Raw genomic sequence first — 113818 nt, 5'->3', positions numbered from 1 at the left:
TATGAGGCGAAGCGATCCGTGACGACGTTTTCCGCTTTACCGTGCCGCTTTATCAATTTTTTGAGGAATTTCAGTGCTGCCTGCTTGTTTCGGCGTTTGGTGACAACGGCTTCCAGCACCTCACCTTCGTGATCAACGGCCCGCCAAAGATAAAGCCGCTTGCCATTTACCTTCACAAAAACCTCATCCACGTGCCATTTCCATTTGGAGAACGCGCGCAGCTGCTGAACACGCTTCTGTCTAATCTCAGCAGCAAAAACCGGCCCGAACCTGTTCCACCAATATCGGACGGTTTCGTGGCTAACGTCGATGCCTCGTTCATGCAGTAGATCTTCGACATTCCGAAGCGAGAGAGGTAAACGGATGTACAGCATCACTGCAAGGCGGATGATCTCGGGACTGGTTTTGAAGTATTTGAAAGAGGCAGGTTTGGTCATGGGCAAAAGCTACGCAACACCCCTAACCCGCTCAAGCAAAGTTCTTCTGACAAGACCCTCAACCTGATGAACAGCCAAGTCTCGGATCTGACCCCCATCGCCGGGCTCTTAGGGTTGCAGACGCTCGACCTGGAGAACACCCAAGCCTCTGATCTGAACCCTATCACCGGATTATCAGAGTTGCAGACGCTTGATCTTAAAGACACTCAAGTCTCGGATCTGAGCCCTATTCGCTATTTAAGTAACGCCGATTTAACGGTGCGGCGTTAAAAAACTTAAATCAATGGATCCGCTATGTCCTGGATTTAAGCCGCCGACCACCCTTCGAAAATAGGTGACTCGCAACAAAGATCAAAACTCGGGTTCATATTATTGAAAATGTCGACGGTAGAAGTTTGAGAATTTGTGAACGCGTCCTACACTCCTCGCCTCCTGGGGCGCACATGCAGGGGGGAGAATGGGGGCTAAATCTAAAGGAATCTTAGTTTACCGTTTGTTATCTAATTATTAAAGTAAAGTAGTGGCGGAGAGACAGGGATTCGAACCCTGGAGACGGTTTCCCGCCTACACACTTTCCAGGCGTGCGCCTTCGACCACTCGGCCACCTCTCCGTGGACGCGATATGTGAACCATCGCCGAAGGATTTGCAAGGGGCGATTAAAGCGAAAATTCAACCTTCCGCAGTTCCGTCACACAGGCACTCAGACCTCGTCGCCGTCCCCGCCATCCAGATCGGCCTCGGTCATTTCAACAGGCGCAGCGGACTGTGATTTTGAGGCCAGTTTTTTGGTTTCGGGCACTGGTGTCTGTTGCGATGCGGCAGGCTGTCCCTGCAACGCCTCGGGGTTGCGCAGCCATACATCGCGCTGTGCAAACGGGATCTCGATCCCCTCTTCGACAAAGCGGCGGTTGATCTCGTGGTTCATGTCGGATTTCACCGACAGGACCCAGTTCACGTCACGCAGAATGGCGCGGATCTCGAAGTCCAGAGAATCCGCACCGAAACCCTGAAACACTACGCTGGGGGCAGGATGCGCCAAGACCATAGGGTGCGCATTCGCGACCTCGCCCAGAATTTTCTCAACCACGCGGGTGTCGGTGCCATAGGCCACACCGACCGGCACGATGACCCGCCCGATGGTGTTGCCACGGGTGTAGTTCGTGACCACGCCGCTGATCAGGTCCGAGTTCGGGACAATCACATCCGTCCGGTCAAACGTTTCAATCCGCGTCGACCGCACTGAGATGTCGCGCACGTAACCCATCATTCCGTTCACATCGATCCAGTCGCCCTTTGAGATCGGACGCTCGACCAGCAGGATGATGCCCGAGACGAAGTTCGACACGATGGTCTGCAAACCAAAACCGATACCAACCGATAGCGCACCGGCGACGATGGCCAGTGACGATAGATCGAACCCGGCCACCATGATGGCGATCAAGGCCGCAAGGAAAACCCCGACATATCCGGTGCCCGCCGCAATTGCGTTCTGCCCGCCCGGATCGATGCTGGTCTTGGGCAGCAGCGAGTTGCGAAGTCCGCTCTGCAGCAACCGTGTCAGACCATAACCGATGGCGAACACGACCAGGAAAGTAAAGAAGTTGCTGGGCGAGATCGTAACACCACCGATATCGAACCCAAGCAGCAGCCGTGACCAGACTTCGAGCAGGTCGGTTTTCCGCGCGCCCCAATACAGCGCCAGAACTGGCAAGGTCAGGATAGCGAGGGTAAAGCCAGCAAGCACCGAGAACAGAGAGTCCCGCGCGGAATCACCTTGCCCGCTGAGCCAGCCATAGACCGAGGTCAGGAACCGGTGGAAGATCGCCAGCGCCGCAAACAGCACCAGCGTTTTCACTGCCGGGAAGACAATCGCCTCGGCCGCGTTGGTAAAGCCGACGGCCGCCAGGATTGGGCTGGCGATCCCCAGCAGGAACAGGGCCTTGCGAAGAAACTCCAAGATCTGTGCTAAACCAGCACTGCGCGCCGTTTCGCTGGCTTCGGCGTCATCCGTTGCGGGCCTGCTGGTCCGGATTCGGCGAATGCGCAATAGGATCAGAGCGGTTCCGACAACCACCGGAAAGCTGATAACCGCTCGGGTCGCATCCGTGATGTTCTCGATCTGATCGAACAACAGCCCGAACTCATACGTGATCAGGAAGACCGCCAGTATGTCGAGATACACCCGCAGCTCGGTGACATTCTTGCGGGATAGGCGATTAAAGCTCTGCGCCGCCTGCGTGAGGTACAGCTGACGCCCAATCCAGTCATAGTAAAAGATCAGGGCAGCCCAAGACGGGACGTTCTGGATCAGCAGTGTCCCGCGCAGCCCAAGAAGGCCGGTCATTATAACCGCTTGCACCAGCAGCCAGACGCCCAACCAGGGCAGCAGAATGCGTAACAGCGAAACCAGAAATGACCAGACGCCGATGCCGCGTCCGCCAAGACCCCGAAGATAATTACCGGCGGCTTCGGACCAGTAGCGCCCGTAGTACAGCAATACACCCGCGGCGAGTGTCAGGAACAGAATGCCCAGGCCGCGATCTCTCAGACGGTCCTGAACAATATTGGACTTCAGGTTGTAAGCAGATTCGCTGACCAAACTGCGCACGGATTCGACGATGTCGGTCCAGGCGGGGCCCCAATACACCGGGTTGATCGGCGATGGACCGCGTTCAAGAAGCTCTTTCTTTTGCCTTTCGCGCAGCAGCCGATCGATCTCGCTGATCAGGCCGTTGGCTCGGCTGAAGGCCTCTTCCGAGATGATCCGTGGAACCTGTAGGCTGCTTAATTGATCTTCCAGATGAGCCCGCAATCTGGCGATTTCTTCGGGCTCGGTCGCATCGCCTTCGGGCGCAGGCCCAAGTGCCTTGATCTGAGCATCAAGGGTCTGAATACGATCGGTATTGGCGCTCCGCGCTTGGTTGAAATCTTCACGATAGTCGTGGATTTCGGACCGCAGGTTCTCAAGCGCTGCGTTCGAAGTTCTGTCGGCTTCGATTTCGGTCTCGGCACGGTCCGCCGTTGCAAGCCATTTCTGGTAGTACTCGCTTTGCTGATCGGTCAGCTCGGCGGCAACGGGGCCGCCCAACATGGCAAAGCAAACCAGAAAGAGCGCTAAAAACAGGCGGACCTGCCGCAGCATCATACGTCCTCGAACACGCCGGGAATGCTGCGTGGAGCTTCGGTCATCCAATCCGGCACCGGCAGTTCCTTTTCACGCAGGAATTCGGGGTTGAACAGCTTGGACTGATAGCGCGTGCCATAGTCGCACAGGATCGTCACGATGGTATGACCCGGCCCCAGATCCTTTGCCAGACGCACCGCGCCCGCCATGTTGATCGCGGTCGAGCCGCCCATGACCAGCCCCTCTTCGCGCAGCAGGTCAAAGATGTAGGGTAGCGCCTCGTTATCGGTCATCTGATAAGCGTAGTCGGGTTTGAACCCTTCGAGGTTTTTCGTGATGCGTACCTGACCGATACCTTCCGCGATCGAGCTGCCCTCCATCGCGATCTCACCGGTGGTGTAGTAGGAATAGAGCCCCGCCCCCATCGGATCGACCAGTGCGATTTTGACACCCTTGGGCTGCAGCGCGTCGGCCACACCAGCCAGCGTTCCGCCCGAGCCAACGGCGCTGACAAAGCCATCCACCTTACCGCCGGTCTGTTCCCAGATTTCCGGGCCGGTGGTTTCGACATGGGCCTGACGGTTCGCAACGTTGTCAAACTGGTTTGCCCAGATCGCGCCATTGGGTTCCGTCTGTGCCAGTTCCTCGGCCAGACGGCGCGAGTAATGCACGAAGTTGTTCGGGTTGCGGTACGGCGCGGCAGGAACCTGCACCAGTTGAGCACCCGCCAGTCGCAGCATGTCTTTCTTTTCTTCCGACTGGGTTTCCGGGATCACGATCACTGTCTTGAAGCCCATCGACGCACCGACCAGTGCCAAACCGATGCCAGTATTGCCTGCCGTACCTTCGACAATGGTTCCACCTGGCTTCAGGTCTCCGCGCGCGATGGCGTCGCGAATGATGTAAAGCGCCGCGCGATCCTTGACCGATTGGCCCGGATTCATGAACTCGGCCTTGCCCAGAATTTCGCACCCGGTTTCTTCACTGATGCGCTTCAGCCGGATCAGCGGTGTTTTCCCGACTGCGTCGGCAAGGTCTCGTGCAATGCGCATGGCGCCCTCATTTCATTACGTATCAACGAAGATTTACAGATGCCGTGCGGCAACCACAAGCAGCGATAGTTAGTTGCGCAAACGGTCGCGATGCCGGGCTAGCCAATGGGCTAGCGACAACAGGGGCAAATCCTTGAATTCATTGTTGCCCACCTTCTGCATGAAGGTGTCGTATGGCAGGATCTGCGTGCGAATGTCCTCGCCTTCGGAAGCCACTCCACCATTATCGATCGTGCGGGTCAGATCACCCAGCCCGACAAATAGGTACAAATACTCGGTCGATGACCCGCTTGAGGAATAGGCCCCGCCCGCATATTCCAACGCATTCAGCGTGACCTGCGCCTCTTCCATGGCTTCGCGATGGGCGGCCTGTTCTGGTGTTTCACCCGGATCGATCATGCCAGCCACCGGCTCCCACATCCATGGCTCGGGGTCGTCGATCAAAAACACCGGTGCGCGGAATTGCTCGACCAGCAAAACGGTATCCCTCACTGGATCATATGGCAGGACGATCACCGCAGCCCCCTGCATCAACCCGCTGCGGTGCAGGACCGGCCCCATTGTTCCGTCATATCGCCGGTGTCTTACCTCCAGTTCATCCATGCCGAAATAGTTCAGATGGGCGCGCTTGTAGCCTTGAACAATGACGTCTTTGTCCGTGTCGCGCGGATCGCCTGTCCGCCGCTTGCGCGCCGCCAGTCTGGCCCAGGCGCGAGTACGAATCGGCGAGAAGTAGCGGGAAATCGTGGTAGCATCGACCCTGCCGTAATAGGCAAGCTCCTCCTGTGCGGCCAACAGGGTCACTTCGGCCCACCTATCCACCCAATCCTGCTGCGACCACGGCCCGTCCGGGGTCCAGAGACCCGGTTCCGGGAAGAACACGCTGGCCTTGAATGTTGTTCCGTCAGCAAGCTGCACGTTCTGCGAGCTGGGATCGTAAACGAACCCGCCCTCGTAGTAAGACAGCCTGTTCAGGTCCTCTTGGTTAAACCCCTGTACCAGCAGACCTTTGGCCATGCTGCCCTTTTCCGAAACAATCATCGGAAAAACCTGCCCTGCAACTGCATAAACCGCGTGATCCGGGAGATGTGCCTGAGCAATCGTCAATTGCGTCAGTGGGCGGCCAATCACGAGCTCCAGCAGAGGCTGGTGCCTGAGCGTACCGTAAAAGAACAAATCGGGCACTGGAGTGAAACTCGCGCTGATTTCCAGAGGATTACCGCCAGCGGCGGCCGGCTTCTTCGGTTGCAAGACCGGCGATAAGTGCTCCGATCACCAAAGTCCATAGAATTTCCGGTGCCAATAGAAGTTGGCTGTAGTCGATACCAATTTTGAAAATGTCGATCAGAGCCTCAAACGGGCCATTGTACCTGTGACGCATGGCCAGCCGAAACATTTCATAACAGCCTTGAACAAACAGCCCCCAGAACACGAGTGACGCAACACCTGTAATCCCGTTGTTTATCGCTCCGGTCCATCCCCGACCGACCCGTTTGCCCATAATCTTCCAGCCACAGACGACCCCAATGACCATATTGACTACTGTGAACCAGCCGTAGTCCTTACCTTCTTCACCGTTGTCGATGATCATGCTTGAAACAAGAAAGGCCACCACCAACAGACAAATTGCGGCAACGAGGCGCGGGGCACTTGGCATTCGGAATTTCCGTTTGTTAACTGGGTTTTGCTATAGTGATCTGTGTCACATCGCAGTTACCAGTGTCAAAGGCTGCGCCGCACGCGGTCAAATAATAGTTCCACATACGGCGGAAACGCTCATCGAAGCCCATTTCAGCGATTTCGTCCCATTTGTCGTTGAACGTCTCGTACCATCGACGCAGTGTCAGATCATAACTTTTGCCAAATTCCCGCGACTTCACCACGTTCAGCCCCGCTTCGGCAACCTGATCTTTCAGGACCGATGGTGCCGGTAGCATACCCCCAGGAAAGATATATTTCTGAATGAAATCAACGCCGTTCTTGTATATATCCCAGCGATGGTCCGCGACAGTGATGATTTGCAAAGTGGCCTGCGCGCCCGGTTTCAAACGTTCGCGCACTGTTTCGAAGTAGACAGGCCAGTACTTTTGACCAACAGCCTCGAACATCTCTATTGATGCGATCCCATCATACTGGCCCCGCTCATCGCGGTAATCCTGCAACTTGAAGTCAACAAGATCGGAAAGCCCAGCTTTTTCTATGCGTTGCCGGGCAAAGTTCAACTGCTCCTGACTGATCGTCAGACCTGTGACCCGAAGGCCACGCTCTTTTGCAGCATATTCGGCGAACCCGCCCCAGCCGCAACCGATCTCAAGAATGTGATCTCCGGGCTTTGCGCCCATTTCATCGACCAAACTGGCGTATTTGGCAGTTTGGGCCTTTTCTAAACTTTCCTGACCAGTCTCAAACAACGCGCTGGAATATGTCATGGTTTCATCCAGCCATAAGCTGTAGAAATCATTTCCTAAATCGTAATGATACGAGATGTTTTTCTTGGCCTGGCGCCGGTGGTTTCGGTGCAGCCAGAAACGCAGGCGCTCATAGGCCTGAACCAGAAACATTCCGGTAAAATCGTCATAAACTGTTTCGGTACCCAGATGCACCAAATCCATGAAAGACCGCAGGTCTGGGGTGCTCCAATCGCCTTCTAGGTAGGCATCGGAAAAGCCCAGTTCGCCCTCGCGGATCAAACGTGCAAAGACGTCCGGATCATGAATGTCAACACGTGCAACCGGCCCCGGCTTGGCCCCTTCGGACCTAAAAACCCGACCGTCGGGTAAGGCAATGTCCATCCGACCGGACTCCATCCGGTTCAGCATTTTGAAGACTTGAGCAAAATATCTGGGCAGGTCCTTCTGCCCTTCTGTCGTAGTTAGGATCATCCGCTCTCCCCTGTGCGGCCGTAGTTCAAAGCTAGGCCGAGTTTGTGTTTCTGGCAAGTTTTCAGTTCCTTACCCGGATTTTCGGCTTTCATAGGCCGCCAAAGCTCGCGCCCGTCCACTTGTAAGATCGACCACAGGTTCGGGGTACGTAGACGCAGGATCAAGCGCCCATGATCGCGGCACAGCTTCGAAATAGGCCAGTGCCGTCGCCGACGGCGTGGCTTGCCCCTCAGCAATCCATCGTTTCAGATAGGCGCCTTCGGGGTCGAACTTTTCCTGCTGCGTTTGCGGATTGAATATCCGAAAGAAGGGCGAAGCGTCCGGTCCAGAGCCTGCAACCCATTGCCAGCCCATCGCATTTGCCGCCGGATCCCAATCGATCAGGCAATCGGCAAACCAGCTCATACCGATTTTCCAATGTGTCATCAGATGCTTGGTCAGATAGCTGGCTGCAATCATTCGCGCGCGATTGTGCATTCGCCCGGTCACGTACATCTGACGCAACCCGGCATCCACCGCCGGAACTCCGGTGCGCCCCTGCTGCCACGCGACGACTTCTGGCTGGCTGGCATCCTTGTTCCAAGGGAATGCGTCCCATTCCTTTTTCCAGTTTTCGGTCAGCAAGTGCGGCGTATGGAACATCAAGTGATAGGCAAACTCGCGCCAAACCAGTTGGCGCAGGAAAGCATCCGTGCCTTGGGTGCCAGTCATCGCAGCGCGCTGGACCGCGTGCCAAACGCTACGCGGCCCGATTTCGCCTAAAGACAGGTATTCGGACAAATCCGAGGTACCATCCGTATCCAGACGGTTCCGTTCCTCCGAGTAGTTTGAGATGCGGTCCAGAAACCCGTGAAGAACCTCAAATGCGGAAGGTTCACCGGACCGAACATAAGGCGCAACAACCGCCGCACCGCGGTTCATGGAGCGTCCTAGTTCCCATGCTTCCAAGTTCTCGGTCGCGGGCCATTTCTGAGGTGCAGGAACAACTGAGGGTGCAGCTTCCGGTGCCGCAACTTCTCGCCCCTGAACAGCGCGCCACATTGGAGTGAAGACACGGAAAGGCTGACCAGCCTTGGTGGCCACAGTCCAAGGTTCAAACAACAAGTGGCCGGCAAATGACCTGGCCTCGACGCCCTGCTTGGTCAGAGCCGATTTGATACGAGTGTCACGCGCAATTGCGTCCGGATCGTAGGCCCGAGACCAATAGACAGAAGTTGCGCCAGTCTCTACGATCAGGTCCTGCAGAACGGACAACGGGTCTCCGCGCCGCAGGATTAGGCGGTTGCTCGCCATCCTGAGAGACTGCGCAAAGGCGACCAGCCCAAGGCCCAGCCGCCACTTTGGCGCCGCGCCCAGTGCTGCGGCAAGGTCATCCAGAATGAAAAGCGGGATAACAGGACGCCCGGACCGGACCGCCGCGCTTAGCGCCGGATGGTCCGAAAGACGCAAGTCGCGGCGGAACCACATGATGATCGGAGATTGCTTGTTTTCCATGACCGCCCGGTTGTTTTCCTTGCACTACGAAGCCGAACGGAAACCGGATCACAAAACTGCGTCAAGTACTTTCAATAACTGATCAATTTCCTGTTACGTGGAATAGGGCGTTGAGAATTGAAATCGTCAGCGCATTATAAAACTGAGCCAAGAAACCGGTCACCCCGACCCCTTATAAAAAAGCCCCGACGCAAGGCCGGGGCTTTCGTAGATTTTTCTCGCCTCAACGGCGGCGTTTTTCGTTTGCCAAACCGATGAAGATCGATACGCACATCAGCACCAGCACGATCGCAAACGGAAAGCCGGTTGCAATCGCGGCGGCCTGCAAAGCGCCAAGCCCTCCGCCCAGCAACAGTACGACGGCAATGGCGCCTTCAAGGATGCACCAGAACACGCGCTGCGCCGTTGGGGCATCGGTCTTGCCTCCCGCTGTGATCGTGTCGATCACCAGCGACCCCGAGTCCGAACTGGTTACAAAAAAAACGACAACCAGGATGATGCCGACAAAGGACAGCAGACCGGTCATCGGGAAGGCTTCGAACATCTTAAACATTTTCAGCTCAAGAGCCGCGTCCGACAGGGCCTGCCCAGAACCAGACATGACCTGATCCAGCGCTGCGCCACCGAAAACGCTCATCCAAAGCGCACCGACAACTGTCGGGATCAGGATTACGCAAGTCACAAATTCCCGAACGGTCCGGCCGCGCGAAATGCGGGCGATGAACATGCCAACGAAAGGCGACCAGGAAATCCACCACGCCCAATAGAAAGTAGTCCAGCCCTGCATGAAGTTGGTATCTTCACGACCAACCCAGTTCGACAGAGCGGGCAACGCTATGAAGTACTCGATCATGCTTTCGAAAAAGCCGGTTAGAATCGCGACGGTCGGTCCAACGATCAGCACCAGCAACAGCAAAGCTGCGGCCAGGATCATATTGGCTTCGGACAGGCGCTTTACCCCTTTGTCGAGGCCGGCGACAACCGAGATCAGAGCGAACACCGTGATCAGCCCGATCAGTAGTACTTTCATGCCATCCGTGATCGGAACATCGAACAGATAGTTCAGACCAGCCAGCGCCTGCGTCGCACCCAGACCCAGCGATGTTGCCAGACCAAAGATTGTCGCAAACACGGCCAGAACATCAATGATATGCCCCAGCGGGCCCCATGTTGCCTCGCCAAACAGCGGATAAAACACCGACCGCATGGTCAGAGGCAGACCGCGGTTAAAGCTGAAAAAGGCCAGAGCCAGCGCCACGACAGCATAGACGGCCCAAGGGTGCATACCCCAGTGGAAAATGGTCGCCGCCATCGCCAGCTTTTTCGAGGCTTCGGGGTCCTCCAGCCCTGCCCCCAACGGTGCCCAGTCGGTGCGCACACCGTCTTCACCAACTGCGACGCCGCCAATCGATGACCCGTAGTGTGAGATCGGCTCGGCCACACCCCAGAACACCAACCCGATGCCCATGCCCGCGGCAAACAGCATCGAGAACCATCCGGCATAGCTGTAATCCGGTTTGGCATCGTCACCACCCAGACGGATCGAGCCATAAGGCGTGACGATCAACAGCAGCGAAAACACCACAAAGATGTTAGCGGCGATCATGAACACCCAATCGAACTGGCTGGTCAGTGCCGGACGAAGCCACCCAAAAAATTCGGTCGCCTGCTCGCGAAACACGAGCGAGAAAAACACGAATGCAATGATGGTAAGCCCCGATACGGCAAAGACCGGATTGTGTACGTCCAGACCCATGATCTGAACGTTGTCCTGACCGACTTCATAGTCGGTTTCCGTATTATCGGACATAGTTTCTCTTCCTTCCCTTATTCGGTGCTCAGGACATCCAATATCCCGCGCCGATAAGGCTTGGCTCAGAAGACCACATATCACGAGAAAACGACAAAACCTGCAAAAACCGACATGGGTAAAGAGTAAGTTTTTGAACCGATAGAACCGGTATCCGCACACAAAAAAGGCCGGGGATGTGACCCCAGCCTTCGCATTCAGTGTGTTACAATTAGCCCTGAACTTTGGTGTAGGTGCCCTCACCCGCCAGAATGCCGCGGAAGCCGCCGGGCTCGTCCAGACCAAAGACAATCAGCGGCAGATTGTTGTCCCGCGCCAACGCAATGGCCGAAGCATCCATGACCTTCAACCGTTTTGCCAGAACATCGTCATAGCTGACCGTGTCATAACGCACCGCGTCGGCGTGAACCTTCGGGTCCTTGTCATAAACGCCATCGACGCCGTTCTTGCCCATGAAGATAGCCTCGCACGCCATTTCGTTGGCACGCAGGGTCGCAGCGGTATCGGTGGTGAAATATGGGTTGCCGGTACCGGCGGCAAAGATGCAGACCCGCTTCTTTTCAAGGTGCCGAACGGCGCGGCGACGGATATAGGGCTCACACACTTCATCCATGCGAATGGCCGAGATGACACGGGTAAAGACGCCAATCTCTTCCAATGCCGACTGCATCCCCAGGGCGTTCATAACCGTTGCCAGCATTCCCATATAATCAGCCGTTGTACGCTCCATCCCCTGTGCAGAGCCGCTAAGACCGCGGAAGATGTTGCCGCCGCCGATCACCATACAGATCTCGACACCCAGATCGTGCACCGATTTGACCTCTTGCGCGATGCGCTGAACAGTCGGCGGGTGCAGACCAAATCCCTGATCCCCCATCAGCGCTTCGCCCGAGATTTTCAGCATCACGCGATTGTACTTCGCTTTTGGGGTCTCGGTGGTTTCGAGTGTCTCGGTCAGGCTCATGTTGCGCTCCGGGCTGGCACGGGGTTAATTTCGGCGCAAAATGAAGTAAAAACTCCGCAGGTTCAATGCGGATGGTGAGGATTGGGGCGCACCCGGATGGCCAATAACGAAAGATCGCAGTTTTGGGACCGCCTGCCCCCGATTGACAACAACAAACCGGTGCTGATTGCGGGGCCGACTGCATCAGGGAAATCAGCGCTGGCCTTGCAGATCGCCGAGACCTTTGGCGGTGTGATCGTGAATGCGGATGCCAGCCAGGTCTATGATTGCTGGCGGGTCATTTCGGCGCGGCCTTCAGACGAAGAAGAGGCCCGTGCGCCGCATCTGCTGTATGGTCACATCGCTTATGATCAGGACTATTCCACCGGCCACTGGCTGCGCGAGGTGACGCCGCTGCTATCTGGGGATCAACGACCGATCATCGTCGGTGGCACCGGCCTGTATTTCTCTGCTCTGACCGAAGGCATGGCCGACATCCCCGCCACGCCTCCTGCAGTTCGGGCTGAGGCTGATCAAATGGACCTGCCCTCTTTGATCGCCGGGGTGGATGCGCTAACGCTGGGTCGGATCGACACCCAGAACCGCGCCCGCGTTCAGCGTGCTTGGGAAGTTCAGCAAGCCACCGAGCGCAGCCTGAGAGACTGGCAAGCCGACACCCCGCCTCCGGTTCTGAACTTGTCAGACACGGTGCCGATCGTCTTTGACGTAGACAAGGAATGGCTGCTGGACCGTATCACCCGGCGGTTCGATCAGATGCTGGACACAGGCGCGCTGCAAGAGGTCGAGGCGATGCGCGACCTCTATGATCCGACCCTGCCCGCCTTCAAGGCGATCGGTGTGCTGGAATTGATCGCGTATCTGGACGGAAAGATGACCCTGAACGCCGCCCGCGAACGTGCGACGATTTCCACCCGTCAATATGCCAAACGTCAGCGAACCTGGTTCCGTGCGCGGATGAAAAACTGGAATCGGGTAGATTTCTCAAAATGATACGTCGATTTCCTGAGGAATTTTCCTAACCGATTCCCTGCAAGGAAAGAATCTGTCGGTTCACCACAGTATACATAGCGGATTCACCCGAATCCGGGCGTCGGGCATGGCACAACAATCTCTGACCATGTCGCTTTTGTATCATGAATGACGATTTCGAACATTGACCTCATTCGAATTCTGGGGCCGAATGGACCTATGGGGACATTCAGAACTCAAAAAATCCGTGAACCTGCTGCCGGAAACTGACCGGTTCGAGCGGTTCCAACCTTCTTCAAAAACAAAACATGTCATCAGGGAGAGACATTGATGAAAAACCAAACCATCACCGGAACCCCGATTCATTGGGCCGCAGAAATGCACGCTCAGGAGTATCGGGATGGCAAACTGAACCGGCGAGAATTCCTGGCCCGCGCCACCGCGCTGGGTGTTGCCGTGCCAGCGGCCTACGGGATGATCGGCCTGCAATCGCCTGCCGCAGCGCAAGAGCCGCAGCGGGGTGGAACCATCCGCTATCAGATGGAAGTACGCGCGCTGAAAGATCCTCGAACCTTTGACTGGACACAGATCGCCACCTTCACCGCAGGTTGGCTGGAATATCTGGTCGAGTACAACAACGACGGATCGTTCAAGCCTATGCTTCTGGAGAGTTGGGAAGCCAACGACGACGCCACAGAGTACACCTTGAACGTCCGTAAGGGCGTGAAATGGAACAATGGTGACGATTTCACTGCCGAGGATGTTGCGCGCAATATTACCGGATGGTGTGATTCCTCGGTCGAGGGCAACTCGATGGCGTCACGAATGTCATCGCTGATCGACGAAAGTACCCAGCAAGCCGCAGAGGGTGCAATTACTGTTGTCGACAGCCACACGGTCAAGCTGAAGTGTAGCGCTCCGGATATCACGATCATCCCCGGCATGGCTGACTATCCCGGTGCCATCGTGCACAGCAGCCATGACCCCAACACTATGTTGGACAATCCGATTGGTACCGGATTCATGCTGCCGGAGAGCCACGAAGTTGGCGTGAAAGGTGTTCTGGTCCGCAATGAAGACTTTGATTGGTGGGGATATGAAGCCGGTAAAGGTGGCTATATCGACAGGATCGAGTTCATCGACTACGGCACCGACCCTGCCGCTTTCCTTGCTGCCTATGAGGCCGAAGAAATCGACATGAACTGGGAGTCGGTCGGTGAATTTGTCGACATCTTTGACAGCATCGGCCTTGTCCGCTCGGAAATCCCGTCCGGTTTCACCATTGTAATCCGTCCCAACCAGTTGGCCGAAGATGCGGACGGTAACAAAATCTACGGCGACAAACGCGTGCGTCAGGCGCTTGCGATGGCTGTCGACAACGCGGTCTGTCTGGAACTTGGCATGTCCGGCTACGGCATTGTCGCCGAAAACAGCCATGTCGGCCCGATGCATCCGGAATACGACTCGGAAGTGACCCGCATTCCGTATGACCCGGCCGCAGCCAAAGCGTTGATGGACGAAGCCGGCATGGGCGATTTCGAGCACGAAGTTCAGTCCATTGATGACGATTGGCGTCGGAACACGACTGCGGCCGTTGTTGCGCAGCTTAACGACGCTGGCATCAAGGCCAAACACACGGTTCTGCCAGGGTCGACCTTCTGGAATGACTGGACCAAATACCCGTACTCTTCGACAAACTGGAACCACCGCCCGCTCGGTACGCAAATCCTTGCACTGGCCTACAAGTCAGGCGTTGCATGGAACGAATCCGGTTTCTCCAACGAAGAGTTCGACACCCTGCTGGCCGAAGCAAATTCCATTACTGATGTGGACCAACGTCGCGAAGTGATGGGCAAGCTGCAGGCGATCATGATCGACGAAGGCGTTGTTATCCAGCCCTATTGGCGGACCGCGATGCGCCACCACCGCGACAACATGGTCGGAGTTGAAAAGCACATCGCCGACCTGCCCCAGCTTTATAAATTCGGCATCGTTGGCTAAGCCGAAAACAATCAGGCCGCGCCAAATAGGCGCGGCCTTTTCGTCTTAATCAGGCGACCCAAAAACAGCGACGCGTCGAACCGAATAATCTTCGCGCTAGCCTACCAACAGGGGCCACTATGGGACTTTTCATTCTAAAGCGTGTTGGCATCATGCTCCTGACGGCATTATGTCTGACATTCTTAGTATTTTTCCTCACCAACCTGTATCCGAACCTCGAAAAGCTTGCGAAAACGCAGGGCAACTTCAGGATGTCGGATGAGCAGGTTGAAAGTTATCTGGAAAAGAACGGGTATCTTCAGCCGATGCCGGTCAAATACGGCGAGTGGTTGGGAGTATTGCCGTCCTATCGGCACACGAATGAAGACGGCACGGTTCAAGGCAGATGTATTCTGCCGGGTGAATCTGCGGAAGATGCACCCAAGTTCTGCGGCATCCTGCAGGGATACTGGGGTTATTCGACCGTCTTCAAAGAAGAAGTTTCAACGGTCGTGGGAACCCGTCTGGGCCTGACCGGCAGGCTGATGTTCTGGGTGATGTTGCTGATGGTTCCGTCGGCACTGATCCTCGGTATTATGGCTGGAATGAAAGAAGGATCAGCCACGGACCGGACCCTCTCGACCTTTGCGATCACCACTACTGCGACACCAGAATACGTCTCGGGCGTTATTTTCATCGCCATCTTCACCTCGTCCGCTGTGGGCTTGAAATGGTTCAAAGGCACAGCGACACAGGCGATGGAGAACCCGACGTTCGAGAACTTCTTCCTGCCAGTGTTGACCATTGCGCTTTATGGGATGGGCTACATCGCCCGAATGACCCGCGCCTCTATGACAGAAGTGATGACGGCGCAATATATCCGAACCGCGCGTCTGAAAGGCGTGTCGTTTTCCAACATTGTCATGAAACACGCACTGCGCAATGCCCTGATCGCGCCATTTACCGTTATCATGCTTCAGTTCCCCTGGCTGCTGAACGGCGTCGTGATCGTTGAGACCCTGTTCAACTACAAGGGCTTTGGCTGGGCGCTGGTTCAGGCGGCAGGCAACAACGACATTCAGCTTTTGCTGGCGATCTCGGTCGTGTCGGTCTTTGTGGTGCTAGTGACGCAGCTGATCTCGGATATCGGTTATGTCTACCTCAACCCCCGCATCCGTATTTCGTAAGGAGGGATAGATCATGGAACCACTTACCTGGACCGGCTCTATCGCCATCCTGAACCCCTTGCTGATGATCGCAATCGCAGCCCTGCTGGTTTCGATCGTCGTTTGGATACTTGGCAGTATCGTATTGCCGGAAGCGCCAGTGAGCGTGAATATTGATGGCACGATAAGCACCGGATCGGGCCTGCGCGGCCTGACACAGAAGGCGCTGCGATACAGCTTCGCAGCCTGTGTTGCGCTCGCATTGGCCTATATCGTTCTGGGCATTCTCATGGGTACCAGCGCAGGCATCATAGGCGCGATTTCACAGCAGTTTCTGCCCGTCTGGCTGTCGCTGGTCATTCTTTTCGCCATGTCGATTGCCTTTAAACGCAAGCTGGGGCTCTACGGCAAACTGTTTGACAGCCCCATCGGCATGATCGGCTTTGGCCTTGTGATGTTCTGGGTATTCACCGGCGTCTTTGGCGCCATGGACCTGATCATCACCCACGATCCGCTGGATCAGGTGTCGGGCATGAAGAACAAGGTGCCCGGAACGCCCCTTCCTTCTACGGAGGACGGCGAATACGCCTGGTACCTGTTGGGCGGCGACAATCTGGCCCGCGATGTCTTTAGCCGTATGGTCAAAGGCGCGTGGATCGTGGTGCAGATCGCCCCGCTGGCGACCATGTTTGCCTTCATGGTTGGGATTACTCTGGGCCTGCCCGCTGGTTTCTATGGCGGACGTCTTGACACGTTCCTGTCCTTCCTCGCCAACCTGATCCTGGCTTTCCCCGTCATCCTGCTGTTCTATCTGCTGGTCACACCGGAAATCGTGGCGACCGGGGTGCCGAACTATATGGCAGCGGTCCTGTTCGTGTTCCCGATCCTGTTCCTCGGCGTACTGTTGAACTCGCGTTATTACACCCGTCCGAATTTCCGCACACCGCTGTTGATCGGAGTATTGGGCATTGCGCTGTGGCTGTATCTGTCGCTGATTTCAACCGGCGGCTACATCATCAACACTGACAGCTACCGCATCTGGGGTCTGCCGACTTATCTGGACCTCTTTGATATTCCCGGCGGTATTCTGGTGGTGTTTGTTTCGGTGGTTTTTGTGAACTCGCCCACAGTGTTCCGCATTGTGCGGGGATTGGCGATGGATATCAAAACGCGTGACTATGTGGCAGCTGCACAAACCCGTGGCGAAGGCCCCTGGTACATCATGCTGTGGGAGATACTACCCAACGCACGTGGTCCGCTGATCGTCGATTTCTGTCTGCGGATTGGCTATACAACCATCCTGCTGGGAACGTTGGGCTTCTTTGGCCTTGGGTTGCCACCGGAAAGCCCGGACTGGGGTTCAACGATCAACGAGGGGCGTAAGCTGCTGTCGATCTATCTGCACCCGGCCCTACCGCCTGCGTTGGCGCTGTTGTCGCTGGTTCTTGGTCTGAACCTGCTGGCTGACGGTCTGCGCGAAGAAAGTCTGAAAGACTGATGTGATCGAGGCCGGGGGGCCAGCCCCCCGGTTCCCCGAGATTTTAGCCAGATGATGGGGATAGCCCTGACTCTCGCGAGGAGAAACACAGATGAACAAACTGGCGGATTATGACGGGCCAATTCTGGAGATCGACAAACTGTCGATTTCATTCTTTACCCGGCTGCGGGAAATCCCCGCCGTGATGGATTTCTCAGTCAGTGTACAACCGGGCGAAGCCGTAGGGCTGGTGGGTGAATCCGGTTGTGGCAAGTCCACAGTAGCGCTGGGGGTCATGCAGGATCTTGGCAAGAACGGACGCATCGTGGGCGGCTCAATCAAGTTCAAGGGCCGCGACCTTTCGGAAATGTCAGCAGAGGAACTGCGCGACATTCGCGGCAATGAAATCGCTATGATCTATCAGGAACCGATGGCCTCGCTGAACCCGGCGATGAAAATCGGCAAGCAGTTGATGGAAGTGCCGATGATCCACGAGGGCGTCAGTTCCGACGAAGCGTATGCCCGCGCTTTGGAAGTGGTTACGGACGTTCGCCTACCAGACCCTGAGCGGATGTTGAACTCTTTCCCCCACCAGTTGTCGGGCGGTCAGCAGCAGCGGATCGTCATCGCAATGGCGCTGATGTCCAAGCCGGCACTCTTGATCTTGGATGAACCGACCACCGCTTTGGACGTGACGGTTGAGGCCGCCGTTGTCGAACTGGTAAAGGATCTGGGCAAGAAGTACGGCACTTCGATGCTGTTCATCTCGCACAACCTCGGCCTGGTTCTAGAGACCTGCGACCGACTATGCGTGATGTACTCCGGTGAGGCGGTTGAGCGCGGCTCAATCCACGATGTGTTCGACGAGATGCAGCACCCCTATACGCAGGCGCTGTTCCGTTCGATCCCGCTGCCGGGGGCCGACAAGAACGCGCGACCGCTGGTGGCGATTCCGGGTAACTTTCCCCTGCCCCACGAACGCCCTCCGGGTTGCAACTTTGGCCCGCGCTGCGACTATTTCGAAGAAGGTCGCTGTGATGCCCAGAACATTTTGATGGAGCCGGTGCCGGGCAATGATCGCCACCACACGCGCTGCCTGAAGTTCAAGGAAATTGACTGGAACGCACCGATCACCGTGGGAGAGCAAAAGGAAAAGGCCGAGATCGGTCGCACCGTTTTGAAGATGGACAACCTCAAGAAATACTATGAGGTGGCCGCGAATGCCCTGTTCGGTGGCGGTGAGACCAAGGTGGTGAAGGCCAACGAAACGCTCAGCTTTGAAGCGCATGAGTCTGAGACGCTGGCCATCGTAGGTGAATCCGGCTGCGGCAAGTCCACCTTCGCCAAGGTACTGATGGGGCTGGAAACGGCAACCGATGGCCAGATCCTGTTGGACAATCGCAATATCGAAGCCGTCCCGATCGAACAGCGTGACGCCAAGACCGTTGGCGAAGTGCAGATGGTGTTCCAAAACCCCTTTGACACGCTGAACCCCTCGATGACCGTGGGCCGACAGATCATCCGCGCCCTGGAAATTTTTGGCGTCGGCAACTCCGAGGCCGAGCGCAAAAAGCGGATGTTGGAACTTTTGGATCTGGTGAAACTGCCCCGCGCCTTTGCGGATCGGATGCCCCGGCAGTTGTCTGGCGGACAAAAGCAGCGCGTCGGTATCGCCCGTGCCTTTGCCGGGGATGCACGTATCGTGGTAGCGGATGAACCCGTTTCGGCGCTGGACGTGTCCGTGCAGGCTGCGGTAACCGATCTGTTGATGGAGATTCAGCGAGAGCACAAAACCACGCTTTTGTTTATCAGCCACGACCTGTCCATCGTACGTTATCTGAGCGATCGCGTGATGGTGATGTACTTGGGCCATGTGGTGGAACTGGGCACTACCGATCAGGTCTTTGCCCCGCCATATCACCCCTATACCGAAGCGTTGCTGAGTGCCGTTCCTATCGCGGACACCTCGATTGAAAAGCAGCATATCGTGCTGGAGGGGGATATCCCCTCGGCAATGAATCCGCCTCCTGGGTGTCCGTTCCAGACCCGGTGCCGGTGGAAGTCAGAAGTTCCAGGCGGGATGTGCGAACGCGACGTTCCGCCGGTGAAAACTCTGGCCGACGGGCATCAGGTCAAGTGCCACCTGTCCGAAGACATTCTGGCCCGAATGGAGCCGGTCATCAAAATCGCGGCAGAGTAAGCCCATGGAAAAAGGTGCCGGGTTTAGCCCGGCACGCATTTTCATATTTCTGAACCACTATACTGCTAGCTCTCGGCATCTAGCTGGATTGAATTTGGCAATCGCGATTGCAATCATCCTGACGACATCAGTTTGCCACGCCGCTCTGCACTCCTGTTTGAGTTGGTCTTATTCGTATTTGCGCTTCTGGTTATGCCCAGGTCTTGGTGCTTGCTGCGATGAACGTCTCGACGCACTAGGAAGTGCCTGCTACGGGGTTTCTGCCGGTGCCGGCCAGACAATACTAGGGAGCTTCGTCAACGAGCGGGAGGCACGCGCAAATGCACTTTATGATTACAGCCTGTCTACCGGAGCTTTGATCAAAATTCTTACTGCTATTACGTTCTAAAGCACGTCGAAGCTGGTGACCCAATATTCAAAGAAGTGACTTAGCCGCCCCAGATTACTTTCACGTAATTCTGGGTTTCTTTGTACGGCGGTATGCCGCCGTGCTTTTCGACGGCCTGCGGCCCCGCGTTGTAGGCCGCTAAGGCTAAACGCCAGGATTTGAACTTGCGGTACTGCCAGGACAAGTACCGAGCACCACCTTCCAAGTTCTGCTTCGGATCATGTGGGTTCACACCCAATAGCTGGGCCGTCCCAGGCATCAGCTGAGCCAGCCCCAAGGCCCCCTTGTGTGACTTTGCATGTGGATTCCATCCGCTTTCCTGCTGCACCAGACGCAGGAATAGATCTTCCGGGACATTGTGCTTGCGCGCGGCCTGCCGGGCCAGGGTCATGTACTGACCGCGATACTTACCGGTATAGCGCTTGTTGAACTTGGGCTGTGCAGTCTTTGGCTTCAACCGTTCGGAATCACGATACTGGGTCGCAGCACGAGAATCCAAAACCTTGGATTGTTTGAGAAAGATGTCTTTCCGGTTTTTGGTAGACAAGGTCTGCGCAGTCGCCGAAACCGAGATCAAGGCAAAGCAAGAAACCAAAAAACAACTAACCAGAAATCGCATTTAAGCCAATCTCGCTCGTTCAGGAACTCTGTGAACTATAGATATTTCAGCCAACAATGAAAGCATGGTAAACAGGACATAAGTATTTTCTTGCCGGGTGTTGCAGACATCAACTGTGTTTCAACCGCGACGCAGGCCGTATAGGGTCGCGTTGAAACACTGCGCCAGATTCGGGCGCGCATACGTCAATACAGAACGGGGAAATACATGGCGGGTTCAGTCAACAAGGTCATTCTGGTCGGAAATCTTGGCCGCGATCCCGAGGTCCGGACATTCCAGAACGGCGGCAAGGTTTGCAATCTGCGCATCGCCACATCCGAGACTTGGAAAGACCGCAACACCGGAGAGCGCCGCGAGCGCACCGAATGGCATTCAGTCGCGATCTTCAACGAAGGGCTTGTCCGCGTCGCCGAACAATACCTTCGCAAAGGATCCAAGGTTTATCTCGAAGGCCAATTGCAGACCCGCAAGTGGCAGGATCAATCCGGTCAGGATCGGTATTCGACCGAAGTGGTTCTGCAGGGGTTCGGCTCGACACTGGTGATGCTGGACGCCCGCGGTGAAGGCGGCGGTGGCGGTGGTTATGGCGGCCAGTCGGGCGGCTATGGCGGCGGCCAGGCCGGTGGCGGATATGGCGACCCCTATGGCGGTCCGTCCAGCGCCCCTGCCCCAGCATCCGGCGGAATCGACGATGACGAGATCCCGTTCTAACCGAAACGGAGACACATCATGACATGGTCCTTCTCACTCGGCCGAATACTTGGGTCGGAATTGAGGGTCCATGTCACCTTTTTCCTTTTGTTGGCCTGGATCGGCTTTGCCGCCTATTCCAACGGAGGACTACCGGCGGCCATCGAGAACCTGATCTTCGTATTGGCCCTGTTTGCCTGCGTCATTGCACATGAGTTCGGCCACGCACTGATGGCTCGTCGGTACGGGATCAAGACACCCGACATCACTCTGCTGCCAATCGGAGGGTTGGCCCGGCTGGAACGGATGCCGGAAAAACCCATGCAAGAGGTTTGGGTCGCCCTCGCCGGGCCTGCCGTGAACATCCTGATCTGGGTCGTGTTGGTCATTCTGGGGGCCGGCATGCCGCTTGAAACGATGATGCAGATCGACTCGACCGGCCCCGGTCTCTTGAACCGGCTGGCCTATGTGAACCTGCTGCTGGCGGCATTTAACATGATCCCTGCTTTTCCGATGGATGGCGGGCGCGTGTTCCGCGCCCTGCTGTGCCTCAAGATGGATCGGGTCAAGGCAACACGGGTCGCCGCCCTTGCCGGACAGGTCGTCGCCGTTGCTTTCGGATTCTGGGGATTGAGCACGGGCAACCCAATTCTGGTTCTGATCGCTGTCTTTGTCTTCATCGCAGCCAATTCCGAAAGTCAGGACGTGGCAATGCGTTCGGTCGCACGGCGTGTTCTGGCGCGGGATGCGATGATCACCGAGTTCCACGCCCTGTCCCCGACCGACACGCTGGCCACGGCGGCGCAGGCGGTCATTCACACCACACAGCATGAATTCCCGGTGCTGGATTCAGCAGGCGCTTTGCTTGGGTTTGTTACTCGCAACGGTCTGTTCTCGGCATTGGCCGGAGACACCCCGCGCTCGGAACCGGCCACGTCGATCATGGAAACGGATATCCCGCAGGTGCAATTGACAAGCGGGCTCGAGACGGTTCTGGCGGGGTTGCACAAAGGTGCCCCGGCCATCGCGGTTTGCACGCAAGCCGGAAACATGGTCGGCTACATCACCCGTGAAAACATCGGTGAGTTGATGGTGATCCGCGGGCGGTGATCAGACCGTCGCCAAGGCGTCTTCCAGCACTGAAATCACTGCCTCACGCGGAACGTCCGAGGTGACGAAGGCCTCACCGATCCCGCGCGCCAGAATGAAACGCAATTGGCCCTCGATAACCTTCTTGTCCTGCGCCATCAGATCAACCAGCGCTTCGGCATCCGGCAAATCGCCGGGAATGTCGGCCAGATCGGTTTTCATCCCCATCGCCCGAAGATGAGCGCGGACGCGGCATGGAATTTCTTGAGAGCATTGGCCCAGACGCGACGACAACTCAAACGCTAGCGCGCAGCCGATGGCCACGCCTTCACCGTGCAGCAAACGGTCGGAGTAGCCAGTCGCAGCCTCAAGCGCGTGGCAGAAGGTGTGGCCAAGGTTGAGCAACGCGCGGTCGCCCTGCTCGGTCTCATCACGCGCCACGATATCGGCTTTCATCTGAACCGAGCGTGTCACCGCCCGCACCCGCGCGGCCATGTCTCCGCCCGAAACATCCGTGCCGTTTTCCTCAAGCCATTCGAAGAAAGCGGCATCGCCAAGCAGGCCGTATTTCACAACTTCGCCATAGCCCGACAGAAAATCGCGCTGAGTCATCGTGCCCAGAACCGACGTATCAGCCAGCACCAGCGAAGGCTGATGGAAGGCCCCGATCAGGTTTTTGCCATGCGGCGCGTTGATCCCGGTCTTGCCCCCGACCGAACTGTCCACCTGCGCCAGTAGAGAGGTTGGGATTTGCACAAACCGCACTCCGCGCCGCAGAACCGCAGCGGCAAACCCAACCAGATCGCCAATGACACCGCCACCCAAGGCGACGACCACATCCCGACGCTCGACCTTTTCCGCCAGCAGCCATTCAACCGTGCGTTCGAAATGCGGCCAGCTTTTAGTGGCCTCACCCGCAGGCAAGGTCAGCGAAGTCATCTCGATCCCGGCAGCAGCCAACCCGTCGCGCAGAGCGTCCAGATGCAGCGCGCCCACGTTGTTATCCGTGACAACGGCCACCTTGGGTCGGGGCAGCAAGGGCGCAATCCGCGCGCCAGCCTGCTCCAGCAAGTTTGGGCCGATTTCCACATCATACGAGCGTTCGCCCAGCTCTACATGTACGGTTTGGTGCATTATTTCCGTTCCAAAACATCGGGGCGTGTTGCCAACGCATCCAGCACCCGGTTCACCATATTCTCGATCGAGGTTTCGCCGTCCGAGTCTGCGATCAGATCGGCCTGCGCATAGACCGGCACGCGCTGTTCATAAATGCCACGCAAAGTCGCATACGGGTCAGCCGTGCGCAGCAAGGGGCGCGTGTCCTTGTGCTTGACGCGATTCCACAGAACATCCAGATCAGCCCGCAACCAGACGGACACACCACGTTCGGTGATCATTGTACGGTTCTGTTCGGCCAGAAAAGCGCCGCCGCCGGTCGAAAGAATGCCTTTTTCCTCATCCAGCAGACGCCCGATGACCTGGCTTTCCTTGGCGCGGAAAAACGGCTCTCCGTCGCGGGCGAAAATCTCGGGGATGGTCATGTTGGCTGCCGATTCGATCTCGGCGTCGCTGTCGAGGAAGGGAACACCCAGCCGCGCGGCTAATGCACGGCCCACCGCCGTCTTTCCTGCCCCCATCATGCCCACAAGAACTACCGTTTTGTGCAGATCAAAGCCCGTGTCTGTGTCCGTGGTAGAAGTGTTATGCTTAATTTCGCTCATTTCACCGTGAATGACGTGATCTTAGGAAAAATGCTAGCTATAACTATGACAAAAGAGAAAATTGGGGCAGCGTTGAGCAATGGGCCGTCTGATCAAGTTCCTGTTATATCTGATTTGCCTGGGTTTTGTCGGGCTGGTGGCATATGCCTACCTGGGTCCGTTCTTCGGCGCCGACTTTTCGGCGCCGCAAGATGAGATACGAGAGCCGGTAATCCTGAATGTCGAATAAGGCCGCGCTGTTTGCGCTGTTTTTGGCCGGATCGGCCGAGGCGCAGCAGGAACCTCTATCCGTTATCGAATGGCTAAGCGACCCGCCGGAAAACCTGCCGGGGACCGTGTTGTTGGAACCACCGGTGACAGAGACCGGTGTTCAACCGGATGTCGAGGTCACGCCGCTTGAGGCATTGTCACCGCCGCTTGGGCTGGTTTCGTCCTCGGTGACCGGTCTGCCGGTTGACCTGTGGCAGAACAGCGACCCTGCCCGTCTGGCGCAACTGATCGCCCGCGTGCCCGTCAAATACAACCCGGCGATGCAGCGCCTGCTGTTCACCCTGCTGCTGACCGAGGCCCGCGCGCCTGCCGGTCCGAATGCGCAGGAACCTCTGCTGTTGGCGCGGCTTGACCGGTTGCTGCAACTGGGTGCAGCCGATCCGGTGCAATCGTTGGTGCAACTGGCCGGGCCGACCGACAACCGCGAACGATTTCAGCGCTGGTTCGACGCGACACTGCTGACCGGGGATGAGGATCGCAGCTGCACAGCTTTGATCGCGCAGCCGCATCTATCCCGGAACTACGCCGCGCAAATTTTCTGCAAGGCCCGTCGGGGCGATTGGAGCTCGGCCGCGCTGACGCTTGAGGCCGCCCATGCGCTACAGGTTCTTCCGCCCGAGGATTTGGACGTGCTGGACCGGTTCCTCAGCCCCGAGCTTTACGAAGATGCCGAATATCTGCCACAGCCCGAAAATCCCGATCCGCTGAGTTTTCGGCTGTTCGAAGCCATTGGCGAGCGTTTGCCTTCTGCGCCCCTGCCGCGCGCTTTTGCAAATGCCGACCTGCGCGATGTCGCCGGATGGAAAGCACAGATCGAGGCCGCCGAGCGCCTGACGCGGATCGGTGCGCTGACCCCGAACCAATTGCTGGGCCTGTATACCGAGCGCTCGCCCGCCGCTTCTGGCGCGGTCTGGGATCGGGTCGCGGCGGTGCAGAAGTTTGAAAACGCTTTGGAGACCGGCAAACCGAGCGCTATCGCCACTGCGCTGCCCAAAGTCTGGGAACAAATGCGTAGTGTCGGGTTAGAAGTTCCCTTTGCAGAACTTTTCGCTGACCGGCTATCGCAAATGACCCTGCCCGATCCGGCTGCCGAAAACCTGCGGTGGCGGATTCTTCTGCTATCGGAACTCTATGAGTCCGCCGCCCTGTCACCGCCGGACGAGTCGGTAGAGACGCAGTTTTTGGCCGCACTGGCACAGGGCGATCCGGGACGGGCGCGCAGCCCGTCGCCGTGGGCCGACGCGATGGCCGAAGGATTTGCCTGGGCTGCGCCCGTCCCTTCGGATATCGATGCGATGCTGGCGAACGGGCAATTGGGCGAGGCCATTCTGGAAACGATGGAGCTGTTCGCACATGGCGCGCGCGGTAATCTTGTTGATCTGACTGCCGCAGTCGCAACTCTGCGCCGTGTGGGTCTAGAAGACACGGCCCGCCGCGCCGCGTTGAACCTTTTGATCTTGCAGGACACCTGAGTATGGTGGCCCCGGCAACCTCGGATCTGTGGATCTCCACCTTCCTGCAAGCTCAAGCTGCTGAACTTGGCGCCGCTAACAACACTTTGTTAGCCTATGGCCGCGACCTGAAGGATTTTGCCGCTTGGTTGGAGCGCCGTAAAACGGGATTTACAGAAGCTGAACGGGATCAGATCGAAGCTTATATGATCGACTGTGACGCGCAGGGGCTGGCGCAATCCACCCGCGCCCGGCGATTGTCGGCGATCAAGCAAATTTATCGTTTCGCCTTCGAGGAAGGCTGGCGCGACACCAACCCCGCCATTCAGATCAAAGGCCCCGGGCGGCAAAAACGCCTACCCAAAACGCTGGACGTGCCCGAGGTTGACCGACTGTTGCAAGCCGCCCGCCAGACAGGGCGCACCAAAGCCGACCGGGTGCGCAACACCTGCCTGATGGAGGTGCTCTACGCCACCGGTATGCGCGTGACTGAACTTGTGTCACTGCCTGTTTCCTCCGCGCGGGGTGATCCGCGGATGCTGCTGGTTCTTGGAAAAGGTGGCAAGGAACGGATGGTGCCGCTATCGCCCCCTGCCCGTGAAGCGCTGGCAGCGTGGCTGATCCTGCGGGATGAGGCCGAGGATCACGCGGTTACCGATGGCGGCCAGCGGTCCAAGTTCCTGTTCCCTTCGCGCGGAAAATCCGGACACCTGACGCGCCACATGTTCTTTCTGCTGGTCAAGGAACTGGCCGTTCAGGGTGGCGTTTCGCCTGAAAAGGTCACGCCGCACACCCTGCGCCATGCCTTTGCCACGCATCTTCTGGCCAACGGGGCCGACCTGCGGTCGATCCAAACTCTGTTGGGCCATGCCGATGTGGCGACCACCGAAATCTATACCCATGTTCTGGACGAACGTCTGGCGGAACTGGTGCTGGAGCATCACCCACTGGCCAAAGACCCTGATGGTAAGGGCTAACCCCTTGATCAGCAGGGGTCGCACCCCCATAACGGATGCAGCAACACCAATAACCAAGGACCGATGGAACCCTCTTCTTCTCTGATCGACGGCGCATTCTGGTTTACCACAGGCGCCATTCTGCTTTTGCTTGTACTGTCGGGCTTTTTCTCGGGTTCTGAAACGGCACTGACCGCCTCGTCACGCGGCAAGTTGCGGGCGCAGGCCGACAAGGGCTCGCGCGGGGCACAAAAGGCGCTGGATATCACCGATGACAATGAACGGCTGATCGGCTCGGTCCTGCTGGGCAACAACCTCGTGAACATCCTCGCGGCCTCGCTGGCGACGGCGTTGTTCACACGCCTCTTCGGCGAAAGCGGTGTGGCGCTAGCGACGCTGGTGATGACCCTGTTGGTTTTGATCTTTGCCGAGGTTCTGCCGAAAACCTATGCCATCACCAACGCGGAAAAAGCGGCCGCTGCCGTCGCGCCGATTATCAGTGTTGTGGTGACGGTTTTCTCGCCCATGGTTGCTGCGGTGCGCCTGTTGGTGCGCGGGGTTCTGCGCCTGTTCGGCGTGCAGATCGACCCTGACAGCAACATTCTCGCTGTGCGTGAGGAAATCGCCGGTGCGCTGCATCTGGGCCACTCGGAGGGCGTGGTCGAAAAGGAAGACCGCGATCGTATTCTGGGTGCGCTTGATCTGGGCGACCGCACGGTGGAAGAGATCATGTTGCACCGCTCGAACATCGAGATGATCGATGCTGACGACGCGCCCGAGGCCATCCTGCAGCAATGTCTGAAAAGCCCGCACACCCGCCTGCCCGTGTTCCGGGATGAACAGGAAAACATCGTAGGCGTAGTGCACGCTAAGGACCTGTTTCGCGCCATGTACGCACACGCGGGCGCCAGTGAGGAAGACAGCGACCGGCTAAAATCCTTCGATATCTCGAAAGTGGCCAACGCCCCCTACTTTGTGCCTGAAACCACCACGCTGGATGACCAGATGCGCGAGTTTCTTCGGATGCACAGCCACTTTGCGCTGGTGGTGGATGAATATGGCTCGCTGCGCGGCCTGATCACGCTGGAGGATATTCTCGAAGAGATCGTGGGCGAGATTGCCGACGAGTTCGATATCGAAGAAGACGTTCCTGTGACCCGAACCGAGGACGGGCAGTTTCTGGTCGAGGGCGCGATGACCATCCGCGATGCCAATCGGGCGATGGACTGGTCGCTGCCGGATGAAGAGGCCAACACAATCGCAGGTCTCGTCATTCACGAGGCGCAAATGATCCCGGTGACCGGACAGGTGTTCTCGTTCCACGGGTTCCGTTTCGAAGTCACTGCACGCGAAGGCAACCGGATTACCGAACTGAAAATCCGCCCGCTTTGATCCGCGACAAGCGATGTCGTGAATGGAACAGCCCGCCCTGCCGCGCACCTGCAGTCTTTGACCCAAACGCATGGGAGGCAGCGACATGAAGACCACAACTCAGGTAGCCGTCATTGGGGGCGGTGTTGTCGGGTGTTCGGTGCTCTACCACCTGACAAAGCTGGGCTGGTCCGATGTCATGCTGCTGGAACGATCGGAACTGACCAGCGGGTCCACCTGGCACGCGGCCGGAGGGTTCCACACCCTCAATGGTGACACCAACATGGCCGCGCTGCAGGGCTATACCATCCGCCTGTACAAAGAACTAGAAGAGATCACCGGCATGTCCTGCGGTCTGCATCATGTGGGCGGCGTGACTCTGGCCGACAATCAGGACCGGTTCGACATGCTGCTGGCCGAACGCGCTAAGCACCGGTTCATGGGGTTGGAGACCGAGATCGTCGGGCCAGAGGAGATCAAGAAGATCGCTCCGATCACCAATACCGACGGCATCATCGGCGCGCTTTACGATCCGCTGGACGGGCATCTTGATCCTTCGGGCACCACCCATGCCTATGCCAAGGCGGCCCGTTTGGGCGGCGCAACAATCGAAACCCACTGCATGGTGCGCGAGACCAACCAGCGCCCCGATGGTACCTGGGACGTGGTCACCGACAAGGGCACCATTCACGCCGAACATTTGGTCAACGCAGGCGGTCTTTGGGCGCGAGAAGTCGGTGCGATGGCAGGCATCTATTTCCCGCTGCACCCGATGGAACATCAGTATCTGGTCACGGACTCGATCCCTCAGATCGAGTCGATCATCGACGCTGGTGGCGAGCACCCGCATGTGATGGACCCTGCCGGGGAAAGTTATCTGCGACAGGAAGGACGTGGCCTGTGCATCGGGTTTTACGAACAGCCCTGCAAACCGTGGGCTGTCGACGGAACACCCTGGGATTTCGGACACGAGCTGCTGCCCGACGATTATGACAAGATCACCGACAGTATCGAGTTCGCCTACAGACGCTTTCCCGTTTTAGCCGAGGCCGGTGTGAAATCGGTAATCCATGGGCCGTTCACCTTTGCACCGGACGGCAACCCTCTGGTCGGGCCGGTACCGGGGATTCGCAACTATTGGTCGGCCTGCGGTGTGATGGCCGGGTTCAGCCAGGGTGGCGGCGTTGGCCTGACACTGGCGCAATGGATGATCGAAGGGGAGCCCGAACGCGATGTCTTCGCAATGGACGTAGCCCGGTTCGGCGACTGGATTAGCCCCGGCTACACCCGCCCCAAGGTGATCGAGAACTATCAAAAACGGTTCAGCGTCGCCTACCCGAACGAGGAACTGCCCGCTGCCCGCCCGAACCGCACGACACCGATGTACGACATCTTTAGCGATCTGGGGGCGGTCTGGGGACAGCAATATGGGTTGGAGGTGCCGAACTATTTCGCCCAAGACGATGAGCCGGGCTATGAAACGCCTTCGTTCCGACGCTCTGACGCCTTCGCGGCAACCGGTCGCGAGGTCCGCGCCGTTCGCAACGCCGTCGGCATCAACGAGGTCCACAATTTCGGCAAGTACCGTATCACCGGTGCCTCTGCCCGCGCGTGGCTCGACCGGATCATGGCCGGGCGCATCCCTCAACCAGGGCGCCTTTCGCTGACCCCTATGCTGTCCCACAAAGGCAAGCTGATCGGGGATTTCACCGTCTCCTGCCTGAGTGAGACCGAATTCCAGCTGACCGCCTCCTACGGCTCTCAGGCCTTTCACATGCGCTGGTTCCTGCAAAATCAGCAAGACGGCGTGACCATTGATAACGTCAGCGACCGTCTGAACGGGTTTCAGATCGCTGGCCCGAAAGCAGCGGACGTACTCGCCGCGTGTACCCGCGATGATATCTCGAACCTGAGGTTCCTCGACGTGCGACAGATGACGGTTGGCATGACCGACTGCATCGTGCAACGCGTCAGTTATACCGGCGACCTGGGATATGAGATCTATTGCGATCCGATGGCGCAGAGACAGCTGTGGTGGACATTGTGGCGGGCCGGTCAGCCGCATGACATTGTACCCTTTGGAATGCGCGCGATGATGAGCTTGCGACTGGACAAATTCTTTGGCTCATGGATGCGGGAATTCTCGCCCGATTATACCGCTGCCGAAACAGGGCTGGACCGTTTCATTGCGTTCTCGAAACCTGCTGATTTCATCGGTCGGTCCGCTGCCGAAAAGGAGCGCGTCCAGGGGCCAGCACGCAAACTTGTAGCTTTCGCGGTCGAAGCGGACGACGCCGATGTGAACGCATATGAACCGATCTGGATGGACGGTGAAGTTGTGGGTTTCTGCACTTCTGGCGGGTACTCACACTATGCGCAAAAGTCTGTTGCAATCGGGTTCTTGCCCGCAGATCGGACCACGGACGGTCTGGAAGTCGAAATTGAAATCCTGGGCCACTTACGCAAAGCACGCGTGATCACAATACCACTCTTTGATGCAGATGGAGCACGCATGCGGGGATGACACGGCTGCTCAACGGCGGCATGGTTCGGGCATGACGGACATACCAATTCTTCTTCTGGCCGCCGGCCTATCCAGCCGCATGGGTCAGCAAGACAAGCTTATGCAGATTATCGACGGCGAACCATTGTTGCGCCGCGCTGCACGGACCGCCCAACGCGCGGCACCTGTGATCGTTGCGTTACCTTCTGCGCCGCATCCAAGGCATGACGCTTTGGAAAGTCTGGGCGTGGTCAAGGTTGAAATCCCGGATGCTGATGAGGGTATGAATGCCAGCCTGCGTGGTGCGCTCTCACACGTGTCAACAGATGCGCCAGCGGCAATGGTCTTACTGGCGGACCTGCCTGACATTACTTCTGAGGATTTAATTGCCGTTCTTGCATCCGTAAAAGCCCATCCGGACAATCTGATCTGGCGCGGATCAACTGCCAACGGCAAACCCGGTCACCCGGTCGTGTTTGACCAAAGCTTGTTTCAACACCTCAGGAAATTGACAGGCGATGCAGGTGCGCAATCCGTGGTGCGCGCCCACGCTGGCAACGTGCATCTGCATGCCCTACCTGGACAAAACGCCCTATTGGACTTGGATACACCAGAGGATTGGGCAGCGTGGCGCGCAAAACGCGGCACCTAAAAGTAACGCGGCCCGGTCGAAATCGACCGGGCCGGTACCCAAAACAGGACTACCACTTTTCATCAATCCCGGAAACACGGCCAATGATGCCTAAAGACATCCTGGCGATTCCGCCGCAGAACCTAAACAAGACCCCCTCGTTAACATGCCGCTCAGCGCTTCCAGTGACTGTGACAAGCCTTAAGCACCCCCTAGTGCCTTCGGCTCCCCCTCGCTTGGGCACCTTCATCGTCACCGATCCGAGGCGTTCAAACAATGTAAAATTGGAAAGAACGGTTAATTTTGCGCGTCTCAGAATGGTTTTTGCGCAACATTTCAGAAGCGACGATCAACCCATGGGAGAACTTTGCTTTTGATTGACGTTGGGTCATCCATCATTAAGTGCAAACTTATTAAGTCATCAGGCTATTTTGCTATTGGTTGTTCCTGAAAATTTCACAAGTGCCGCAAGATCACCACAACCCAAAGGGGATTGCAAAAATACCAGAGAAAAGGGAGGGTGCTTTGTTAACAAATTTGATTCAATTCAACCCTTTTCGCGGTTTGACACCCGGACCGGCAACAATCCACCGATTCGCGGTCATCGATTCGCGTAATTTCTCCGATCTCCGCTGTCTGGTTGGCGGAATAGAACAGTCTGTTTGTGGCGAAATTAAGATTTCTTAACGTTTCGGTCAGGAAACACACAGACTGAGCGCGCATTTCCTGTTCCAACGCGCGGCCGCAACCGCGTGATATAAACAGGAGACACAAATGAGCATCCGCAAAACCTCTCTTCTTTTGCCTGGGACAGCCAGTTGGGTCGGCGCTGGCGCGTTAAGTGCCGCAATGCTGGCAACCACCGCCCTGCCCTCAATGGCGGACGAAGCTTTGGCCGATCTTGTCGAGAGCGTATCGCCTTCGGTCGTCACGATCATCGCAGAGCAAGGCACGGCACCAATCCCGGCGCAGGGACAAGACTTTGATTTTGATCAGCACCCATTTGGAGAGTTCTTCAAACGCTTTGGTGCGCCCGAAGGCTTCGATGCTCCGCAGCGTGGTCCGGCACAGGGTCTAGGATCGGGATTTGTACTCGATGAGGCCGGATATATCGTCACCAACCATCATGTCGTCGATAATGCCGAGTCCGTAACAGTGCGCATGTCAGATGATCGCACGTTCGAGGCCGAAGTCATCGGCACCGACCCGCTGACAGATATCGCCGTTCTCAAGATCGACGCAGGTGAGTCCCTGCAAGCCGTCGAGTTGGGTGACAGCGATGTGATCCGTGTGGGCGAAGACGTTGTGGCCATTGGCAACCCGTTCGGGCTGCACTCAACCGTGACCACCGGGATCGTGTCGGCCAAGGGCCGTAACATCTCAGCCGGGCCCTACGCTGAATTCATTCAAACCGATGCGGCGATCAACAAGGGTAACTCCGGTGGCCCTCTGTTCAACATGGAAGGCGAAGTGGTTGGCGTGAACTCGGCCATTTATTCGCCCACCGGCGGGTCCGTGGGTCTGGGTTTCGCGGTCACGTCGAACATTGTGGAACACATCGCTGCCGATCTGCGCGATGACGGTCAGGTCAGTCGCGGCTGGCTGGGTGTGTCGATCCAGAATGTCAGCCCCGAGATCGCCGCAGCCATAGGTATTGATGCCTCGAACGGCGCGCTTGTCGCAGACGTCGTCGATGGCAGCCCGGCCGATGGTGTGCTGAAACAGGGTGATGTCATCCTGACTTTCAACGACGAGACCGTCGATTCCAGCAGCGATCTGCCGATCCTTGTCGGCACCACCAAGGTTGGCAGCAACAGCGTTCTGACCGTTCTGCGCGATGGCACAGAGCAGCAGATTGAGCTGACCATCGGTCAGCATCAAAGCGCTTCAGCCGAGATCGACAAATCTCTGGACGAAACCGTTTCGGGTACCGCGTTAGGCGTTACCGTGGCCCCACTGAACGACACCAACCGTGCCGAGATGGGCGTGGGTGAAAAAGTCGATGGCGTAATCGTCACCGACCTGAAGCCCGACAGCCCGGCGGCCAAGGCCGGCCTGCAGCGTGGTGATGTGATCGTGAAGCTGGGCGGTCAGGAAACCGCGACTCCGGACGCGTTGAAAGCCGCGCTGGATAGCGAAAAGACCGATCCCGCGCTTGTGCTGATCAATCGCGGTGGAAACCAGATCTTCGTGGCGGTGGAAATCGCCTGATAGGTCACCTGCGCGCGCCACTTGATGGGGAAATCTGGCGGGCGCCTCCTCGGTGGGTTTGAATTGTCCGCAAACCGCCGGGACTGCCGGGTGCGCAGCAACGCACCCGGCAGATTATTTAGCAAAACCATGTGCTTTGCCCGAAAACTGTGCTTTACTTCCAGTAGAAAGGAATTCGGATCATGAGCCGTCGCCTGTTGGTCGTCGAAGATGACGAAGACACCCGGGATTTCATCGCCAAGGGATTTGGCGAAGAAGGTTACGTTGTCGAGGCAGCTGAAGATGGCCGTGAAGGTCTTTATCATGCCACAGACGGTGGGTTCGATGCGGTCGTTCTTGACCGAATGTTGCCCGGGTTGGACGGCCTGTCTTTAATCAAGTCAATGCGCGCGGCGGGCGTGAAAACGCCGGTTCTGATGCTGACCGCCATGAGCGCTGTGGACGAGCGTGTCAAAGGGCTGCGCGCCGGTGCCGATGACTATCTGGTCAAACCGTTTTCGTTCCAGGAGTTGCATGCCAGGATTGAGGCCCTGCTGCGTCGTCCACAAGAGGCTGAGGAAAGCCCCACACTGACCTGCCGCGACCTTGAAATGGACCTGCTGACACGCAAGGTCTCGCGCAATGGGCGTGAGATCACTCTGACCCCGCGCGAATTTCAGATCCTCGAATTCTTCCTGCGTCGGAAGAACCGCGTCGTGTCGCGCACCATGTTGCTGGAAGGCGTTTGGGATTATCATTTCGACCCGAATACCAATGTGGTCGACGTCCATATCTCCAAGCTGCGGCGTCAGTTGGACGAAGGTGGTGAGCCACCATTGATCGAAACCGTCCGGGGTGCCGGGTACATGATATCTGATGGATAACCTGCGGCTTTCCTTCAATAATTCACGCACACGTCTTGTATTAGCCAGCATGGTTCTCAGCACTTTGCTGACAGCCACAGTATTGGCTCTTGTCTATGTCACCGCGAACCGAAGCATTGAAGGCGAAACTCGTTCGGTCGTGTCGGCGGAACTGACCGGGCTGGCAGATGAATATGAACGTCGCGGTCTGATCGGACTCATGACAGCCATCGAACGGCGCATCCCTACCGCGTCGGAGCGGGACGCATTGTATCTGTTGACGGATCGCTTCGGTGCCAAACTGGCGGGCAACCTCAAACAATGGCCCGAGGGGATCACGGCCGGCAGTGGTTGGGTCGATCTTGAACTGCGGCGCGCCGACAATGACCAACTGGTGCCCATCTCGGCGGCCTCGATTCGCCTGCCGGGCGGCGAGCGCCTGCTGGTCGGGCGCGATGCTTTGGCCCGACAGCAGTTTGATCGGGTGCTGCTGCGATCGGTCGGCATCGCGCTGGCGATTGCACTGGCGCTGAGCGTATTGACCGGCTGGCTGTTTACCCGCCTGGTCTTTTCCCGTCTGTCTGATATTGCCAGCACCGCCGAAAACATTGTCTCGGGTGATCTGTCCCGCCGAATGCCCTTGCGCGGGACCGGGGATGAGTTCGATCAAGTGGCCGGTACGCTTAACACCATGCTGGACAAGATCGAAGAGTTGGTCAGCAATCTGCGTACCACGTCGAATTCGATTGCGCATGACCTGCGTTCCCCCCTGTCGCGCTTGAAACAGCGGGTCGAGGCGCTGTCTGACCCGGGCAAGACGGATCAGGAGCGCGAAATCGACGTTGCACGGGCGAGTTCTGAGATCGACCACGTGTTGCGCGTGTTGGGCCAACTGACCGAAATCTCACGCGCCGAGGCCGGTGTTGGCCGCGAACAGTTCGAGCCAGTAGACCTGCAACAACTGGTGGCAGACGTGGCAGAGCTGTACGATCCTGTTGCCGACGATCAGGGCATCCGGCTGGAAGTCACCGGCAGCGCTGGCTCTATCCCCGGGCACCGGCCGCTATTGTCTCAGGCACTGTCGAACCTGCTGGAAAACGCAATGCGTTATGCCCCGCCAGACACAGCGGTCACGATCAACCTGTCCGAGGACGGCCCCTATACCAGCCTCAGCGTCCGTGACCGGGGACCGGGCGTACCTCAAGAGGACCTGCCGCGCCTGCAGATGCCGTTTGTGACCCTCGACCCGGCCCGGACCGAGCGCAATGCCGGCCTGGGACTGGCCCTCGTTGCCGCAATATCCCGAATGCACGGCGGCACGTTTGAGGCGCATAACTGCGATCCGGGGCTTGAGGTGGTGATCAAACTGGCGCGCAAACCTTAGGCAGGAATACCTTTGGTCGCCATCGTCTTGTTTTTATAGCGTTTGTCCGCCGTCACGTCGGCACCGAACCACTCGGGCGGAATATAGGCTTCGGCCTCTGCTTCGGTCTGAAACTCGACCTCGACCAGACGCAGCGGCGCTAGATCGCCTTGAAACACGTCCAGTTCAAACACCCTCCCGTCCGGCAACTGTCCGGTGAAGCGCTCTTTTTCGACCCGGCGACCGTCCGTCTCGGGCCAAAAAGTGTCGAATTGTTCGGCCGAGATTTCGGCCTCACGCTCAACCCGTACCAATGCGCCGCCGCCCTTCAGGGTCAGGAAATACTTATCGTTTTTCTGACGCAGACGCAGTTCGGTGGAGTCGTCGGGCGCGGTCAGATACCCCTGACGCACAAGGGCTTTTTCCGTGCCGCTCAGGTCCGGCAAGTCCGCGACCAGAAACTTGCGTTCAATTTCGGTGCTCATTTGGGTGAAATCACTCCGTTTTCCAATTCATCGAACAGCGCCTGATAGGCAGAGCTTGCGGCACTGCGCTTGGCATAGATGCTAACAGGGGCGCGGTTCTGGCCCATGCGTTCGATATCCGCAGCAAAGGGAATCTCGGATTGCAGGAAGCGCTTTTTGTACGCCTTGCGCATCTTCTCCATCGACTCCAGATGCAGGGTTTTGCGCCGCTGCACCATCGAAAAGAACGCATTGAGCTTTTTCTTGGGCAGCCTGTGATCGTCGAAGAAGCTCACCAATTGCTCAAGCGTCCGTTCCGACAAGGTCGTCGGGATAACGGGCACCAAAATCTGGTCAGCAGCTTTGAAGATATTCTCAGACAGGGTCGAAAAGTTCGGCGGGCAATCCAGAATGATCACGTCATAGTCGCTGCCTGCGGTGGCCAAGGCCTTTTTCAACCGCGACCGCTTGTTCCGCATCCGTGAGAGGAACACGTCAAAATCCCGAAAGGTCAGGTTTGCGGGCAGCACGTCCAATCCATCAAAATCACTGGCCCGGATCGATTTGGTGAACCGTTCGACATCTTCGAAAAAACGCGCATCGGTCAGCTTTTTCGACGGTTTCACCCGGAAATAAAATCCCGATGCCCCCTGCGGATCAAGATCGCACAGCAGCACAGTGTACCCCGCTTGCGCATAGGCATATGCCAGGTTCACCGAGGTCGCGGTTTTCCCCACTCCGCCCTTGTTGCTGTAGCAGGCAATGATCTTCACTCCTCAATCCTCCTTGTGGTAAAACAGGGTTCGGAACAGGTTCTGGATGTCCGGGCTGTCGAAATGTTGGAAATTGGCGATCACGCGATCGCGTTCGGCCTTTTGTCGTTGGTCAAGTACGGCGATCAACCCGCCGACGGACATGGCAAGCTGCGCATTTGCCCGACCTTGGGCGTTGCTTTGAGTTGCCACAAAATCCAAAAGTGCCTCTTGCTGGACTGAGTAGTCGTTGAACAACCCAAGGTTATCTTGCAGTTTTTTCAAGGGCTTGATGAGCGTTTTGAAATCGCCTTTGTCGAACAGAGGGCCGAAAAACTCCATCAGATAGCGCAGCTTTTTGCAGTCGATCCGCAGATCATGAACGATCTCATCCGGCGTTTCCGGGGTGATTCCGCGGGCCAGTTTGCACACCTTGCGATACCGTTTCCAGATCAGCGCACAGGCATAGCTATAAGCCCCGCGATCCGCATTTGGACCGTGTTTCAACCCTTTCGCATCGGCAAACAGCGCCGCCAATTCGTCCATCTTCTTACCGAAAGCCGCGCTGCGAAGACGGCGGATCAACGCGGCCAGCGCGCGGGTGCGTTCCTTGTCGAATTGGGCGAACATTGCCTCGGCACCTTGATGAAGGTTCGGCGGTATCAGATTGAAGTAAATGTCTTTTTCCAGAAGGTAGACATCCAGGTCCCGCACCCGTCCAGTGGGGGCCATCAGATCAGAGAATTCGCGTTTCAGAACTTCGGTCTGTTCCGGAGAAAACACGCCCTTAAACAGGCTCAGCACCGACCGGACCCTGCGCAGAGAGACGCGGTAGTCATGCAGAAACTCTGTGTCGATATCGGCGATCACGCCTGCCTCGTTCTGGCGCGCGACGGCCAGATAGGTGCGAATGATATCCGCCGCCACTTCGATGGAAGGCTCCTGCGTGCCCAGAGCAACATCGGGCTTTGCGTTATAGGGGGTGGCACCGGGGAACAAACTATCAAACACTGTCTCAAATCCAGATGCCGCCATATTGCCAAGCGCAGCGCAGACCGCATGGTAGGCGCGGTCATAGCCGCGCATCGGCTTCACAGTCAGAAGGGTCGCCTGCCCCTCATCCGTGGACAACGTTACGACGCTGCCTCGGACCTGTGTCTTTTGCAAATCATCCAACACCGCAAATGTGCCGGTTTCGATCAGACCCGAGCCTATGCTCATCAACGCGCGCAGTTTGGGGAATCCCTTCACCGCCGTTTTTACAGGGCCGTCCGGCAGGTCCTGAACGAATTTACCCTTGCCGGTGCAGGCCTGAACCAGAACTTCACCGTCGGCCTGCAACAACCGCATTGCGCCGTCGACCTCGACCAGCAGCCGCCCTTCTGAACGCAGCGACTGATCGTGACAGTCCAAAAGGTCGAACGGTCGCGCGGTTGCTGATGTTTCGAATGCGGGTGTCAGTCCTTTGAGAGAATCCGTAAACCCCGTCAGATCGAACGTGCCGGGGATAATGAAGAACCTGCTTTTCTGCGCCATCACGAGCGACCCTTTTTCGGCGTATCCAGATAGTCATTCACCAGCGTCTCGATGATCTTCTGGACGCTGGTCCCCTCTTCGATTGCCCGGATCTTGAGGGCTTTCAACGTCTTGCCATCCAACCTCAGAGACGTATTCTTTTTGTTCTTGCCGGGCTTTTCGCCGGTGTCCTTGTTCTTCGACATAGGCAACCTCATGACAGCATGACGTCATGAAATCGCACAACAGCTCTTCTGGCAAGTCTGATGTTGAACTAACCTTTCGTCAGGTCGACATCACTGTGCCACAGGGCTAAGAGTTAGGCATGTCCGATCCCGTTTCTTCGATCCGCAACCTTGGCCCCGCTTTCGAACAGGCGTGCGCCCGCGCTGGCATTCACTCGGCTCAGCAATTGCGTCATTTGGGCCCAGATGAGGCCTATGCCCGCGTGATACGTGCCGGAACACGGCCGCATTTCATTGGCTACTATGTGCTGGTGATGGGGTTGCACGGACGTCCGTGGAACGATTGCAAGGGCGATGAAAAAAAGGCCCTGCGCCAGCGGTTTGACGCGATCAAGGCCAGTGTCAGCGCCGCACCCGAGACAAAGATGATCTCGGATCTGGACGCGGTCGGCGTGCGGGTATCGGCAGATGACCTTAAACCGGTATGAAAAAGGCCGCACCCGTTGCCGGGAGCGGCCCTAAAATCCGATCTGATGGCGGATTAGCCGACCAGTTCTATGCCCGAGAAGAAGTAGGCGATCTCGACAGCTGCGGTTTCCGGAGCGTCCGAACCGTGGACCGAGTTTTCACCAACCGATTCAGCGAACTCGGCGCGGATGGTGCCGGGGGCTGCGTCTGCGGGGTTGGTTGCGCCCATGACTTCGCGGTTCTTTGCAATGGCGCCTTCGCCTTCCAGAACCTGAACAACAACCGGAGCCGACGACATGAATTCGCACAGTTCGTCATAGAACGGACGCTCGGCGTGTACTTCGTAGAACTTGCCGGCTTGCTCTTTGGTCATGTGGATGCGCTTTTGCGCAACGATGCGCAGGCCGGCTTCTTCGAACTTGGCGTTGATTTTGCCAGTCAGGTTGCGGCGGGTTGCATCGGGTTTGATGATCGAGAATGTGCGTTCCAGTGCCATGTCGGCCTCTCCTTAGCATAAGGCGCGGGGTCGCGCCGAAATCCATCGCGCGCCGCGTAGCATGGTCTGTGCCGTATGAAAAGCACTATGATGCGCGGCGGCTCAGATCGTTTCCGGCAGTGGGTCCTGCTGGTCGACCCAGCGCACATACAGCACTGCCAGCAGCCCGGCGAAACTGCACGCCCACATCATGCCCAGAACAAGGTACGGACCGTTTTCAGGGCTGACCCAAAGCCCGGTAAGCGAGGTCAGAACCGCCCCCAGCGCCACGATCATTGCGCCGGACAGGCCCGCCGCACTGCCCGCCAGTTTGGGACGGACGGACATAAGGCCAGCGGATGCGTTGGCATTGGTCAGGCCGTTGCCGAAACCGACAAAGATGGCCGACCCGAAAAACACCCAGACCGAGCCCAGATCAGCAAGAAACAAAAGCAAGCCACCCAGCGGACCTGTTGAGGCAGTAATGCGTCCGATCAGAATCATGGTGGTCAGCTTTGTGCGCGCTGCGATCCGCCCGGTGATGAAATTGCCAACCATGAAACCGCCTGTGATTATGCCGATCCCCAGGCCCAGCATAGCGGGGCTCATGTCGAACCACGATGCCGCCACCAATGGGGCGCCGGTGATAAAGCTGAAAAACCCTCCGATCGAAAAGGCGGCACACAGGGCGTAACCCCAAAACCTGCGCGCGCGGAACAGGTGCGGGTATTCCCTCAGTTGTGCAGCGAAGGTTGAAGAGCGGTTGGTGTTGGTCTCGCCCATATCGGCCCAGAGCAAAAGCAGCAGCCCTGCCCCAAGAACCGAATACAGAACAAACCCGGCGCGCCAACCGAACAGGCTGTCAAGCGCACCGCCCAGCATCGGCCCCAACATCGGGGCCAGCGCCATCGCCATCGTCACGTAACCCAATTTGCTAGCGGCCTCGTTCGCAGGGTACATGTCACGGATGGCGGCGCTGGACAAAACCGGCCCGGCCACCACGGCGGCCTGCAGAAGGCGAAATCCCAGAAAGATCCAGATCGACTCGGCCAGCACGCAACCGACCGACGCGGCGACGAAGACGACCATACAAATCAGCAGGATGGGTCTGCGCCCGAACCGATCAGACAGAGGCCCCATTATCAGTTGCAGCACGGCAGACACCGCCAGGTACCCGGCCACCGACAGGTTCACCAGCGCGTAATCGACCTGAAAATCACCCGACATCCGGGCGAGCGACGGCAGGAACATGTTCAGCGTCAGCACCGACAAAGCCGTCGCAAACACCAAAGTGATCAAAGATGGAGGCGAAGAAGCCGCGCGCATGAAGAAAACCGTCGAAAACCAATCGAACCAGCGCTAGCACACTGGCCGCATATTGAACATGCCAAGCCGCTGGCGGCGTCTGGTATGCTCTGTTATGAGCGGCTCATGTTACGGATCGAAGACATCACCTATGCGGTCGAGGGCCGCCCCCTGTTTGACGGCGCCAGCGCCACCATTCCCGACGGCCACAAGGTTGGCCTTGTGGGTCGGAATGGCACCGGCAAGACTACTCTGTTTCGTTTGATCCGGGGCGAACTGGCGTTGGAATCGGGTAATATCATCCTACCGAAGCGGGCGCGGATCGGCGGGGTGGCGCAAGAGGTACCCTCGTCCGACGTTTCTCTAATCAACACGGTTCTGGCTGCCGATACCGAGCGCAGCGCTCTGATGGCCGAAGCCGACAGCGCCGAAGAACCGGCGCGCATCGCAGATATCCAGACCCGTCTGGCCGATATTGACGCCTGGTCGGCCGAGGCGCGGGCGGCCTCGATCCTCAAAGGTTTGGGTTTCGACGACGAAGATCAACTTCGCCCCTGTTCGGATTTCTCGGGCGGCTGGCGGATGCGCGTCGCACTGGCGGCGGTGCTGTTTTCGCAGCCTGACCTGCTTTTGCTGGACGAACCTACCAACTATCTGGACCTTGAAGGCGCACTTTGGCTGGAAAGCTATCTGGCCAAATACCCGCATACAGTCATCATCATCAGCCATGACCGCGGGCTGCTAAACCGCGCAGTGGGCTCGATCCTGCATCTGGAAGACCGCAAGCTCACTTACTACGCTGTTCCTTATGACAAATTCGCTGAACGCCGCGCCGAACGTCTGGCGCAGGCAGAATCGGAGAACGCCAAGGCCAAGGCCCGCATCGCACATCTGCAGAGTTTTGTAGACCGCTTCCGCTACAAGGCCTCAAAGGCCGTGCAGGCCCAGTCGCGCCTGAAGATGATCGAACGCATCCAGCTGGTCTCAACTCCGCAAGAGGCCGCCTTGCGCGCGTTCTCTTTCCCTGAACCCGAGGAACTGTCGCCGCCGATCATCCAAATCGAAGGTGGCGTGACGGGTTATGGTGAGACCGAAGTGCTGCGCCGCCTGAACCTGCGTATCGACCAAGACGACCGCATCGCGTTGTTGGGCAAAAACGGTCAGGGCAAATCAACCCTTTCCAAACTTCTGTCCGACCGCCTATCTCTGATGGCGGGCAAGATGACCCGCAGCAACAAGCTGCGCATCGGATACTTTGCACAACATCAGGTCGATGAGCTGCATGTGGACGAGACACCCTTGGACCACCTGCGTCGCTTGCGCCCGGATGAAGCGCCGGGCAAGTGGCGTTCCCGTCTGGCCGGATTTGGGCTGAATGCGGATCAGGCGGAAACGCTGGTCGGGCGGCTGTCTGGTGGTCAGAAAGCACGCCTGTCGTTGCTGATCGCCACCATCGACGCGCCGCATATGCTGATCCTTGATGAGCCGACCAACCACCTGGACATCGAAAGCCGCGAAGCGCTGGTCGAGGCGTTGACCGCCTATTCCGGTGCCGTTGTTCTGGTCAGCCACGATATGCATTTGTTGTCGCTGGTCGCGGACCGGTTGTGGCTGGTGTCGGATGGCACGGTCAAACCCTTCGACGGCGACCTCGAGGCCTATCGCGCCATGCTGCTGGCCCGCGAAAAACCCATCAAAGAGAAACCGCAAATTGCCAAACCCAAGCGCCCCTCGCGCGAGGCGATGCTGGCCCTGCGTGCCGATCTGCGCAAATGCGAGGACCGGATCGAGAAACTGACGGATATGCACGACAAACTCTCGGCCAAGCTGGCAGATCCGGCGTTGTACGAGGACGACAAGATCAACGATCTGGAATCCTGGAACCGCAAATTCGCCGAGGTCGTCGAAGCCATGCAAAAAGCCGAGGCCCTGTGGGTCGCCGCCGCCGAACGTCTTGAAAACGCCGAGAACGTCGCATGATGGATCTGGCCTTTTTCATCACCGCCTTCACTACCCTGTTCGTGGTGATCGACCCGTTTGGCACCACCCCGATCTTCGTGGCGCTGACGCAAGACATGGACGCGAAGACCCGCCGCAAGACAGCGATCCGCAGCTGCCTGACGGCCGTCTTCATCCTGATCGCTTTCGCAGCCTTTGGCGAGGCTGTTCTGGGCTTTGTCGGCATATCGATGCCCGCCTTCCGTGTCGCAGGTGGTGCGTTGTTGTTCCTTACCGCTCTGGACATGCTGTTCGAACGCCGCACCAAACGGCGCGAGGATCGGGCCGAGGAAGAAGAGCATCCCGACCCTTCGGTGTTCCCATTGGCCATTCCCCTGATCGCCGGGCCGGGTTCGATTGCAACGATCATCCTGCTGGCTGGTCAGCACCCCGGTGTTCTGGGAATTGTCGAAGCCTGCATCGTCATGCTGGCGGTGATGGCCGTCGTTTTGACCTTCTTCCTGTCGGGCGGCCTGATCGCGCGCATTCTGGGCAAGACCGGCCTGAACGTGCTGACACGCCTGCTGGGCATGTTGCTGGCGGCGCTGTCGGTTCAGTTCATATTGGACGGCCTCAAGGCCTTTGGTTTTGCCTCATAAATCCCCATATACCTTAGAGTGAATTCGGTAAGGGTAATGGTATGGACGGAGACAGCATTGGACGTTTGGTTTATCTGGTCGTGCTTGGCTCGGCTATTGTTGCGTGGTTTATCTCGCAAAATCGCCAATCGCTGAACAAAACCATGCAGCAGGCCATGGCCTGGGTGTTCATCTTCGTCGGCGTCATCGCCGTTGTTGGCCTGTGGGAGGACATCCGCACCACCGTGGGTCCTGCCCCGCAGATGACCGTCACCGGCGAGACGATTGCAGTGCCCCGTGCCTATGACGGCCACTATTACCTGCCTGTTTTGGTGAACGGAGAGCCGATCACCTTCCTCGTCGATACCGGTGCCAGCCAGATTGTATTCAGCGAGCAGGACGCCAGACGCATTGGCGTTGACCCCGACCAGCTAAATTACCTTGGCCGCGCTGCAACCGCGAATGGAGAGGTACGCACCGCACCCATCCGGTTGGACAGTCTTGAGTTGGGTCCGATCACTGACCACGGCGTCGCGGCTTGGGTCAACGAAGGCGATTTGCGTCAGTCGCTGCTTGGCATGGACTACCTGCATCGGTTCTCGAATATCCAGTTCACGGATGGCCGTATGATCCTGTCCCGGTAAAGGGTTCACGATTGCAATCTCCCGTTGAGAACAAAAGGGGAACATGCTAGACTGCAGGAATGTCTACAAACCTTCTTGGCCGTAAACCCGCGCGTGAGGCGCCGGGACTGGTCCTGCATCCGCAGATCACCCTGCAACTGGGCCGCGTGCACGAGGCCTGCGGCCCCGCCCGGCGCAGCTTTGCCACGTGGCTGGCGGGTCAGGCGCAGGGACCGGTACTGTGGATTTCCCCTGCGTGGGAACACGGCCAACTGAACCCCGACGGGATGATGCCTTTTGCCGATCCCGCCCGGTTCATCTTCGTCCGCCCCACCCGCGCCGAAGATCTGCTGTGGTGCATGGAAGAGGCGCTGCGCAGCGGGGCAATCCCGCTGATCATCGGCGACCTGCCTGGTGCGCCCGCTCTGACACCGGTACGCCGAATGCATCTGGCCGCCGAACAGGGTGGCGCGATGGGACGGGCTCCGCTGGGTCTGTTGCTGACCCCCGGTGGCGGCGGCGCGCAAGGGGTTGAGACTCGCTGGCATATGGCCGCGAACCATCAGGGAGAGGCCCGCCGCTGGGTCCTGACCCGCCGCCGCGCCCGCGCCCTGCCCCCGGTCAGTTGGCAAGCCACACAGACCAAACCGCGCGCCGGGTTGAACCTGACCCGGATCAGAGCGCAAGATGTTTTGGTGTGACACCTCACGAGGATCACAAAACTTGTGACTGGCCAAAAACAGACCCCGGCCCTAGCGTTCAGACATGAGCCATCCGATCCATGACAGCCGGTACTCCTGGCTTCGCCTTCTGATCACGCTCGCCATTGCCACAGTGGCGAATGTTGGAATCTGGGCCGTCATTCTGATCATGCCGGATGTCGAGACAGAGTTCGGGGCTGGACGGGCCAGTGCCTCGCTGCCTTTCACACTGACCATGATCGGGTATGCCGTCGGCAACATGTGGCTGGGGCAACTGGTGGACAAACTGGGTGTCACCAAGGCCCTGATCGGTGCGGCGATGCTGAGTGCTCTCAGCTACCTGTTGGCATCAATGGCACCGTCAATCGCCCTGCTGTCCGCAGCGCATTTTTTGTTAGGCGTGGGTACGTCGATCGGATTTGGTCCGCTGATCGCCGATATCTCGCATTGGTTCGTGCGCAGACGCGGGATTGCCGTAGCTTTGGTGGCCAGTGGCAACTACCTGTCCGGAGCAATCTGGCCCATCCTGCTGTCCGGCATTCTGGCCCGTGAAGGCTGGCAACAGGTCTATCTGACGCTGGCGGTCATAACCTTGGCGGTCGTCATACCCCTGTCCCTTCTGCTGCGCCGTCAGGTCCCGGTCGAAGCGCATAGCACCGCCGCCGCCACGGCCCGGATCAACGCCCGCAGCGTCGGGATATCGCCGCGTGCGCTGCAATACATTCTGGGACTGGCCGGGATCGGCTGCTGCGTGGCGATGTCGATGCCGCAGGTTCATATCGTGTCCTATTGCGTCGGTTTGGGCTACGGCCCGGCGGTTGGGGCCGAGATGTTGTCTCTGATGCTACTGGGCGGAGTGATCAGCCGGGTGATCTCGGGCCTTGTGGCCGACAAGCTGGGCGGAGTGAAAACGCTTCTGATCGGCTCGGTCCTGCAATGCATCGCCTTGTTCCTGTTCCTGCCCTATGACGGGATGGTCTCGCTTTATGTCATCAGCCTGCTGTTCGGGCTGGCGCAAGGCGGCATCGTGCCCAGCTATGCCCTCGTGGTCCGTGAATACATGCCGCCGCAAGAGGCCGGAGCCCGCGTGGGTTTCGTTCTGATGATGACGATCATGGGGATGGCCTTGGGTGGCTGGATGTCCGGCTGGATTTACGACGTGACCGGCAACTATCAACTGGCCTTCATCAACGGCATCCTTTGGAACGGCCTGAACATCGCCATCCTGCTGGTTCTGCTGAACCGCTCGCGCCCCCGCAGACAGGAGGCCGTAGCATGACCGAGCTGACCCGGCGCACGTTATTGGCCGGGTTGACCGCCCTGCCCCTGACCAGCCCGGCCCATGCGGACCTCAGCCCCTATGTGCTGGTACCCAAGGGCACATCCGTTGACTTTACCTTTGACCTGTCCGGCCTTGCTCAATCCGGAACCATGCCGATCCACTCGGCCGACATCCGGATCGACCTGAGCGACCTGACCAACAGCCGCGTCAATGTCACCCTGAACGCCGCCGAAGCCCGAACCAAGCTGCCTTTTGCCCGGAGCGCAATGTTGGGCGAAGGCGTTCTGGATGTCGCAAACTATCCGATCATTCACTTTGAGACGACCAAAGTTGAGCTCGGTGATGGTGGGCGAATTTCACGTGGAGCGAAAATCACCGGTGATCTGACCCTGCGCGGTGTGACGCGACCGATCGCCTTGCAGGCGGACCTATATCGCCCGCCAGGCAGCGCATCGGACAATCTGGACATGCTCTCCATTCGACTAACCGGCGCGCTGAACCGCCACGACTTCGGCGCGTCAGGCTATGCCGATCTGGTGCAAGACACTGTCGGGCTGGACATCCGGGCCGAGATCAAAAAGGCCAGATAGCCAAAAAACGACGCGCCAGAGTCGATAAGACGCGCGCATTACCGGCATATCGAGTAAAGCTGAGCCCATCATGCGCACGATCATTTCCTTTGCCGCCCTTTTTCTTTCAGTCATTCTGCTGCAGCTTTCTACTGGCGGCGTCGGACCGCTGGACGCCATCTCGGGCCTGACGCTGAACTTCACGACGGAACAGATCGGTCTGCTGGGTTCGGCGCATTTCATCGGGTTCTTTGTTGGTTGCTGGTGGGCTCCGCGATTAATGGGCAGCGTCGGCCATTCCCGCGCCTTTGCCGTCTGCACCGCCTTGGGCGCGATGGGGTTGATCGGGCACACGCTGACCGACAATCCCTATATCTGGGCAGCGCTCAGAATTGCCTCCGGCACCTGTGTCGCCGGGTGCTACACCGTGATCGAGGCCTGGCTGAACGCCAAGGTCACCAACGAAACACGCGGACGCGCCATGGGGACCTATCGGTTCGTCGAAATGGGCGCGTCGCTTTGCGCGCAGCTGATCATCGCGATCCTGCCGCCTGCATCCTACGTGTCTTACAATCTGCTGGCGATCCTGTGCTGCGCCGCGTTGCTGCCTCTGACGCTGACCCGGGCTAGTCAGCCGATCACACCGGAGGCCCCGCGACTGCGGCCCAAGCTGGCTTGGCGCAGCTCTCCTCTGGCGGTGGCGGGCGTGATCGTCGCAGCGCTTAGCTCGGCCTCGTTCCGCATGGTCGGTCCGGTCTATGGGCAAGAGGTCGGTCTGGGTGTCGATCAGATCGCGTTCTTTCTGGCCTCATTCGTTCTCGGCGGGGCTTTGGCTCAATACCCGCTTGGCTGGCTGGCCGACAAATACGACCGGCGTTGGGTGCTGATCTGGTTGTCCGGCGCAGCCGTGCTCAGTTGCGGGGTGACCATGGCGGCCAGTGGAACGGGCACTTTGGGCGTGATGCTGGCAGCTGGTATCTTCGGCCTGACAACCTTTCCGATCTTTTCGGTGTCATCAGCCCACGCCAACGACTTTGCCACGACAGAGCAGCGGGTCGAACTATCGGCAGCCCTGATGTTTTGGTACGCGCTGGGGGCAATCGCCTCGCCCTACGTCTCATCCACGTTGATTCAGCAATTCGGCCCGGGTGCCCTGTTTGCGTTTGTGGCTGTGGGGCATCTGGCCCTGATCGTCTTCGGCGTGGCTCGGATGCGTTCGCGCCCGACGCCGGATGAACGGACCAACTATGTTTATGCGCCGCGCACCTCTTTCACCATCGGGCGATTGCTGAAACGGTCGCGAGAGGAATAGAGCCCCGAAGGTTATTCTGAAGGCGGCGAAGACGGGATCATTTCATCCAATAGCGAGCCTGCTTCATATCCCAGCAGGTCAACTTCCATGCGCCCCGGATCCCCGAAAGCCCAAGCGCCGACCAGACGTTGCATCTTCTCATAGCCAACGAAATCGGCCATCGCCTCGTTGCCATGCGCATGTTCGGCGAACATAACCTGACCCGCCGCAACTTTCCGTGGCATCACGCGCTCCAGATACAGTTCGACTACGTTGACCCCTGCAACATTGGACCCACCATGGTGGACGACATACATTTCGTCCCATTCTTTTTTGCTGACTGCTGCACGCGCGTCAGACACAGCCTTGTGTAACGAGGCAAGTTCGGCCCTTGCGGCTTCGCGCATGTTGGCTGCCCAGACCGGGCGCATATCATTAATCACGGTTGACACGTCCTGCCGCGTTAGGATCCCGCGCTGGACCGCCGTACTTGTAAAAGTATGCGCGACCTCAAGCATCTGTCGTTGCCGCGCAATCTCCTCTTTTGGCAGGTCGAGCTGTTCTATCCACGGCATCAGTGTGTTGATTTCCTGCGTGATGGCCGCGAAGTCCTTTTTCCAACTTGCACCATCGGCATCCTCTTCGGGCCACGGGGTAACTGCGCCAATGATCCCCAAAAGCACATGGGATGTAGACTTAAAAATCAGATAGTTCGGCGCGTCCCTCGGAAACGACACCTGACCGTTCTCTGACAGGACCGTAACATCCCGAGCGATCACCATGACCGGTCGCGACCGCGCTGTCAGCGCTTTCTGACCACGGTGGAAGATTGACAACATCGCTTTGTCAAAGCTGTCAATCGCATCCATGGCGTTGCCTTGGTCTGCCTGAACGCTCGGCGCTAAAAATAAGGATGAAAAGAAAAATGCGGTCGCCTGCATCAGGCGATGAACCATGAATACCTTCATTTTATCCCCCGTGAACAAATTGCACACCCATCATACACAGAGTAGCACCCTCACGCGAAGGCCGCGTCAGGCAGGCACTTATACGTCTTTTCGGACGCTTATCGATGAAACCGGGCTTTTGCTGGCCGGTCACATAAGATAGACGGTCGCGCAGATAGATACGTGGAAACGCAAAATGGCTCGGATTCTCATCACCTCGGCGATCCCTTACATCAACGGGATCAAGCACCTCGGCAACCTGATCGGCTCGCAATTGCCTGCCGATTTGTACGCACGCTATCAGCGTGGCCGGGGGAATGAGGTCATGTTCCTGTGCGCCACCGACGAACACGGCACCCCGGCTGAGTTGGCGGCAGCCAAGGCTGGCAAGCCCGTGGCCGAATACTGCGCCGAGATGTATGAAATCCAGGCCGGTATCGCCAATCGCTTTGGCCTGAGCTTTGATCACTTTGGCCGTTCGTCCAGCGACCAGAACAAGAAGCTGACCCAGCATTTCGCGGGCAAGCTGGACGACGCCGGATTGATCCGGGAAGTCACTGAAAAGCAGGTCTATTCCAACGCCGATGGCCGGTTCCTACCGGACCGCTATATCGAGGGCACCTGCCCCAACTGCGGCTATGACCGTGCACGCGGCGACCAGTGTGAAAACTGCACCAAGCAGTTGGACCCGACCGACCTGATCGAGCCGCGCTCGGCCATTTCCGGCTCAACCGATCTGGAGGTGCGTGAAACCAAGCATTTGTATCTGCGCCAGTCGGCGATGAAGGATCAGTTGGATGCGTGGATCGACAGCAAGACCGATTGGCCGATCCTGACCACCTCGATTGCCAAGAAGTGGCTGCATGATGGCGACGGCCTGCAGGATCGCGGTATCACCCGCGATCTGGACTGGGGCGTACCGGTCAAGAAAGGTGATAAGGACTGGCCAGGTATGGAAGGCAAGGTTTTCTACGTCTGGTTTGACGCGCCGATCGAATACATCGCCTGTGCCAAGGAATGGGCGGACGCGAACGGCAAGACCGACGCGGATTGGGAACGCTGGTGGCGCACCGATAAAGGCGCGGATGATGTGCGGTATGTGCAATTCATGGGCAAGGACAACGTGCCCTTCCATACTCTGTCCTTCCCGGCCACTATTCTGGGATCAGGCGAGCCGTGGAAGATGGTGGATCACCTGAAATCGTTCAACTACCTGAACTATGACGGTGGCCAGTTCTCAACCTCTCAGGGTCGTGGCGTGTTCATGGATCAGGCGCTGGAGATTCTGCCGGCCGATTACTGGCGCTGGTGGTTGCTGAGCCATGCGCCCGAAAGCAGCGATAGTGAGTTTAACTGGGAGAACTTCCAGCAATCCGTAAACAAAGATCTTGCGGACGTTCTGGGCAACTTCGTCAGCCGGATCACCAAGTTCTGCCGTTCGAAATTCTCCGAAGCCGTGCCCGAAGGCGGCGGCTATGGCGAACGTGAACAGGCGCTGATCGACGAACTCACCAACCGTGTCCGTGCCTATGAAGGGCATATGGAGGCGATGGAGGTCCGTAAATCCGCGCAGGAACTACGGGCGATCTGGGTGGCGGGCAACGAATACCTGCAGGCCGCAGCCCCATGGTCTACCTTCAAGGAAAACCCGGAACAGGCCGCAGCACAGGTACGTCTGGGCCTGAACCTGATCCGGCTCTACGCCGTGCTTAGCGCCCCGTTCATCCCCGAGACCTCGGCCAAGATGCTAAGTGCGATGAACACGCTGGACACAAGTTGGCCCGATGACGTCGACGCCGCGCTGAGCGCCCTGCCCGCTGGTCACGAATTCACCGTACCAGACGTCCTGTTTGCCAAAATCACGGACGAGCAGCGCGAGGACTGGCAAAACCGCTTTGCTGGAACCCGCGACTGATCCGTTGCACAGTGCTGACTAAGGAATGGAGGCCATTTCGGCCCCCATTTTTGTTTCATTGGTCACGTTTTAGATACGTATTCGCGAAAAGGTCGACGTAAGCCGCACTGAGGTCGCGAAAAATTCTGCAAAGACGCAGATTTAAATCGTATTCAAGAAGCTTGAGATATACGCGCAAAACGGCCATCCTGACCGGGAATTCAGTCGACTCGTCGGGCTGGCCTATCCTTCCTGGCGCAAAAAACCGTAGTTTTAACGAGGCACCCGCCATGTCCCTTGCATTGAAGAACTTGAAATTCCGTCTTCACGGACCAGCCCTTGCTGCTGCGGTCTGTGTGGGCATGGCACATGCTGCTCTTGCGCAGGACCAAGGCGACGCCCCGCCGCCGAAAGTATCCATTGCTGCGGCCTATACGCAGGAAATAACTGAAGAAGCCGTTTTCATCGGTCGCGCCGAAGCTATCGACAAAGTTGACATCGTCGCCAGGGTAAACGGGTTTCTTGAAAGCCAGGAAGTAGCAGACGGTTCGTTGGTGAACAAAGACGACTTGTTGTTCACTATCGAGCCCGATCTTTATGAAGCTACGCTACAAGCCCGCAAGGCAGATTTGGACCGTGCTGAAGCCAATCTGGAACTCGCCAAGGTTGAACTGGCCCGTAAGGAAGAGCTTTATAGACGCGACGCCACACCCGAGTCCGAACGGGACATCGCCCGTGCCAATGAACTGGTCGCCGAGGCCGAAGTGAAATCTGCCCAAGCTGCAATCCAACAAGCTGAATTGGACCTGAGCTACACAAAAATTCACGCCCCCTTCTCGGGTCGTATCGGTCGCGTCGCCACAAGTGTTGGCGACGTGGTTGGGCCAACGAACTCTCCTTTGGTCAATCTGGTCAGCGAAGCGCCGATCTATGTGAATTTTTCGCTGAACGAAAAACAATTCACTACAGTTCTAGAGCAATATGGCGAGAGCGCAGCCTCGCTGGCAGAAAGCAGCAAAAGTCCAAATGTTCACTTGACGCTGCCCAACGGAACGAACCTAGACGAAACGGGCAAGATCGTTTTCGTCGACAACCGCATCGACCCTCTGACAGGTGCAATCACAGTTCGGGCAGAATTCGAGAACACGAACCGTTTGATTGTCGACGGTCAGTTCCTCAGTGTTCAGATCGAAGCTTTGGAACCAACCCTGGAAGTCCTTATCCCTCAGGCCGCGCTGCAAAGGGATCAGCGGGGTGAATTTGTGTTGGTCGTGAATGACAAGCAAATGGTCGAACAACGCTATATCACCACAGGCGATACGGTAGAGTCGGCAATCATCGTCAAAGATGGTTTGCGCGACGGTGAAAGTGTAATCGTCGAAGGCCTGCAAAGGGTTCGTCCGGGCGTGGCCGTGGATGCGGTCGTGGCCTCTGAGCAGCCGGGAGAGTAACCGATGTTCTCTGCCCTGTTCATCAGCCGGCCAAAGCTGGCGCTTGTCATTTCGCTGGTCCTGACCATCATGGGCATGATTGGCTATCTGGTTTTGCCGGTCGCCCAATTCCCTGACATCACGCCGCCGGTGGTCAGTGTGACCACGACCTATACCGGTGCCAATGCCGAAACCGTAGAAAACACCGTTGCCGCGCCGATCGAGGCGCAGGTGAACGGTGTGGACGACATGATCTACATGACGTCCACGTCTTCGGATAATGGTTCTTATTCTCTGAACATCACTTTTGAGGTGGGAACCGACCCCGACATCGCGTCGGTCAACGTACAAAACCGCGTGGCACAGGCGATGTCGTCGTTGCCAACTGAGGTGACCTCTTCGGGCGTGGTCACGCAGAAAGCTTCGACCAACATGCTGTTGCTGGTCACTCTGACCTCGCCCAACGGCACCTATGACAGTGTGTTTTTGTCGAACTATGCTTCGATCAACCTCAAAGACGCGCTGGCGCGTGTTCAGGGTGTGGGCCGGGCGGACGTTCTGACCAATCTGGAATACGCCATGCGGATCTGGATGGATCCGGACAAGATGGCTGCATTGTCGATCACTCCGGGCGACGTAATCAGCGCCATCCGCGAGCAGAACGTCGAAGTCTCAGCCGGATCCATCGGCTCTCCTCCAGTACCGGAGGGGCAGACATTTCAGTACACGATTAAGACCAAAGGGCGCCTGACCTCAGCCGCAGAGTTCGGTGAAATTGTCATCCGAACTGGTGACGCCGGTTCGATCGTTCGGGTTAAAGATATCGCGCGAGTCGAGCTGGGAGCGCAGTTCTATTCGGCCTCGGGTTATTTTCAAGCAGTTCCAGCGACTGTTATTGGAATCTATCAGGCCCCTGGGGCCAACGCTCTGGCCGTGTCAGAAAGGGTACAGGCCGAGCTTGATCGCCTGTCCCGATCCTTCCCGACGGATGTGGAATATCAGGTGCCGTTCAACACCACTGATTTTGTGGAGCAATCTCTGAGCGACGTGGTTTCAACCCTGATCCTGACGTTCATTCTGGTGATCTCGGTCGTGTTCGTGTTTCTGGGTAGTTGGCGGGCCACGATCATTCCCGCCGTCGCGATCCCCGTGTCACTGATCGGCACTTTCGCTTTTTTGCTGGCATTCGGTATGTCATTGAACACGATCTCTCTATTCGCGCTAGTTCTGGCCATCGGGATCGTGGTGGATGACGCCATCGTCGTGGTCGAAAACGTTGAACGGATTATCGCTGAAGAAGGGTTGCCGCCTGCTGAGGCGACCCGAAAGGCAATGGGGCAAATCACCGGGCCGGTGATTGCAACCACGCTGGTTTTGCTGGCGGTTTTCGTACCCGTGACCTTTATGCCGGGTATTTCAGGGCGACTTTATTCGCAGTTCGCCGTGACAATCTCAACCGCTGTTGTGATCTCTTCGATCAACGCCCTGACCTTGTCGCCTGCGCTTTGCGGATTGGTGCTGAAAGCCCGGTCCGGTCCGCCCAAGGGGCTGTTGGCCTTGTTTGAAGGCTTCATCGGAACCGTGCGCGGCGGCTATGTCGCGATCGTTCGCAAGCTGCTGATCATGCCGGTGATTGCCCTTGGTGTCATCGTTGCTCTTGCGATGGGAACCGGTACGATCATGTCCAACACGTCCAGCGGCTTTATCCCGCTGGAAGACAACGGCTATCTCTTCGTTGACATTCAGTTGCCGGACGCCGCGACATTGGAGCGAACGGAAACCGTCTCGGCTCGCCTGGATGATCAAATTCGTGAGATTCCCGGTGTCGCCAGCACCGTTTTGGTCAACGGTTTCTCGTTGCTGAACGGAACTACCACCAACGGTGCAGCCATCTTTGTGAACCTCACCAACTGGGATGAACGGCAGGACGACGACCTGAGCGCCGACGCAATTCTGGCCAAAGTTCTGGCGATCGCAAACGGTGAATCCGCCGCTTCAATCGTGGCTTTCAACCCACCGCCCATTCAGGGTCTTGGCATGTCGGCCGGCGTTGAAATGGAGGTCCAGCAAACCGGGGGCGGCACGCCGCAGGATCTGGCCTCGGCAGTTGGGTCGTTTGTCTATGCGGCCAACCAGAGACCCGAGATTGGTCAGGCCTACACGACCTTCCGCGCAAACGTGCCGCAGCTGTTTGTTGATCTGGATCGGGAAAAAGCCAAGACGCTGCAAGTGTCCGTGGCCGAAGTGTTCCAGACCATGCAAGCGCAATTGGGATCCTACTACGTGAACGACTTCAACCTGTTCGGCCGCGTTTATCGCGTGATGATTCAGGCTGACGGCACCTATCGGGACAATGTCGAGGATATCTCGAACCTCTATGTCCGTTCGCAAAAGGGTGAGATGGTTCCTCTGGGTACGCTCATTGATGTTGAGAACGTGCTGGGTCCGGTCCTGCTGAAACGTCACAACCTGTTCCGCTCTGCGACCGTGACGGCGGTTCCAGCTCCGGGGCTTTCCACCGGCGATGCGATCAACGTAATGACCGAGGAATCGGCCACCGCCCTGCCCCCCGGTTATGCGTTTGAGTGGACAGGGACAGCGCAGCAACAACTTGCGTCTGGCAGCTTGGTGATCGTCATTCTGGGTCTGGCCATCCTGTTCGGATATCTATTTCTAGTCGGGCAATACGAAAGCTGGACGATGCCAGTTTCGATCCTGCTATCGGTGATTGTCGCCCTTTTCGGAGCGGTGGCCGCCGTGGCCATCGTGGGCAGTGACATCAACCTCTACACGCAGATCGGGATGATCATGCTTGTGGGCCTAGCGTCGAAGAACGGCATTCTCATCGTTGAATTCGCAATGGAACAGCGGGCCAATGGCCTGTCGATCAAAGATGCCGCCGCCGAGGCCGCATTCCAGCGTTTCCGCGCCGTGATGATGACCGCTCTGTCCTTCCTATTGGGTGTTGTACCTTTGTTGGCTGCGAGTGGCGCAGGTGCCGCCAGCCAAAAAGCCATTGGTGTTGCCGTGTTTGGCGGCATGCTGGCGGCCACACTGGTCGGGGTTATTCTGGTACCGGTTCTTTACGCGCTGATGCAAAGCCTCAGGGAATGGATCAAAGGTACTAAGAACGATCCCGAGCCCTCTGATGAAACGGCGTAAAACAAGGGAAACCCTAAAAGAACAGCTCTAACTTTGCTGTCTTTCGGGCTGTTTCCGTTAAAAAGCTCTGTCATTTCAACACGATTGCCTGAGCTGTCGCCCTGATCTTCTTTGGATGTCGAGGTCTTGCCTGCCGCTTCAGCCCGTTGCAGGCATGGTCAGCTTGAGCTTTGCTATTTTGCGGAGTTTTTTGAGCGGTAGCGGCGAGAGTGAACTCGTCTTGAACACCGCATGGTCCGCGTGGTCGGAGCCGGGTCAGATATTTGTGCGATATCCAACTTGGGGCGTTCCGCTTTGGATCAGAATACGTGCGCCAAGTGTGCCGCATCTCCTTCCCCTCGGGACAGATATACCGGGCGTTCTCATCATCCCATGTGAGGTCGGATCGTGAGAAGGTTCCTTCAGACTGTACTCCTTTGTCGAAGACAGGGATGAAAGGGAGGAGCTGGCGTTTCAGAGCCAGCGAGAACTCATAAAACAAAGCCGCTTGTACTTCCTACCCTGGCTCCAGCTTCGTAAGTCATTCAACCTGTTGGAGGAATTGAATCAGCGACCTACCCCTCAATCAGGCAAGAGTTGTTCAACAGAATCAGCCCGAAAGTGACACCAGCTTTGGTACTCTTCGGCAGGTGGCTATTTCTCAGTACAATACCGTCGGTCAATTGATAGGAGGCCGTGGGTTTCATTCCAGAACAGGCATTCTACGCACCTTGCGAACAGAATGTCAGGCGCGCATCTTGCAAAACACCAATGAGCCCCTGAAGCAGTGGTGTCATCGCCTTCACCCCAGACATGAACTCAACGTCAACACGTCCTTGAGCAAGACCCGCGCCCAACTCACGCGCTGACCTTTTCGGTAGCGGCGAATAGGTTGTTCGGTCGGCGCTGACTGCTGCGAGCGGAATGCCGCTCTATATCTTTGAGTTACCCAATCAGAACCATCCAATCGTGGTGTAGGCAGCCGTGACAAATAAGGGAATAGAGCTTCAAACACTCAGTCAGTAAGCCACTCACGCGAAAAAAACCGGGCTTATCACCAATGTACTTGCCAACAGCGACCCGCTCCGAACGCCCGAAACAGTGAATACCGCGCCCTGATCGGGCCATACCTCAAACCAGTTTGTCTGTATTGGTTGAGGTTCAACTTCAGGGGCGCAGCCCGCAACGAGAACCTTGGATCAATGCCTGAGCAAATACACGCCGCCGGTGCAGCAGGTTTCCGCTACGTAAACATAGCACCCCTTTGCGATCAACTAAATTTGCTCTACGCCCTAAGTACCGTTTTGATAGGGGTCAAAATGAAGTTCAGCGTGTTGGAAATTTGTTGCATCTTGCTTGCAAGCGCAGTGGCTGTGGCCGGATTCGTCGAGGCCGCAAACGCATTGATTTCGGCAATCTGAAATAGGGTCCGGCTGAACAGTGTCAGGTTCCAATCACTTTGTTACTCTGGCTGCTAATTCCTCCTGTGTAGTCTCTAATTCCGCACAACACTTGTCCGTCATTTATGCAGTATGGGCGGTTTGAGACAGAAAACGCGGAATTCTGTCTCAACAGATTAGACGCCTGGTCACAGCGACCGAAACATTTGTTCAATTCTGATATGCACGGCAAATGAACTAGCGAGTGCTTGCACGGAAATTCGCAGCACTGTTTCACTGCTACCAGAATTGTTCATCTTGAGGGAACCTGCCTGCATCTAAACATAGCACTGAGACTCACAGGCTTCACAGATCGATAGAACTATGTCTATGCGGCGGCAGATTGGGAGCTACGCTGCGACATCCACTCCTGGATTCGGTCAACCTGTTGTTTGCTCAACCGGAGGCCCAACTTATTCCGGCGCCAGACAACATCTTCGGCCTTGCGCGCGTATTCCTTGTCCATCAACCACTCCAGTTCCCGAGCGGTCAGAGTTGCCCCAAAATCTTCGCCTAAGTCCTCGGACGTTTCAGCATTTCCTAGAAGAGCACGGGCTTCGGTACCATAAGCCCGGACAAGGCGTTCGGCCCAGGCACGATTCAAAAACCCAAAATCAGCTTCAAGCCCAGCCACAAGGTCCTGTACGCCATCCACAGGGAAATCTCCGCCGGGCAAGGCAACGCCCGCAGTCCAGGGGCCTGGCAAGTCCGGGAAATACTCCGCTACTTTTTCCAGGGCACTCTCTGCCAATCGCCGGTACGTCGTGATCTTTCCGCCAAAGACGTTCAACACAGGCGCCCCGCCCTGCGCGTCCACTTTCAGTGTATAATCCCGCGTGGCCGCAGTCGCACTACTAGCGCCGTCATCGTACAGAGGACGCACGCCGGAATAAGTCCAAATGATATCGTCGCGAGTGATTGCCTCTTTGAAGTACTTCGTGGCAAAGGCGCAAAGATACTCCTGCTCGGCCTCAGTACAGACCGGAGGTTCGGAAGGGTTCGAATGATCCTGATCCGTCGTCCCGATCAAAGTGAAATCCCGCTCGTAAGGAATTGCGAAAATGATGCGGCCATCCTCGCCCTGAAAGAAATAGCACTTGTCGTGGTCGAACAACCGGCGAGTCACGATGTGGCTGCCGCGCACCAGCCGGACACCTTCGCGAGAGTTCACGCGGATTTTTGTCTGAATGATATCGCCGACCCACGGTCCGCCGGCATTGATAAGCATCTTGGCCCGGACGACACGCGTCTCGTCGCTATTACAATCCCGGATCGTCACTTCCCACAGATCATTCACACGTTCCGCAGAAAGGACCTCGGTACGGACCATGATCTGTGCCCCGCGCGCCTCGGCATCGCGGGCGTTGAGGACGACCAGACGCGAATCTTCGATCCAGCAGTCAGAATACTCATAGGCCGTTTCAAACTTTTCCTGCAGTGGCCGCCCCTCGGGTGCGGTTTTAAGATCCAGTGAGTCCGTGCCCGGAAGGATTTTACGCCCACCCAAGTGGTCGTACATGAACAGTCCCAGCCGGATCAACCACGCCGGACGACGCCCCTTCATCCAGGGCATGACTGTGCTCAGCAGGCGCGAGGTCGGGGTTTCCGAGTCAAACCGCATATCCTGGTGATACGGCAGCACAAACCGCATCGGCCAACTGATATGCGGCATTGCGCGCAACAGGGTTTCGCGTTCGATCAGCGCCTCACGCACAAGGCGAAACTCAAAATACTCCAGATACCGCAATCCGCCGTGAAACAGCTTGGTCGAGGCCGAAGACGTCGCCGAAGCCAGATCGTTCATCTCAGCCAATGTCACCGACAGCCCACGCCCCGCCGTGTCGCGTGCGATGCCGCACCCGTTGATGCCGCCGCCGATGATGAAAAGATCAGAGACCTGATCCTGTGCCTGTTTCATATCCGGATGATTCCCCATTGGTGGAAACGCGCGCTCATTAACCTTAGAGATCCTCGTTTCGTCAATGTTTGTTTTCGTTTATGTTCGTTTTGTCACATCATGTGCCAATAATTGGTTCCTCAGAGTTTCGTCTGTTGAGAAATTCGGAAAACAGAACAAAAACGAACCAACCCAATTCGGAGCCAAACGTGTCCTTATCTTTTCGCCAGTCAGACATCTTGAACATCGCCAGACAGGACGGCCGCGTGATGGTTGATGATCTCGCCGCGCGGTTCGAGGTCACAGTTCAGACCATTCGCCGTGACCTGTCGGAATTAGCCGATATGGGGAAACTGGACCGTGTGCATGGCGGGGCGGTCCTGCGGTCAGGCGTTTCGAACATCGGGTACGAAGACCGTCGCGCCCTGAACGCCGACACCAAGGCGCGTATAGCCCAACACTGCGCGCAGGATATCCCGGACGGGGCGTCCGTGTTCCTGAACATCGGCACCTCGACCGAGGCCGTTGCCCAGCAATTGCTGGACCACAAGGATCTGATGGTTGTGACCAACAACATGAACGTCGCAAACATCCTGGTCGACAACCCAAATTGTCAGATCGTTGTAGCCGGTGGTGTGTTGCGCCGCTCGGACGGAGGGCTGATCGGTAACTTGACAATCGCAACCATCGAACAGTTCAAATTCGACTATGCGATTATTGGGTGTTCGGCTCTAGATGCTCAGGGGGATCTTCTGGATTTCGACTTTCAGGAAGTGCGGGTCAGCCAGACCATCATCGCGCAGGCGCGCAGGACCTGCCTTGTGGCCGATCAGTCCAAATTCCAGCGCACCGCGCCGGCGCGAATTGCCTCACTGTCAGAGGTGGACGTGTTCTATACCGACCACGCCTTGCAAAACGATCTGGCCCGCAAATGCAAGGAATGGCAGACGCAGGTAAAGCTATGCGGTTGACGTTAAGTAATTCTCACTAAAGGTGAATCCCGGGCACTGGTTCTTGCCAGATGGGTCATCGCCTGACACACTCACTAGTATTGCAATCGTCGCACGGGAGGGGAGATCCGGGCCATGATAGCGCTTTTGTTTGCGTTACTTACAGCCACCATGGGGCTGAACTATTTCAATCGCACGACAGCCGCCAATGTACTGTTCTTTTTCACGCTGGCGTTGAGTGTGTACTGGCTGAAATTCCACGCCACCAGCCAACTGACAATCCAGTTGTAGGAGAGCCGTGATGACACCCGAACTCTCTCGCACTCTGAATGCGATCGGCATGCTGGCCGTCAGCCTCGTGCTGTTGCTAGCCTATGTCTATCAGTTGAAACTCTACGAACTGCCCTGCCCTCTTTGTCTGTTACAGCGTGTCGGTTTTGTGGCAGTCGGTGTAGGGCTCGGCCTGAATCTGCTGCACGGCGCGCGCCCTCAACACTATGCCATCATGTTATTAGCGGCGTTGTTTGGTGGCAGTGTCGCCGTACGCCAGATCCTGCTGCATATCGTGCCGGGCACCGGGCATTACGGCTCGCCCGTTCTGGGTTTGCACTACTACACTTGGGCTGCGATCTGCTTTTTCCTGATCTTGCTGGGCACTGCGGTCATGCTGATGTTTGACCGCCAATATGACAGCGAGCCCAAGCCTCGCTTCGGCGGCAGTACACTGGCAAAAACCGCGTTTTTCATCATGCTTGGCTTGGCGGCGCTGAATGCAGTCTCAACTTTGATCGAATGCGGGCCGGGAATCTGCGCGGACCCACCCACAAGCTACAAATTGATTGACGAAGTGGGTGGCAACGGCTGAGGATGGGGCAACCTTCCCAATAAGGAGGCACGAGCATGGGATTTCTGGGACAGCCGCTTGGCTATTACGACTATCTGACATTCGTGGCACTGATCTTACTGCTTGCGGCGGTGATGGCGTTATTTCTGTTCCTCATGGGGCTACCGGGACGGATTGCGATCAAGCGCAACCATCCCCATGCCGAAGCCGTAAAGATCATGGGCTGGATGGGATTTCTGGCCGTTGTCCCTTGGGTTCATGCCTTCATGTGGGCGTTCCATGATGGCGTCACGGTCGATATTCGCCGTACTCCGGACGATGAAAAAGATGCTATTCGAAAAGAAATCAAGCGGTTGGGCGGAAAAGTGAACGAGGAATACCGCGACCCGCTGGACCCGGACGAAACCCAGAAGAGCTAAGGCCAAAGGAATTTTCAGACTATGTTCGTCGCCCTCGGCATTACGCTGTTCTACATCATTTTCGTCTGGTTCATTTTCTTCAAGGTCCGATGGCTGAAATTCAACATCACTTGGGGGATCGTCACCTTTTGGATCGGCGCACACCTGTTACTGGTGTTTCTGGTTGCGCTGCGGTTCTTTCAACCCTTCTCGGTTGACAGTCACGTTGTCCGCTCGACCATTCAGATCGTACCACGCCTAACTGAACCGACCATTCTGACCGAGGTGCTGGTCGAACCGAATATCGAGGTCAAGAAAGGTGATCCTCTTTATCGCTTTGACGACACCGTTTTCTCGCTGGAGGTCGAAGAGGCCACCGCGCAGTTGGTCGCAGCCGAACAGAACGCCAAGATTCTGGAACAGGATGTGATCGTTGCGGCCGAGAATGTTGAACGCGCAAACGCTCAACTAGCCTACGCGCTAACGCAACAGGCCCGTTATGAAAATCTTGTACCTGCAGGTGGCGCGCGTCAGGACGAACTGGATCGATGGAACGAACAAGTCACTGAGGATCAGGCGCAAATCAAGGAAGCCGAGGCCAATCTGGAAAAGGCGCAGCTGGCGTTGGATTCTCAGATTGACGGGGTGAACACGGGCATCCTTCAGGCGCAGGCGCAGTTGGAGAAAGCCCAGTACTTCCTCGATAATACAACGATTTACGCGCCCGAAGACGGCATGATCGTGTCACAGCAAGCGCGTCCGGGTCTGGTTGTGGGTGACATTCGCCTCGGGGCAATCGCCAGCTTTGTCACCAAGGACAACCCCTACATTCTGGCCACCTATCGCCAGCAGAACCTGAAATTCGTCGAAGTTGGTCAACCAGTTGAGGTCGCACTTGATCTCTATCCCGGTGAAATCCTGACCGGCAAGGTCGAGGCGATCTGGTGGGCAACCCGTCAAGGTCAGTACCTGCCCTCGGGCCGTCTACCCGGCTTTGAACTGCCCAAACTGCCGGGGCGCATTGCGGTGCAGATCTCGGTCGATATTCCGGATGGTCACACCTTCCCTGCCGGTGGGCATGGGGCGGTGGCGATTTACACAGGACAGGGCAAAAGCTTTGAGTTCCTGCGGCGCATCAATATCCGCCTTTACTCCTTCGCCAACTTTATCCGGCCATTGGATATCTAAGGACGCATGACATGACCCGGTCCAGACTATACCGCAGACTGATGGGCACCGCCCTGAGCGCAGCACTGCTGGTGAGTTGCGCGCCGGTCGGCCCCGATTTTGTACGCCCAAACTCTCCGGTCGTGAAGGAATGGATCGAGGTTAACAGCCCCAGCACCGGCCCCAGCGGCCTGACTTCGCGCAGTGCACCGGTGGTGAAATGGTGGGAGACGTTCAACGACCCCACCCTGAACAAACTGATCGCTGAGGCCTATGCCCAGAACCTTGATCTGCAGGTGGCCGGAGCCCGTGTTCTGCAAGCCCGCGCGCAGCTTGGGATCGCATTCGGAGAGTTGTATCCGCAATCGCAGGCCATCGGAGGGTCGATTGAGCGGCGACAGATCAGCGAAAACTTGGGGCCGATTTCAGATATCAACCGGATCATTCCTTTGGATACCGAATTTTCGACCTCGCAAGTTGGGTTCGATGCGCAGTGGGAGTTGGACGTATGGGGCCAGCAACGCCGCGGCGTTCAGGCAGCCCGCTCCAATCTGGCCCTTCAAGTGGCGAATTACGACGACGCGTTGGTGACCCTGACCGGGGATGTGGCCGCGCTTTATGTGAACATCCGTGCCTTGCAGGAGTCTCTGGCCGTTGCGCGAGAGAACATCCGTCTGCAACAAGACTCCGCCGACCTAACCGAACTACGTTTCAACAACGGCGTGACGACCGAGTTGGACGTGCAGGAGTCCACCGCTCTGCTGAACAACACCAAAGCTTTGGTGCCCGAGATTGAAAGCGACATTCAGCAAGCCAAGAATGCGCTGGCCGTTTTGCTGGGGCAACCGCCCTCCCGTCTGACCAGCCTGTTGGGCAATTCGGGACGCATCCCATCGGCTCGCTCCAACGTGGCTGTTGGTGTTCCGGCCGAATTGTTGCGCCGTCGCCCGGATGTTCGCGCGGCCGAGCTGGCAGCGGCCACGCAATCAGCTCAGGTCGGAATTGCGATGGCCGATCTCTATCCGCAATTCATTCTGTCGGGGTCCATCGGCCTTCAAGCCTCAGGCGGGCGGGACTTGTTTTCCTCGGCCAGTTCCACCGGGCTGGCCAATGCCGGAGTGGTCTGGAACGTGCTGAACTATGGGCGGATCAAGAACAACGTTCGTGCGCAGGACGCGGCTTATCAGGCGCTGATCGCGAATTATCAGAACACCGTCCTGACTGCCTATTCCGAGGTCGAAAGCGCGATGGTCGCCTATGCCCAGTCGCGCAAACAGGTCGGGTTTTATGAAAATAGCGTAGCAGCATCTCGCAAAGCAGCCGAGATCGCGGTGGATCAGTATCGCGACGGCATCGCCGACTATTCCCGGATCCTGAACACACAGACCGCGCTACTGCGGTCGCAGGCCAATCTGATTGAGGCGCGGCAGCAGGTGTCCAGTAATCTGGTGGCGGTTTACAAAGGTCTGGGCGGTGGCTGGCAAATCCGCCAAAATCAGGAATTCCTCCCCGAAACCGTTCTGGCCGAGATGGCCTATCGAACCGACTGGGGCGATCTGCTGCAGGAAACTCCGACCCGCGCCAGCCTGAACTGAGGGCTATTTCGTCAGCCCGCGCAACCCGCCGGAGATCAGGACATTCACTTCGTAGAGGATACGTGGCGCGGCCAAGCCACCAGGGCTGGCCAGATAATTCGGGCTCCACTCCGGATCGAATTTCTGCTTGAACGACCGCAGCCCTTCGAAGTGATAGAACTGCTCTCCATGCTCATAAACAAACCCGCCGACGCGGTTCCAGAATGAGGCCAGCTCCCGGTTCTCAATCCCTGAAAACGGCGCAGCGCCCAACGAGAACCAATGGAATCCCTGCTCTGCACCCCACGACATCATCTCGGCAAACAAGGCGTCCATGATGAAGTTCGAGCCGTCCGGCTCATACCGCATCAGGTCCAGTGACAGTTCGGATTTGTTTCCGCCCTGAAACAGATTGGCAAAGGCGACAATCTGGCCTGTGTCGCCTTTCCTCAGAACGGCATGATCGAAGTAAGACAGATACTTCTCGTCAAACCCGCCGAGGGCGAACCCCTTCTCCTCGCCTGCTTTTTGCTGAAGCCAGTCATCGGAGATTTTGCGCAGTTCAGGTAAGACCGGTGCCAGCTCTTCTTTCGGAATGACCTCAAACACGTACCCTTCGCGTTCCGCCCTGTTCTTTGCCTGCCGGAACCGCTTGCGGGACTTGCCATCCAAAGAGAAGTCTTTAAGCGGTACCCTTGCAACTTCACCGATTTTCAGGATCGACAAGCCAAGATCGAGAAAAGTCGGCAGGTACTTTATAGACACGCTGTAAAATGCACACAGCTTGCCTTCGCGGTCCGCCATTTCGCGCAGTTGCCAAATCAGTTGCTGACCAGCCTTTTCGTCTCCGACCGGTTCTCCCTTGGTGATCAGCGCGTTGCCGGTATCTGCATAGGCCAGAAACGCGCTTTCATCCGGTGCGATCAGGAATTGCTTGTCACCCGTCAGCGAAATCTGTGCCTCGGTATCTTCGCTTTCCAATGCAAGACGCTCGACCGCAGGCGGAATCTCAGTTCGCTGCAATTGCGGAATTTCCCGCCCGAACAGCGAATTCACGGCCACGACACCCAGGATGACCGCCACCACAAGGCTCGATCGCAAAAAGCGTGAGGCGTCGCCGTTCCACGCGAACTCCCACCACAGTGCATTCTGATATTCGACGTGGGAATAGGCGAACAGACCGATCCAGAAGATAACCGCCAGCAAGGCGAAAACACTGACCAGCCACGGGATGTTCAGGCGAAAGATCGACGCGCCACTGACGCGGTAGAACGCCCCACGGAACGTGGCAAGTACAGCGATTGAAGCCAACATGCCGATGGCTTCATGCGTATCCAACCCCTTGGTCAGTGAGGCGACGAAACCGGCCACCATCAGCAGCATCGCGACGATCCACGCGCGGTAGAGCTTGCGGAACAACCCCCGCGACACAAGGATCAACAGCACGCCAACCGCGCTGCCTGCCAGATGCGAGGCCTCGACAAACGACAGAGGCAGGAAGTCCCGAAGCATGCCAAGGTTCTGCGAACCTGTCGGCAAAGCGCCCGAGACCAGCAAGATGATCCCCGCGACAGCGGTCACACCCGCGGCCACCATTGGAACAATTGGGCGGATCGCGCGGTATACCCAAGTGGCCGCGCCGCTGATGTGATGCCGATGCGTAAGGGCCGAGGCCACCGCAATCGACAGGCTGGCGATAACGAACGGCAGGAAAGTGTAGACCAGCCGATACAACAACAAAGCCGCAATCACGTCCGACCGGCCCGAAGCACCCAGTCCAGCGATCAACGTCGCCTCAAACGCACCGATCCCGCCCGGGGCATGGCTGACGATGCCAACTGCAATCGCTCCGATATAGATCGTGAAGAAATACGGATAACCGACCCCAAGGTCATCGGGCATCAGTGTATAGAGCACCATCGAGGCGCCAAACAGATCCCCGATCGCGGCAAGAGTCAGCAAGCCAGCCAGCTTGCCGTCGGGCAGGTTGAATCCTAACCCGCCATAGGCCAGCCTTCTCCCTCCTCTAGCGAGCCAGAGAAACAGACCGACAAGTGCCGCCAACAGACACAGACCGATGACTGTTTCGGTAGTGTCACTGATGGGCAGTACGTTGGATATCCCGTCTGGATGTAGGGTCAGCAGTATGCCCAGCAACAAAACCAGCCCTGACCAGAACGCTATCCACGAGGTCGCGATAACACCCGCGACCCGGCTCAGGTCCAGTCCAAGCGAGGCATAGATGCGGTACCGGATCGCCGTGCCGGTGATGTAAGAAAACCCAAGGCAGTTGGACACGGCATAACCGCTGGCCCCGGCCATCCCTGCGACCGGCAATGGCACCTCTCCATCCGCCACGCTTTGCACCGCGAACACGTCGTACATGGACAGGGATAAAAAGCTGAAACAGGTCCAGCAGAACGCGACGAACATCAGCTTCCACGACGTATTCGCCACATCCGTCTGCACATCCCCCCATTTCACGTGGTGAGACAACTCATGCAGTACCACCAGCGCGATCAGGGTGACCAAAATTGGCACGGCAATCCTGACCAGAGGTTTTTCGAGAAACCCGGTGACCCGCTCGGCCAAGCGTACAGCCCAAAGCTCTTTGTCTGTCTCTTGTGTGGACATGGTATTTCCCTGCTCTGAGGTTCTGCAATGATCCCGCGCGCGGATGGATCGCGCGAGGAAACTCTTGCACATTTTCCTTGAACCTCAAAGCACTATGGGTGGGTCAGACGCGGCCCTTACGCGTAGACAGCAACAGGTTGGTCTCGGACTTGGTGATCCCCTCCATCCGCCGGATCTGGAACAAGACCTCGTCCAGTTCAGCCAGCGTCTCGGTTCCGATTTCGGCGATCAAGTCCCAGCTGCCGTTGGTCGTATGTACAGCACGGACCTGACGCAGGGCGGCGATGCGGGCCATCGTGCGTTCGGTTCCGCGGCCTTCAATCTCCAGCATCATCAAGCCGCGCACCGGGCTTTCCGCCACGTCCTGCCGGGTCAGGACGGTAAAGCCTACGATCTCGCCTGATTGCTTTAGGCGCTGCAGCCGACTGCGTACTGTCGTGCGGGTAACCCCCAAGGTTTCGGCCAACTCGGACAGCGATGCCCGAGCGTCCCGGTGCAGGGCATTCAACAGCCTGCTATCCAAATCGTCCATGATGGTTTCTCATTTTGCATATCTGAGTTTCATTTTGAACAATTTGCCATCTTCCCGCAACCCGGCCCGCAGCCCTACATAGTCATATGGACAACAAACACGTAATATTGGTCGGCGCGCCGATGGACGCGGGCAAGCGACGTCAGGGCTGCCGGATGGGGCCGGACGCCTATCGCGTGGCGGGTCTGGATCAGGCATTGTCCGATCTGGGGCATCAGGTGACCGACCTTGGTGACATCAACCCTGACGAGACAGACACCCCCGAACACACACATCTTTTTGCCCTGCCCGAGGTGATCGGCTGGACCCGTGCACTGAGCCGAACGGCGGTGGATACAGCCCCGAAAGGCCTGCCAATCTTCATGGGCGGCGATCACGCTCTGTCAATGGGCACCGTCGCTGGTATGGCCTCCCATGCCAAACAAATCGGACGGCCTCTGTTTGTACTCTGGCTGGATGCCCATAGCGACTTTCATACGCCCGACAGTACCGACAGCGGCAACCTGCATGGCACACCTGTGGCGTATTTCACCGGCCAGTCGGGCTTTGACACCTTTCCGCCTGTCCCCGCCCCTGTGCCGACCGACCGCGTCGGTATGATCGGCCTGCGCTCGGTCGACCCCGCCGAACGCGCTCGACTGGAACAGGATCATGCGATGCTGGCGGATATGCGCAGCATTGATGAGCATGGGATCAAGGCACCCCTGATGGCGTTTCTGGATCGCGTTCGGGCGGCCAACGGCATCCTGCATGTCTCACTGGACGTCGATTTTCTTGATCCCTCAATCGCCCCCGCCGTCGGCACCACTGTTCCCGGCGGCGCAACTGAACGCGAGGCACATCTGGTGATGGAACTGCTGCACGAAAGCGGTCTCGTTTGTTCGCTGGATCTGGTCGAGTTGAACCCGTTTCTGGACGAACGCGGGCGCACCGCAAAACTGATGGTCGATCTGGCGGCTTCACTAATGGGCCGCCGCATCTTTGACCGCCCAACCCGGAGTTTCTGATGCAGTCTCTGCAAGCCCCTTCAGCCGTCGTGATGATCCGGCCTCATGCGTTTACTTCAAACCCCGAGACACACGGCGACAATGCGTTTCAAACTCTCGCCATGCACGCGGCACCCTCTGTCGCGGCACGCGCGGAACATGACACGGCGGTCGCTCAGCTGCGCGACGCCGGAGTAAGGGTTCACGTCTTCGACGATCACGGCGACCTGGACACGCCGGACAGCGTTTTCCCGAACAACTGGTTCTCGACCCATCCTGGTGGGCACGTGGCGATCTATCCGATGTATGTTCCGTCGCGCAGACGCGAACGCCGCGCGGATGTAATTGAAGTGTTGAAACAAGAATACCGCGTTCAGGACGTGATCGATTATTCCGGGCTGGAACAGGATAAGCTGGCGCTGGAAGGCACTGGCGCGATGGTCTTGGATCACATCGGTCGCGTGGCCTACACCGTGAAATCCAACCGTGCCGACCCTGTGTTACTGGAGCGGTTCTGTACCCATTTCAACTATGAACCCATCGTGTTCGAGGCGAAGGATGCAGAGGGGCGCAACGTCTATCACACCAACGTTCTGATGGGCATCGGCACCAACTACACGCTGATCTGTCTGGACATGATCACCGACCCGGAACGGCGCACGACGGTCAAGGCGCGGCTTGAGGAAAGCGGTCGCACGGTCATTGATCTGAGCCACGAACAGATCGCCGAGTTCGCCGGAAACGCCATCGAACTCAGCGGTCGTGACGGTCTGGTGCTGGCGCTGTCCAGCCGGGCGCTTGCCGCGCTTACACCTGAACAAATCGCCACGATCGAGGCCAGCGCCACGCCGCTGCCGCTCTCGGTTCCTACAATTGAAACTGCCGGTGGATCCGTGCGCTGCATGATTGCAGGCATCCACTTGTCCCGCCGATAGGAGACCCCGATGCAACCTTCTGACAAGGCTCTCGTGCCCTTCGTGTCCGTCGACAACATGATGCGTCTGGTGCATCACGTCGGGGTCGAGCGGATGATCACTCAGATCGCGGCCCAGATCGAATCCGATTTCAAACGCTGGGAGAGCTTCGACAAAACCCCGCGCATCCCGGCCCATTCGCCGCATGGTGTGATTGAGCTGATGCCGACCTCGGACGGAGAGGCTTACGGGTTCAAATACGTCAATGGCCATCCCAAGAACACGTCTGAGGGGTTACAGACAGTCACCGCCTTTGGCCTGCTGGCAGACGTTTACACCGGATACCCCACCCTGCTGACCGAGATGACAATGCTGACCGCGCTACGCACCGCGGCAACCTCGGCACTGGTCGGCAGCTATCTGGCGCCGAAATCATCCTCGGTCATGGCCATGATCGGCAATGGTGCACAGTCAGAGTTCCAATGCCTGGCCTTCAAGGCGATGTGCGGGATCACCACCGTGCGCCTCTATGACACTGACAGCAACGCGACCAGGAAATGCGCCGCCAACCTGCAAGGGACTGGCCTGACGGTCGTGCCTTGCAGCACCCCTGAAGAGGCTATCGAAGGCGCGCATATCATCACTACCTGCACGGCCGATAAGAAATACGCGACGATCTTAACCGACAACATGGTTGGCCCCGGTGTGCACATCAATGCCATCGGCGGCGATTGCCCGGGCAAGACAGAACTGCACCGCGATATCCTTCTGCGCTCGGACATCTTTGTCGAATACCCCGAACAAACGCGGATCGAAGGCGAGATCCAGGCGCTGGATGACGATCACCCAGTTACTGAGATGTGGCAGGTCATGACCGGCCAAGTCGAGGGTCGCCGCGACGATCGGCAGATCACTCTGTTCGACAGCGTCGGCTTCGCGATCGAGGATTTTTCGGCACTGCGCTACATCAAGTCTGCAATCGAAGACACTGACTTCTTTGAACCTTTGGACATGTTGGCCGATCCGGATGACCCGCGTGATTTGTATGGGATGCTGATGCGGGCAAGCTGAAGAACCCGCAAATGGCTGTACCTCGCCCCCGGTTAACCCCGGGGGCTTTTTCTATCCGGCCAAGGAGGGAAGGTAGAGAACAATGCCCGGGAACGCCACAAGCAGAGCAATGGTGACGCCGTCCGCGATGAAAAACGGGGTCACGCCTTTGAATACGTCCTGCACGCTCAGGTCCGGGCGAACGCCTGCGACCACAAAGCAGTTCAGGCCGATGGGTGGCGTGATCAGACAGAACTCGGCCATTTTGACGACCAGTATCCCGAACCAGATCGCGCACATCGGGCCGGACATACCAAAGGTGCTTTCTGCCGCGCTCACCGCCTCCCCTCCGTTCAGGGCCATCACCGCCGGATAGACCACAGGTAATGTCAGCAGCAGCATTCCGATGGCGTCCATGAACATGCCCAGTACGGCATAAGCCAGAAGTATGCAGATCAGGATCAGCATCGGCGACATTTCCAATGAGGTGATCCAGTCCGAAAACGCCCCCGGCAGGTCTGCAAATCCCAAAAACCGCACATAGATCAGCACGCCCCAGATGATCGAGAAGATCATTGCTGTCAGCTTGGCGGTTTCCAACAACGCCGATTTCAATTCGGTCCATCGCATCCCGTGGAATAGGGCAAAGCAGAAGACTATAAAGGCTCCGATGGCGCCACCTTCGGTCGGCGTACCCCAGGCCCTTTCGCCGAACGGGTTATAGACAAAGCAGATGATGATCAGGATCACGGCCACGATTGGAAAGGCCCCGGGTAACGAGGCAAAGCGCTGTTTCCATGTGAATCCCTTGACCGGGGGACCAACGTTTTTGAAGAACACCGCGATACCGACAATCAGTAACCCATAGATCACTGCCGAAAATGCACCCGGAATGAAACCGGCCAACAGCAGCTTGCCCACATCCTGTTCAACGATGATGGCATAGATCACAAGGATCGCCGAGGGGGGGATCAGCGAGGCCAGTGTCCCCCCGGCAGCAACGACCCCGGCGGCGAATTGTTTATTGTAGCCAACCTTCAGCATCTCAGGGATGGCGATGCGGGCGAAAACGGCAGATGTGGCGACCGACGCGCCTGATACAGCCGCAAACCCGGCGGTGGCAAATACTGTAGAGACCGCCAACCCGCCCGGCACCCACGCCACCCAGCGTTTGGCAGCCTCAAACAAGGCACGGGTCAGGCCTGCGTAATAGGCCAGATAACCAATCAGAATAAAGGTCGGGATCAGGCTGAGTGTATGGGCGGCCACTTTTGAATGCGGCACCTGACCGGCCGTTTTGACAGCAACCGTCAGTGCTTTGCCAAACCGGTCAGGGTCGTACCCAAACTTGGCCCAAAATATCCAGACCAGTCCCACCAGTCCCGCAAGACCCGCTGCAAAAGCCACGCGCATGCCCGTGACCACCAGAACCAGCAGGCCAGCAGTGACCCACAGACCAATGTCTATCGTGTCCATGTGCGCTAGTCCTGCCCTTCAAATTGCTCGGCTTCAGCAGCAGCTTGCGCCGCAGCGTCCTGGATCAAAGGCACAGCCACAGGATGCTCCAACCCCAGCACGAATGCGCGGCCATAGCCCCAGATCTGCAGCACCAGCCGTACGCACAGCACTGAAAACGCCACTGGCGCCAGCAGCTTGGCTGGCCAGAGTGGGATTCCGATGTCAATGGAACTGTCCCGGCTCCATAGCGGAGCGCCAAAGTCGAAGGAGCGGTCGAAATGGGACCAGCTGCCCCAGACCAGCGCCAGCATCAGCACAAGGATCAGGACGACCGAGATCAGCTCGAAAAGCCACAGCGCCCGACCATGCAGGCGTGAAATGACAATGTCCATCCGGATGTGGCCGCCCTCGCGTTGCACATAAGAAATGCCCAGAAAGGCGATCAAAGGCATGGCTTGTTCGATCCAGTCCACATAGCCCGGCAACGGCGCGTTGATCGCGTTGCGCCCACTAACCGAAACCACGGCCAACACCATCAGCCCGAATACGGCCAGACCGCTGATCAGGGCCAGAAACTGCTCTAACTTCAATAGATGACAGTCCAGCCGACTAAGACGGCTGCCGTCCTCAAGCACCGTGGCCTGTCCTGCCATTCCGGTGTTCCCCTGTTTTGGTATTGGTGTCCGGGTGCCCGGTCAGGCACCCGGATAGGACAATCAGTTGCCGCCGCGCTGCTGTTTCAGCGTTGTTTGAACCAGATCGTAGAGGTCCTGAGCCGGAAGACCCTGAGCCGACATGTCCGCAATCCACTGTTCGCGGATCGGATCGGCGGCCTTGGTGCGGAACTCTTCGATCACCGCATCGTCGATCTCGACCTTCTGGACGCCCTTTTCGTCCAGAACGCTGTCCCATTTCTCAAGCAACCCGCCGTAATTGGCGAGGTAGTGATCTATCGCTTCGCTGATCGAACTGTTCAACGCTTCGCGATGTTCGGCGGGCAGCGCATCATAGGCTTCGATATTGACCACAACCGGACAGTTGACGGTGCCGGGGTTCAGGTTGGCGGTCCACCAGTCGGCCTCGTTGATAGTGCCAAAGGAAAGGTGGGCGTGCTGGGCGAAGGCAACCGTATCGACAACTCCGGACTCCATCGCATTGAACGCTTCGGTAGCGGGAACCGAGGTCGGCACCCCTCCGACCGCTTCGAACGCCTGGCCCAAACCGCCGGTCGCGCGGACGCGCATCCCATCGAACTCGGCCAGTTCATCGCGCGGTTCACCCGTACCAACGATATTGTACTGGGGCATGGGCGAGGTCATGATGATGCGCGCGTTCCACTGCGCCATCTCATCCTTGACCGCCGGGTGATCATAGACGGCATGGCTGACTGCCACCTCTTCTTCAAGAGTATTCACACCCAGAAACGGCAGTTCCAGCACGGTGATCGCGCGGTTCTTGTCGCGGTGATAGCCGGCACAGAACTGGGCCATCTCAAAGGCGCCGATCTCAATCCCGTCCAGATTTTCCTTGGGTTTGGACAGGCCGCCATAGCTAACATTGATTGTAAACTCACCACCGGTCTTTTCGCTGACCAATTCGGCGAGTTTTTCAACATGTTCGGTAAAGGCGCGTCGTTTACCCCAGACAGACGCATTCCATTCGGTTGCTGCGGCCTCTGACACAAATGCAACACCCAAGGCGGCGACGGCAGCGCCGCTCAATATCTTTCTCATCTTGATTTCTCCCTTTGCTGCGCTTCTTGCTCAAGCGCTTGAGATTCAAGCTAGCGCCAACATTAGAATGTGCCAACCCCGGACGGACCGTCGCACCGGCGTACGCAAGCGCTAACAACCAATAGGTGAATTCCCTGTGCGGAAACTTGTAAAAGCAGATGGCTAAGGGGCGGTTAGTTTATGTGACTTATAACAGACTGTTATTAATATACTTTTTAAAATTGTTTTCACATATGTTTACAAATATGCGAAGTTCATTGAAATTTATTTACAAACAAATGCTGAGATTTCGGTAATTTATTTCATTGTTTTCAGTTCTCCGTATTATCCGTGTCAGGGAGGAAACGGATCGACAGCGCTCGTAACACGGGCAAATATCGGTCCAGAAAATTCAGTCCAGAGGGAGGAGCCTCAAGATGACAACCGCTACCCAGGCAGATGCCAAAGTATATCCGCCGTCCGCCGAAACCGTTGCGCGTGCACATGTCGATGCCGATAAGTACAACGAAATGTACAAGGCCTCGATTGAAGATCCCGACGCGTTCTGGGGTGAACAAGGTAAGCGTATCGACTGGATCAAGCCTTTTACCCAGGTCAAGGATGTCAGCTATGACTTCGGTTCAGTTAACATCAATTGGTATGCCGATGGGACACTGAACGTTTCCGCCAACTGCTTGGATCGTCACCTGAAAACACGCGGCGATCAGACCGCCATCATCTGGGAGCCAGATGATCCAAAAGACGAAGCCCAGTACATCACTTACGCGGAACTACACCGTCGTACCTGCCGGATGGCCAACATCCTGGAATCGATGGGTGTACGCAAAGGTGACCGTGTCGTTATCTACCTGCCGATGATCCCCGAGGCGGCCTATGCGATGCTGGCCTGTGCCCGTATTGGTGCAATCCACTCAATCGTGTTTGCTGGTTTCTCTCCTGACGCTCTGGCCGCGCGCGTAAACGGCAGCGACGCCAAAGTTATCATTACCGCCGACGAAGCTCCTCGTGGCGGCCGTAAGACACCGCTGAAGTCGAACGCGGATGCGGCACTGTTGCACTGTAAAGACACGGTGAAGTGTCTGGTCGTCAAACGGACGGGCGGTCAAACCACCTGGGTTGCCGGCCGGGATTTCGACTATAACGAAATGGCGCTGGAAGCGGATGACTATTGCGCACCCGCCGAGATGAACGCCGAAGACCCGCTGTTCATCCTCTATACCTCGGGTTCGACTGGTCAGCCAAAAGGAGTTGTCCACTCAACCGGCGGCTACTTAGTTTATGCTGCGCTGACCCATGAAGTTACTTTCGATTACCATGAAGGTGACGTGTACTGGTGCACTGCGGATGTGGGCTGGGTCACCGGTCACAGCTATATCGTCTACGGCCCACTGGCCAATGGCGCGACCTCGGTGATGTTCGAGGGTGTTCCGACATATCCGGACGCAGGTCGTTTTTGGGAAGTCTGTGCCAAGCACAAGGTCAACCAATTCTACACTGCTCCAACCGCGATTCGCGCCCTGATGGGTCAGGGCAACGAGATTGTCGAAAAGCACGACCTCAGCGACCTGCGCACACTGGGCACCGTGGGCGAACCGATCAACCCCGAAGCCTGGAACTGGTACAACGAGGTCATCGGTAAAGGCAAATGCCCAATCGTTGACACCTGGTGGCAAACCGAAACCGGCGGTCACCTGATGACCCCCCTGCCCGGCGCACACGCTATGAAACCCGGTGCGGCCATGAAGCCTTTCTTTGGCATCGAGCCGGTGGTTCTTGATCCTCAGTCGGGTGTCGAAATCAACGGCAACGGTGTCGAAGGTGTTCTGTGCATCAAGGATAGCTGGCCCGGTCAGATGCGCACCGTTTGGGGCGATCATGAACGGTTCGAGAAAACCTATTTCTCGGATTACAAAGGCTACTACTTCACCGGTGACGGTTGCCGTCGCGACGATGATGGTGATTACTGGATCACCGGTCGTGTCGATGACGTGATCAACGTCTCAGGTCACCGCATGGGCACCGCTGAGGTCGAAAGCGCTCTGGTGGCGCACGCAGCAGTAGCTGAAGCTGCCGTGGTGGGTTATCCTCACGAAATCAAAGGCCAAGGCATCTATTGCTACGTCACTCTAATGAACGACCGCGAGCCCAGCGATGAGTTGCTGAAAGAGCTGCGCACCTGGGTCCGGACCGAGATCGGTCCGATCGCTTCGCCGGATGTGATCCAATGGGCCCCCGGCCTACCCAAGACCCGTTCGGGCAAGATCATGCGCCGTATCCTGCGCAAGATCGCCGAGAACGACTTTGGCTCGCTGGGTGACACCTCGACCCTGGCCGATCCGTCGGTGGTCGATGACCTGATCACAAACCGCGCGAACAAGTGAGTGAGGATGTGATGGACGCTGCCGCTACCACTACTCCCGCCGTTCTGATCCTTCTCGGCCCTCCGGGCGCCGGGAAGGGGACGCAAGCGCGTATGCTGGAAGACAAGTTCGGGCTGGTTCAGCTCAGCACCGGTGATCTGTTGCGCGAAGCCGTTGCTGCAGGCACCGAGGCTGGTCTGGCCGCCAAGGCAGTCATGGAAGCCGGTGATCTGGTCAGCGACGAGATCGTCATTGCCATCCTGCGCGACCGCATGATCCAGCCTGATTGCGCCAAGGGCGTCATTCTGGATGGTTTCCCGCGAACCACGGTTCAGGCCGAAGCGCTGGATGGCCTGCTGGCATCAGCCGATCAAAAAATCAGCGCCGCGATCAGCCTTGAAGTTCAGGACGCCGAAATGGTGATCCGCATCTCGGGCCGCTACACCTGCGCCGGTTGCGGTGAAGGTTATCACGATCAGTTCAAGCAGCCTGCCGAAGACGGCAAGTGCGACAAGTGTGGCCACACCGAATTCAAGCGCCGTGCGGATGACAACGCGGAAACCGTGGCCTCGCGCCTTGCTGCGTATCACGCGCAGACGGCACCGCTGATTGACTACTACCAGGCTCAGGGCGTTCTGAAAGGCATCGACGCCATGGGTCAGATCGATGACATCGCCAACGACCTGCAAGGGCTCGTTAGTGAGGTCATGAGCTAAGGGGAGGAGATAAGCCCCCCGGGCTTTGATCCTACAACGGAATACTTCAAAGGACCCGCCTTGGCGGACCGATGGAGTTTTGCCTGACGCCAATCCGGTGTTCGGCACAATCGAGAAGCGGCCCGGCGCACTGGAGGAGTTGGGTGACGGGCCGCCCAACGAGGAAGCAAGGAGGAACCCGCAATGGCGGATAATTCTACAAACTCCGCGCAGACTGCCGAGGCCGACAAGGGCTATTGGCAGGCGAACCTGCGCCTCATCTACATCAGCCTCGCGATCTGGGCGCTGGTGTCTTTTGGATTCGGCATTCTGTTGCGTCCGTTGCTGTCGGGCATCGCCGTTGGCGGTACCGATCTGGGCTTTTGGTTCGCTCAGCAGGGATCGATTCTGGTCTTTCTGGTGCTGATCTTCAACTACGCCTGGCGCATGAACAAGCTGGACGCCGAACACGGCGTGGACGAAGAGTAAGGGAGCGGGAAAAATGGATCAGTTTACCATCAACCTGCTGTTTGTTGGCGCATCCTTCGCGCTATACATCGGCATCGCGATCTGGGCCCGCGCGGGTTCCACATCGGAATTCTACGCCGCCGGTCGCGGCGTTCACCCGGTCACCAACGGTATGGCGACAGCGGCGGACTGGATGTCCGCGGCCTCGTTCATTTCGATGGCGGGCCTCATTGCCTTTACCGGCTATGACAACTCGACCTTCCTGATGGGTTGGACCGGTGGCTACGTGCTGCTGGCTCTGCTGCTTGCGCCTTACCTGCGTAAGTTCGGCAAATACACCGTCTCGGAATTCATCGGCGACCGCTTCTACAGCCAGACCGCACGTATCGTTGCTGTGATCTGTCTGATCGTCGCGTCGGTGACCTACGTTATCGGTCAGATGACCGGCGTGGGCGTGGCCTTTGGCCGCTTCCTCGAGGTCTCGAACACTTCCGGTCTGCTGATCGGTGCCTGTGTCGTGTTTGCTTACGCGGTGTTTGGCGGGATGAAGGGTGTGACCTACACCCAGGTTGCTCAGTACTGCGTGCTGATCACAGCCTACACTATCCCGGCGATCTTCATCTCGCTGCAGCTGACCGGCACGCCGATCCCGGCCCTGGGTCTGTTTGGTGATACCGCCAGCGGTGAGCCCCTGCTGACCAAGCTGGACGCGATCGTGACAGAGTTGGGCTTTGCTGACTATACAGCGCACCACTCGAACACGCTGAACATGGTGCTGTTCACGCTGTCGCTGATGATCGGTACCGCCGGTCTGCCGCACGTGATCATGCGCTTCTTCACCGTGCCGAAAGTGTCCGACGCTCGTTGGTCCGCTGGCTGGACGCTGGTCTTCATCGCTCTGCTGTATCTGACCGCCCCTGCGGTTGGCGCAATGGCGCGTCTGAACATCACCGACATGATGTGGCCCAACGGTGGCATCGAAGGTGGCGCTGTGTCGGTCGAGGAAATTGACACCGATCCGCGCTATGACTGGATGAAAACCTGGCAGAAAACCGGTCTTCTGGATTGGGAAGACAAGAACGGCGACGGCAAGATCCAGTACTACAACGACAAGTCCGAAGCCATGCAGACCATCGCGGAAGAAAAAGGCTGGGTTGGCAACGAACTGACCAAGTTCAACCGCGACATCCTGGTTCTGGCCAACCCCGAGATTGCCAACCTGCCGGGTTGGGTGATCGGTCTGGTCGCTGCCGGTGGTCTTGCGGCTGCTCTGTCAACCGCTGCGGGCCTGTTGCTGGCGATTTCGTCGGCTGTGTCCCACGACCTTGTCAAAGGCGCGATCAACCCGTCGATCTCTGAAAAAGGAGAGCTTATGGCGGCGCGGGTCGCAATGGCTGTGGCCATCGTTATCGCAACCTATCTGGGTCTGAACCCACCGGGCTTTGCGGCGCAAACGGTTGCTCTGGCCTTTGGCCTGGCGGCTGCCTCGATCTTCCCGGCGCTGATGATGGGGATCTTCTCGACCCGCATCAACAACACCGGTGCGGTCTGCGGTATGCTGGCAGGTCTGACCGTTACCCTGATCTACATCTTCCTTCACAAGGGCTGGCTGTTCATTCCAGGCACTAACTCGTTCACCGATGCTGACCCGCTTCTGGGTCCGATCAAGTCGACCTCGTTCGGCGCCATCGGTGCGATGATCAACTTTGCAGTAGCATTTGTTGTAGCCGGTATGACCAAAGAGACTCCGAAGGAGATCGTTGAATTGGTCGAAAGCGTACGCATTCCCCGTGGCGCGGGCGCAGCTCAGAATAAATGAGCATGATGCGGCATATGGTTAACTTCCATATGCCGCGTTTTTCGATCTACTACTCCCGTCCGGCACACCACCGGGCGGGATTTTTCAACCAAAGACCCAGGATTTCTTGATGCCCCTCTCACATGACCAGATCACCCGGTTTCTGAAATCCGTACATCCCTATGACGCCCTGCCCGCCGAAACGCTGGAAGATCTGGCCAAACAGATCGAGGTGTGGGAAGTGAATGAGGGCTCTGCTGTTTACGAGCTTGGCAACACCCTGCCCGGCGTATTCCTGATCTACGAAGGTCAGATCGAGATCACCGATGAGAATGGCGCCGTGGTCTCTCATCTCGGGTTGCGTAATTCCTTTGGTGAACGTGGCCTGCTGAAAGACGGAAAAGCCGCAACACATGCACACGCGGGGACACCGACCGTTCTTTTTGTTCTGCCTCCCGCTGTGGTGCGCAAACTGATCGACAATCATGACTTCGTTGCCAAGTTCTTTGACCGCACGCGTGGCGAGCGTTCCAGCCCGCTAAGCTTGGCCACCAGTTCGATTGATGTCCTGATGGCCCGCAACCCGGCCACTTGCCCCGCCTCCATGCCGGTTCAGGAGGCCGCACGATTAATGCGTGACCGCCATATTTCGTGCCTGTGCGTGACCGAGGACGAGGCTTTGCTGGGCATCGCCACGCTGCGCGATATTTCGGGCAAATACGTGGCAGACGCCATGCCCAACACCACACCGATTTCCGATATCATGACCGCTGATCCGATCACCCTTTCACCGTCTGACATCGGCTCGGACGTGCTGCATGTGATGATGGAACGCGGCATTGGTCACATCCCGGTTGCCGAAGGCGGCAAGCTGGTTGGTATCGTCACACAAACCGACCTGACCCACTATCAAGCCGTCAGCTCAGCCGAGCTGGTCCGTCAAATTGCCCTAGCCAATTCGGCGGTTGAAATGGCGCAGGTCACAGCCGAAATCCCACAATTGTTGGTGCAACTGGTCGCCGCAGGTAACCGGCACGAAATCGTCACCCGCCTGATCACCGACATTGCCGACACCGCCACCCGGCGGCTGCTGGCCTTGGCTGAAAAGGAGCTGGGGCCGCCGCCGGTGCCCTATCTGTGGCTGGCTTGCGGCTCGCAAGGGCGGCAGGAGCAGACCGGTGTGTCGGATCAGGACAACTGTCTGGTTCTGGATGACAGCGTGACCGACGCTGACATGGCCTATTTTGCAGAGCTGGCCAAATTCGTCTCGGATGGTCTGGATACCTGCGGATATTTCTATTGCCCCGGCGACATGATGGCGACCAATCCGCGTTGGTGTCAGCCGGTGCGTGTCTGGCGCGACTATTTCAAAGGCTGGATCGCAAAACCTAACCCCGAGGCACAGATGCTGGCATCGGTCATGTTCGATCTGCGCCCGATCGGCGGCGCGTTCGAGTTGTTCTCTGATCTTCAGACCGACACGCTGGCCGCAGCGAATGCAAACTCGATCTTCGTGGCGCATATGATCTCGAACTCGCTGAAACATACGCCGCCTCTGGGCCTGCTACGCGGCTTTGCCACGATCCGCTCGGGCGAGCATCGCAACACGCTGGACCTGAAACACAACGGCGTGGTGCCGGTGGTCGATCTGGCCCGCGTCTACAGCCTGCAGGGCCAGTTGACCGAGGCCAACACGCGCGCGCGCCTGAAAGCAGCCGAAGCCGCCGGAGTGCTCAGCCCCGCCGGTGCACGGGACATTCTGGACGCCTATGACCTGATTGCCGAAACCCGGCTGGAACATCAGGTGAGGCTGGTCAAATTCGGTGAAAAACCCGACAACTATCTGCCGCCATCCGCCCTGTCGGACTTCGAGCGAAGCCATCTGCGAGACGCCTTTGTCGTCGTAAAAACAATGCAATCGGCGGTGGGCCATGGCAAAGGTATGCTGGGCTAGGCCATAATACACTAAACAGACGCAAGCGTCTGAAATTCGGAGAGACATATGTTTCTGGAACTAATCGGTACCATCTTTGCGGGCCTCGCCTTTGCGGGTTTGGTAATGGTAGTGAACAAACTGACGGGCGGTCGCCTGCCTCGCTGGGCGGCTCCGGTCGCCGCAGGTCTGGGTATGATCGGCATGACCATCGCCAGCGAGTATTCCTGGTATGACCGCACAGTTGAGACCCTGCCCGAAGGCATGGAAATCGTGCAGGAGGTCGAAAGCCGGGCCTTCTATCGTCCGTGGACCTATGCAGTGCCTTTCGTCAACCGGTTCGCGGCCATCGACACGGTCTCGGTCCGCACCAACGAACAGGTTCCACAACAACGGCTTGTGGACCTGTATTTCTTTGGCCGTTGGTCTCCAATTTCCAAACTGCCGGTGGCCGTCGATTGTGATGCCAACAGCCGCGCCAGTTTGGCTGATGGTGTTGAATTCGGAGACGATGGTCATTTACTGAACGTCGATTGGCTGAGTGTCAGTGACGACGACCCAATTATTGAGGCAACCTGCGGAGTGTAACATGCTGACCCGGCTAAGCCTGCGCATACGTATTTTTCTGTTCTTCTGCCTGATGGCTGCTGGCGCGCTTGCGGTCAGTTCTTTGGCACTATGGATCAGTTACAGGCGCGCTGCGGACCCGGCTCTGGCAAATGCTTTTATCTTCGCCGAAATCATCATGGGATTCGGCTTTGTCGGTCTGATCGTGGCTGTCTGGCTGCTGTTTGACGACAATGTCGCCAAACCGATTGAGCGTTTGTCGGCCCAATTGCGCGCTCGCGCCCATGCCGGTGTCAGCACGGATATGGACATGCAGGCCGCGCGTTATTTGGGCGATCTCGCCCCTGCGGCCGCCGGACTGGCAGAACAACTGTCAGGCAAGACGATGAATGTCGCCGAGGCCGTGGCTGCAGAAACCGCACATCTGGCTGCTGAAAAGAAAAGGTTGACGGCGCTTTTGACAGAGATTCCGGTGGCAATGGTGCTGGCCAGCCCGAGCCATAAGATCGTTCTCTATGACGGTCAGGCTGCTGGCGTTCTGGCCCAGATCGCGCATCCCCGACTGAACGCCTCGCTTTTCGAATACCTGCAGCCTACAGCACTGCGGGACGCTTATGAAAAACTGTCCAAAACCGGGCTTGAGGTCGACTGCACCTTGACCAGCATCGACGGCGCGCAGACTTATTCGGCAAGAATGAAACCGCTTGGCGACGCGCCTGGTTACCTGCTGATTTTTGACGAAAGTGCCGCCAATATCGAACCCGAAGCGTCTCGGCCTCTGGTCTACGATTTCGACCTGTTGAACAGCGCGGTAGGAGGGCAGTTTGAAACCCTCGCCCTGCAGGATCTGTGCTTTGTCGTCTTTGACACAGAAACCACCGGGCTGCTGCCCCACAAGGACGAGATCGTCCAGATCGGCGCGGTTCGGGTGGTAAATGGCCGGATTGTCGAAGGAGAAAAACTGGACATGCTGGTCAATCCAGGCATGCCGATTCCACCTGCCTCAACCAAGGTGCACAAGGTCAGCGACCGCATGGTCGAAGGCGCGCCGGATATTGCCGCGGCTGGTCGCACCTTTCACCAATTCGCGCGGGATGCTGTGATTGTGGCGCATAACGCGCCTTTCGACATGGCCTTTCTGCGCCGTCACGCCAAACGAATGGATGTTGAATGGGATCACCCCATCCTGGACACGGTCCTGTTGTCCGCGGTTCTGTTTGGAGCCAGCGACAAACACACACTGGACGCTCTGTGCGATCGGTTGGAAATCAGCATTCCGCACGAGCTGCGCCACACCGCGCTTGGGGATGCGGTCGCTACGGCGCAGGCGCTGGTCAAGATGTTACCGATGCTGCAGGCACGCGGCATGACGACCTTTGGTGCCGTCATCGAGGCCACCCGTCAGCATGGCCGTCTGCTGGAAGATCTGAACTAACCGTAAAATATTCGAGCCAAATTCACCTTTTCATGGACAATTCCGGTTGGCCGTGGCACCTGATGCGCGTTTACTGCACGAGCACGCGATGACGGAAAAGACCTTCACCCCTACCCCGGATCAAAGCCCCGCGTTTCGCGAAGCGCTGGGGTGTTTCGGAACCGGAGTCACCGTTGTCACGACGGGATCGCTCAACGGGCCGCGTGCGATCACCGTCAACTCGTTTTCGTCGGTGTCGCTGGACCCACCGCTGGTGTTGTGGTGTCTGGCCAAAGATTCTCAACGGTTCAACTCGTTCAACGCCTGCCAGCATTACTCCATTCATGTGATGGCCGAAGAACAGCAGGATCAGGCATTGCGGTTTGCACGCGACGGGCTGGATTTCTCACACGCCGTCTGGGAAACCGATCACAAGGGCCGACCGCAGTTGGCCAATTGCCTAGCCCGGTTTGACTGCCAGCTTCATGCCAAACATGAAGCCGGTGATCACTTGATCCTGGTTGGTGAGGTTGAACAGGTGATGTACCGCACCGGCAAGGGCCTGATCTTCAAACGCGGTCAGTTCGGCGGGTTCGCGGACCTGCTTTAGTCGTCCAACGAGCCGTGAACGGCCAGTGCTTCAAGCTGAGTTTCCTGTGGGGTGATCACACGAAACGCCTCATGCACTCCGCTGTCGGACAATTCGCGCGCGACGGTCAGTAGCGTATTGGGGGCGTGTTCCTCGCACAGTTCGGCCATATGGGCGATCTCGGTCTGCGCAACACCCAATGCGGCCTCGATCGAAGGCGCGCCGTAGAACTGCACGAAATGTTCTGCCAGATTCCGGGCGATCTGATCCAGCTCAGCCTGTTCGATCTGCGTGACGGCAACGAAGGTCACGCGTCCGAAGGTTTCGACCCCCAACCAGCCGTTTGAAAACGCCTGCCGCGCCTTGCCTTCCATGTCGGCCTTCCCCCAGTTCGAGAATTCGAACCCACCCGAGATGCACCATTCTCCGGTCCGGGCGGGGGAGTGGAACACGTTCATGTCGCTTTCATCAAAATGGATCGCGCGGGCCAGTTTCATCATCCGTTCTCCAACAGTTCGGTCAGGGGGCGCAGGTGGGTTTCGGCACCATCGCGGATCAGCATCCCGAACCGTTCATCCGTACCCAGAAATACCCCGGTCTCGCAGGGTTCTCCGACACCGCGCAGAAGCCCCATCCATTCGCCGTGCAGGGGCGCATTGCCGTCCTCCTGCCAGCGGTTGAGCCAAGTCAGCATGTGCCGCGACCAGCTTTCAACCAATTGCACCGGCGATACTTCGGCGCAGCCTTCGTCATAGAGGGCCGTGACGTCCGGTGTTTCCCCCGGTGCCACGCTGGTTTGCATCAGCGCCAATTCCCACCCGACCACCAACCAGTCCGGTTCGGCCTTAGGGGCATTGGATGCCGCCGCAACACGGAACGCACCGCATTTCGCGCCGTTCACGCAGATCAACCCGTCCCAACCCAGATGCACTGCGACCTCCGGTGGAGCCAGCGCACCCAGCGCGTTCTGGAACCCGACGGCGCACAGAGGCAGCATTGCCATGGCATCCTGCAAAGGAACCTCGGGTGCGAAAACAATCGCCACCCGCAGCCGGTCGGCCTGAATGTTGTAAACGACCGACCCGGCTTCACAGCCCAGCGCCGCCATGGCCTGAGCACGCTCGAACGGGTCTTCCCCACCCTGTACCGGGTGACCCGACAACAATGGGGGAAAGACCGGCTGGCTCATGCGTTGCCCTTGGCGATCATATCACGTGCGATCTTGCGGAACGCCTCGGCCTGCGGGCTGTCAGGTTTGCAGACCACGATGGGCGCGCCTCCGTCTGCAGCGACCCGGATATCCAGGTGCAGCGGGATTTCCCCCAGCAGCGGAACGCCCAGCGCCTCGGCCTCGGACTTCACGCCACCATGACCAAACACATGTTCCTCGTGCCCGCAGTTTGAACAGATGTGGGTGGACATGTTCTCGATCATCCCGACGATCGGCGTCTTGAGCTGGTTGAACATGTCGATCCCCTTGCGGGCATCAATCAGGGCCACGTCCTGCGGGGTCGAGACAACAATGGCTCCGTCGACCTTGAATTTCTGGCTTAACGTCAGTTGAACGTCACCAGTACCTGGCGGCAGGTCAACGATCAGCACGTCCAGCGCGCCCCATTGCACCTGACTCATCATCTGTTGCAGTGCGCCCATCAGCATCGGGCCACGCCAAACAACCGCCTGCCCTTCATTAGTCATCAGACCCATCGACATCATGGTAACACCATGATTGCGCAGCGGCAGAATGGTTTTCCCGTCGGGGCTGGCCGGACGACCCGAGACACCCAGCATTCGGGGCTGCGACGGCCCGTAGACGTCAGCGTCCAGCAGACCCACTCGACGGCCCTCAGCCGCCAATGCACAGGCGAGGTTCGCCGATACGGTGGATTTACCAACACCGCCTTTGCCCGAAGCCACGGCGATGATCCGATCCACACCCGGAACTGCCTGTGGCCCGGTTTGCGAGGGCTTGGGTTTGGGCTTCAAATCCGGCGGAGCTTTGTCGGAATGCGCGGTCATCATGGCCGAAACCTTCGCCACCCCGTTTACCATCTGCGCGGCTTTCTCGGCAGTCTCGCGAACCGGCTCCATTTGTTCGGCGTGCTTTGGGTCGATCTCCAGCACGAAACGCACCGTGTCGCCTTCGACATTTAGCGCACGCACCACTCCGGCGCTAACAATGTCCTGACCCGAGACAGGGTCGATTATCTTCTTCAGGTTCGCCAGAACCGCGTCACGGACACTCATGCCATTACCCCTTTGAATTGCCCCACCACGAGGTTGCGTTTCATTGCATGTGTCTCCGTCTCATTCAGTTCATTTGACGCACTCGGGGCCGCGCCGTTAGGTTGGGCCATGCGCTTTGTCCTCTTGTGCCTGAGCCTGACGCTCTCTGCCACCCCCTCTTGGTCGCAAGAGGCATTGGGGCTTGCTGCCCCAGTCGAGGTGAAAGACTCTGGCCTTTTGCAACATATCCTTCCGCGCTTCTCTCTCAAGACCGGGATACGTGTTATTGCGGATGATGCGGGTGTTTTGGTGCTGGAAACCGCGCCTCCGGGTGATCCGGTCTTTGCCCGCGACGGTGTAGTCTATCACCTGCGGATCGAAGACGACGCCAAACACGAACGATTCCGCGATTGGTTGCTATCCGATATCGGCAAGAACACGGTCGAGAGCTTTACCCCCGAAAAAGGCGCGCCCTTCTCTGCCCGTTTCGAGGCCACCGCGGCGCAAACCGACTCGGTGATCGACGGTGACACCGCTCTCGGTGAGGAACTGTCGATGACCCATTGCGGGCGTTGCCATGTGATCGGCCCACAGAACCGCATGAACGGTTTGGGCTCGACGCCCTCCTTTGCCGTGTTGCGTGCGATGCCTGACTGGTCAGAACGGTTCGAGGCCTTCTTTGCTCTGAATCCCCATCCTGCCTTTACCCAGATCGACGGTCTGACCCCACCTTTCGATCCTGCGCGCCCTTCGCCCATTCATCCCGTTGAGATGACTCTGGAAGAATTGGACGCGATCCTTGCCTTTGTCTCAGTCATAAAGGCCGCTGATCTGGGTGCTCCACTACAGCTTCAATGATCCTTTCTTTTTGAGAAATAGTCCTCGGTCGTGACCACCTTGGGTTTTGGGTTGGACTGGAACGGGTTGTCCTGCATCTGGAACTGCGCGTTTACACGGCAATTATCACACATCTGGATCATCCGCGCCTTGTCCGAGGTGGCAAACATCGGATGCGTGCCCGACAGTTTCTCCATGATCCGCTCAACCGTCGATTTCACACCGAAAAGGGCTCCGCATTCAACGCAGGCAAACGGTTCCTCTTCGTTAAGCACCTGCTGAGACAGGGCCGCATCGCTGAGGTCAAGCTGCGGAACCAAAGCAATCGCATCTTCAGGGCAGATGCCCTTACACAGCCCGCATTGAAGGCAGGCATCCTGCTGAAAATTCAACTGCGGCTTGTCCGGGTTATCAACCAAAGCGCCCGACGGGCAGAGCGACACGCAGCTGAGGCACAATGTGCAGGCATCCGTGTTCACTGCCACGGCCCCATAGGGTGCTTGCTCGGGCAAAGGCAACGGAGCTTCTGCCTGCGGATTCAGCGCCTGTGCCGACAGCCGGGCGATTTGTCTACGGTTGCCCAAAGGCAGAACCGGATCGGCCAGTGGCAGCGGGGCATCCTGCGCGTAAAGAAAATCCGCCATGGTGTCCGGGTCGGCCTCATCCATCAGTCCCACCTTGCCTGGCCCGGCAATCGCCTGCGCCAGTGCCAGTTCCTGATCCAGCGCGTCGCGTTCGGTAGTCGGTGCCAGCAGCACATCGACCCGCGCAAAACCGTGGGCTAACGCGGCCAACATCTCGGCATGACCAAAGCCCGAAATCACGTTCAATTCCAGCGGAATGACATCTGCAGGCAGACCTCGGCCGAAACGAGCGGCCAGCCGGATCTTCTCGGCCCCGTGGGCGTCGTGCACCAACAACCGGGGCACAGTGCCCCCCGCACGCCGATATGTGCGCGCTAAAATGTGCATCCGCGACAACAGGGCCGAAACCGGCGGGTCCTCGTAGGTGATCGCGGTTGACGGGCACACTGCTGCGCATTCCCCACATCCGGCGCAGATCATCGGGTCGATCGTCACATGCTCGCCAGCCGGAGTGATCGCGCCGGTTGGGCAAATTTCCAGACAGTTGGTGCAGGCCACCTGTTCTGCGCGGGAATGAGCGCAGAGCGTTTCTTCCATTCGCACATAGAGCGGCTTTTCGAAGGTCCCAACCAGTTGCACCGCTTCAAAGGCCAGACGTTCCACGGCGACTGCATCCTTGGGATCGGCGCGCAAGTATCCTTCACGCTTGGCCGGAGCCTGCACAAACGGTGTTCCCCCGGTCAGGTCAATCACGATGTCACAGACCGACTTCGCCCCGTCCCGCGGTTCGGACCATGCAAAAGCCCCACGTCCGCCCGGTTCGATCTGCTGTAATCCGTCCAACCGCAGCGAGAACCCACCCAACGCACCTGTCAAAGACCGCACCTGCCCACGCACCACGTCATAGGCCCGAGACATCGGCTGGGCGTCATCGGTAACCAGAACAGTGACAGCCAACGTGGTTGCCAGACGTTCAGCCAGATCGAAACACATCTCACCCGGCCCAATGATGAAATATGTACCTTCACTAAACACATCGACGCTGGGCGTGATCGGCTGTGGCAGCAACGCCTCTGCGACCAAGGCGGCCATCTTGGGCATGGCATTCGCCCCCTGCTCGGACCAACCGGCGCGGTCGCGCAGGTCTACAAAGCCCGGAGATTCTATATTCAACTCTTCAGCAAGCGCGCGGAACACCTCCTGCTCCTGCCCGCAGGCGATCACGGTGTCCCCGTCCCGCATCAATGAGGCCGCGGCCTCCAGCTCAGTGGTACACAAGGCCGAATGAACCCGAGAACACGCCGTGCCGCAGGCGGATGCGATTTCCTCAGCATCCATAGCCTGCGTCCCCGCGCAGTCGCATAACAGAAATTTTGTGCCCATGGCCTCCCCTCCCGGACGTCTCCCCATCTCGGGTTCAGCTTAGGGTGTCTGTGAAAAGTGGCAATCCCTGCAGGTCAAACTAGTTTCGGCATTGGATCTGAGAAGTGGCTCAGATTCATAAATAATTGGTGATCGCGTCTGCCGCCAGAAAGTTCAGGCTTGGCACAAAGCCGTGTTGTGTACCATAGTGGACGCTGTGGAAGGCAGGGGAGAGCCTTCCGGGGAGGACTAAGTGGCGAAGGCCGCAAGCCAGATTGAAATGCCAATCGGCGTCGTCGTGCGCAAAACACCCGGTGTAACCCGCTGGGCGAAGTGGAATTGGCGCGCTGTTGCCGTATTACCCGGTGCGGGACCTGCCGACTGGCAGGAGCTTCGCCGCGAGGGTGAGGCTGTGGAATACCACGCGGCGACCCTCCCGCTTACATTGTGGGCCGACGAAACTGAGGCCTACATGGTCAACCTTTCTGACGGCCAACCTTCGATCTACCTTGTTCTGCGCGACGCGCTGGATGGTGAACGCCCTATGGATGCAGTGCTGGTTACGGCATCCCCGTTCGAAGGGCAGGACTACGCAGATACCGGGGAAGAGATTGTCGAAAAGATCCCGATGACCGAAGGGCTGATTGCTTGGGTTCGCGATTTCGCATTGGAACACCACCGGGACGAGGTTTTCGTTAAACGCCGCCGTGACAAGAAACGCACCGATCTGGTCGAGGATGGCAAGGGCGATGCGCGTATCCGTCAGGCGTCAGACGTCTACCGGGCGCCGCGGAGGATCGTGCAGTGACGCAGGCTCGTGATTTTTGGTCTCGCCGTAAGGCCGCCGTTCAGGCCGAAGCTGAAGCCGAGGTCACAGCTGCCGAGGAACAGGCCGTTGCAGCCCAGCAGTCCGAACTGGAAGAAAAAAGCGACGCCGAGATTCTAGCCGAGTTCAATCTTCCCGACCCCGATCAATTGCAGGCCGGAGATGACGTCTCGGGTTTCATGGCAAAAGCAGTGCCCGACCGTCTGCGTCGCCGGGCGCTACGCCGTTTGTGGCGGCTGAACCCGGTGCTGGCGAATGTCGACGGTCTGGTCGATTATGGTGAGGACTATACCGACGCCGCTTGTGTGATCGAGAATATCCCCACCGCGTATCAGGTCGGCAAGGGTATGTTGGCCCATATCGAGGCGCTGGCGGCAGAAGCCGAAGAGATCGAGCCAGAACCTCTCATTGAGGAACCGGAACCAGAGGCGGTCGATGAGCCAACGCCAGAACCGGTTATCATGGCAGAGGCTCAAGACCTTGAAGAGGTGAACCTCCCCCCCACCCCGCGCCGCATGAAATTTGAGTTCGAAGGATAACCCCATGACCGCAAGCGAAGCGCAACATCTGGACGTCTCAGCCGAGGATCGCCTGCGCGCGGATTTTTACAATTTTCTCGGGCTGGTACTGGCGGCTCCGCCGGATCAGATGTTGCTGGATCAGGTGGCTGGTCTGACCGGAGATGATACCGACCTGGGTCAGGCTATTCAGGCCATGGCGCGGGTGGCGAAAGTCACCAAGCCCGCCGCAGCCGAACGCGAATTCAACGCTTTGTTCATCGGGCTGGGGCGTGGTGAGTTGCTGCCCTATGCCAGTTTCTACCTAACCGGGTTCCTGAACGAGAAACCTCTGGCCCAGTTGCGCAACGATATGGCCGCACGTGGCATCACACGGGCGCAGAATGTGTTCGAACCCGAAGATAATATCGCCTCGCTGATGGAGATGATGGCGGGCATGATCGTTGGCCGCTTTGGCGCGCCTGCGCCGTTAGAGGATCAGAAAGCGTTCTGGAACAAGCATATCGGCCCGTGGGCCACGCATTTCTATTCGGATTTGGAAGCCGCTGAGTCTTCGGTTCTCTATGCATCTGTCGGCACTGCCGGTCGGGTGTTCATGGAGATCGAACGAGAGGCCTTCCGAATGACGGCAGCGTGAACCGCTGTCATTCGCCAGCGCCCGCGTGGGCGTTAAACTGCAAATGGGAAAGGAGGACCCCATGAGCAAGACCAAGGAAGAAGGCGCAACGCGCCGTGACTTCCTGAAACTGGCCGGAACCGCAGCACCTGCTGCCGTTGCCGCGGCCAGCCTGTCCGGGAAAGCCGAAGCAGCCGAGCTGCCAACGGACGAAACCCGGATGCAGGACACCGCGCATACCCGCGCGTACATCGAAAGCACCCGGTTCTAGGATCGGACGCCTTCACCCCCGACTGACGGTTGCGATTGGCCCTGACGTCGGCACCAAAAGTACCAAGCCAGCCGTGGCTGACACGGCGCGCAAGGGAGGAAACCAATGCTAAGGAAAAAGACCAACGGGGTTGCGAGACGCCCCCAGCGGACAAGTATCCTGTCCCAGGTCGGCGAGAAAACCGTCGATCGCCGCGCATTCCTGCGTGGCTCGGGCCTGACGATCGGCGGTCTTGCCGCGATCAGCGCCACGGGTGGAACCGTGACGCCAGCCAGCGCCCAGACAGCGGCAAACCAGGCCGTTGAAAACATCAAATCCGTATGCACCCACTGTTCGGTCGGCTGTACAGTCGTTGCCGAAGTGCAGAACGGCGTTTGGATCGGGCAAGAGCCCGGTTGGGACAGCCCGTTCAATCTGGGTGCACACTGTGCCAAAGGGGCCTCGGTCCGCGAGCACGCGCATGGCGAACGCCGCCTCAAGTACCCGATGAAAAAGGAAGGCGGCGAGTGGAAACGCATTAGCTGGGAAGAGGCGATCAACGAGATCGGCGACGGCATGATGAGCATCCGCGAGGAATCCGGGCCGGACAGCGTGTACTGGCTGGGCTCGGCCAAGCATAACAACGAACAGGCCTATCTGTTCCGTAAGTTCGCCGCCTACTGGGGCACGAACAACGTGGACCATCAGGCCCGTATCTGCCACTCAACCACCGTTGCGGGTGTTGCGAATACATGGGGCTACGGTGCCATGACCAATTCGTACAATGACATCCATAACTCTCGGGCCATCTTTATCATCGGCGGCAACCCGGCCGAGGCGCACCCCGTCTCGCTGTTGCACGTTCTGCGCGCGAAAGAGCAGAACAACGCGCCGCTGATCGTCTGCGATCCGCGCTTTACGCGGACAGCGGCGCATGCGGATGAATATGTCCGGTTCCGCCCCGGAACGGACGTGGCGCTCGTCTGGGGTATCCTGTGGCACATCTTCGACAACGGTTGGGAGGACAAAGAGTTCATCCGCACCCGTGTCTGGGGTATGGACCAGATCCGTGAAGAGGTTGCCAACTGGAACCCGGATGAGGTCGAGCGCGTCACCGGCACACCCGGTTCGCAGCTGAAACGTGTTGCACGCACCATGGCCAACAACCGTCCTGGCACGGTAATCTGGTGCATGGGTGGTACGCAGCACACCAACGGCAACAACAACACCCGCGCCTACTGCGTGCTGCAGCTTGCGCTTGGCAACATGGGCACCTCGGGTGGTGGCACCAACATTTTCCGCGGCCATGACAACGTGCAGGGCGCGACGGACCTTGGTGTTCTGTCTCATACCCTGCCCGGCTATTACGGCCTGTCCAAAGGGGCATGGGGCCATTGGGGCCGTGTCTGGGGTGAAGACTCCGAATGGCTGGCGGGTCAGTTCGCCACGATCAAGGACAAGGAAGGCAAGGACAAGTCGCTACAGAACGAGCGCGGCATCCCGGTCTCTCGTTGGATCGATGGTGTTCTGGAAGACCCGGCCAACATGGATCAGGACAACAACGTCCGTGCCATGGTTCTGTGGGGTCATGCTCCGAACTCGCAAACTCGCGGACCGGAGATGAAGACGGCGATGGAGAAGCTGGACATGCTGGTCGTGATCGACCCGTATCCCACCGTCTCGGCCGTTCTGCACGACCGCACCGACGGCGTCTACCTGTTGCCCGCCTGTACGCAGTTCGAAACCCGTGGCTCGGTCACGGCATCGAACCGGTCGCTGCAGTGGCGTGACAAGGTGGTTGAACCGCTGTTCGAAAGCCTGCCGGACGAGGTCATCATGGCCAAATTCGCCAACAAGTTCGGCTGGGCGGATCGGTTCTTCCGCAATATCGAGATGGACGACCCGGAAACCCCCAATGTTGAAAGCATCACGCGTGAATTCAACAAGGGTCTCTGGACCATCGGCTATACCGGTCAATCGCCCGAACGGATCAAAAGCCATATGGCCAACCAGCACACGTTCGACAGAACCACGCTGCAAGCCATTGGTGGACCAAACGACGGCGAGTATTACGGACTGCCCTGGCCATGTTGGGGTACGGCGGAGATGGGTCATCCTGGTACGCCGAACCTCTATGACATGTCCAAACCGGTGGCCGAAGGTGGCCTGACTTTCCGCGCCCGCTTTGGCGTGGAACGTGATGGCGACAACCTGCTGGCCGAAGGGGTCTATAGCGTCGGGTCTGAAATTCAGGATGGTTATCCCGAATTCACGATGCAGATGCTGATGGACCTTGGCTGGGACGGTGACCTAACCGCCGACGAACGCGCGGCCATCGACGCCGTTGCGGGGCCAGAGACCAACTGGAAAACCGACCTGTCGGGCGGCATTCAGCGGGTCGCGATCGAACATGGCTGTGCACCCTTCGGGAACGCCAAAGCCCGCGCGGTCGTCTGGACCTTCCCGGATCCGATCCCGCTGCATCGCGAGCCGCTTTATACCAACCGGCGCGATCTGGTGGAGGACTATCCGACCTACGAGGACCGTCAGGCCTATCGCCTGCCCACCCTTTATGCCTCGATCCAGAAGAACGACTTTTCAAAGGATTACCCGATAATCCTGACGTCTGGTCGTCTGGTCGAATATGAAGGCGGTGGCGAGGAAACCCGGTCGAACCCGTGGCTGGCCGAACTGCAGCAGGACATGTTCGTCGAGATCAACCCGCGCGATGCCAACAACCTTGGTATTCGTGACGGGCAACAGGTCTGGGTCGAAGGTCCCGAAGGCGGCAAGGTCAAGGTGATGGCAATGCTGACCAACAGGGTTGGTGCTGGTGTGGCCTTTATGCCGTTCCACTTCGGTGGCCATTTCCAGGGTCAGGATTTGCGGGACAAGTACCCCGCAGGCGCTGATCCTTATGTGCTGGGTGAAAGTTCCAACACCGCCCAGACCTATGGCTACGATTCAGTAACCCAGATGCAGGAGACCAAAGCGACTCTCTGCAAGATCTCAGCAGCGTAAGGAGGACGATAATGGCTAGAGCAAAGTTTCTCTGCGACGCTGAACGCTGTATCGAGTGCAACGCCTGCGTCACCGCGTGCAAGAATGAGCACGAGGTTCCATGGGGCATCAACCGCCGCAGGGTGGTGACGATCAATGACGGCAATCCGGGCGAACGCTCGATCTCGGTGGCCTGTATGCATTGTTCGGATGCGCCGTGTATGGCGGTGTGCCCGGTCGACTGCTTCTATCAGAACGAAGAAGGGGTCGTCCTGCACTCCAAGGACCTGTGCATCGGTTGCGGTTATTGCTTCTATGCGTGCCCCTTCGGCGCACCGCAATACCCGCAGGCGGGCAACTTCGGATCGCGCGGCAAGATGGACAAATGTACCTTCTGCGCCGGCGGCCCCGAGGAAACGCACTCGACCGCAGAGTTCGCCAAATATGGTCGTAACCGGATCGCCGAGGGTAAACTGCCCCTCTGCGCCGAGATGTGTTCCACCAAGGCCCTGCTTGCCGGTGACGGCGACGTGGTCTCGGCCATCTACCGCGAGCGTGTCGTCGCCCGCGGGTTTGGCTCGGGCGCGTGGGGCTGGGGCACGGCCTACGACCAGAAAGACGGCTGATCCGTCTACATGAAAAACAGGTGACCCGCCCATGCGGGTCGCCTGCTTTGGAATTTTGACCGAGGTTCAGATGTTCCGCTTAATCATCGCATTCCTGTTCGCCCTGGGGTTAACCGGCGCCGCCTTGGCGCAGTCCACTCAGGCAGAAGCCACGACCGAAGAACGCGCCCAAACCGGTGGCGCGACCACACTTGAAGATATCCTCGCCCGGCAACGTGGCGAAAAGGTGGACAACAGTTATCGCTCGGACAACACCGGACAAGGGAATGCCGAGGGCCTGTTGGGTCAATTGGGTACGCGGGGTGTAGCATCGGACAGCGACGTATACCGTGCCATTCGATACGGTTCAGCAGACACTACTGTTTCGACCAGCGGACCAGCGGCGGGTGTATTGATTCAGGATGGTGGCATGTGGTGGTGGGAATTCCGAACCGGGCCACTGCGCGAAAACGGCTCGTATATTATTGCCGGAATGCTGGCGATCATCGTTCTGTTCTTCCTGATCCGCGGGAAAATCCGCATCGACGGAGAAAAGACCGGTCGCACCGTCACCCGCTTCAACGGCTTCGAACGCTTCGGCCACTGGCTTTTCGCCGGATCTTTTCTGGTTCTTGGGGTAACCGGTTTGCTGACGCTTTACGGCCGCGATTTCCTAATCCCAATCTTCGGCAAAGAAGGCTTCGCGACCATCGCGCAGGGCTGCAAATGGCTGCACAACAACCTGGCCTGGTCCTTCATGCTGGGGCTGATCATCGTCACGGTGAACTGGATCGCCCATAACATTCCCAACCGCACCGACCTGAAATGGCTGGCAGCGGGAGGGGGGCTATTCACCAAAGGCAGCCACCCGCCCGCCAAGAAGTTCAACGCGGGTCAAAAGGTTATCTTCTGGGCCTGCATCCTGCTGGGCGTCTCGATCAGCCTGTCGGGTCTTTCTCTGCTTTTCCCGTTTGAACTGCCAATGTTTGCCAAGACCTTCGAAGTTGCGAATTCAACCGGTATTCCGCAGATGTTTGGCCTGAACCTGCCGACACAGATGTCACCGCAGGAAGAGATGCAGTACGCCCAAGTCTGGCACGTGATGGTCGCCTATGTGTTCATCGCCATCATCATCGCGCATATTTACCTCGGCTCGGTCGGCATGGAAGGCGCATTTGATGCCATGGGCACTGGCGAGGTTGAAGAACAATGGGCGCGCGAGCATCACTCGCTGTGGTTGGAAGAGGTGCAGGAAAAAGAGGCCGGCAAGGCTGCGGCCTCACCCGCTGAATAGATGCACTGGCTGGTTCTGGCTCTGGCGTTAATCCCCCTGCCTGCAATGGCCGAGTTTTTCACGCTCAAAGGTCACGGCGGACCGATCATGGGGATCGCCACCGCGCCTGACGGGCGGATCGCCACGGCCAGTTTCGACAATTCCGTGGGCCTATGGTCCAACCGCAACCCCGAATGGCTGGAAGGTCACGAGGCCGCTGTCAACTCTGTCGCCTTCAACGGGCGCGCGATCTACTCGGCCGGGGATGACTTCACCCTGCGCCGCTGGCCGGGCGGAGACGTGGTTGGCCAGCACAAGGGCAAGATCGTCGGACTTGCGGCCTCGAAAACCCATGTGGCCACCGCCAGTTGGGACGGCACGATAGGTCTGTGGCCCGAGGATGGCTCGGCCCCGCAAGTGCTTCAGGTAGGTAGCGGCGTGAACGCCGTCACCTTCTCTCCAGATGGCACAACTCTGTATTCGGCGGGCATGGACGGAACGCTGCGGGTTTGGGACGTAGCCAGCGGGCAGGAAACGCGTCGGCTGATCGAACATCGGTTTGGAATCAACGAACTTGTTCTGAACCCCGTCGACAACTGGATCGCCTATGGCGCGGTGGACGGAGTCACCCGCGTTCTTGACCTAACCACCGGGGATGTGCGGGACTTTACCCTTGAGCGTCGCCCGATTCTGGCGCTGGCTCTTACGCCCGACCGCAGCCTGCTGGCTGTGGGGGACGGAGAAGGCTACATCATGGTGATCAACACCGCCGAATGGCGTATCGCACAGGATTTCCGCGCCACCTTGCGCGGACCGGTCTGGGCGCTGGCTTTTTCAGCGGACGGCCAGAACCTCCACGCAGGCGGCCTGGATGAGGCGATGTACAGCTGGCCCGTCTCCGCGCTTGGCGATCAGGCACAGATGGCCGCCGCCGAACCCAGTTTTCTTAAAGACCCAGACGAGATGAGCAACGGGGAACGCCAGTTCGCCCGCAAATGCTCTATCTGTCATAGCCTGACACCCGATGGGCAACGACGCGCCGGTCCAACCCTGCATGGTATCTTTGGTCGAAAAGCTGGCACCTTGCCGGGATATTTCTACTCGGACACGCTGCAAGACTCTGATATCATTTGGAATGACGAAACGATAAACGCCCTTTTCGATCAGGGGCCAGACCACTACATACCGGGGTCAAAGATGCCGATGCAGCGGATCACACAGGCCAGCGACCGCGACGACCTGATAACCTTTCTGCGCAGTGCGACAACACCGGAAAACGAAACCGGAGGGAACCAATGAAAGCCTTTCTTGCCGCTGTGGCCGCAATGGTCGTGATCACTGTCGCCGCGCCAATCACACTGCAACAGATCGGGTTCAGCGCTGCGGACGCTGGCTCCGGTACGGCGGTGCGGCTCGACTGAATGCCCGAATATTTGACGACCAAAGAACTGGCCGACCTGCTGCGCATTGGCGAGCGTAAGGCCTATGATCTGGCTTCCTCTGGCGAGGTGCCCTGCGTGCGCGCCATGGGCAAGCTGCTGTTTCCCCGGGCCGAAGTCATCGCGTGGCTGAACGCCTCCCGTTCTGGCCCGCAGGTAGCCGAACCACCCCTGCCCCCGATTGTCGCCGGCAGCCACGATCCGCTGCTGGATTGGGCCTTGCGCGAAAGCGGCTCGGGTCTGGCCACCTATTACGACGGCTCGTTCGATGGCTTGAACCGCCTGAAGGACCGCACAGCGCAAGCCGCCGCTTTGCATATTCACGAAGACGAAGGGTTCAACACGCAGACCCTGCGCGACAATCTGGGAGAGGCCCCGGTTATCCTGTATGAAATCGCGCAAAGGCAGCGCGGATTACTGCTGGCGCCCGGTGTCACCGATATTTCAGGATTTGCAGACCTGAAAGGTCGCCGAGTAATCCTACGGCAGGACAGTGCCGCCAGCCAACGGTTGTTAGACGCGCAGCTCAAAGCCTACGGCCTAACGCGTGAGGATCTGGACGCCCTGCCCACCTGTGCCCGCACAGAAGAGGAACTGGCCATTGCCCTGCATGACAGTAAGGCCGATGCCGGATTCGGACTGGGTGCTTTGGCCGGCCTCTATGATCTGGGCTTTACCCCGACCCATTCCGAACGTCTGGACCTTGCGATCTGGCGCCGGGCCTATTTCGACGACCCGATGCTCAAACTGCTTGGGTTCGTGCAATCGGACCGTTTTACCACCCGCGCCGCCGAATTCGGAGGTTATGATCTGTCCGGTCGGGGCACGATCCACCACAACGGGGCGAGTGGTTAACCTTGGTCACTTAGCGTTGGGAAAGAACAGTTGCTGGCCTTCCAGCTTGTAGGATTCAATCGCCGCCTGCCCGTCGGGCCCGATAAGCCAATCGACGAATCTCTGCCCCGCAGCGGCCCGCACACGCGGGTGTTTTTCAGGGTTCACAAGGATGACACCATATTGGTTGAACAACCGCGGATCGCCCTCGACCAAAACTTCGAGTTTGCCTTTGTTTCCAAAGGACTGCCACGTGGCGCGATCCGTCAACGCGTAGGCGTCCATCCCGCTGGCCACGTTGAGTGTCGCCCCCATGCCCGAGCCCGTCTCACGATACCACTCACCTGAAGCCTCGGTCGGATCGGCACCGGCGGCGCTCCACAGACGCATCTCGGCCTTGTGGGTTCCACTGTCATCCCCACGCGAGGCAAAGGGCGCTTCGGCCTCGGCCACAGCGCGCAAAGCCACCACGATATCAGTACCATCTTTCACCTTCGCCGGGTCCGATTCCGGCCCGACCAGAACGAAATCGTTATACATCACGTCGAACCGCTCAACGCCCCAACCATCCGCGACGAATTGCTCCTCGGCCTGTTTGGCATGTACCAGCAACACGTCGCCATCCCCGTTAATGGCGTTTCGGATCGCCTGCCCGGTGCCAACCGCCACGACACGTACGTCGATGCCCGTCTCAGCCTCAAACCCCGGCAGGATGTAATCCAACAGGCCCGAGTTCTGGGTCGATGTTGTCGATTGCACGACGATGAAAGCCTCTTCGGCGCTGACTGACGTCACTGTCAGGCCAAGAGTTACCAATGCTGCCCGAACAATATTCCGGATCATTTCGATCTCCATATTTTATTAAGTCACCAGACCACCGGCCAAATACCGACGCGAGGCATCACTTTCGGGGGCATCCAGTATCTGTTTGGCAGCACCGTGCTCAACTACATGGCCGCCCTGCATCATCACGATATCGGCGGCCAACCGCCGAGCCTGCCCGATGTCATGCGTGACCATGACGATGCGAACCCCTCGGGTCGAGGCGCGCAGGATCATCCGTTCGATCATCTGCGTGGCGCTGGGGTCCAGCGCGCTGGTGGGTTCGTCCAGAAACAGCGTTTCGGGGTCCAACGCGAGAGCGCGCAGGATCGCCAGCCGTTGTGCCTCGCCTCCGGACAGGGACCGCGCGGATTGCCGGGCCTTGCCGTCCAGCCCGCCTTCGGTCAGCAACTCTTCGATACGGGCTTTGCGGATGCTACGGGCTAGTCCCTGCCGTTTCAGCACAAAGTCCAGATTGGCCGCAACCGACCGGCGTAGCAGTACGGGTTGCTGAAACACCATCGCTTGCCGCGCCTTGTGTTCGGCGTTCAGGATCATCCCGTCCTGCCGGACCTGCCCGCGATCAGGCATGATCAGCCCGTGCAAGCAGCGCAGCAACAGGCTTTTGCCCGAACCGTTCGGACCAAGGATCAGGGTCGGTCCCGGCCCATCCAGCGACAGGTGTGGCACATCCAGCAATGCCTTGCCCTTGCGGGTGATCCGCACCCCGTCGACCGAAAGACAGCTTGCCATATCATGGACCAGATCACGCATGGCGCAACCCCTCCTGATCGGCCCGCAGGCTGAGCGTGCTGACCAAAGCGTTCACCGCCACGGCGATGCCGATCAGAATGGCCCCCAACGCCAAGGCCAGCGCCAGATTGCCCTTGGACGTCTCAAGTGCAATGGCCGTCGTCATCACCCGGGTCACGTGGTTGATATTGCCGCCGACGATGATCACCGCTCCGACCTCGGCAATTGCCCGGCCAAATCCGGCCAGCAATGCGGTGACCAGCGCCAATCGCGCATCCCACAAAAGCACCGGCACTGAGGCCAGTCGCGACACGCCCAATGAGCGCAGCTGCTCTGAATACTCCTCGGCCAGCATCTCGACCACTTGCCGGGTCAGCGCGGCGACAATAGGCGTGACCAGCACCACTTGAGCGATGATCATCGCGGTCGGTGTATAGAGCAGTTCAAGAACACCCAACGGCCCCGAGCGCGATAGTATCAGATAGACCAGCAAGCCCACAACAACCGGCGGGAACCCCATCAGGGCGTTCATCAGCACAATCAAAGCCCGCCGTCCCGGAAACCGTGCAACCGCCAGTGCGGCCCCGACAGGCATACCGATCAGAGCCGAAATCAGCACTGCGAAGATGGAAACTTTCAGGGATAAGAGCACAATCGCCCACAACTCTGCATCCCCTCGGAGGACAAGAGACACGGCTGAGTTGAATTCTGATGCAAATCCCTGCATTTTATTCCCGATGATCAACATTTCGTATGAAATGCGCCCAATTACAGGATAATACTAGCCTTTTTCAGAGCCAAGTACAGACACGTTTCCGACATATCAAAATGAAAACGCGGCCCCGATTGGAACCGCGCATGTTCAAGGATTGGTAAGGGATCAGTTCAGAGCCGCATCCGTGATCTGATGGGTCCAGGCGCCCTCGGGCTGCTTGGTGATCACCGGGTCAGATCCACCGGCCAGCAGAGTGCCCACCGTGCGTTCGAAATCCGCCGGATCCAGCGCGCCATTCGAACCGGCGGTCAGCTTGGCAATCTCGCCCATCATACGTTTCTGATGCTCTTCGGTCTGGGCACCGGTGGCATCGTTTTCCAGCACGATGTCGGCGGCCTCGTCCGGGTTCTCCTCGGCGTATTTCCAGCCCTTCATCGAGGCACGAACAAAGCGCTCCATCTTATCGGTGAATGCCGCGTCGCTCAGGTTTTCTTCCAGAACGTAAAGGCCGTCTTCAAGCGTGGCGACACCCTGATCTTCGTATTTGAAGGTCACCAGCTCATCCGGGCTAACGCCTGCATCAATGACCTGCCAGTATTCGTTGTAGGTCATGGTGCTGATACAATCAGCCTGACGCTGCAGCAGAGGATCGACGTTGAAGCCCTGTTTCAGAACCTCAACACCGCTTTCGCTTTTGCCACCTGTGTCGATGCCTAGCTGGCTCATCCAGCTCATGAAGGGAAATTCGTTGCCAAAGAACCAAACGCCCAGCGTGCGGTTTTTCAGATCCTCAGGCGAGGCAATCCCGGCATCCTTCCAGCAGGTCAGCATCATGCCCGAGCTTTTGAACGGCTGCGCGATGTTGACCAGCGGCAGACCCTTTTCGCGCGCAGCCAGCGCGGCAGGCATCCATTCGACGGTCACATCCGCGCCGCCACCCGCGATCACCTGCGTCGGTGCGATATCCGGGCCACCGGGTAGAATGGTGACGTCCAGACCCTCTTCCTCATAGAAGCCCTTGTCCTTGGCCACGTAGTAACCCGCAAATTGCGCCTGCGTGACCCATTTGAGCTGCAGTGTCACCTCATCCGCCGCCAAGGCAGCACTGGCTGCCAGGCTGAAGGCGGCGACCGCTCCGCTGAGTAGCTTGTTCATCTTCATATCTCCTAGTTGTTGGTGCCCCGTTTTCGGGGTCTGTTGAAGTCTTGTTATCCGCGTTGCGACGGGTGCCAGAACGTCACCGCCTTTTCGATCATTGCGACCAGCCCATAGAACGCCGTCCCGGCCAAAGCGGCCACGACGATCTCGGCCCAGACCATATCCAGCGAGAGTTGCCCGACGCTGGTTGAGATCCGGAACCCCATACCAAGGGTTGGCGAACCAAAGAACTCGGCCACGATAGCGCCGATCAGGGCCAGAGTGGTAGAAATCTTTAGGCCATTGAAAATAAACGGCATCGCCGCTGGAAGGCGGAGTTTCAGAAAGCTCTGCCAATAGGTCGCCGCGTAGGTCTCCATCAGGTCGCGCTGCATGGCCGTGGCCTCGCGCAGACCGGCCACGGTGTTCACTAGCATCGGGAAGAATACCATCACCACGACCACAGCGGCCTTGGAGTGCCAGTCAAACCCAAACCACATCACCAGAATGGGGGCCGTGCCCACAATCGGCAGCGCCGCCACAAAGTTCCCGACCGGCAGCAGCCCGAGGCGCAGGAAATCCCAGCGGTCCACCGCAATCGCCATCAGGAAGGCTGATCCGCAACCAATGATATAGCCGCTGAGCGCGCCTTTGATGATGGTCTGAACGAAATCGGCCCACAGGGTCGGCAGGCTGTCGGCAAAGCGCACTGCGATCAATGACGGCGCGGGCAGGATGACCAATGGCACTTCGAGGCCGCGCACCACCAGCTCCCAGATACCAATCACGGTCAGGCCGAATACCAGCGGTGCCACAAACCGTACTATCCGAGTATCGGCATAGGGACCGCTGGCCAAGCGACTGTTTAACCACCAGCCGAAAAGCCACAGAAGGATTGCACAAAAAACAAGAGTCATTGCGCCATCCCCATCCGCTTAAGAACTGTCCGCTCGACCAATCCCAGCAATCCGACCAGACAGGCCGCCAGAATGGCCGCGGCAAATAATGCCGACCAGATTTGCACCGTCTGACCGTAATAGCTGCCCGCCAGCAGACGCGCGCCCAGACCGGCAACCGCGCCAGTCGGCAATTCACCGACGATGGCCCCAACGAGGGACGCCGCGATACCGATCTTGAGCGAAGTGAACAAGTACGGCATCGAGGCGGGCAAGCGCAGCTTCCAAAATCCCTGCGAACGGCTGGCGTTATACGTCCGAAGCAAGTCCAACTGCATCGCATCCGGGCTGCGCAGGCCTTTGACCATGCCGACCACGACCGGGAAGAAGCTTAGATAGGCCGAGATGATCGCCTTAGGAATGATCCCTTGAATCCCTACCGAGTACAAAACCACGATGATCATTGGTGCCAGTGCGATGATCGGAATTGTCTGGCTGACGATGGCCCAGGGCATCACAGACAAGTCCATCACGCGGCTATGGACAATCCCCACGGCCAGCAAAATGCCCAGCCCAGTGCCAATCGCGAACCCCAGCATAGTGGCACTCAGCGTCACCCAGGAATGATAGATCAAAGACCTTTTCGAGGAGATCTTCTTCTCGACCGTTGTGTCCCACAACTCTTCTGCCACCTGATGCGGGGCAGGCAGACGCGGACGCTCCTGCTCCCAGGTTTCGTCAATTGCGTAGGGGTTGTCGATGACCAGTTCGAACTCGCTCATGTCGCGCCGATCGACCGACTTTGGCGGATCGACCTCTTCTCCGGCCCGCTCGAATTCATTCAAAACGCCTTTGATGTTCATTGGCACGCTTGCGGCGTACCAGAACAGGACAATGACGCCAACAACAGTCAGGACGGCCCAAATAGCTCTGATGCCAGCACTATTCATCGGAATGCCCCGCTCGCAGACCTTCACGCACGCGATGGGCTACTTCAATGAACTCCGGCGTATCGCGAATATCCAAAGGTCGCTCTTTCGGTAGAGGGCTGTCGATCACATCCGTAATCCGCCCGGGCCGTGGGCTCATCACCACGATCTTGGTGCTGAGATACACCGCCTCGGGGATCGAGTGCGTCACGAAACCTATGGTCTTGCCCGTCCGAGCCCAAAGCGCCAGAAGCTGTTCGTTCAGGTGATCGCGCACGATCTCGTCCAACGCACCGAACGGTTCGTCCATCAGCAAGATATCAGCATCAAAGGCGAGCGCCCGAGCGATACTGGCGCGCTGCTGCATCCCGCCGGATAATTGCCATGGAAACTTGCCGCCAAATCCTTCCAGATCAACTAGTTCCAAGACCTTGCTCACCCGCTCTTCTTGCTCGGCAGCCGAATAACCCATGATCTCAAGCGGCAATTTGATGTTCTTGGCAATGGTCCGCCACGGATACAGACCCGCCGCTTGAAACACATAGCCATAGGCCCGGTTCCGCCTTGCTTCATCAGGGGGCATGCCGTTGACGGTCAGCGCCCCTCCGGTCGGTGTCTCCAGCGCTGCGATACAGCGAAGAAAGGTGGTCTTCCCGCAGCCCGAGGGGCCGATGAAACTGACAAAATCGCCTTTGTCGATGGTCAGGTTCACATCTTTCAACGCGTGAACCGGTCCGTCATTGGTTTGGAAGGTGAGATCCAGTTGCCTTGCCTCGATCACGGGCTGGGTAGTGCTTTCAGTATTCATTCCATTGCCTTGAAAAGGTTTGGCTTTGGGCCGCCGCTTCGACGGCCCGCGCGCATCATACACCCGTTGCCGGGATACCTGTCCGTTCAACTGGCCGCGGGGCGGTCAGCTCTTTCCAGGTGCTTAGCGCCTTGTTCACGTGACCGTTGGGTTCGCGCGCCACAAAATCACCATGCCCTTCCTGAGTGCGAATTTCACCGTCATGCACCGCCACCTGACCGCGTGTCAGGGTAAAGCGCGGCAGACCTTTGACCTCTTTACCCTCGAACACGTTGTAGTCAATCGAGGATTGCTGCGTGTCGGCACTGATAGTCTTGGTCTTTTCGGGATCCCAAACCACGATATCCGCATCCGCGCCCACGAGGATCGCACCCTTTTTCGGATAGCAATTCATGATCTTGGCGATGTTTGTTGATGTCACCGCGACGAACTCGTTCATCGTCAACCGCCCAGTATTCACACCATGCGTCCACAACATCGGCATCCGATCTTCCAGACCACCGGTACCGTTCGGAATCTTGGTAAAATCACCCACGCCATAGCGTTTCTGTTCGGTCGTGAACGCGCAGTGATCGGTGGCGACCACACTCAGAGTGCCCGAATGCAGACCGTTCCACAGGCTGTCCTGATGCTGCTTGTTGCGGAACGGGGGACTCATGACCCGACGCGCTGCGTGATCCCAATCGTGATGGAAATACTCGCTTTCATCCAGCGTCAGGTGCTGGATCAGAGGTTCACCCCACACGCGCTTGCCGTTCATCTTGGCCCGGCGAATGGCCTCATGCGCCTCTTCGCAGGACGTGTGCACCACATAAAGCGGCACACCCGCCATATCGGCAATCATGATGGCACGGTTGGTGGCCTCGCCTTCCACCTGCGGCGGGCGCGAATAGGCGTGCGCCTCGGGACCGGTATTGCCTTCGGCCATAAGCTTGGCCTGCAACTCGGCCACGACGTCACCATTCTCAGCGTGTACCATGGCGATTCCGCCGAGTTCCGCCAAGCGTTTGAACGAAGCGAAGAGTTCATCGTCATTCACCATCAACGCGCCCTTGTAGGCCATGAAGTGCTTGAACGTGTTGATGCCACGCGTCTCGACCACCGTCTTGATGTCATCAAACACCTGCTCGCCCCACCATGTCACGGCCATGTGGAACGAGTAGTCGCAATTCGCCCGAGTCGATTTGTTGTCCCAGCGTTTCAACGCATCCAGCAACCCCTCTCCGGGGTTCGGCAGAGCGAAATCCACCACCATCGTGGTGCCCCCCGCCAATGCCGCGCGCGTGCCGCTTTCGAAATCATCGCTGGAGTACGTCCCCATGAATGGCATTTCCAGATGAGTGTGCGGGTCGATCCCACCCGGCATGACATAGCACCCGGTCGCATCCAATTCCTTGTCACCCTTCAGATCCACTCCGATCTCGGTGATCACCCCATCTTCCACCAAAACATCCGCCTTGTAAGACAGATCGGCGGTCACGACAGTCCCGTTCTTGATAACAGTGCTCATTTTAATCTCCCTGTTGCGGTCTGCGCCGCTTGCTTCATCTGGCCAAAAATATCCTGGGGGAGTCGCCCTGTGGGCGACGGAGGCAAAGCCCCCTATTCCACGATTTCAGCCGTCTCGACGACCGCATGAAACAGAACATCCGCCCCAGCCGCAGCCCAGTCCTTGCTGATTTCTTCGGCTTCGTTGTGGCTCAGCCCGTCCACGCAGGGGCACATGACCATCGCGGTCGGCGCCACGCGGTTGATCCAACACGCATCATGCCCTGCCCCCGAGATGATGTCCCGATGCGAATAGCCCAGTCGTTCGGCCGCATCACGCACAGCCGCCACGCAGCCTTCATCGAATGTCACCGGATCGAACCCGCCAACCTTCTCGAATTCGATCTGTAGACCCATCTCTTCGACGATACTTTCTGCGGCCACGCGCAGACGGTTCTCCATATCGGTGATGACATCCAGATCGGGTGAGCGGAAATCGACCGTAAACACCACCTTGCCCGGGATCACATTGCGCGAGTTCGGATAGACATCGATATGCCCCGCCGCGCCCACAGCATGAGGCGCATGTGACCACGCGATCTCATCGACTTTTTCAAGAATCCGCGCCATCGCCAGCCCCGCATTCTTGCGCATCGGCATCGGGGTTGAACCGGTATGGGCGTCCTTGCCGGTTACCGTGATCTGGGTCCAGCTCAGTCCCTGCCCGTGGGTGACGACGCCAATGTCTTTGCCTTCAGCCTCAAGAATCGGCCCCTGTTCGATGTGCAATTCAAAGAAAGCGTGCATCTTGCGGGCACCGACCTCTTCGTCACCCCGCCAGCCGATGCGATTCAATTCGTCACCGAATTTCTTGCCCTCGGCATCCTCTCGGTCATAGGCCCAATCCTGAGTATGAATGCCGGCAAACACACCCGATGACAACATCGCCGGCGCATAACGCGTGCCCTCTTCGTTGGTCCAGTTGGTCGCCACGATGGGGTGCTTTGTCTTGATCCCTAGGTCATTCAAAGTGCGGAGAACTTCCAACCCGCCCAGAACACCCAACACTCCGTCATACTTTCCGCCGGTCGGCTGCGTATCAAGATGCGAGCCGACATAGACCGGCAGAGCCTCGGGGTCAGTGCCCTCGCGACGGGCAAACATGTTGCCCATCTGGTCCAGCCCCATAGAACAACCGGCATCCTCACACCATTTCTGGAATAGGGCGCGCCCTTCGGCATCCTCATCCGTCAGTGTCTGACGATTGTTGCCGCCAGCCACACCGGGGCCGATCTTGGCCATCTCCATCAGACTGTCCCACAACCTGTCGCCATTGATCCTGAGGTTCTGCGCCGGAGCTGCCATTTTCTTTTTCCCTGTTGCTTGCGATTTGGCTCGCTTTTGGTGTCTTGATTTGACCATCTGGTCAAACTCACGCTATCACGGGTTGGTCATCAGTCAAGAATTTGCGAGACGCCGTCGATAATTTTGGCATAAACGGCGCCTGCTTGCCGGAAAAAGAGACAACCTGAAAACATGCCCAAAGATCGCGCCCCAACCAGAATTCAGAAAAAGAACCGAGCAGCGATTCTGGACGCTGCCCTGAATGTGTTCTCGGCACACGGGTTTCGCGGCTCGACCGTCGACCAGATCGCGACCGAGGCCGGCCTGAGCAAGCCAAACCTGCTATATTATTTCCCGTCGAAAGAGGCGATTCACACCGCCCTTCTATCCGGCCTGCTGGACGTTTGGCTTGCCCCGCTGCACGATCTGGACAAGGATGGCGACCCGATGCAGGAAATCCTTTCCTACATCCACCGCAAACTACAGATGAGCCGCGAATTACCCCGCGAAAGCCGCCTGTTCGCAAATGAGCTGGTCCAAGGCGCTCCACGCATTCACGACGCGCTGTCGCAAGATCTGAAACAGCTGGTGGATGAGAAAACCGCGATTCTGAAGCAATGGATGGACGACGGAAAAATCGCGCAGGTTCACCCCTATCATCTGATTTTCTCGATCTGGGCGCTGACCCAGCATTACGCGGATTTCGATGTGCAGGTACGGGCGATTCTTGGTGATGAGGACCCGTTCGAAGGGGCTGAACCGTTTATCGACACGCTGTACCGCAAGCTGCTGACAACATAGGAAAAGGGGCCGTTCTTCGGCCCCTTCTTGTTTCTACCGACCGATTTACTCGGCGGCTTTTGCCATCGGATTGTTCGGATGGGTCGTCCAGTTGGCATAGTCGGGCTGCACCTCCAAGCCGGTGCGCGGATCAAGTTCTCCGGCGGCCATCGGCACCATCGAAATGCACCCATCGACCGGGCAAACATCCACGCACAGGTTACAGGCGACGCATTCGTCATCCATGACTTCGAACACCCGGTCCTCGGACATTGAGATCGCCTGATGACTTGTGTCTTCGCAGGCGGCGTAGCAACGACCACACTTGATGCACTGGTCCTGATCGATCTTGGCCTTGGCCACATAATTCAGGTTCAGATACTGCCAATCAGTGACGTTCGGAACGGCCAGACCGACGATTTCCGAGACATCCTTGTAGCCCTTTTCATCCATCCATTTGGACAGGCCAGCCGTCAGTTCGTCGATGATCTTGAACCCATAGGTCATGGCCGCGGTGCAGACCTGAACGGTGCCGCAACCCAATGCCATGAACTCTGCCGCATCGCGCCATGTGGTCACGCCGCCGATGCCGGAAATCGGCAGACCATGCGTTGCCTGCGCCCGCGAAATCTCGGACACCATAGACAGAGCAATCGGCTTCACAGCCGGACCGCAATAGCCACCATGACTGCCCTTGCCGTCAATCGAGGGTTCGGGGCTGAAAGTGTCCAGATTGACGCTGGTGATCGAGTTGATGGTGTTGATCAGAGAGACCGCGTCCGCACCGCCATTCTTGGCGGCCTCGGCGGGTTTGCGGATATCGGTGATGTTGGGCGTCAGCTTCACGATGACCGGGCGGTCATAGTATTTCTTACACCAACGGGTGACCATCTCGATATATTCCGGCACCTGCCCTACGGCTGAACCCATTCCGCGTTCGCTCATCCCGTGCGGGCAGCCGAAGTTTAGCTCGATCCCGTCTGCGCCGGTTTCCGCTACGCGCGGAAGGATGGCTTTCCACGCCTCTTCCTCGCACGGCACCATGATCGAGGCGATCAGAGCACGATCCGGATAATCGGCTTTAACTCGCGCCATTTCTTCAAGGTTCACCTCAAGGGGGCGATCGGTGATGAGTTCTATGTTGTTCAGGCCCAGCAACCGACGATCTGCGCCGTAGATTGCGCCATAGCGCGGCCCGTTCACGTTCACGACCGGAGGGCCCTCGGACCCCAAGGTTTTCCAGACGACGCCGCCCCATCCGGCCTCGAATGCGCGACGGACATTGTATTCCTTATCGGTCGGAGGCGCAGAGGCCAGCCAATAGGGGTTGGGGCTGGAAATGCCCAGAAAGTTTGTCGTTAGATCGGCCATGGCTTCTCCCTTCCCGGCTCAGCCGGTTTTCTTGAATATCATTTCAGTCGGGCGAATGCGCCCGGTCTTGAGGTTTTTGACGTAGTTCTGAAACTTTTCGGGCGCCGTCTCGCCCATCATGAGGTGAATGCCCAAAGGGGGTGGACCGTTTTCGGCAAGGCGCGCAAAGACGTCCTCGAAGAACTTCACCGCAAAATCGGTCCGGTCGGTCTCGGTCACCAGTTCAAGCCCTGCGGCGGTGGCGGCGTCCCTATAGACCTCAGGTGCATCGACAAAAGACGTATCGGCAACGGTCGACCATGGCAGAGGGAAGTCCAGTTGCCCGGCAACCTCGCCACGCATTACATCGAACAGGCCAAAGGTTCCGCCCGTGGCCAGAGTACGCGCAACTTCCCCGAACAACCCGGCCTTGTCTTCGATATTCATGCCGACATGCAGCATGACCGCTAGATCAAACCCTGCATCCGGCACCGGCATGTTCAGGGCACTACCGACATGAAAGCTGGACTTGTCGGAATGCCCAACAAGATCGCTCAGTGCAGTTGCGGTTTCGACTAATTCAGGTGTCAGGTCGATCCCGGTCACCGTCGAGTCATAGCGGTCCACGACGTAGCGCGATGTCCCGCCAATGCCGCACCCAACATCCAACACCCGCGTCGCATGGGTCGGCCCGAGTTGCGCAAACAGGTTGTCTGTCGCCAGAACACCACCGGTGTGAAACTCATCCCCCGCCTTCAAGTCAGCGACGGTTGCTGCATCCGGGTCAATACCGCTGGCCTCAAGCGCCGCACGGACGCGTTCGGTCAGGGCACCGGTTGTGTAGTGTTGAGCAACAGCTTGTTCGATCTGGGACATGGGAATACCTCAGCAGCGAAAGGAGTGGGGTGAATACCCCACCCTATCACGAAACCAGTGTTTCGTGGATGTCCATCGCCGCATCCCGCCCTTCGGCCACCGCTGTCACGGTCAGGTCTTCCCCGCCCGCAGCGCAGTCCCCTCCGGCCCAGACACCGGCCATCGACGTGCGGCCTGCCCCGGTCACGGCGATTTTGTTGCCGTCCAGCTTCAACCCTTCTGGCGCGCCGTCCAGTTTCTGACCGATTGCCTTGAGGACCTGATCTGCAGGCAGGCGGATCATTTCTCCGGTGCCCGTCAACTGACCGTTGTCGCTGGAGGTGTACTCCAATTCGATCTCAGCGGCTGTTCCGTTTCCATGCACAGCAACGGGCTGCACATTGGTCATGATCTTGACGCCATGCGAGGACGCCAAGTCCTGTTCATACCGGCTGGCGCCCATCGCATCGCGGCCGCGCCGATAGGCAATGGTCACGTGCTCGGCACCCAGAAGTTTCGATTTCACCGCCGCGTCCACGGCAGTCATTCCGCCGCCGATGACGACGACATTACGCCCCACCGGCAGATCCGCCAGATCAGCGGCCTGACGCACGTCCGAGATGAAATCGACGGCAAAGCGCACACCATCCCTGTCAGCCCCATCAGCACGCAGGGCGTTCACCCCGGCCAGACCAATAGAAAGGAATACAGCGTCGTAGTTTTCGACCAGACCATCCAGCGAGACGCTCTCGCCCAGCACCGAACCTGTCTCAATGGTGATGCCGCCGATGTTCATCAGCCAGTCCACCTCGGCCTGGGCAAAGTCATTTGTCGATTTATAAGCTGCGATGCCGTATTCGTTCAGGCCGCCGGGTTTGGGTTTGCTTTCGTGGATTACCACGTCGTGCCCTAGCATCGCCAGACGGTGCGCACAGGCCAGACCTGCAGGTCCTGCCCCGATCACGGCAACGGTTTTGCCGGTCGGCGCGGCGCGTTCAAACGGATGTTCGCCCGCAGCCATAACACTGTCCGTCGCATAGCGCTGCAGGCGACCGATCTCGACCGGAGCACCTTCGGCGGTTTCGCGAACACAGGCTTCTTCGCAAAGTGTCTCGGTCGGACAAACGCGGGCGCACATGCCTCCCAGAATGTTCTGCGCCAAAATGGTCTCGCCTGCGGCTTCGGGTTGCCCGGCCTGAATCTGACGCATGAACAATGGAATATCGATATCCGTCGGACAGGCCGTCACACATGGCGCGTCATAACAGAAATAGCACCGGTCTGCCGCCACAGCGGCCTCATGCGCGGCCAGTGGCGGATGCAAGTCGGTAAAATTCGAGGTCAGCTCATCGCTGGAAAGCCGCCCGGAGACAATGCCGGGGACCATCTGGCCCTGTGCCATCGCTCTACTCCCTGTAGATATGTTTGTTATGACCTCAGCTTGCCACAATCTAATTTTTTATCAATTGGTAAAATTTATAAAATCGCCAAAAACGCAAAAACCCACGGTTTTTCCCTCGATACTGAGGCTAAATTGCCTGATTTTCCGGCATCCCATGAATTAGTTGCGTTCCAGCAAAGATCACGCGGCCTTCAATCGCGAAGATTCCCTGCATCTGGTTTTGACGGACCCCGCTTCGTACTGTAGGTCAAACATAAACCGAGCAGCGCCGGTCATCGGCCACTTACCTGAAAGTCATCCGATGCAGGCCAGCCCTTCGAAGTTCAACATTGTTGTCATCGGGCAAAACAACCGGCTGCAATATGAGGCTCTGTTGTTCGCGGCGTCTCTGCGCCACAGCTCTCCGAATTTCTCTGGGCGGTTGTTTGTAGCGGTCCCCCGACCCGGACCGCGATGGAGTCATGACCCGAGCATTCAAAACGAGGATGTGCTGAAAGCACTGCGTCAATTGGATGCTGAAATCCTGCCATTCGACAACCATGTTTTCGGCCAAAGCTATCCCCAAGGCAACAAGATCGAGGCTCTGCTGGCTCTGCCCGAGGGCGAGCCGTTCGTATTTTTCGACAGCGACACGCTGATCACCGGAGACCTGGCCTCGGTTCCGTTTGATTTCGACCGCCCCGGTGCCTCGCAAAAAGTCGAGGGCACATGGCCCAAGCCAACGCTTTATGGCCCCGGCTTTGATGGCATTTGGAAAGCCTTGTACCGTCGCTTTGATCTGGATTTCGAAAGCTCGCAGGATACCAGTCAGCCGATGGGTTACTGGCGGCGCTATCTGTATTTCAACGCGGGCTATTTCTTTTATTCCTGCCCGCGTAAGTTCGGAGAGCGATTGCTGAATTACGCCCGCACGATCCGGGATGAGGAAATCTCCGAACTGGCTGGGCAAAATCTCGACCCTTGGCTAGATCAGGTTGCCCTACCTTTGGTTATCCATTCCTTTGGCGGCGGTCGCGATGCCCTGCCGTCGGGCCTGCTGGACGGTTCGGTCAGCTGCCACTATCGGCTGTTTCCCTTGCTCTATGCGCGCGAAAGCGACCATGTCGTTGAGGTATTGGAAACAGTCGTGGCTCCAAACCGGTTCAAGAAAGTGCTCAAGGGGTATGAGCCAATAAAAAAGCTGGTTCTGCAGCGCAAGGGCCACAAGATCCGCGACCTGTTCGACCGTGACAATCTGCCAAAGCGAGAGCAGGCCATCCGAAATACGATCCGCAACAAAGGCCTGTGGATGCGCTGACACAATGTTGTGTGTATGCGTCGGATCGCCTAGAGATTCAGCAACACACATTCCAACAGGAGATTTCGACGATGTCTGACGGCCCGACTTACGGTTTCGACACATTGCAAATTCACGCAGGCGCACGGCCCGATCCCGCAACAGGTGCGCGCCAGACGCCGATCTACCAGACCACCGCATATGTGTTCCGTGACGCGGACCACGCGGCTGCCCTGTTCAACCTGCAAGAGGTTGGCTTCATCTATTCCCGTCTGACCAACCCAACCGTGGCCGTACTGCAGGAACGTATCGCCACGCTTGAGGGCGGTGTTGGTGCGGTGTGCTGTTCTTCGGGTCACGCCGCGCAGATCATGGCACTGTTCCCGCTGATGGGTCCGGGCTGCAACGTGGTGGCCTCAACCCGTCTGTACGGCGGCACGGTCACGCAGTTTAGCCAGACGATCAAACGCTTTGGCTGGTCGGCCAAGTTCGTAGACACCGATGATCTGGACGCCGTCAAAGATGCCATCGACGAAAACACCCGCGCGGTGTTCTGCGAATCCATCGCCAACCCCGGCGGCTATGTCACCGATATCCGCGCGCTGGCGGATGTGGCGGACGCGGCGGGCATCCCGCTGATCGTCGACAACACCTCGGCCACGCCGTACCTGTGCCGCCCGATCGAACAGGGTGCGACTCTGGTCGTGCACTCGACCACCAAATACCTGACCGGCAACGGCACCGTCACCGGCGGCTGTATCGTGGATTCGGGCAAGTTCGATTGGTCGGCGAATGACAAGTTCCCCTCGCTTAGCGAACCCGAAGCGGCCTATCACGGCCTGAAATTCCATGAGACATTCGGCCCGCTGGCATTCACCTTCCACGGTATCGCCATCGGTCTGCGCGATCTGGGCATGACCATGAACCCGCAAGCCGCGCATTACACGTTGCTGGGGATTGAGACCCTGTCGCTGCGGATGGAGCGTCACGTCGAAAACGCCCGGAAAATCGCCGCGTGGCTCGAGGCTGACGACCGAGTGGACTATGTCACCTATGCGGGTCTGCCCTCATCGCCCTATCACGACCGGGTTCAGGCGCAGTACAAGAAAGGAGCGGGTGCCCTGTTCACCTTTGCGGTCAAGGGTGGCTATGACGCTTGCGTCAAACTGGTGAACTCGCTTGAGATTTTCAGCCATGTTGCCAACCTTGGTGATGCACGGTCGCTGATCATTCACTCCGCCTCAACCACCCACCGCCAGCTGACGCCCGAGCAGCAAGAGGCCGCAGGTGCCGGACCTAATGTGGTGCGCGTTTCCATCGGCATCGAAGACGCCGACGACCTGATCGCCGATCTGGATCAGGCGCTGGCCAAAGCGTCGGCCTGAGGATGAGCGAGTACGACACCAACGATCTGGGTCAACCTGTTGGCAAGCCGGTTTCGGGCGATTTCCCTCGCCCGACACCGCCCTATACGCCAATGGATGGCCAATATTGTTCTGTCGTGCCGCTGGACGTAAACCGGCACGCGCCCGGGCTTTACCGGGCGTTTGCCAACGATACGGACGGTCGCAACTGGACCTACCTGCCCTATGGGCCGTTCGACTCAGAACACAATTTTGTGGAATGGGCCCGCGCGACCTGCATTGATGCCGACCCGATGTTCCACACGGTGCTCGATGAAAACGAGACACCTATCGGCATGGCCTCGTTTCTGCGCATTGAACCTGCGGCAGGTGCGATCGAAGTTGGGCACATCCACTTCTCGCCCCTATTGCAGCGCAGTCCGAAATCGACCGAGACCATGTACCTGATGATGCGCCGTGTTTTCGACGAGTTGGGCTATCGCCGGTATGAATGGAAATGCGATGCTCTGAATGCCGCCTCCTGCGGCGCGGCAGAGCGGTTGGGCTTTATCTTCGAGGGCATCTTCCGGCAAGCGACTCACTACAAGGGTCGCAACCGGGATACGGCGTGGTACTCGATCCTCGACACCGAATGGCCGCGCATCAAAACCGCGTTCGAGGCCTGGCTGTCGCCCGACAATTTCGACCAGACGGGCCAACAGCGACAACCGCTGAAGGCCCGTGCCAAAACTACCGGTTCAGTCGTAAATCCCGAATTCCATCGTCACGTTGACCGAGACTGAAATCTCGCCCCCCGCAACAGGAACACCTCCGCCCTCGGCCATGCTCATCGCGCGCATCTGAGGCGCGG

The 113818-nt window shown here is 58.0% G+C and carries 103 protein-coding genes, 1 tRNA gene and 1 pseudogene (1 of these 105 running past the window's edge); 61 read left to right on the top strand and 44 right to left on the bottom strand.

The genetic code is table 11. The features are described from left to right. On the bottom strand, nt 1-437 hold a 437-nt coding region (locus GOW98_RS09505), incomplete at its 3' end, for an IS6 family transposase (RefSeq protein WP_170331348.1). A gap of 66 nt (nt 438-503) precedes the next feature. Between GOW98_RS09505 and GOW98_RS09500 the strand changes: the two genes are divergently transcribed. Further along, complete coding sequence (locus GOW98_RS09500) at nt 504-707, top strand: hypothetical protein (RefSeq protein ID WP_170331346.1); 204 nt, start codon at nt 504-506, stop codon at nt 705-707. 251 nt (nt 708-958) lie between these two features. Here the strand turns inward: GOW98_RS09500 and GOW98_RS09495 are convergent. The 9 genes from GOW98_RS09495 to pyrH all read right to left on the bottom strand — a co-directional run bounded on the left by GOW98_RS09495 (nt 959) and on the right by pyrH (nt 11764). Beyond that, nucleotides 959-1048, bottom strand: a tRNA-Ser gene (locus GOW98_RS09495). Nucleotides 1049-1138: 90 nt separating this feature from the next. Beyond that, nucleotides 1139-3580 carry a DUF3772 domain-containing protein gene (locus GOW98_RS09490; protein ID WP_170331344.1) on the bottom strand — a complete coding sequence of 814 codons (2442 nt, stop codon included), beginning with the start codon at nt 3578-3580 and terminating at the stop codon, nt 1139-1141. Then, entirely contained in the window at nt 3580-4614 is a 1035-nt protein-coding gene (locus GOW98_RS09485) for a cysteine synthase A (protein ID WP_170324696.1), read from the bottom strand. Before GOW98_RS09485 ends, GOW98_RS09490 begins: the two co-directional genes overlap by 1 nt. A 69-nt stretch (nt 4615-4683) precedes the next feature. Next, entirely contained in the window at nt 4684-5865 is a 1182-nt protein-coding gene (locus GOW98_RS09480; RefSeq protein ID WP_367646827.1) for an NUDIX domain-containing protein, read from the bottom strand. Then, nucleotides 5831-6271: a TrgA family protein gene (locus GOW98_RS09475; protein WP_170331342.1), complete on the bottom strand. Its 441-nt coding sequence runs from the start codon at nt 6269-6271 to the stop codon at nt 5831-5833. The genes GOW98_RS09480 and GOW98_RS09475 overlap by 35 nt, the downstream gene beginning before the upstream one ends. 16 nt (nt 6272-6287) lie before the next feature. Then, nucleotides 6288-7496, bottom strand: coding sequence for an SAM-dependent methyltransferase (locus GOW98_RS09470; protein WP_170331340.1), 1209 nt, complete (start codon nt 7494-7496; stop codon nt 6288-6290). A gap of 69 nt (nt 7497-7565) precedes the next feature. Beyond that, nucleotides 7566-8990, bottom strand: coding sequence for a cryptochrome/photolyase family protein (locus GOW98_RS09465; protein ID WP_170331338.1), 1425 nt, complete (start codon nt 8988-8990; stop codon nt 7566-7568). Between the two features lie 223 nt (nt 8991-9213). Continuing rightward, nucleotides 9214-10800 (bottom strand): BCCT family transporter, encoded by a 1587-nt coding sequence (locus GOW98_RS09460; RefSeq protein ID WP_170331336.1) that lies wholly within the window; start codon nt 10798-10800, stop codon nt 9214-9216. Nucleotides 10801-11011: 211 nt separating this feature from the next. After that, on the bottom strand, nt 11012-11764 hold the full coding sequence (gene pyrH / locus GOW98_RS09455; RefSeq protein WP_170331334.1) for a UMP kinase: 753 nt from the start codon (nt 11762-11764) through the stop codon (nt 11012-11014). A 96-nt stretch (nt 11765-11860) separates the two neighbouring features. On the opposite strand from pyrH, the gene miaA reads away from it, so the two are divergent. The 6 genes from miaA to GOW98_RS09425 all read left to right on the top strand — a co-directional run bounded on the left by miaA (nt 11861) and on the right by GOW98_RS09425 (nt 19944). After that, complete coding sequence (gene miaA, locus GOW98_RS09450; RefSeq protein WP_170331332.1) at nt 11861-12754, top strand: tRNA (adenosine(37)-N6)-dimethylallyltransferase MiaA; 894 nt, start codon at nt 11861-11863, stop codon at nt 12752-12754. A 309-nt stretch (nt 12755-13063) separates the two neighbouring features. Continuing rightward, entirely contained in the window at nt 13064-14734 is a 1671-nt protein-coding gene (locus tag GOW98_RS09445) for an ABC transporter substrate-binding protein (protein WP_170331330.1), read from the top strand. 119 nt (nt 14735-14853) lie between these two features. Then, nucleotides 14854-15900: an ABC transporter permease gene (locus tag GOW98_RS09440; RefSeq protein ID WP_170331328.1), complete on the top strand. Its 1047-nt coding sequence runs from the start codon at nt 14854-14856 to the stop codon at nt 15898-15900. A 13-nt stretch (nt 15901-15913) separates the two neighbouring features. After that, entirely contained in the window at nt 15914-17377 is a 1464-nt protein-coding gene (locus GOW98_RS09435) for an ABC transporter permease (RefSeq protein ID WP_170331326.1), read from the top strand. 91 nt (nt 17378-17468) lie between these two features. Beyond that, on the top strand, nt 17469-19556 hold the full coding sequence (locus GOW98_RS09430) for a dipeptide ABC transporter ATP-binding protein (RefSeq protein ID WP_170331324.1): 2088 nt from the start codon (nt 17469-17471) through the stop codon (nt 19554-19556). A 4-nt stretch (nt 19557-19560) separates the two neighbouring features. Continuing rightward, nucleotides 19561-19944 (top strand): hypothetical protein, encoded by a 384-nt coding sequence (locus tag GOW98_RS09425; protein ID WP_170331322.1) that lies wholly within the window; start codon nt 19561-19563, stop codon nt 19942-19944. 40 nt (nt 19945-19984) lie between these two features. Here GOW98_RS09425 and GOW98_RS09420 read toward each other — a convergent pair whose 3' ends face one another. Next, the gene (locus tag GOW98_RS09420; RefSeq protein ID WP_170331320.1) at nt 19985-20563 is read right to left on the bottom strand and encodes a lytic transglycosylase domain-containing protein; all 579 of its coding nucleotides are present in this window, start codon (nt 20561-20563) and stop codon (nt 19985-19987) included. Nucleotides 20564-20770: 207 nt separating this feature from the next. Here GOW98_RS09420 and ssb point away from each other — a divergent pair, with 207 nt between their 5' ends. Continuing rightward, entirely contained in the window at nt 20771-21274 is a 504-nt protein-coding gene (ssb, locus tag GOW98_RS09415; RefSeq protein ID WP_170331318.1) for a single-stranded DNA-binding protein, read from the top strand. An 18-nt stretch (nt 21275-21292) separates the two neighbouring features. After that, entirely contained in the window at nt 21293-22363 is a 1071-nt protein-coding gene (locus tag GOW98_RS09410; protein WP_170331316.1) for a site-2 protease family protein, read from the top strand. On the opposite strand, the gene aroB is transcribed toward GOW98_RS09410, so the two are convergent. Further along, nucleotides 22364-23476, bottom strand: coding sequence for a 3-dehydroquinate synthase (gene aroB / locus GOW98_RS09405; RefSeq protein ID WP_170331314.1), 1113 nt, complete (start codon nt 23474-23476; stop codon nt 22364-22366). Next, the gene (locus GOW98_RS09400; protein ID WP_170331312.1) at nt 23476-24063 is read right to left on the bottom strand and encodes a shikimate kinase; all 588 of its coding nucleotides are present in this window, start codon (nt 24061-24063) and stop codon (nt 23476-23478) included. The genes aroB and GOW98_RS09400 overlap by 1 nt, the downstream gene beginning before the upstream one ends. A gap of 79 nt (nt 24064-24142) precedes the next feature. Here GOW98_RS09400 and GOW98_RS09395 point away from each other — a divergent pair, with 79 nt between their 5' ends. From GOW98_RS09395 to GOW98_RS09355, 9 genes are all read left to right on the top strand, one after another. After that, nucleotides 24143-24292 carry a hypothetical protein gene (locus GOW98_RS09395; protein ID WP_170331309.1) on the top strand — a complete coding sequence of 50 codons (150 nt, stop codon included), beginning with the start codon at nt 24143-24145 and terminating at the stop codon, nt 24290-24292. Beyond that, the gene (locus GOW98_RS09390; RefSeq protein ID WP_170331307.1) at nt 24282-25805 is read left to right on the top strand and encodes a hypothetical protein; all 1524 of its coding nucleotides are present in this window, start codon (nt 24282-24284) and stop codon (nt 25803-25805) included. The genes GOW98_RS09395 and GOW98_RS09390 overlap by 11 nt, the downstream gene beginning before the upstream one ends. A 2-nt stretch (nt 25806-25807) precedes the next feature. After that, the gene (locus GOW98_RS09385) at nt 25808-26761 is read left to right on the top strand and encodes a site-specific tyrosine recombinase XerD (protein WP_170331305.1); all 954 of its coding nucleotides are present in this window, start codon (nt 25808-25810) and stop codon (nt 26759-26761) included. 63 nt (nt 26762-26824) lie between these two features. Then, complete coding sequence (locus GOW98_RS09380; RefSeq protein ID WP_170331302.1) at nt 26825-28132, top strand: HlyC/CorC family transporter; 1308 nt, start codon at nt 26825-26827, stop codon at nt 28130-28132. A gap of 85 nt (nt 28133-28217) precedes the next feature. Next, nucleotides 28218-30635: a GcvT family protein gene (locus GOW98_RS09375; RefSeq protein ID WP_170331300.1), complete on the top strand. Its 2418-nt coding sequence runs from the start codon at nt 28218-28220 to the stop codon at nt 30633-30635. A gap of 31 nt (nt 30636-30666) precedes the next feature. Next, nucleotides 30667-31266, top strand: coding sequence for a nucleotidyltransferase family protein (locus tag GOW98_RS09370; RefSeq protein ID WP_170331298.1), 600 nt, complete (start codon nt 30667-30669; stop codon nt 31264-31266). A 753-nt stretch (nt 31267-32019) separates the two neighbouring features. Then, on the top strand, nt 32020-33456 hold the full coding sequence (locus tag GOW98_RS09365; RefSeq protein ID WP_170331296.1) for a Do family serine endopeptidase: 1437 nt from the start codon (nt 32020-32022) through the stop codon (nt 33454-33456). A gap of 182 nt (nt 33457-33638) precedes the next feature. Then, nucleotides 33639-34319 (top strand): response regulator transcription factor, encoded by a 681-nt coding sequence (locus GOW98_RS09360; protein ID WP_170331294.1) that lies wholly within the window; start codon nt 33639-33641, stop codon nt 34317-34319. A gap of 49 nt (nt 34320-34368) precedes the next feature. Then, complete coding sequence (locus GOW98_RS09355) at nt 34369-35682, top strand: sensor histidine kinase (protein WP_254437956.1); 1314 nt, start codon at nt 34369-34371, stop codon at nt 35680-35682. Here GOW98_RS09355 and GOW98_RS09350 read toward each other — a convergent pair. From GOW98_RS09350 to GOW98_RS09335, 4 genes are read right to left on the bottom strand one after another with little or no spacing between them, the layout of a single operon-like run. Then, a complete protein-coding gene (locus GOW98_RS09350; RefSeq protein ID WP_170331290.1) occupies nt 35679-36146 on the bottom strand; it encodes a CYTH domain-containing protein in 468 nt (155 codons plus the stop codon). The two genes, GOW98_RS09355 and GOW98_RS09350, sit on opposite strands and share 4 nt — an antisense overlap. Continuing rightward, a complete protein-coding gene (locus GOW98_RS09345; protein ID WP_170331288.1) occupies nt 36143-36898 on the bottom strand; it encodes a ParA family protein in 756 nt (251 codons plus the stop codon). Before GOW98_RS09345 ends, GOW98_RS09350 begins: the two co-directional genes overlap by 4 nt. A gap of 3 nt (nt 36899-36901) precedes the next feature. Further along, a complete protein-coding gene (locus tag GOW98_RS09340) occupies nt 36902-38413 on the bottom strand; it encodes a CHAD domain-containing protein (protein ID WP_170331286.1) in 1512 nt (503 codons plus the stop codon). Beyond that, nucleotides 38413-38598, bottom strand: coding sequence for a hypothetical protein (locus GOW98_RS09335; protein ID WP_170331284.1), 186 nt, complete (start codon nt 38596-38598; stop codon nt 38413-38415). Before GOW98_RS09335 ends, GOW98_RS09340 begins: the two co-directional genes overlap by 1 nt. Nucleotides 38599-38717: 119 nt before the next feature. Here GOW98_RS09335 and GOW98_RS09330 point away from each other — a divergent pair, with 119 nt between their 5' ends. Next, complete coding sequence (locus tag GOW98_RS09330; RefSeq protein WP_170331282.1) at nt 38718-39065, top strand: TfoX/Sxy family protein; 348 nt, start codon at nt 38718-38720, stop codon at nt 39063-39065. Between the two features lie 53 nt (nt 39066-39118). Here the strand turns inward: GOW98_RS09330 and ndk are convergent, their stop codons facing one another. Together ndk and GOW98_RS09320 are read right to left on the bottom strand one after the other, a co-directional pair. Next, nucleotides 39119-39541 carry a nucleoside-diphosphate kinase gene (gene ndk, locus GOW98_RS09325; protein WP_068334875.1) on the bottom strand — a complete coding sequence of 141 codons (423 nt, stop codon included), beginning with the start codon at nt 39539-39541 and terminating at the stop codon, nt 39119-39121. Between the two features lie 102 nt (nt 39542-39643). Then, complete coding sequence (locus GOW98_RS09320) at nt 39644-40846, bottom strand: multidrug effflux MFS transporter (protein WP_170331280.1); 1203 nt, start codon at nt 40844-40846, stop codon at nt 39644-39646. A gap of 105 nt (nt 40847-40951) precedes the next feature. Between GOW98_RS09320 and GOW98_RS09315 the strand changes: the two genes are divergently transcribed. The 7 genes from GOW98_RS09315 to GOW98_RS09285 all read left to right on the top strand — a co-directional run bounded on the left by GOW98_RS09315 (nt 40952) and on the right by GOW98_RS09285 (nt 47888). Beyond that, nucleotides 40952-42805 carry an ABC-F family ATP-binding cassette domain-containing protein gene (locus GOW98_RS09315; protein WP_170331278.1) on the top strand — a complete coding sequence of 618 codons (1854 nt, stop codon included), beginning with the start codon at nt 40952-40954 and terminating at the stop codon, nt 42803-42805. Further along, nucleotides 42802-43422, top strand: a complete 621-nt coding sequence (locus tag GOW98_RS09310) for a MarC family protein (RefSeq protein WP_170331276.1) — start codon at nt 42802-42804, stop codon at nt 43420-43422. The genes GOW98_RS09315 and GOW98_RS09310 overlap by 4 nt, the downstream gene beginning before the upstream one ends. A 41-nt stretch (nt 43423-43463) precedes the next feature. After that, the gene (locus GOW98_RS09305; RefSeq protein ID WP_170331274.1) at nt 43464-44045 is read left to right on the top strand and encodes a retropepsin-like aspartic protease family protein; all 582 of its coding nucleotides are present in this window, start codon (nt 43464-43466) and stop codon (nt 44043-44045) included. Between the two features lie 59 nt (nt 44046-44104). Further along, nucleotides 44105-44725, top strand: a complete 621-nt coding sequence (locus GOW98_RS09300; protein WP_170331272.1) for an ImuA family protein — start codon at nt 44105-44107, stop codon at nt 44723-44725. Between the two features lie 64 nt (nt 44726-44789). Beyond that, nucleotides 44790-46004 (top strand): MFS transporter, encoded by a 1215-nt coding sequence (locus GOW98_RS09295; RefSeq protein WP_170331270.1) that lies wholly within the window; start codon nt 44790-44792, stop codon nt 46002-46004. Then, complete coding sequence (locus tag GOW98_RS09290) at nt 46001-46597, top strand: YceI family protein (RefSeq protein WP_170331268.1); 597 nt, start codon at nt 46001-46003, stop codon at nt 46595-46597. Before GOW98_RS09295 ends, GOW98_RS09290 begins: the two co-directional genes overlap by 4 nt. Nucleotides 46598-46667: 70 nt before the next feature. After that, entirely contained in the window at nt 46668-47888 is a 1221-nt protein-coding gene (locus tag GOW98_RS09285) for an MFS transporter (protein ID WP_170331266.1), read from the top strand. 11 nt (nt 47889-47899) lie between these two features. Here GOW98_RS09285 and GOW98_RS09280 read toward each other — a convergent pair whose 3' ends face one another. Then, nucleotides 47900-48835, bottom strand: coding sequence for a hypothetical protein (locus GOW98_RS09280; protein ID WP_170331264.1), 936 nt, complete (start codon nt 48833-48835; stop codon nt 47900-47902). 175 nt (nt 48836-49010) lie between these two features. Between GOW98_RS09280 and metG the strand changes: the two genes are divergently transcribed. From metG to GOW98_RS09265, 3 genes are all read left to right on the top strand, one after another. Further along, nucleotides 49011-50729, top strand: coding sequence for a methionine--tRNA ligase (gene metG, locus GOW98_RS09275; protein WP_170331262.1), 1719 nt, complete (start codon nt 49011-49013; stop codon nt 50727-50729). A 269-nt stretch (nt 50730-50998) separates the two neighbouring features. Then, nucleotides 50999-52159 carry an efflux RND transporter periplasmic adaptor subunit gene (locus tag GOW98_RS09270; RefSeq protein ID WP_170331260.1) on the top strand — a complete coding sequence of 387 codons (1161 nt, stop codon included), beginning with the start codon at nt 50999-51001 and terminating at the stop codon, nt 52157-52159. Between the two features lie 3 nt (nt 52160-52162). Further along, entirely contained in the window at nt 52163-55300 is a 3138-nt protein-coding gene (locus GOW98_RS09265; RefSeq protein ID WP_170331258.1) for an efflux RND transporter permease subunit, read from the top strand. Between the two features lie 138 nt (nt 55301-55438). On the opposite strand, the pseudogene GOW98_RS26465 reads toward GOW98_RS09265, so the two are convergent. Together GOW98_RS26465 and glpD are read right to left on the bottom strand one after the other, a co-directional pair. Then, a pseudogene (locus GOW98_RS26465) lies at nt 55439-55763 on the bottom strand (hypothetical protein); the annotation flags it as partial. A 1283-nt stretch (nt 55764-57046) separates the two neighbouring features. After that, nucleotides 57047-58636, bottom strand: a complete 1590-nt coding sequence (glpD, locus tag GOW98_RS09260; RefSeq protein ID WP_170331256.1) for a glycerol-3-phosphate dehydrogenase — start codon at nt 58634-58636, stop codon at nt 57047-57049. 188 nt (nt 58637-58824) lie between these two features. On the opposite strand from glpD, the gene GOW98_RS09255 reads away from it, so the two are divergent. The 6 genes from GOW98_RS09255 (at nt 58825) to GOW98_RS09230 (ending at nt 63569) form a co-directional block, all read left to right on the top strand. Then, nucleotides 58825-59586 (top strand): DeoR/GlpR family DNA-binding transcription regulator, encoded by a 762-nt coding sequence (locus tag GOW98_RS09255; RefSeq protein ID WP_170331254.1) that lies wholly within the window; start codon nt 58825-58827, stop codon nt 59584-59586. Between the two features lie 114 nt (nt 59587-59700). After that, nucleotides 59701-59856: a DUF5993 family protein gene (locus GOW98_RS09250; RefSeq protein WP_170331252.1), complete on the top strand. Its 156-nt coding sequence runs from the start codon at nt 59701-59703 to the stop codon at nt 59854-59856. Between the two features lie 10 nt (nt 59857-59866). Then, the gene (locus tag GOW98_RS09245) at nt 59867-60430 is read left to right on the top strand and encodes a disulfide bond formation protein B (RefSeq protein ID WP_170331250.1); all 564 of its coding nucleotides are present in this window, start codon (nt 59867-59869) and stop codon (nt 60428-60430) included. Nucleotides 60431-60465: 35 nt separating this feature from the next. Beyond that, nucleotides 60466-60828 carry a DUF3302 domain-containing protein gene (locus GOW98_RS09240; RefSeq protein WP_170331247.1) on the top strand — a complete coding sequence of 121 codons (363 nt, stop codon included), beginning with the start codon at nt 60466-60468 and terminating at the stop codon, nt 60826-60828. 21 nt (nt 60829-60849) lie between these two features. Further along, nucleotides 60850-61995: an HlyD family secretion protein gene (locus GOW98_RS09235; protein ID WP_170331245.1), complete on the top strand. Its 1146-nt coding sequence runs from the start codon at nt 60850-60852 to the stop codon at nt 61993-61995. A gap of 11 nt (nt 61996-62006) precedes the next feature. Further along, complete coding sequence (locus tag GOW98_RS09230) at nt 62007-63569, top strand: efflux transporter outer membrane subunit (protein WP_170331243.1); 1563 nt, start codon at nt 62007-62009, stop codon at nt 63567-63569. Nucleotides 63570-63572: 3 nt separating this feature from the next. Here GOW98_RS09230 and mprF read toward each other — a convergent pair whose 3' ends face one another. Together mprF and GOW98_RS09220 are read right to left on the bottom strand one after the other, a co-directional pair. Continuing rightward, complete coding sequence (mprF, locus tag GOW98_RS09225) at nt 63573-66182, bottom strand: bifunctional lysylphosphatidylglycerol flippase/synthetase MprF (protein ID WP_170331241.1); 2610 nt, start codon at nt 66180-66182, stop codon at nt 63573-63575. A 103-nt stretch (nt 66183-66285) separates the two neighbouring features. Next, nucleotides 66286-66714 carry an Lrp/AsnC family transcriptional regulator gene (locus tag GOW98_RS09220; RefSeq protein WP_170324645.1) on the bottom strand — a complete coding sequence of 143 codons (429 nt, stop codon included), beginning with the start codon at nt 66712-66714 and terminating at the stop codon, nt 66286-66288. Nucleotides 66715-66800: 86 nt separating this feature from the next. Between GOW98_RS09220 and rocF the strand changes: the two genes are divergently transcribed. Genes rocF through GOW98_RS09205 form a run of 3 tightly spaced genes read left to right on the top strand, consistent with a single transcriptional unit; the run spans nt 66801 to nt 69685 of the window. Next, entirely contained in the window at nt 66801-67721 is a 921-nt protein-coding gene (gene rocF / locus GOW98_RS09215; protein ID WP_170331239.1) for an arginase, read from the top strand. Continuing rightward, the gene (gene ctlX / locus GOW98_RS09210; protein ID WP_170331237.1) at nt 67721-68635 is read left to right on the top strand and encodes a citrulline utilization hydrolase CtlX; all 915 of its coding nucleotides are present in this window, start codon (nt 67721-67723) and stop codon (nt 68633-68635) included. The genes rocF and ctlX overlap by 1 nt, the downstream gene beginning before the upstream one ends. Nucleotides 68636-68644: 9 nt before the next feature. Next, nucleotides 68645-69685: an ornithine cyclodeaminase gene (locus GOW98_RS09205; protein ID WP_170331235.1), complete on the top strand. Its 1041-nt coding sequence runs from the start codon at nt 68645-68647 to the stop codon at nt 69683-69685. Nucleotides 69686-69736: 51 nt separating this feature from the next. Here the strand turns inward: GOW98_RS09205 and GOW98_RS09200 are convergent, their stop codons facing one another. The 3 genes from GOW98_RS09200 to dctP all read right to left on the bottom strand — a co-directional run bounded on the left by GOW98_RS09200 (nt 69737) and on the right by dctP (nt 72855). After that, nucleotides 69737-71140, bottom strand: a complete 1404-nt coding sequence (locus GOW98_RS09200; RefSeq protein WP_170331233.1) for a TRAP transporter large permease — start codon at nt 71138-71140, stop codon at nt 69737-69739. Between the two features lie 5 nt (nt 71141-71145). Continuing rightward, nucleotides 71146-71775: a TRAP transporter small permease subunit gene (locus tag GOW98_RS09195; RefSeq protein ID WP_170331231.1), complete on the bottom strand. Its 630-nt coding sequence runs from the start codon at nt 71773-71775 to the stop codon at nt 71146-71148. A gap of 63 nt (nt 71776-71838) precedes the next feature. Beyond that, nucleotides 71839-72855 carry a TRAP transporter substrate-binding protein DctP gene (dctP, locus tag GOW98_RS09190; protein ID WP_170331229.1) on the bottom strand — a complete coding sequence of 339 codons (1017 nt, stop codon included), beginning with the start codon at nt 72853-72855 and terminating at the stop codon, nt 71839-71841. Nucleotides 72856-73271: 416 nt separating this feature from the next. On the opposite strand from dctP, the gene acs reads away from it, so the two are divergent. The 8 genes from acs to GOW98_RS09150 all read left to right on the top strand — a co-directional run bounded on the left by acs (nt 73272) and on the right by GOW98_RS09150 (nt 82700). Further along, nucleotides 73272-75236, top strand: a complete 1965-nt coding sequence (gene acs, locus GOW98_RS09185) for an acetate--CoA ligase (RefSeq protein ID WP_170331227.1) — start codon at nt 73272-73274, stop codon at nt 75234-75236. A gap of 11 nt (nt 75237-75247) precedes the next feature. After that, on the top strand, nt 75248-75931 hold the full coding sequence (locus tag GOW98_RS09180; RefSeq protein WP_170331224.1) for an adenylate kinase: 684 nt from the start codon (nt 75248-75250) through the stop codon (nt 75929-75931). A gap of 183 nt (nt 75932-76114) precedes the next feature. Continuing rightward, complete coding sequence (locus GOW98_RS09175) at nt 76115-76399, top strand: DUF4212 domain-containing protein (RefSeq protein WP_170331222.1); 285 nt, start codon at nt 76115-76117, stop codon at nt 76397-76399. Between the two features lie 13 nt (nt 76400-76412). Next, nucleotides 76413-78197: a sodium:solute symporter family protein gene (locus tag GOW98_RS09170; protein WP_170331220.1), complete on the top strand. Its 1785-nt coding sequence runs from the start codon at nt 76413-76415 to the stop codon at nt 78195-78197. Nucleotides 78198-78306: 109 nt separating this feature from the next. Next, nucleotides 78307-80130: a DUF294 nucleotidyltransferase-like domain-containing protein gene (locus GOW98_RS09165; protein WP_170331218.1), complete on the top strand. Its 1824-nt coding sequence runs from the start codon at nt 78307-78309 to the stop codon at nt 80128-80130. Between the two features lie 48 nt (nt 80131-80178). Then, on the top strand, nt 80179-80697 hold the full coding sequence (locus GOW98_RS09160) for a hypothetical protein (protein WP_170331216.1): 519 nt from the start codon (nt 80179-80181) through the stop codon (nt 80695-80697). A gap of 1 nt (nt 80698) precedes the next feature. After that, complete coding sequence (locus GOW98_RS09155) at nt 80699-82111, top strand: 3'-5' exonuclease (protein ID WP_170331214.1); 1413 nt, start codon at nt 80699-80701, stop codon at nt 82109-82111. 88 nt (nt 82112-82199) lie between these two features. Next, entirely contained in the window at nt 82200-82700 is a 501-nt protein-coding gene (locus GOW98_RS09150; protein ID WP_170331211.1) for a flavin reductase family protein, read from the top strand. Here GOW98_RS09150 and GOW98_RS09145 read toward each other — a convergent pair. Genes GOW98_RS09145 through GOW98_RS09135 form a run of 3 tightly spaced genes read right to left on the bottom strand, consistent with a single transcriptional unit; the run spans nt 82697 to nt 84926 of the window. Next, nucleotides 82697-83176: a DUF6505 family protein gene (locus GOW98_RS09145; RefSeq protein ID WP_170331209.1), complete on the bottom strand. Its 480-nt coding sequence runs from the start codon at nt 83174-83176 to the stop codon at nt 82697-82699. The two genes, GOW98_RS09150 and GOW98_RS09145, sit on opposite strands and share 4 nt — an antisense overlap. Beyond that, on the bottom strand, nt 83176-83868 hold the full coding sequence (locus GOW98_RS09140; RefSeq protein WP_170331207.1) for a biotin/lipoate--protein ligase family protein: 693 nt from the start codon (nt 83866-83868) through the stop codon (nt 83176-83178). The genes GOW98_RS09145 and GOW98_RS09140 overlap by 1 nt, the downstream gene beginning before the upstream one ends. Further along, complete coding sequence (locus GOW98_RS09135) at nt 83865-84926, bottom strand: Mrp/NBP35 family ATP-binding protein (protein ID WP_170331205.1); 1062 nt, start codon at nt 84924-84926, stop codon at nt 83865-83867. Before GOW98_RS09135 ends, GOW98_RS09140 begins: the two co-directional genes overlap by 4 nt. Before the next feature lie 108 nt (nt 84927-85034). Between GOW98_RS09135 and GOW98_RS09130 the strand changes: the two genes are divergently transcribed. Continuing rightward, nucleotides 85035-85763, top strand: a complete 729-nt coding sequence (locus GOW98_RS09130) for a c-type cytochrome (RefSeq protein WP_170331203.1) — start codon at nt 85035-85037, stop codon at nt 85761-85763. Here the strand turns inward: GOW98_RS09130 and GOW98_RS09125 are convergent. After that, the gene (locus tag GOW98_RS09125) at nt 85757-87709 is read right to left on the bottom strand and encodes a 4Fe-4S binding protein (RefSeq protein ID WP_170331201.1); all 1953 of its coding nucleotides are present in this window, start codon (nt 87707-87709) and stop codon (nt 85757-85759) included. The two genes, GOW98_RS09130 and GOW98_RS09125, sit on opposite strands and share 7 nt — an antisense overlap. Nucleotides 87710-87941: 232 nt before the next feature. Here GOW98_RS09125 and GOW98_RS09120 point away from each other — a divergent pair, with 232 nt between their 5' ends. The 10 genes from GOW98_RS09120 (at nt 87942) to GOW98_RS09080 (ending at nt 97070) form a co-directional block, all read left to right on the top strand. Further along, the gene (locus GOW98_RS09120; protein WP_170331199.1) at nt 87942-88496 is read left to right on the top strand and encodes a DUF3305 domain-containing protein; all 555 of its coding nucleotides are present in this window, start codon (nt 87942-87944) and stop codon (nt 88494-88496) included. Continuing rightward, the gene (locus GOW98_RS09115; protein WP_170331197.1) at nt 88493-89053 is read left to right on the top strand and encodes a DUF3306 domain-containing protein; all 561 of its coding nucleotides are present in this window, start codon (nt 88493-88495) and stop codon (nt 89051-89053) included. The genes GOW98_RS09120 and GOW98_RS09115 overlap by 4 nt, the downstream gene beginning before the upstream one ends. Nucleotides 89054-89057: 4 nt before the next feature. Then, a complete protein-coding gene (locus tag GOW98_RS09110; RefSeq protein WP_170331195.1) occupies nt 89058-89669 on the top strand; it encodes a TorD/DmsD family molecular chaperone in 612 nt (203 codons plus the stop codon). A 61-nt stretch (nt 89670-89730) separates the two neighbouring features. Next, a complete protein-coding gene (locus GOW98_RS09105) occupies nt 89731-89919 on the top strand; it encodes a ubiquinol-cytochrome c reductase iron-sulfur subunit N-terminal domain-containing protein (protein ID WP_170331193.1) in 189 nt (62 codons plus the stop codon). Between the two features lie 105 nt (nt 89920-90024). After that, a complete protein-coding gene (locus GOW98_RS09100) occupies nt 90025-92919 on the top strand; it encodes a formate dehydrogenase subunit alpha (protein WP_170331191.1) in 2895 nt (964 codons plus the stop codon). A gap of 11 nt (nt 92920-92930) precedes the next feature. Further along, nucleotides 92931-93524, top strand: a complete 594-nt coding sequence (gene fdh3B, locus GOW98_RS09095; protein ID WP_170324620.1) for a formate dehydrogenase FDH3 subunit beta — start codon at nt 92931-92933, stop codon at nt 93522-93524. 70 nt (nt 93525-93594) lie between these two features. Then, nucleotides 93595-94797: a formate dehydrogenase subunit gamma gene (locus GOW98_RS09090; RefSeq protein WP_170331189.1), complete on the top strand. Its 1203-nt coding sequence runs from the start codon at nt 93595-93597 to the stop codon at nt 94795-94797. Continuing rightward, nucleotides 94798-96075, top strand: a complete 1278-nt coding sequence (locus GOW98_RS09085; protein ID WP_170331187.1) for a c-type cytochrome — start codon at nt 94798-94800, stop codon at nt 96073-96075. Continuing rightward, complete coding sequence (locus tag GOW98_RS26060; protein ID WP_302479258.1) at nt 96072-96197, top strand: hypothetical protein; 126 nt, start codon at nt 96072-96074, stop codon at nt 96195-96197. The genes GOW98_RS09085 and GOW98_RS26060 overlap by 4 nt, the downstream gene beginning before the upstream one ends. Continuing rightward, nucleotides 96198-97070: a helix-turn-helix transcriptional regulator gene (locus GOW98_RS09080; protein WP_170331185.1), complete on the top strand. Its 873-nt coding sequence runs from the start codon at nt 96198-96200 to the stop codon at nt 97068-97070. 6 nt (nt 97071-97076) lie between these two features. On the opposite strand, the gene GOW98_RS09075 is transcribed toward GOW98_RS09080, so the two are convergent. The 9 genes from GOW98_RS09075 to GOW98_RS09035 form a co-directional block, all read right to left on the bottom strand. Continuing rightward, the gene (locus GOW98_RS09075) at nt 97077-97892 is read right to left on the bottom strand and encodes an extracellular solute-binding protein (RefSeq protein ID WP_170331183.1); all 816 of its coding nucleotides are present in this window, start codon (nt 97890-97892) and stop codon (nt 97077-97079) included. Between the two features lie 18 nt (nt 97893-97910). Then, nucleotides 97911-98645, bottom strand: coding sequence for an ATP-binding cassette domain-containing protein (locus GOW98_RS09070; RefSeq protein WP_170331181.1), 735 nt, complete (start codon nt 98643-98645; stop codon nt 97911-97913). Further along, entirely contained in the window at nt 98638-99351 is a 714-nt protein-coding gene (locus GOW98_RS09065; protein WP_170331178.1) for an ABC transporter permease, read from the bottom strand. Before GOW98_RS09065 ends, GOW98_RS09070 begins: the two co-directional genes overlap by 8 nt. A gap of 153 nt (nt 99352-99504) precedes the next feature. Further along, a complete protein-coding gene (locus GOW98_RS09060; protein ID WP_170331176.1) occupies nt 99505-100494 on the bottom strand; it encodes an ABC transporter substrate-binding protein in 990 nt (329 codons plus the stop codon). Between the two features lie 53 nt (nt 100495-100547). Further along, a complete protein-coding gene (locus tag GOW98_RS09055) occupies nt 100548-101393 on the bottom strand; it encodes an ABC transporter permease (protein WP_170331174.1) in 846 nt (281 codons plus the stop codon). Next, nucleotides 101390-102322, bottom strand: a complete 933-nt coding sequence (locus tag GOW98_RS09050; protein WP_217359473.1) for an ABC transporter permease — start codon at nt 102320-102322, stop codon at nt 101390-101392. The genes GOW98_RS09055 and GOW98_RS09050 overlap by 4 nt, the downstream gene beginning before the upstream one ends. Further along, nucleotides 102315-103109 (bottom strand): ABC transporter ATP-binding protein, encoded by a 795-nt coding sequence (locus GOW98_RS09045; RefSeq protein ID WP_170331172.1) that lies wholly within the window; start codon nt 103107-103109, stop codon nt 102315-102317. Before GOW98_RS09045 ends, GOW98_RS09050 begins: the two co-directional genes overlap by 8 nt. Nucleotides 103110-103164: 55 nt before the next feature. Continuing rightward, entirely contained in the window at nt 103165-104619 is a 1455-nt protein-coding gene (gene hydA, locus GOW98_RS09040) for a dihydropyrimidinase (RefSeq protein WP_170331170.1), read from the bottom strand. A gap of 92 nt (nt 104620-104711) precedes the next feature. Further along, on the bottom strand, nt 104712-105962 hold the full coding sequence (locus GOW98_RS09035; protein ID WP_170331169.1) for a Zn-dependent hydrolase: 1251 nt from the start codon (nt 105960-105962) through the stop codon (nt 104712-104714). A 171-nt stretch (nt 105963-106133) separates the two neighbouring features. Here GOW98_RS09035 and GOW98_RS09030 point away from each other — a divergent pair, with 171 nt between their 5' ends. Then, nucleotides 106134-106742, top strand: coding sequence for a TetR family transcriptional regulator C-terminal domain-containing protein (locus GOW98_RS09030; protein ID WP_170331167.1), 609 nt, complete (start codon nt 106134-106136; stop codon nt 106740-106742). Nucleotides 106743-106787: 45 nt separating this feature from the next. Here GOW98_RS09030 and preA read toward each other — a convergent pair whose 3' ends face one another. Genes preA through GOW98_RS09015 form a run of 3 tightly spaced genes read right to left on the bottom strand, consistent with a single transcriptional unit; the run spans nt 106788 to nt 110328 of the window. Continuing rightward, nucleotides 106788-108092, bottom strand: coding sequence for an NAD-dependent dihydropyrimidine dehydrogenase subunit PreA (gene preA / locus GOW98_RS09025; protein ID WP_170331164.1), 1305 nt, complete (start codon nt 108090-108092; stop codon nt 106788-106790). A gap of 18 nt (nt 108093-108110) precedes the next feature. Beyond that, on the bottom strand, nt 108111-108947 hold the full coding sequence (locus GOW98_RS09020) for a methyltransferase domain-containing protein (RefSeq protein WP_170331162.1): 837 nt from the start codon (nt 108945-108947) through the stop codon (nt 108111-108113). A gap of 46 nt (nt 108948-108993) precedes the next feature. After that, complete coding sequence (locus tag GOW98_RS09015; RefSeq protein WP_170331160.1) at nt 108994-110328, bottom strand: NAD(P)-dependent oxidoreductase; 1335 nt, start codon at nt 110326-110328, stop codon at nt 108994-108996. Nucleotides 110329-110629: 301 nt separating this feature from the next. Here GOW98_RS09015 and GOW98_RS09010 point away from each other — a divergent pair, with 301 nt between their 5' ends. The 3 genes from GOW98_RS09010 (at nt 110630) to GOW98_RS09000 (ending at nt 113750) form a co-directional block, all read left to right on the top strand. Next, nucleotides 110630-111625 carry a hypothetical protein gene (locus GOW98_RS09010; protein ID WP_170331158.1) on the top strand — a complete coding sequence of 332 codons (996 nt, stop codon included), beginning with the start codon at nt 110630-110632 and terminating at the stop codon, nt 111623-111625. 71 nt (nt 111626-111696) lie between these two features. After that, the gene (locus GOW98_RS09005) at nt 111697-112989 is read left to right on the top strand and encodes an O-acetylhomoserine aminocarboxypropyltransferase/cysteine synthase family protein (RefSeq protein ID WP_170331156.1); all 1293 of its coding nucleotides are present in this window, start codon (nt 111697-111699) and stop codon (nt 112987-112989) included. Nucleotides 112990-112991: 2 nt separating this feature from the next. Continuing rightward, the gene (locus tag GOW98_RS09000) at nt 112992-113750 is read left to right on the top strand and encodes a GNAT family N-acetyltransferase (protein ID WP_170331154.1); all 759 of its coding nucleotides are present in this window, start codon (nt 112992-112994) and stop codon (nt 113748-113750) included. Here GOW98_RS09000 and GOW98_RS08995 read toward each other — a convergent pair. Then, nucleotides 113706-113818, bottom strand: the 3' portion of a protein-coding gene (locus GOW98_RS08995) for an SIMPL domain-containing protein (protein ID WP_170331152.1). Its footprint extends 583 nt past the window's final position; only the last 113 of its 696 coding nucleotides appear in the window; its start codon lies off the right edge, out of view; it ends in the stop codon at nt 113706-113708. The genes GOW98_RS09000 and GOW98_RS08995 overlap by 45 nt on opposite strands.

This window comes from Ruegeria arenilitoris (assembly GCF_013032445.1).
GTDB lineage: Bacteria > Pseudomonadota > Alphaproteobacteria > Rhodobacterales > Rhodobacteraceae > Ruegeria > Ruegeria arenilitoris_F.
The sequence above is the reverse complement of the archived record's forward strand: the minus strand, read 5'-3'. Positions and strand labels throughout refer to the sequence as shown.

Coding starts and splice junctions, on each gene's coding strand:
- ndk (WP_068334875.1), bottom strand. CDS start 39,541: ATGGCACTGGAACGCACATTCTCGATCATCAAACCCGATGCAACCCGC.
- GOW98_RS09470 (WP_170331340.1), bottom strand. CDS start 7,496: ATGATCCTAACTACGACAGAAGGGCAGAAGGACCTGCCCAGATATTTT.
- GOW98_RS09100 (WP_170331191.1), top strand. CDS start 90,025: ATGCTAAGGAAAAAGACCAACGGGGTTGCGAGACGCCCCCAGCGGACA.
- GOW98_RS09145 (WP_170331209.1), bottom strand. CDS start 83,176: ATGAAACTGGCCCGCGCGATCCATTTTGATGAAAGCGACATGAACGTG.
- GOW98_RS09050 (WP_217359473.1), bottom strand. CDS start 102,322: ATGAATAGTGCTGGCATCAGAGCTATTTGGGCCGTCCTGACTGTTGTT.
- GOW98_RS09170 (WP_170331220.1), top strand. CDS start 76,413: ATGGATCAGTTTACCATCAACCTGCTGTTTGTTGGCGCATCCTTCGCG.
- GOW98_RS09320 (WP_170331280.1), bottom strand. CDS start 40,846: ATGCGCGCGGCTTCTTCGCCTCCATCTTTGATCACTTTGGTGTTTGCG.
- ssb (WP_170331318.1), top strand. CDS start 20,771: ATGGCGGGTTCAGTCAACAAGGTCATTCTGGTCGGAAATCTTGGCCGC.
- GOW98_RS09395 (WP_170331309.1), top strand. CDS start 24,143: ATGGGCCGTCTGATCAAGTTCCTGTTATATCTGATTTGCCTGGGTTTT.
- GOW98_RS09200 (WP_170331233.1), bottom strand. CDS start 71,140: ATGGACACGATAGACATTGGTCTGTGGGTCACTGCTGGCCTGCTGGTT.
- GOW98_RS09475 (WP_170331342.1), bottom strand. CDS start 6,271: ATGCCAAGTGCCCCGCGCCTCGTTGCCGCAATTTGTCTGTTGGTGGTG.
- GOW98_RS09340 (WP_170331286.1), bottom strand. CDS start 38,413: ATGGCGCAGAAAAGCAGGTTCTTCATTATCCCCGGCACGTTCGATCTG.
- mprF (WP_170331241.1), bottom strand. CDS start 66,182: ATGTCCACACAAGAGACAGACAAAGAGCTTTGGGCTGTACGCTTGGCC.
- preA (WP_170331164.1), bottom strand. CDS start 108,092: ATGGCCGATCTAACGACAAACTTTCTGGGCATTTCCAGCCCCAACCCC.
- glpD (WP_170331256.1), bottom strand. CDS start 58,636: ATGAAACAGGCACAGGATCAGGTCTCTGATCTTTTCATCATCGGCGGC.
- GOW98_RS09075 (WP_170331183.1), bottom strand. CDS start 97,892: ATGATCCGGAATATTGTTCGGGCAGCATTGGTAACTCTTGGCCTGACA.
- GOW98_RS09205 (WP_170331235.1), top strand. CDS start 68,645: ATGCAACCTTCTGACAAGGCTCTCGTGCCCTTCGTGTCCGTCGACAAC.
- GOW98_RS09410 (WP_170331316.1), top strand. CDS start 21,293: ATGACATGGTCCTTCTCACTCGGCCGAATACTTGGGTCGGAATTGAGG.
- fdh3B (WP_170324620.1), top strand. CDS start 92,931: ATGGCTAGAGCAAAGTTTCTCTGCGACGCTGAACGCTGTATCGAGTGC.
- metG (WP_170331262.1), top strand. CDS start 49,011: ATGGCTCGGATTCTCATCACCTCGGCGATCCCTTACATCAACGGGATC.
- GOW98_RS09445 (WP_170331330.1), top strand. CDS start 13,064: ATGAAAAACCAAACCATCACCGGAACCCCGATTCATTGGGCCGCAGAA.
- GOW98_RS09465 (WP_170331338.1), bottom strand. CDS start 8,990: ATGGAAAACAAGCAATCTCCGATCATCATGTGGTTCCGCCGCGACTTG.
- hydA (WP_170331170.1), bottom strand. CDS start 104,619: ATGAGCACTGTTATCAAGAACGGGACTGTCGTGACCGCCGATCTGTCT.
- GOW98_RS09490 (WP_170331344.1), bottom strand. CDS start 3,580: ATGCTGCGGCAGGTCCGCCTGTTTTTAGCGCTCTTTCTGGTTTGCTTT.
- GOW98_RS09285 (WP_170331266.1), top strand. CDS start 46,668: ATGCGCACGATCATTTCCTTTGCCGCCCTTTTTCTTTCAGTCATTCTG.
- GOW98_RS09175 (WP_170331222.1), top strand. CDS start 76,115: ATGGCGGATAATTCTACAAACTCCGCGCAGACTGCCGAGGCCGACAAG.
- GOW98_RS09240 (WP_170331247.1), top strand. CDS start 60,466: ATGGGATTTCTGGGACAGCCGCTTGGCTATTACGACTATCTGACATTC.
- GOW98_RS09310 (WP_170331276.1), top strand. CDS start 42,802: ATGATGGATCTGGCCTTTTTCATCACCGCCTTCACTACCCTGTTCGTG.
- GOW98_RS09235 (WP_170331245.1), top strand. CDS start 60,850: ATGTTCGTCGCCCTCGGCATTACGCTGTTCTACATCATTTTCGTCTGG.
- GOW98_RS09400 (WP_170331312.1), bottom strand. CDS start 24,063: ATGAGCGAAATTAAGCATAACACTTCTACCACGGACACAGACACGGGC.
- GOW98_RS09430 (WP_170331324.1), top strand. CDS start 17,469: ATGAACAAACTGGCGGATTATGACGGGCCAATTCTGGAGATCGACAAA.
- GOW98_RS09080 (WP_170331185.1), top strand. CDS start 96,198: ATGCCCGAATATTTGACGACCAAAGAACTGGCCGACCTGCTGCGCATT.
- GOW98_RS09060 (WP_170331176.1), bottom strand. CDS start 100,494: ATGAACAAGCTACTCAGCGGAGCGGTCGCCGCCTTCAGCCTGGCAGCC.
- GOW98_RS09045 (WP_170331172.1), bottom strand. CDS start 103,109: ATGAATACTGAAAGCACTACCCAGCCCGTGATCGAGGCAAGGCAACTG.
- GOW98_RS09015 (WP_170331160.1), bottom strand. CDS start 110,328: ATGGCACAGGGCCAGATGGTCCCCGGCATTGTCTCCGGGCGGCTTTCC.
- GOW98_RS09005 (WP_170331156.1), top strand. CDS start 111,697: ATGTCTGACGGCCCGACTTACGGTTTCGACACATTGCAAATTCACGCA.
- GOW98_RS26060 (WP_302479258.1), top strand. CDS start 96,072: ATGAAAGCCTTTCTTGCCGCTGTGGCCGCAATGGTCGTGATCACTGTC.
- GOW98_RS09365 (WP_170331296.1), top strand. CDS start 32,020: ATGAGCATCCGCAAAACCTCTCTTCTTTTGCCTGGGACAGCCAGTTGG.
- GOW98_RS09130 (WP_170331203.1), top strand. CDS start 85,035: ATGCGCTTTGTCCTCTTGTGCCTGAGCCTGACGCTCTCTGCCACCCCC.
- GOW98_RS09250 (WP_170331252.1), top strand. CDS start 59,701: ATGATAGCGCTTTTGTTTGCGTTACTTACAGCCACCATGGGGCTGAAC.
- GOW98_RS09055 (WP_170331174.1), bottom strand. CDS start 101,393: ATGACTCTTGTTTTTTGTGCAATCCTTCTGTGGCTTTTCGGCTGGTGG.
- GOW98_RS09230 (WP_170331243.1), top strand. CDS start 62,007: ATGACCCGGTCCAGACTATACCGCAGACTGATGGGCACCGCCCTGAGC.
- GOW98_RS09290 (WP_170331268.1), top strand. CDS start 46,001: ATGACCGAGCTGACCCGGCGCACGTTATTGGCCGGGTTGACCGCCCTG.
- GOW98_RS09265 (WP_170331258.1), top strand. CDS start 52,163: ATGTTCTCTGCCCTGTTCATCAGCCGGCCAAAGCTGGCGCTTGTCATT.
- GOW98_RS09500 (WP_170331346.1), top strand. CDS start 504: ATGAACAGCCAAGTCTCGGATCTGACCCCCATCGCCGGGCTCTTAGGG.
- GOW98_RS09135 (WP_170331205.1), bottom strand. CDS start 84,926: ATGAGTGTCCGTGACGCGGTTCTGGCGAACCTGAAGAAGATAATCGAC.
- GOW98_RS09460 (WP_170331336.1), bottom strand. CDS start 10,800: ATGTCCGATAATACGGAAACCGACTATGAAGTCGGTCAGGACAACGTT.
- GOW98_RS09270 (WP_170331260.1), top strand. CDS start 50,999: ATGTCCCTTGCATTGAAGAACTTGAAATTCCGTCTTCACGGACCAGCC.
- GOW98_RS09300 (WP_170331272.1), top strand. CDS start 44,105: ATGTCTACAAACCTTCTTGGCCGTAAACCCGCGCGTGAGGCGCCGGGA.
- GOW98_RS09140 (WP_170331207.1), bottom strand. CDS start 83,868: ATGAGCCAGCCGGTCTTTCCCCCATTGTTGTCGGGTCACCCGGTACAG.
- GOW98_RS09065 (WP_170331178.1), bottom strand. CDS start 99,351: ATGCAGGGATTTGCATCAGAATTCAACTCAGCCGTGTCTCTTGTCCTC.
- rocF (WP_170331239.1), top strand. CDS start 66,801: ATGGACAACAAACACGTAATATTGGTCGGCGCGCCGATGGACGCGGGC.
- GOW98_RS09165 (WP_170331218.1), top strand. CDS start 78,307: ATGCCCCTCTCACATGACCAGATCACCCGGTTTCTGAAATCCGTACAT.
- GOW98_RS09435 (WP_170331326.1), top strand. CDS start 15,914: ATGGAACCACTTACCTGGACCGGCTCTATCGCCATCCTGAACCCCTTG.
- GOW98_RS09440 (WP_170331328.1), top strand. CDS start 14,854: ATGGGACTTTTCATTCTAAAGCGTGTTGGCATCATGCTCCTGACGGCA.
- GOW98_RS09180 (WP_170331224.1), top strand. CDS start 75,248: ATGGACGCTGCCGCTACCACTACTCCCGCCGTTCTGATCCTTCTCGGC.
- GOW98_RS09280 (WP_170331264.1), bottom strand. CDS start 48,835: ATGAAGGTATTCATGGTTCATCGCCTGATGCAGGCGACCGCATTTTTC.
- GOW98_RS09390 (WP_170331307.1), top strand. CDS start 24,282: ATGTCGAATAAGGCCGCGCTGTTTGCGCTGTTTTTGGCCGGATCGGCC.
- GOW98_RS09305 (WP_170331274.1), top strand. CDS start 43,464: ATGGACGGAGACAGCATTGGACGTTTGGTTTATCTGGTCGTGCTTGGC.
- GOW98_RS09315 (WP_170331278.1), top strand. CDS start 40,952: ATGTTACGGATCGAAGACATCACCTATGCGGTCGAGGGCCGCCCCCTG.
- miaA (WP_170331332.1), top strand. CDS start 11,861: ATGGCCAATAACGAAAGATCGCAGTTTTGGGACCGCCTGCCCCCGATT.
- GOW98_RS09220 (WP_170324645.1), bottom strand. CDS start 66,714: ATGGACGATTTGGATAGCAGGCTGTTGAATGCCCTGCACCGGGACGCT.
- GOW98_RS09110 (WP_170331195.1), top strand. CDS start 89,058: ATGACCGCAAGCGAAGCGCAACATCTGGACGTCTCAGCCGAGGATCGC.
- GOW98_RS09010 (WP_170331158.1), top strand. CDS start 110,630: ATGCAGGCCAGCCCTTCGAAGTTCAACATTGTTGTCATCGGGCAAAAC.
- GOW98_RS09370 (WP_170331298.1), top strand. CDS start 30,667: ATGACGGACATACCAATTCTTCTTCTGGCCGCCGGCCTATCCAGCCGC.
- GOW98_RS09330 (WP_170331282.1), top strand. CDS start 38,718: ATGTCCGATCCCGTTTCTTCGATCCGCAACCTTGGCCCCGCTTTCGAA.
- GOW98_RS09245 (WP_170331250.1), top strand. CDS start 59,867: ATGACACCCGAACTCTCTCGCACTCTGAATGCGATCGGCATGCTGGCC.
- acs (WP_170331227.1), top strand. CDS start 73,272: ATGACAACCGCTACCCAGGCAGATGCCAAAGTATATCCGCCGTCCGCC.
- dctP (WP_170331229.1), bottom strand. CDS start 72,855: ATGAGAAAGATATTGAGCGGCGCTGCCGTCGCCGCCTTGGGTGTTGCA.
- GOW98_RS09360 (WP_170331294.1), top strand. CDS start 33,639: ATGAGCCGTCGCCTGTTGGTCGTCGAAGATGACGAAGACACCCGGGAT.
- GOW98_RS09150 (WP_170331211.1), top strand. CDS start 82,200: ATGACGGAAAAGACCTTCACCCCTACCCCGGATCAAAGCCCCGCGTTT.
- ctlX (WP_170331237.1), top strand. CDS start 67,721: ATGCAGTCTCTGCAAGCCCCTTCAGCCGTCGTGATGATCCGGCCTCAT.
- GOW98_RS09125 (WP_170331201.1), bottom strand. CDS start 87,709: ATGGGCACAAAATTTCTGTTATGCGACTGCGCGGGGACGCAGGCTATG.
- GOW98_RS09155 (WP_170331214.1), top strand. CDS start 80,699: ATGCTGACCCGGCTAAGCCTGCGCATACGTATTTTTCTGTTCTTCTGC.
- GOW98_RS09295 (WP_170331270.1), top strand. CDS start 44,790: ATGAGCCATCCGATCCATGACAGCCGGTACTCCTGGCTTCGCCTTCTG.
- GOW98_RS09380 (WP_170331302.1), top strand. CDS start 26,825: ATGGAACCCTCTTCTTCTCTGATCGACGGCGCATTCTGGTTTACCACA.
- pyrH (WP_170331334.1), bottom strand. CDS start 11,764: ATGAGCCTGACCGAGACACTCGAAACCACCGAGACCCCAAAAGCGAAG.
- aroB (WP_170331314.1), bottom strand. CDS start 23,476: ATGCACCAAACCGTACATGTAGAGCTGGGCGAACGCTCGTATGATGTG.
- GOW98_RS09160 (WP_170331216.1), top strand. CDS start 80,179: ATGTTTCTGGAACTAATCGGTACCATCTTTGCGGGCCTCGCCTTTGCG.
- GOW98_RS09335 (WP_170331284.1), bottom strand. CDS start 38,598: ATGTCGAAGAACAAGGACACCGGCGAAAAGCCCGGCAAGAACAAAAAG.
- GOW98_RS09425 (WP_170331322.1), top strand. CDS start 19,561: ATGGAAAAAGGTGCCGGGTTTAGCCCGGCACGCATTTTCATATTTCTG.
- GOW98_RS09350 (WP_170331290.1), bottom strand. CDS start 36,146: ATGAGCACCGAAATTGAACGCAAGTTTCTGGTCGCGGACTTGCCGGAC.
- GOW98_RS09030 (WP_170331167.1), top strand. CDS start 106,134: ATGCCCAAAGATCGCGCCCCAACCAGAATTCAGAAAAAGAACCGAGCA.
- GOW98_RS09035 (WP_170331169.1), bottom strand. CDS start 105,962: ATGGCAGCTCCGGCGCAGAACCTCAGGATCAATGGCGACAGGTTGTGG.
- GOW98_RS09385 (WP_170331305.1), top strand. CDS start 25,808: ATGGTGGCCCCGGCAACCTCGGATCTGTGGATCTCCACCTTCCTGCAA.
- GOW98_RS09195 (WP_170331231.1), bottom strand. CDS start 71,775: ATGGCAGGACAGGCCACGGTGCTTGAGGACGGCAGCCGTCTTAGTCGG.
- GOW98_RS09105 (WP_170331193.1), top strand. CDS start 89,731: ATGAGCAAGACCAAGGAAGAAGGCGCAACGCGCCGTGACTTCCTGAAA.
- GOW98_RS09090 (WP_170331189.1), top strand. CDS start 93,595: ATGTTCCGCTTAATCATCGCATTCCTGTTCGCCCTGGGGTTAACCGGC.
- GOW98_RS09420 (WP_170331320.1), bottom strand. CDS start 20,563: ATGCGATTTCTGGTTAGTTGTTTTTTGGTTTCTTGCTTTGCCTTGATC.
- GOW98_RS09020 (WP_170331162.1), bottom strand. CDS start 108,947: ATGTCCCAGATCGAACAAGCTGTTGCTCAACACTACACAACCGGTGCC.
- GOW98_RS09000 (WP_170331154.1), top strand. CDS start 112,992: ATGAGCGAGTACGACACCAACGATCTGGGTCAACCTGTTGGCAAGCCG.
- GOW98_RS09485 (WP_170324696.1), bottom strand. CDS start 4,614: ATGCGCATTGCACGAGACCTTGCCGACGCAGTCGGGAAAACACCGCTG.
- GOW98_RS09375 (WP_170331300.1), top strand. CDS start 28,218: ATGAAGACCACAACTCAGGTAGCCGTCATTGGGGGCGGTGTTGTCGGG.
- GOW98_RS09085 (WP_170331187.1), top strand. CDS start 94,798: ATGCACTGGCTGGTTCTGGCTCTGGCGTTAATCCCCCTGCCTGCAATG.
- GOW98_RS09070 (WP_170331181.1), bottom strand. CDS start 98,645: ATGCGTGATCTGGTCCATGATATGGCAAGCTGTCTTTCGGTCGACGGG.
- GOW98_RS09355 (WP_254437956.1), top strand. CDS start 34,369: ATGGTTCTCAGCACTTTGCTGACAGCCACAGTATTGGCTCTTGTCTAT.